Consider the following 112,387-nt stretch of genomic DNA (forward strand, 5'->3'; position numbering starts at 1 on the left):
GGGAGATGAACCTGCGCCCGCGAGCCACGCTCGACTACCACTGCCCTGCGGAGATGATCATGCGTGCGCTGGGGCGTGATGACCTCGCCCAAGCCATCGATGATGCACTTCTAGATTGACACCGCCTTACTTTTCTTTGGGCCAGCAAAGAAAAGTGACTCGGGCGCCGGCAGGCGATCGAAACGCCCGCTGCGTAAGCGGCACCCTTGCGGCCACGCTGAGTTGTCGCGCTGTCGCGAGCACCCGCCCCTCACCCCAGCCCTCTCCCCAAGGGGGAGAGGGAGGAAGAGCTTCAGTTCGTCGCGGGTGGCGGCGTCGGGCGCAACCAGGTCTGGAACAGCTCGTCGATGCGGCGGTACTCGTCATGCCACGAGTCCGGATGCACGAAGCCGTGGCGTTCCATCGGATACAGCGAGATCCAGAAGTTGTTCTTGTGCAGCTCGATGAGGCGCTGGTACATGCGGATGGAATCGCTGGCCAGCACGTTGTCGTCGATCAGGCCGTGCTGGATCAGCAGCGCATCCTGCAACTTGTCCGCGTATTCGATCGGCGAGCTGGTGGCATAAGCCTCGGGATCGAGCTGGGGATCGTTGAGGATGTTCGAGGTGTACTCGTGGTTGTAGGTCACCCAGTCGGTCACAGGCCGCAGCGCCGAACCTGCCGCGAATTCGCCCGGTGCACGCAGCAGTGACATAAGCGTCATGAAGCCACCGTAGCTGCCGCCATACATGCCCACGCGGCGAGGATCGACGCCCTGGTTCTTGACCAGCCAGGCCTTGCCGTCGAGCAGGTCTTCCAGTTCCGGATGGCCCATCTGGCGGTAGATCGCCGTGCGCCAGTCGCGGCCGTAGCCGTCGGAGGCGCGGTAGTCCATGTCGAGCACCACGAAGCCCTGCTGCACCAGCAGGTTGTGAAACATCTGCTCGCGGAAGTAGTTGGAGTACGACAGCGTGACGTTCTGCAGGTAGCCCGCGCCATGCACGAAGATCACCGCCGGACGCGAGGCGGCTGCCACGGGGTCGGACGGGCCGTAGTACTTCGCCCAGATGGTACCGGCGCCGTGCGAGGACGGCACGCCAACGATCCGCGGCGCAATCCACGCATGCGCGGTGAACTCCGGCTTCATCGTGTTGGTGAGTTCACGCGGCGCGCCGCCGGCGGCATCCTGCACCGCCAGCTGCGCCAGTCGATACGGCGAGGAATGCAGCACCGCCAGCTGGCGGCCATCCGGCGACAGCACGAAATCGTCCATGCCCTGGAACTGGGTGAGGCGGCTCAGCTCGCCGCCGCCGCTGGGCAGGCGATAGACATCGTAGCTATACGGCGCGACCTGGTTGGTGCGCATATAGAACCACTGGCCGTCTTCGCTGAGCAGCGGGTGGCTGACCTCGAACTTGCCCGAGGTCAGCGCCCTGGGCTTGCCGCCCAGGCTCTTGCTGTAGAGCTGCGAATAGCCGGTTTCCTCGCTGAGGTACCACAGCGTGCGGCCATCCTTGAGCCAGCCGAAATCGTTGAAGTTCCAGTTGATCCAGGCGTTGTCGGTCAGGCGATGCTGGGTGACCAGCGCGTGCTTGTCGAAATCGACGCTGGCGATCCAGCGATCCTTGTTGTCGATCGCGCGCAGCTGCACGGCCACGTTCTGGCCGTCATCGCTCCACACGATGCCACCGCCACCACCATCTTCCGCGCTCGAGATGATGCGTACCGAGCGCTGGTCCGGCGCCTTCAGCGCCTTGGCCTCGTCCGCCTTGCCGGCCTGCTCCAGCGCGGCAATGGTCTTGCTGCGGATGGCCTTGAGCGGATCGTCCTTGATGCCGGGCAGGCCGTCGGTTTTCAGCGGGTAGAACTTCGCGGCCTTCAGGTCGACCAGCAGCAGCGACTGCGGGGCAGGGTCGTTGCGACCGACATAGGTGCGCGTTTCCTGCTGCTCCGCGTAACCGGAATCGGTGACGTAGTGGGTGACTTCCGGCTCCTTGCCTTTCTTGAAGTCCTTGGGCTTGGTGACCACCAGCATCCAGCGGCCATCGGGCGACAGCTCGGTATCCACCGGCTCGCCGCCTTCACCGAGGAAGATCGGCTTGGGCGCGCGGCCCGGGTCGGCCGCGGCCAGCGCCTCGTCGTTCGCACGCTGGGCGTCCTTGTCGGACTTGTTCTGGCGCAACGCATTGAACAGGTCGAGCTGCTGCCGGCCCAGGGCGTCCGGCTGCTTGGCCTGCGGGTCGTCGACGAAGCGCAGCACGGCGGCCGGTGCGCTCACGCCGCTGGCGATGTCGTAGACGAACCAGTTGTTGCCCTGGCGGTATTGCAGGCTGCGGTCGTCGCTGGAGAAGCGCGGCGAGGACTCCTCGTCGGTGGTGCGCGTCACCTGCACGCGGCGGCCACTGGACAGGTCGACCAGAAACACATCGCCATGGCGAACGAAGGCGGCGTAGCGATGGGCGCGATCGAACACCGGCGCGCCGTCGGCCTGCGCTACCGCTGCCGCATCCAGCTTGGTGCCTTGGCCGCTGAGCGGGTCGACGCGATAGAGATCGCGCACCTTGCTGCCGTCGCGCTTGAGCGAGTAGTAAAGGCTGCGTCCGTCCACGCTCCAGTACGGCGACTCCACCGCTGCGCCGATCCAATCCGGATTGGCCATGATGGTTTCCAGATCAAGCTTTCCGCCGGTGGCGCCGGGGGCGGGTGGCGACAAGGCCGCCGCGGGCAAGGCGGCTAAGGCGGCAAGGCCGGCGAAGAGCAGTCGACGCATAGGGCGCTCCACAGTCAAAACGCCTGAGCATAGCCAAGCTTGATCGGCTGGCAAGCGCCGTTGGTCCCGTTTCGCCATGACCGGCCCCACCGGTAGTCTTACGGGTTAGCCGACCCGCGAGTCCCTGTCGTCCCCCGCACGCGTCGGCGCGTTCCCTGAGATCCACGCGCCTGTCCCAGGCGGCACGCTCCCTGCCAGATCGTCCCTACCCCAGCGAAGTCCCCATGCTCCTGCCCACTGTCGAAACCGAAACCGCCGCCCATCCCACCCACAGCGTGATCTGGCTGCATGGCCTCGGTGCCGACGGCAACGACTTCGCACCGATCGTGCCGGAGCTGGTGTCGCCGTCGTGGCCGGCGTTGCGCTTCGTGTTTCCGCACGCGCCGGTGCGGCCCGTGACGGTCAACGGCGGCATGCCGATGCGGGCCTGGTATGACATCGCCGGCGTGGATCTGGTCTCGCGCCAGGACGAAGCAGGCATGCGCGCCTCCATGGCCAGCGTCGAGCTGCTGATCGCGCGCGAGAACGAGCGCGGCGTGCCCGCCTCGCGCATTCTGCTGGCCGGCTTTTCGCAGGGCGGCGCCATCGCGCTGGCGGCGGGACTACGCCATGCCGACCGGCTGGCCGGCATCATCGCCTTGTCTACCTATCTGCCCTTGCACGAATCGTTTGCCGCCGAACGCAATCCCGCCAATGCGCATACGCCGATCTTCTGGGGCCACGGCACGGCCGACCCGATCGTGCCGCTCACGCGCGGCGTCGCTTCGCGCGACCTGTTGCAGTCGCTGGGCTACGCGGTGGCCTGGCACACCTATCCGATGCCGCATTCGGTGTGCGGCGAAGAAGTGCTCGATCTGCGCCATTGGATGACCACACGCCTGGCCGCCTGAGTCCGGCCGGACCACCAGCCCTCTCACCGCGTTCCCAGCTGCACGGGCCTGGCGGCGGGTCGCGAAACGCGCTGCATGCATACGGCATACTCCGCCGCATGACGGCCCCCGCCACCAAACCTTCCACCGACAACCGCTCCGAGCACCAGCTGCTGCCCGATTTCTGCAGCCCGCCGGTGATCTTCGCGCTGCTGATCGTCGCTGCGCTCACCGTTACGGTAATGTGGCTGGCCCCCAACAATGGCCACGGCTGGCGCGGCTATAGCGTGGGCATGCTGTTCGCCAACTGGCTGGCGATGGTGATCGGCGTGGCCTTGTGCAAATTGCGGCCGCTGTTGCAGCGCTTGCCGAGCCTGACGCCGTATGCCGGCGTGTGGCTGGTGATGGTGTTGATCGTGGCGGCCGGCAGTGCGCTGGTGCACTGGATGGACGCGGCCATGCAAATGGAACTGCTGAGCGACAGCGCCAGCGCCTTCGTGCGCAACAACACGCTGATCGCGGCCCTGCTAGGCGGTGCCTTGCTGCGCTACTTCTTCGTGCTGACCCAGTGGCAGGTGCGCCTCGCCGCCGTGACGCGGGCACAAGTGGCCGCCCTGCAGGCACGCATCCGCCCGCATTTCCTGTTCAACAGCATGAATACGGTGGCCGCGCTGGTGCGCGTCGATCCTGCAGCAGCGGAACGCACGGTGGAGGATCTGTCGGAACTGTTCCGCGCCGCACTCGGTGAGCACAGTACGCAGGACGGCACCCTGGGGGAAGAACTCACCCTGGTCGATCGCTACCTGGCCATCGAGCAGCTCCGGCTCGGCGATCGCCTGCAGGTGCGCCGCGAACTGGACGAACTGCCGCAGGCGTTTCCGCTGCCGCGCCTGCTACTGCAGCCGCTGGTCGAGAATGCGGTACGCCACGGCGTGCAGCCGCTGCGCGCAGGGGGCGAAGTGGTCCTGCGCGGATGGCGCGAGCGCGACGGCATCATCATCGAGATCGACAACCCGCGTGGCGGCGATCCCGCGCCGGGCGGGCACGGGCACGGACTGGACAATGTGCGCCAGCGCGTGGCCTATCGCTACGGTCCCCGCGCACACGTGCTAGCCGGCCCGATGGGCGACCGCTTCGTGGTGCGACTGCAACTTCCGCAAGACTAGGCAGGTTTTATGCGCGTATTGATCGTTGACGACGAACCCCTGGCGCGCGCGCGGCTCGCTGCGCTGCTGGGGGAGTGCGCCGACGTCGAGATCGCCGGCAGCGTGAGTGACGGCGAGGCCGCACTGGTCGCGCTGGGCGAACTGCATCCGGATGTGTTACTGCTCGACATCAACATGCCCGGCATCAGCGGCACCGCGCTGGCCCAGCGGCTGGCAGGCCGGGCGCGACCGCAGGTGGTGTTCTGCACAGCCTACGAAAGCCACGCCCTGCAGGCATTCGACCTGGGTGCCGCCGACTACCTGCTCAAGCCGGTGCGCCTCGAGCGCCTCAACGAGGCCTTGCAACGTGCGCGGCAGCGCCTGCAGCAGGCGCCACGCGAAACGGTCAACTACCTGCATGGTCGCTTGGGTGGCGAACAGGTGCGCGTCGCGCTGGACGACGTGATCTGCTTGCTCGCGGAAGAGAAGTACGTGGTCGTGCAGCACCGTGGCGGCCAGCTGCTGCTGGAGGAGTCGCTGCGCCAGCTGGAGGACGCCTACCCCGACCAGCTGATCCGCCTGCATCGCAACTGCCTGGTGCCATCCCAGCGCCTGATCGGCCTGAAGACGCTGCCGGACGGCCGCGTACTGGCACGGCTTGGCGGCACCGAACTGACGCCCGAAGTCAGCCGTCGCAACTTGCCGACCCTGCGCAAGCTGCTGCGCATGGGTTGAAGCGAAATCGACTCGGAGCCCGCGCAGGACGCGCCTGTTCGGCGCCAGGAAGGCTGGCGCGCGAGGCCGCCTCGGCCCTTGGACATGCTTTGCTGCGACGATATCTGACACACACCGTGTCTGCGTATTCCGTGCAATTGCGCGACAATGCCATTCCCCACGGACGCCGCGCGCGGCGCCTTTCGCGAGAACACCATGACCTTATCCATCCTGCGCATCGCCACCCGCAAGAGTGCGCTCGCTCTTTGGCAGGCCGAACACGTCGCCGCCGAGCTGCGCGCCGCCCATCCTGGCCTACGGGTGGAGCTGGTGCCGATGTCGACACGGGGCGACGAAATCCTCGACAAGCCCTTGGCCACCATCGGCGGCAAGGGCTTGTTCCTCAAGGAACTCGAAGTGGCCATGCTCGAAGGCAGGGCGGATCTTGCCGTGCATTCGCTCAAGGACGTACCTGCCGAACTGGAGCCGGGCTTTACCTTGCCCGCCATCCTGCCGCGGGCGGACGCTGCCGATGCCTTCGTCAGCAATGATTTCAGCGATCTCGCCGCGTTGCCGCTCGGTGCCCACGTGGGTACGTCCTCGCTGCGACGCCAGGCGCTGCTGCGCGCCGTGCGACCCGACCTCAGCTTGCTCGATCTTCGCGGCAATGTGGGCACGCGCCTGGCCAAGCTCGATGCCGGCCACTACGAGGCGATCCTGCTGGCCTGCGCCGGCCTGGAGCGACTCGGCCTGGCCGCGCGCATCCGCAGCCGCCTCACCGCACCGGACTGGCTGCCCGCACCGGGCCAGGCGGCCATCGCGATCGAAGCGCGCAACGATCAGCCCGACGTGCTGGAGCTGCTGGCGGTGCTCGACGATCCCGACACGCGCCTGGCGGTAACCGCCGAGCGTGCCATGAATCATGCGCTGGGCGGCAGCTGCACCGTGCCGGTGGGTGCCTGGTGCACGCTGACCGAGCGTGGCCTGCACCTGCGCGGCATGGTCGGTGACGTCAACAGCGGCCGCCTCCTGCTGGCCGAAGCACAGGCGGATGGCGATCAGGCCATCGCGCTGGGGCAGCAGGTTGCCGAGGCCCTGTTCGCGCAGGGGGCCGACAAGCTGCTCGGCCGCTGATCTGCGCCACGCCCTCTTGTTCTATGTAGGAGCGCACCCTGTGCGCGAAAAGACGTCACGGCATCGCCGCTTCGTTGGCTTTTCACTCGGGCCATCCTTGGCCCTCGCCTCGCGGGCAGCGGGCGCTGTGCAACCCGGCAATCCTGCCGGGTAGTCGCGCACAGGGTGCGCTCCTACACAAGCGCGGTAGGCAACGCCTTAGAAGTTGTACAGCAGATTGGTGGTGAGCAGCGTATCCGTGTGCTTGGTGTCCTGCTGCACGTCGCTGTTGTAACGCACCTGGTAACCAAGCTTCAGCGCGACTTTCTTGGTCATGCTGACCGACATGCCGATGTCGTTCTGGTAGTACTTGTTCTGCGAGCCTGCTTCGATCAGCAGCGTATTCTCGAGCGCCGTGTTGTCGGTGAGGCGGTACTTGTAGTTGATCAGTCCGCGGCCCACGGCCTCGCTCTGCGTGTCCTGCTGTACGCGGGTGCTCACGCCATTCACCGTCTCGGTGAGGTCGGCCGGGCGATAGCGCTTGTAACCCGGGCCCGCTTCGAACGACAGCTCGGTGCTTTCGGTCTTCAGCGCGATATAGCCGTAGCCGACCGAGATGATGCTCTGCCACAGGTTGGCGCCGAAATCGTCGTGCTCATAGCGGGTGGCGGTCACGATGTAGCTGCGCGGATCGAGCTTGAAGCCCACCGAGGCACCGAGGTCGTAGCGATTCGCCGTGGTGGTGAGCTGGTCGGTCGTGTTGCCGTTGGCGTCCACCACCTTCACATCCGCTTTCGAACGCAGGCCGGTGAGGAAGAAGTTGTTCTTCCACATGTCGTTTTCCTGGTTCAGACCCAGCTTGGCGTTGATGTTCTCTGAGCGGGAGTTGCCATAGGCCGAGGCAAAGCCGAATTCGCCCGATCCGCTCCAGCCGCCATTGTCGGCCGGGTTGCTGGGGGCCGCATCGTCGGCCAGCGCGCCAAAACTTGCCAGCGCGGCGAGCAAGGCGCCCGCCATCAAAGTCTTCTTCATGGGATTCATTCCATTTTCGTTAAATAAAAGCAGGCCGCCACCTTAGCGAGGTGGATTGAACTGCCTGTGAACACGTTGCCTCAGATCCGGCTGGAACGGCTTCAGATGGCCGTTTCAGGGGCCGGGGGGATGGTCGGCAAGGCGCCATCATACAAACTCAGCTCGATGCATAGGCCAAGCGTGCAACTGACCGCGGCCACCACGGACAGCAAGACCCGGCCTTCGCCGAAACTGGTGAGCAATAGCGCGGCGGACGGCACGGCATAAGCGAGCGCGGCAGCCAGATAGCGCCGGGGCTGCAGTTCCAGCCGCACCCGCGGGCCCGGGAACCGCGCCAGCAGGGTTTGCCAGCGCATGCCCTCGACGAGGCCGCGTAGCAACCCCAGCAACAACAGGCCGACGACGCAGGGCAGGTTGCCGCCGAATACGCCAGCCACCTCCTGCCCTGTCACGCACACCCAGAGCCACAAGCCACCGGCGTAGGTGGCCGAGACCACGCGACTGAGCGGAAATTGTGCAGCCATGCGACTGTCCACATTGGGAGCCCGATCGAGCATGACGCCACGTGCCGTCAGGATCAGGGTCGCCAGGCTGCACAGCGCCAAGGCGGCGCCAGCGAGGCGGGTTGCCCAGAACGCGTCATCCCCGCGCGCGAGGCCGGCAACCGCCAGCATCGGCAGAAAGGTCGCCAGCGCGATCAGCGCTTCGCGAGTAGGCAGCTGGCTTTCGACGATGCGCCAGCCGTGCCAGGTCGGTGCCCAGCGCGTGCGCAGACAGGCGGCGACCAGGCCGATGCTGATCAGTGCGCCACCCAGGGTCAGGGTCACCAGGGCATCGCCACGACCGGGGCTATAAACGCCCATGGCCAAGGTGAGTCCCAGCAACATCCACAAGCCAAAGCCGCTGAAGCCAAGCACTTCCAGCAGCATCGCACCCACGCGCAAGGGATGCGCAAGTATCGGGCCGCCATCCGTACCGATGCTGGACTGCTCCGTGTCGCCAGGTTGCTGCATGAGTTTTCTGTCTTCTCTATGTGAAGGGCGCATCACGATGCGGACCGCGTCGTTGGCGATTTGTTCCGTCTCGACCACATGGTGGACTTGCAGCATCCGTCTAGGGTGCGCATGCTACGCAAAGGCTGCCGTCGAAAATCATTTCATGGATCGTTACGAGCGCATTCTGACCCTGCACCGATTGCTCAAATCGGCGCACTATCCCGTGCCCCTGCCGCGTCTGATGGACGAGCTGGAGTGCTCGCGTGCGACGCTGTATCGCGACGTGGCGTTCCTGCGCGATGCGCTGGGTGCGCCGATCGAGAGTGCAGGTGGCGAACACGCCGCGTTCCGCTATGCGATCGGCGAAGGCGAGCGCTTCGAGCTGCCTGGCCTCTGGCTTACTTCCGACGAACTCGCTGCGCTGCTCGCCCTCAACGAACTGATCGGGCGCAGCGGACCGGGCGTGCTCGCCGGTGCGCTGGCACCGTTCAAGGCACGCATCGAACATCTGCTGTCCGACCAGGGTAGTGGCAAAGCCCTGCCGATCGAACGCATCCGCGTGATCGCGTGGGGCGAGCGCACGCTCGACCAGCAGGTATTCCGCATCGTTGCAGGCGCCGTGCTTGAGCGCAGGCAACTGCGCTTCCGCTATCGCGCGCGCACCACCAATGCCGACAGCCATCGCACGGTGTCGCCACAACGACTGACGCATTACCGCGACAACTGGTACCTGGACGTGTGGGATCACGACCGCGAAGCGCTGCGCAGCTTTGCCGTGGATCGCATCGCTGAGCCGCTGGCGCTGGATCAACCCGCACGTGACGTGGCGGAGAACGAGCTCAACGATGCGCTCGCGTCCAGCTACGGCATCTTCGCCGGCAAGCCGAAGGCCTGGGCCACGCTGCGTTTCTCGCAACATGCCGCGCGCTGGGTCGCCGACGAGCACTGGCATTCGCAACAGAAGGGCGAATGGCTGCCCGACGGCCGCTACGAATTGCAGGTGCCTTATTCCAATTCCAAGGAACTGCTGATGGACGTGCTCAAGTACGGACCGGATGCGGAAGTCGTGGCGCCGCTGTCGCTGCGCGAGGAATTGAAGATCCAATTGCAGCTCGCTCTGAGCGGTTACCAGCAGCCGCCACGCTGAACGCGTCCGCATCGGTCCGCCACGACTTGCATTGGGACGCATGCGCGGTGACGCTAGCGGTGACTGCCGCCACGCTGTTTCCTCCATGAGTCCTAGCGACATTGCTCCATTCTCTCCCGAGTCTGCGGAAAACAAGTCCACCCGCAAACCGACCGTTGCGCTCGCACTTGGTTCCGGCGGCGCCAAAGGCTTGGCGCATATTGGCGCCATCCAGGAAATCGAAGCGCAGGGCTACGAGATCGTCGCCATTGCCGGCACTTCGATGGGCGCCTTGATCGGCGGCATCTACGCGATGGGCAAGCTCCAGGTGTATAGCGACTGGGTTTGCTCGCTGGCGAAGCTGGATGTGTTGCGCCTGGTCGACTGGACCCTGTCCGGCGGCGGCCTGATCAAGGGCGAACGCATCATTGGCACGCTGCGCGAGCTGATCGGCGATGCGCGCATCGAGGATCTGCCGCTGGCCTTCACCGCGGTGGCCACCGATCTGGACCGCGAGCGCGAGGTGTGGCTCACGCGGGGTTCGCTGTTCGACGCGATTCGTGCGTCGATTGCCATTCCCACCGTGTTTCGTCCGCATACGCTGGAGGATAGGCGGCTGGTCGATGGTGGTTTGCTCAATCCCGTGCCGGTGACGCCGCTGATCCGCGATACCGCCGACTTCCTGTTTGCGGTGAGCATGGATGGTCCTCCCGATGTCTCCACGCCGGAAGTCATGCCCGCCGCCAAGTCCGATACACCCGACAGTTATCGCGAGCGCGTCGGCGAGTTCATCGGCAAGTTGATTCCGCACGGCGCGGACAAGCCGCGTGAACCGGGCATGCTGGAACTGCTGACGCAGGCGATGGACCTGATGCAGGCGAATCTCTCGCGGCTGCGCCTGGCCGCCTATGAGCCGGACCTGCTGATCCGCATGCCTCGAAATGTCGCCACCGTGTACGAGTTCTATCGTGCCCGCGAACTGATCGAACTGGGCCGCATGCAGGCGCGCAGCGCGCTCGCCACCTGGCAGCCGACGCGTCGCCTCAATGGGGCCCGTGAGCCTTGAGCCACGCATCCAGGTAGCACTTGAGCGCCACCGCGTTGTTGTGTTCCTCGTCGCGCGCACCAAACAGCAAGGTGATGCGGTGGCGCGAGGCCTGCGTTGCCAACGGGCGCCAATATTCGGCGGCGGCGTCCAGCTCGGTGGCATAGCGATGACGGAAGCCTTCCCAGCGCGCCGGATCGTGGCCGAACCATTTGCGCAACGTGGGCGAGGGCGCCAGTTCCTTGGTCCAGGCATCCAGCGCGGCGTCTTCCTTCTTCAACCCGCGCGGCCACAAGCGATCGACGAGCACACGGTAACCATCGTCCGACGCAGGAGGTTCGTAGACGCGCTTGACGGTAATGCTCATGAGTGGGCGGCCTCACCAAAGAGCGAATCTTCAGCATACGCCGATGAAAGACACGTCATGAGGGGTGCAGACCGCCTCTGTGCCTGTCGGTAGGAGCGCACCCTGTGCGCGACCATCCGGCAGGACTGCCGGATGGCACAGGGCAAGCTGCCCGGAGGGCGAGGGCCAGGGATGGCCCGAGTGAAAAGCCAACGGAGCGGTGAGGCCGTGATCGCGCACAGGGACCAAGAGGTCAGATTTCCTCGACCTGGGTGACCTTGCCACGGCGCATCAGCCAGGCGACGCCGCGCAGGTCGGCCAGGCCCACCCACAGGCGATCGAGCATGCCGTACTTGGACGTGCCCGCCGTACGCGGACGGTGACCGACCGGCACGCTGTTGCTCTGGAAACCCGCGCGCTTGACCAGCGCCGGCAGGTAGCGGTGCATGTGATCGAAATACGGCAGGCGCAGAAACACCTCGCGATCGAACAGCTTGAGGCCGCAACCGGTATCCGGCGTCGCGTCCTTGAGCATGCGCGAACGCACCGCATTGGCTATCTTGGAGGAGATGCGCTTGTTGAAGCTGTCGCGACGCGTGGTACGCCAGCCGGCGAACAGGCGCACGTTTTCCGCCGCGCCCTGGCGTGCTGCCAGCAACTTGGGGATATCCGCGGGATCGTTCTGGCCGTCGCCATCAAGCGTGGCGATCCACGGCGAACGCGCGGCGCGCACGCCGTTCCACACGGCGGTGCTCTGGCCGCTGCGAGTCAGGTGACGCACGATGCGCAGTTCCGGATAGCTGGCCTTTTCCGCGGCAAGCACGGCCACGCTGTCGTCGCTGGAGTCGTCGTCGACGTAGACGATCTCGAACTCGACCTGGCCGCGCAGGGCGGCGGCGATTTCGGCGAGCAGCGGCGGAATGTTGTCGCGCTCGTTGAATACCGGCACGACGACGGACAGTTGGGGCATGGTTGGGCCTTGTCTAAACAAAGGGCGCGCGGCGCCAGGGCGCCATTCTAGTGGGTCGGGGCTATCGCGTCAGCGGAGGGCGCGGGTCCGCGATCCTCTGTCAAAGCTCGTCATCCCAGCGAAGGCTGGGATCCATCGCTTTTGCGGCACATCGAAAGACACTGGATGACCGGCCCTGCGGCTGTTGAGGAGCGCCTCAAGCCTTCGCTGGAATGACGGGCCCAGGAGACTCAGCGGATCTTGCCGAGAATGCCTTCCAGCTCGTCATTGCTGTGGTAATGGATGACCAGCTTGCCGCGACCGCCACGGCCCTGGGCCAATTCGACGCGGGTGGCAAAGCGTTCGGCCAGCTGGCGTTCCAGGTCGGCGACATTCGGGTCGCGCGACGGCGCATGCTTGGCCTTGCCCTTGGGCTCGGTCTGCGCACGGCGGGCGGCTTCCTCCAGCTCGCGCACGCTCCAGCCGTTACGCGCCGCTTCCAGCGCCAGCCCTTCGGCCAGGCTCTCGGGCAAGGTCAGCAGGCAACGGGCATGGCCCATCTCCAGCTTGCTTTCGTCGAGCAGCTTCTTGATGGAGAGCGGCAGCTCGGTCAGGCGCAGCAGGTTGGACACCGCGGCGCGCGAGCGGCCCACGGCGTCGGCAGCCTGCTGGTGGGTGAGGTCGAAATCGTCGATCAGGCGCTTGAGCGCGTCGGCTTCTTCCAGCGGGGTCAGGTCCTGGCGCTGGATGTTCTCGATCAGCGCCATCGCCGGTACGGCGACTTCCGGCACGTCCTTCACCAGCACCGGCAGCTCGCTCAGCTGCGCACGCTGCGCCGCACGCCAGCGACGTTCGCCGGCGATCAGCTCATAGCTGTTCTTGCCGATGGCGCGAACCACCACCGGCTGGATCAGGCCCTGCGCCCGGATCGAGGCGGCCAGTTCGTCCAGCGCCTCGTCGTTCCAATGGCGGCGTGGCTGGTACTTGCCCGGCTGGATCTGCTGGATCGGCAACATGCGCAGCTCGCCTTCCTGCTCGATCACGGACGGCGCACCTGCACCGTCACCGCCAAGCAAGGCGTCGAGCCCACGTCCGAGCCCCCGTTTTTTCGCAGCGGACATGCTTACTCCTGATGGATGTCGACGATATCGTCGAGCGTCTCGTCGGCGTCGTCGTGCAGCGCTACCGCCACGACATCACCGGTATGCTCGTGCACCGCGGCCGCGCTATGGCCGCGTTCGCGACGGATCATTTCACCGGCAAGGCCGATATAGGCGATCGCGCCTCGCGAGCTGCGATCGTACAGGTGGATCGGCTGGCCGTGGCTGGGCGCCTCGGCCAGGCGCACGTTGCGAGGAATGATCGAGCGCAGCACCTTGTCACCGAAATGATGGGTGAGTTGCGCCGAGACTTCATTGCCGAGGTTGTTGCGCACGTCGTACATGGTGCGCAGCAGGCCTTCGATTTCCAGCGCCGGATTGAGCCGCTGACGCACGGCCTTCACCGTATCGAGCAGGCTGGAAAGACCTTCCAGCGCGAAGTACTCGCACTGCACGGGAATCAGCAAGCCGTTCGCGGCGGTCAGCGCGTTGAGCGTGAGCAGGTGCAGCGAAGGCGGGCAGTCGATCAGGATGATGTCGTAGCGATCGGCCACCTTGGCCAGCTGTTCCTTGAGCCGGCTCTCGCGCGCAATCGCGTCCATCAGCTTCAATTCGGCCGCGGTCAGGTCGCCATTGCCGGGCAGCAGGTCGTAATGCGCCTCGGTCTGCACGATGGCCTGTTCGATCGGTGCCTCGTCCAGCAGCACTTCGCAGCCGTTCGGCTTGGCCACGCGCTTGTCGACGCCCGACGCCATGGTGGCATTGCCTTGCGGGTCGAAATCGACCAGCAGCACCTTGCGCTTGGCAGCGGCGAGCGCGGCGGCAAGGTTGACGGCGGTGGTCGTCTTGCCGACGCCGCCTTTCTGGTTGGCGACAGCGATGATGCGGGCCATGGTGTCGTCGATACCGTGAACGAGTGAAATGGCGGCTAGATTAGCAGCCTGCTTGGCTGCTTGCCCGGCCGAGCACGACGAGATGGCGCTCCCCTTCGAGGCCGGGCACGCTCAACGCATGCGTGCCGCGCAGCTCGAATTCGGCCGGCACGCCGGGCATTTCATCGTCGGGACGCTTGCCTTTCATGGCCAGCCAGATGCCCTCCTTGGTCAAAAGGTGACCACCCCAGGCCAACATGTCGGCAAGGCTGGCAAAGGCGCGTGCCGTGATGCAGTCGAACTGGCCTTCCACGTCTTCCACGCGGGACTGCACCGCACGCACGCCCTCGAGCTTCAGCGAGCGGATCGCCTCGCGCAGGAAGCGGACCTTCTTGCCGTTGGAATCCACCAGCAGGATCTGTCGGCCTGGCGCCGCAATGGCCAGCGGGATGCCGGGCAGGCCTGGGCCGGTGCCCAGGTCGGCCAGCGTCTCACCGCGTACGTACGGCAGGATCGCCAGCGAATCGAGCAGGTGGCGCGTGACCATCTCGGCGGGATCGCGCACGGCGGTGAGGTTATAAGTGGCGTTCCAGCGCGCCAGCAGCTCCTGGTAATCGAGCAGGCGCTCCACCGCGTTCGCCGGCAGCTGCAGACCGAGCGCGGCAATGCCGTGTTCCAGCTGGGTTTGCAGATCGTGGCGGGAAGTCATGCGGCGGTACCTTGGGATGCGAAGGGGCGAAAGTATCCGGGCACGGTGTCTCCGATGCCAGCGCGACGATAAAGAAAAACCCGCCGTAGCGGGTTTGAAGTGGTTCCCCTGTGGCGGTCGCTCTAGGGCAAACTTCGCCAGGACCTGATCGACGCCAGTGCCGATCAGGCCGGATTGAATCAGGCAAATTCCAACTCGACGCGGGTCACCATCATGCCGCGCTCGCGCAGGGCGCCGTTCATGGCCTGCTTCAGGCGCGAACCCAGGTCGCGACGGTCCGCGCTATAGGCCTCCGGCTCCTGCCGCAGTGCGGCCAGGGCGCCGCCGCGAATCAGCTGGTCCGCTTGCTCGATGACCGCGTCGGCCCGTTCGGGCTCGAGCACCTGCCAGTACACCGTGCCGCTGACGCCATGCGCGTCCGGCAACGGCTCCTGGAAGCGCAGGACCTGGCCACTGAGGTCGATCCGGTGCACCACGTGGTCGACCAGCGGCAGCGCCATATGAAGGCCTGGCTGCAACAGGCGATAGGGTTTGCCGCGCCGGTAAAGGCTATGGACCTGGTCGGCCGGCACTCGCTTGAGCGCGGACGCAAAGGTCGCGATCAAGGCCAGGACAACAAGCGTAATCAGGGCATTCATGGCATTAAATACAGCTAGTTATGTAAGGAATCTTCGCGAAGAACTGTAGGTTGATAGTACAGCTGGTTGCGCCCCCTTGGATTAATCCTAATTTAACGACAGAACAAGTTCTTTACAATCCGTCTTTTGGGCTAACTATCTGATTTTGTGAAGCCGGCGGCAGCACGGATGGCAAGCAACCACAGTGCCATCCGTGCTACCCGCCGCCGGATTCCCCCTACAACAGTGTCTTTAACGGCACTTCCTGGGCCGCACTTGAATGAAGCCAGAGGCGTGCCAAGCGTGGCTGCGAGGGTCTATCCGATTTGGCCATGACTCATGCAAAGAGCCCCGGTAAACCGGGGCTCTCGTCGGCAACGATGCTTGGACCGCTGCCTCAGAACTTGCCGGCGCGGAAATCCGCGATCGCTTCGTGGATCTGCTCCGGCGTGTTCATCACGAACGGCCCGTACCGGGTCACCGCCTCGTTGAGCGGTTTGCCGGCTACCAGCAGGACACGAGTGGCGCTGTCCCGGCCGGCAAGACGCAGCTTGCCGCTGCGCGACAGCACACCCAGCTCGCTGCGTGCCAGCGGCTCGCCGCCCACCTCGGCGTCCTTGCCCTCGAACACATAGGCAAAGCCCGCATGGCCTTCCGGCAGCGGTATGTCGATGGAAGCACCGGGCTGCAAGGCGATATCCAGGTAGATCGGCTGGGTCACGATTTCGGCCACCGGGCCCGTCACGCCGCCAAACTCGCCGGCGATCACTTTGACGTCGACGCCGTCGGCCGGATGTGCCACGGGAATACGCTCGGGCCCGATGTCCTGGTAGCGCGGCGCAATCATCTTGTCCTTCGCCGGCAGGTTCACCCACAGCTGGAAGCCCCACATCAGGCCGTCTTCCTGCACCGGCATTTCCGAATGCAGGATGCCGCGACCGGCGGTCATCCACTGCACGCTGCCCGGCGTGAGGTCACCACTGTTGCCGTGGTTGTCCTGGTGCTTCATATGGCCGGCGAGCATGTAGGTCACGGTCTCGAAGCCGCGGTGCGGATGCTCCGGAAATCCGGCGATGTAATCGCCCGCCTGGTCGGAACGGAACTCGTCCAACAGCAGGAACGGGTCGAGCATGTCCAGCGCCGGCTGCCCGATGACGCGCTTCAGCTTGACGCCTGCGCCGTCAGACGTGTCGGTGCCGCGAATGCGACGGAGGATGCTGCGCTCAGTCATGGCTTGCTCCGATGGAATATCTGCCGCCCATGATGATGCCGTCAGGGGTGGCGCCCAAGAGCTGAAGCCGGAACGGACTGTTTCCTTGGAGGGGTCAGGGGCGAGTAGCGAGGGCGCAAAACCCCTCGTCTCTCGCTACTCGCCCGTCAGATGCTCAATGCACCCAATGTCCGCTGCGCTGGCGTGGCGGCGTCGTTGGCGGCTCTTCGTTTTCGTCCGGACGAACCGACGCTTCCAGTTCGGCTTCGGTGGCGGGGTGTTCGTTCCAGTACTGGTTTACCGCGCTGAGTACGGACGGCACCTGGGACAGGCATTCGTCGTATTCGTCGTCGCTGAGTTTCTCGAACTCGGCATCGGCATTGAGGATGCCTTCGTCCACCGCCAGCGCCATCACCGGACCGAGCAATTCCATCAGCTGCGGGTCATCGGCCAGGCGCTTTTCCCACAGCCCTGCGCGCAGGTCGATGCCGCGGCTGAATCCTTCGCACCAGCCGGCGGCGGACAACACCGGACCGGCCTCGGTCTCCACTTCACCGAGGATCGGCTCGTAGGCATCGACATCGAGTTCGGCGCTGATTGAATCATTGAGTTTGGCCAGCAGGGCCAGCACGCGATTGCCTTCCTGCTCGTCGGCGAATGGCTCATGCAGCACTTCCGGCAGCCATTCCTCCGGCAACACCTGCATCGGGCCGACGGTCAGCGCGGACAGCAGCCCGTGCACGCCATCCAGCAACAATTCGCCTTCGCCGACATGGGCGCGCAGGTATTGGTCCAGTTCGTCGAGTTCGTTGTCGTCCAGCGAACTGGGCCAGTCGGTCTTGGGTGTATTCATCAGCTGCCTGTGTGCAAGCCGGTCTTGCGACCGTCATTCTAGATATCCAGATCCACCGTTACCGGCGTGTGATCGGAAGGTCGTTCCCAGCGGCGCGGCGTGCGGTCGATGGCGGCCGCCGTGGCCGCGGACTTCAGCGCCTCACCGATCAGGATAAGGTCGATACGCAAACCCATGTTGCGCCGGAACGCACCCTGCCGGTAGTCCCACCAGCTGAAGTGCTCGCCGCCCGCTTCGAACAAACGGAAGCTGTCGTGCAGGCCCAGGTCGGTGATGTGTTTCAGCGCCTCGCGCTCCGGCGGCGAGCACAGGATGTCCTCGCCCCAGGCGACCGGATCGTAGACGTCGCGATCGTCCGGCGCGATGTTGAAATCGCCAAGCACCACCAGCTGGGGATACCGCTCGATCTCCGCCGCCAGGAACTCGCGCATCTTGGCCAGCCAGTCCAGCTTGTACGCGTACTTCTCGTCGCCGACGGCCTTGCCATTCACCACATAGAGATCCACCACGCGCACGCCACCTATGGTGGCGGCCAGGATGCGCCGCTGCGGATCGTCCAGCTTGGGGATGTCGGTGACGACATCTTCGAATTCGCCCTTGAGGTCGGCGCGCGCCAGCAAGGCCACGCCGTTATAAGTCTTCTGCCCGGAGAACACCGCGCGGTAGCCCGCCGCGGCGAGCTCGTCGACCGGAAACTTCGCGTCTTCGAGCTTGGTTTCCTGCAAGGCCACCACGTCCGGCCTTGCCTCCGCCAGCCACTCGGTGAGATGCGGCATGCGCACCTTGAGCGAATTCACGTTCCATGAGGCTATTTTCATGGGCGCATTGTAAGCGATGCAGTCATCGACACCGTCGTCCGTCAGGCCAGTCCGTGGCTCTTCAATAGCGCCTCCGGCTCCGGCGCGCGGCCGCGGAAGGCGATGAAGCTTTCCAGGGCCGGGCGGCTGGCGCCGACGGCGAGCACTTCGCGGCGGAAGCGATCGCCGGTGGCGCGATCAATCACGCCGTGTTCCTCGAACTCACCAAACGCGTCGGCGCTGAGCAGTTCGGCCCACAGGTAACTGTAGTAACCGGCCGAGTAACCGCCCGCAAAGATATGCGAGAACGCGTGCGGGAAACGCTGCCATGCCGGCGGATGCAGCACGGCCACCTCGTGGCGGACTTCCTCCAGCACGCTCATGGTGCGTGCGCCCTGCGTCGGGTCGAATTGCAGATGCAGCAGGAAATCGAACATGGCGAACTCAAGCTGGCGCACCAGGAACAGGCCGGCATGGAAATGCCGCGCGGCCAACATGCGCTCGAACAATGCATCGGGCAGGCGTTCGCCGGTTTCGTAGTGGCGGGCGAACAGATCCAGCGCTTCGCGGTTCCAGCCGAAGTTCTCCATGAACTGGCTGGGCAATTCCACCGCATCCCACTCCACCCCGTCGATGCCGCCAATCGAGGGCAGCGCGATCTCGGTCAGCAGGTGGTGCAGGCCATGGCCGAATTCATGGAACAGGGTCAGCACGTCGTCGTGCGTGAGCAGGGCCGGGCGGCCTTCGGTCGGTGGCGCGAAGTTGCAGGTGAGGAAGGCCACCGGCAGCTGTTCGTGCTCGCCGTCGCGGAAACGTGCGCGGCAGACATCCATCCAGGCACCGCCACGTTTGCCGGTGCGCGCGTACAAGTCGACGTAGGCACCGGCGAATACGCGGCCATCGGCATCGCGCACGTCGTAATAACGCACCTCCGGGTGCCACACATCGACGCCGTCGCGCACGCTGAGCGAAATGCCGTAGAGCCGGTCGGTGAGATCGAACAGGCCGTCGATCACCGCAGGCAAGGGGAAGTACGGCTTCAGCTGTTCCTCATCCAGGTCGTACTGCTGCTGGCGCAGTTTCTCGGACGCGTAGCCCACGTCCCAGGATTCGAGGTTGTCGAGCTTCAGCTCGTTGGTGGCGAATTCGCGCAGCCGGGTCAGCTCGTCGCGCGCAACGGGTTTGGCGCGCGTGGCCAGATCGTGCAGGAATTCCATCACCTGGGTCGGCGAGCCGGCCATCTTGGTCGCCAGCGATTCCTCGGCGGCATTGGCGAAGCCGAGCAGTTGGGCGGCTTCGTGGCGCAACGCCATGATGCGCTCGATGCGCTCGCTGTTGTCGAACTTGCCAGCTTGCGGGCCCTGGTCGGAGGCGCGCGTCTGGTAGGCCCAGTAAACGCGCTCGCGCAGGCCACGGTTGTCGGCATAGGTCAGCACGGCTTGCACGCTGGGCTGCTTGAGCGTGACGAGGTAGCCGTCCAGCTCCTGGTCCTTGGCGTACTGGCGCAACACCGCGCAACCGGACTCGGGAATGCCGGCAAGATCGCGCTCGTCGGTGATGTGCTCGTGCCAGGCGTCGGTGGCGTCGAGCACGGCATTGGAGAATTCGGTGGAAAGGCGGCTCAGTTCGACACCGATTTCGCGGTAGCGCGAACGCGCCGGTTCTTCCAGCGCCACGCCGGACAGGCGGAAGTCGCGCAAGGCGTGCTCAACCAGGGCGCGTTCGGGTCGCGGCAGGCTGGCGAAGTCCGGCGCATCGGCCAGCGCTTGCACGGCCTGGTAGAGCGCGCGGTTCTGGCCCAGTTCGATGGCGTGGTCGGTGAGCTGTTCTTCGGCCGGGCCATAGACCTTGCGCAGCGCCTCGCTGTCGGCGACCGAGTGCAGGTGACTCACCGGCGCCCATGCGCGGGCCAGGCGTTGTTCCAGCCGCTCCTGCGTGAGCATCACGCTGGCAAAGTCGTGCGGCGCGCCGGGCGCGGTCAACGCATCGATGCCATTGCGGTAGTCCGCCAGGATGGTGTCGATGGCGGGCGTGACGTGTTCGGGGCGGATCTGCGAAAAGGCCGGCAAGGTGTCATCGGCCAGCAGGGGATTGTCGTGTTCCATGGAATCTCCTCGGTTCTCCGCCCGGCTGCCGGGAGGCGGGCCGGCGGATGGCCGCCAGCGTGGCGAGCCACCCCGGCGAAATCAAGCAGGGCGGGCACGGGAAGGCGGGGCGCTCTCACGAATTGTCACAGAGGCCGCCGTACCATGCCGCCATGTCGATGCCTGATTTTTCCGCCCTGTTGCGTCGTTGCGATGTGTTTGGGCATTTGCAGGACGAGGCGCTGAGCGCGCTGGTCCCCGAGCTTCAGTGGTTTTCCCTGCCCGGCGGACGCGCGTTGTTTCGCCAGGGCGATCCGGCCGATGCGCTGTATCTGGTGGTCAGCGGCAGCCTGGGCGTCTTCGACAGCCCGACCGAGCGGGTGCGCCTGGTGGCGGCCGGGGACAGCCTGGGAGAGCTTGGCCTGATCACCGGCGAGAGCCGGCAGTACACCGTGCGCGCCCTGCGCGATTCCGAACTGCTGCGCCTGGACCGGGGCAACTACGAGGCCCTGGCAAGCCGCTATCCCCAGGCCATGCTGGGCGTGGCGCGCGTGGCGATCACGCGGCTGCAGGAGCGCATGCGCGGCGAGGAAGATCGTGGTGCGCCGCGCACCTTTGCCTTGCTGCCGGTCAGCCAGGACGTACCCGCCCGTTCGCTGGCCATGCAGCTGGCCATGGAACTGGAGCATTGGGGCAGCTGCATCGTGATCGACGCCGAACACGGTGTCGGCCGCAGCAGTGGATGGTTCGCCGAGCGCGAAGCTCAGGCCCGCTTCGTCATCTATCTCGACAGCACGGGTGACGTGCACTGGCGCCAGCGTTGCCTGCGCCAGGCCGACGTGTTATTGCTGCCCGCGCTGGCCTCGCAAGCGGCACAGCCCTGGCCCGAGGCGTTACCCATGCATCCGTCGTGCGCCGGCCATCGCCCGCGCCATCTCATCCTGCTGCATGCCGGACGCCAGCCCAGCCTCGGCTCCGCCCAGCGTTGGCGTGCGCCCTTCAGCGGTGAACTGCAACACCATCACGTGGGCGGGACGGCGGATATTGGTCGGCTGGCGCGCCTGATCAGCGGTCACGCGCGTGGCCTTGTCCTCGCGGGGGGTGGCGCGCGAGGTCTGGCCCATCTGGGCGCGTTGCGCGCGCTGAGCGAGGCCGGCCATGCCTTCGATGCGGTGGGCGGCACCAGCATCGGCGCCATCATCGGCGCCGGCGTCGCCATTGGCTGGGAGCTGGACGCGATGGTGGAAACCTTCCGCCGCAGCTTCGTCGAGGGACGTCCGTTGTCGGACTGGACCCTGCCGATCGTCGCCCTCACGCGCGGCCGCCGGGCGGCGGCGATGCTGCGACGCGCGTTTGGTGCGCTGGATATCGAAGATCTCAAGCTGCCGTTCTTCTGCGTTTCAACCTGCCTGTCGGGGGAAGGCATGGTGGTGCATCGACGCGGGCCGTTGTGGCTATGGCTGCGCGCCTCGAGCGCCATCCCTGGCGTGCTGCCGCCGGTGCTGCATCACGGTCGTGTCTACGTCGACGGCGCCCTGGTCGACAACCTGCCCACCGATGTGATGGCCGACGACGGCATGGCGCATATCACGGCCGTCGACATCCGCGCCGATATCTCGCTGCTCACCACCGCGGAAGAATTCGCCACGCCGCCGTTATGGCGCTTGCTGCTGAAACGCCAGCAGATCCAGCGCCCGGGACTGGTTTCCACCCTGGTGCGCGCAGCCATGGTCAACAGCGAAGGGCCCAGCGAACATCGCCGTGAACGCGCGGATCTGCTGCTCACGCCACCGCTGGAGCATGTCGGCATGCTGGACTGGAAGGATTGGCAGCGGGCGATCGATGCGGGTTATCAGCACACGCTCGAGATGCTCGAGGCGCAGGCGCGCACCGGGTAAGCGCCTACCTAAGGCAACACGGCGGTACCATAGGCGGATGGATTCCATACGCAAATACAAGGGCATCTGGCCCACGCTCCACCATCGCGTCTACGTCGATCCGGCGGCTACCGTGATCGGCGCGGTCGAGCTCGGCGACGATGTATCGATCTGGCCGGGCGCCGTGTTGCGCGGCGACGTGCACTTCATCCGCATTGGCGCGCGCAGCAACGTGCAGGACGGCGCGGTCATCCACGTCACCCATGACGGCCCGTATTCGCCGGGCGGCTTTCCCACCATCGTGGGCGAAGGCGTCACCATTGGCCATGGCGCGGTGATCCACGCCTGCACCATCGAGGACTACTGCCTGATCGGCATGCACGCCACCGTGCTCGATGGCGCCACCGTGAAGAAGTACGGCTTCGTCGGTGCCGGCAGCCTGATCCCGCCAGGCAAGGTGGTGGGCGAGCGCGAACTGTGGGTCGGCAATCCGGCCAGGCTCGTGCGTATGCTCAGCGACAAGCAAATTGAACAGCTGCATTACTCGGCGGGCAACTATGTCCGCTTGAAAGACGAGTATCTCGCGGCAGGATGACAGCTCGCCGCGTACTGTTCCTGTGCAGCCGCCATCGCCTGCGCAGTCCCACGGCAGCCGAAGTCTTCCGTGCGTGGCCGCGTCTGGAGGTTGATTCCGCCGGCCTGGCCGATGACGCCGAAACGCCGTTGTCGGCCGATCAACTGGACTGGGCCGAGCTGATCGTGGTGATGGAAGCCTCGCATCGGCGACGACTGCGGAGTCGTTACGGATCTCGGCTTCGCGGCAAGCGCGTGGTATGCCTGGATATTCCCGATCGCTACGACTTCATGCAGCCCGAGCTGGTCGAGCTGCTGCTGCGAAAGGCCGGCCCGTTGCTGCGCTGAGTGGCTTACGGCGTCGCGCCGCTGGCGGCCGACTGCTGCGACTGGATCACCTCGGCACGCGCTTCGTCCTGGCGAACCATGATCTGGCGTTGCGCATCCAGCTTGCCGCCGAGCAGCGAAAGAATGTAGTTGGTGCTGTCGAACTCCCGCAGCAGCGACAGCTCGCGCTGCGCTTCGTCCAGTTCGTTGTTGTTGATCGCGCGCTCCACGTCGGCCGATGCACTCGGGAACGCTTCGTGCAGCTCATCCAGCGCGGCCTTGTTGCTGGGGTCGAGCTGCAGCACGCTGAGATAGAACTCGTACGCGTTGCTGCCTGCCGGAGCGACGAGGCGCTTCTCGCCAACGGCCGTCTTGGCCAGGTCGAGCAGGATGCCGACGCCGCCATCGTCCTTGGTCGCGGACGCCTGGCCGTCCGCCGATGCAGTCATCGGGCCGCCTTTCGCGCCATGCAGGAACCAGAAACCCGCGCCCCCGAGTACGAGCACGGCCATGATGGAAACGGCGGCGAGCGTGCGCTGACGTGGTGCAGGAGAAGCGAGACGAGACATGACAGGCGCTACATAGGTCGAAACCGCACACGGGAACGACTGCCCCTCAGGCGCCCCGGCGGAACTGTCACATTAGCGGCCACTGATGTCAGCGATGTGACTTACGCGAGGATGTCGGCGCCACGAGCGGACGTCCATAGCATTCGCAAGAGCCTGCCAAGACAAAACCTTGGGCGACGATCAAGCCGTAGGGCCACCGGCTGATGATGCGGCCCTGCTTGCCCAGGTCGGCCGCATCTCGCGCCCGCTTAAAGGCGAAACTCGATGCGCTGCCGGACCTGGGAAGCTACCGGCTTGCCGTCCTGCGTCCCCGGCGTGAAGGTCCAGCGGGTGACGGCACTCAGCGCAGCACGGTCGAACACGTACTTCGGGTCGGCGTCAGCCACGCTTGCGGCGGCGACGGAGCCATCGGGTTGCACGACGAAGGTGACATCCACCCAGCCCTGGCGGCGCTGGCGGCGCGCATCGGGCGGGTAGACCGGCTCGATGCGACGCGCCACCGCCGGAGCCGTCGCGCCCTGTGCATCCGCGACGGCGACCACGGCCGGCGCGCGTGGCTTGACGGCGGCACGCGGAGCGGCCTCGACCGGCGTGGATTCCACCTGCAGCCGAGCTAGCGCTTGCTCGGCAGCGGTAGGGACGTTGGCGGCTTTGTTGAGCATCGGCGATGTTGCCGGCTGCGGCACCACGGCGGTGGCAGCGATTGGCGCCACCGCGCGGCTCGCCGTCGCCACGCCAGGCGTGGGTGGTGCGGGTGGCGCGCTTTTCGGCGTTTGCGGCGCTTGCGGCGCCTGTTGTGCCACCGCATCACGCTGCGCCTGCAGCTTGGCCTGCAGCAAGGTCAACGTGTAGTTCTGCGGATCGGCGAGTGTCAGCAAGGCGATTTGCCGCTGCGACTCGGCGTCATCGCCCTGATCGATGGTCTGTTCGGCAGCCGTGGCGGCGAACAGAAAAAAATCTCGCGCAAGGCGTCCTGTGCGACACGGTTGCCCGGCTCGCGCTTGAGCACGGCCAGATAAAGCTCGAACGCATTGTTGCCCGCTGGCGCGAGCAGACGCTGCTCGGCCATGGCCTGGCGCGCGTGCTGCAACAGTTCGTCCGTGTCCGCGCCCGCCCGAATGATGGGACCTGCGGCTGCCACCACCACGGCTGCTGGCTCGTCGGCATCCGCTCTTGATTTCAGCAGCCAAAAGATCACGCCAGCACCACAGGCGACCAGGGCGATGACGATGAGCAAGGCGTAACGGGCAACGCCCTCGGTACGACGAGGCGAGGATGCGGATGACATGGCCAGCGTTGAGTGATCGGTGGGGGCCGGCGCACAAGTGCGCCAACGGGCGCGCCAGCTTAGTGACGTGATGTTGCGGAGACGTTGCTCACCATCGCCGAATGCGACGCGCGTCACACAAAGCGATCGTCCCTGATCGCGATGCGTGACCCATCACGGCAACCTGCCCGCGGTCAACGGCCGGGCGACAAGCTGCTATCCGGTGAGCCATCGGGATGGGCGAACCATGACACCCGGTTGTGGTGATCGGGGCAGCCTGGTCCCGCGCTGTAGCTGGCGAGCACGCCAGCCTGGGTGGTCAGCGAGGTGCGATAGCAGCCGCCCAGGGAATCATGGAATACAAACGTCTGCGCGCTCTGTTGCCCGCTATGGCCGGTGAGTGCGCCACTGGCATCGAAGGCCAGGGTATCCGCGCTATCCACGGTGTTTTCCACCTCGGCCGCATACAGCGACATGCCGAACAGGCGGCGCTCGTCATGCTGGTGATAGCCCTGGTGCACGGTCGTCGCTGCGCTGATGCTGCCATCGCTGGCCAGCTGCTGGTTGTAGTCGAGCGTGAACGGGTAGTTGAAGCGCTGGCGCTGCTCGGTGGTGAGCACGGAACCAATGCGATGCTGGCTGACGCTGTCGGCCCAGGTCCGCTGCAGCGTCTGCTGCCGATACGTGCTGCTGTTGATGGTGAAGCGTTGCACGTCGTCAAAGCCCACCTTCTGCGTCACCGTGCTGGTCACGCGACCATGCGAGGTCTGGGCGACGCCCTCGATCTCGAACTTGCGCTCGAGCCTGGTCGTGATGTCGCCGCTTATGTCGCCGTTGCTGGCAGTTGCCAGCGTGCTGCCGATGGTTGGCGTCGGCGCCTGGCCGACCAGCGTATTGCGCGTGATCGAGCCCGTGACCTGCTGCGCATGCGCGTCTCGATACACCAGCAAGGTCGCGGTGGCAGAGAAATAGCCGTTGGCGCCGGCGACCTGCACCGCCACCTCATGCGGCGTGCCATCGCTGAGCTGGCCCGCGAACGGCGTCAGGTCGATGCGATAAGGCATGAAGTTGAGCGTCTGCACGCCCGGCGTCGGCCGCCACAGGTAGGGATCGATGCCGCCGGTATAGATCCACGGATACACCGGCGCCACCCCGGCGGGTTGGCCGTCGATGCTGATCTCCGCCTCGCGGAAATTGCCGCCGCCGCATTCCTGGACCTGCGCGGCATAGGCGTCGGGTACGCAGGTGTACCAGAACTCGTCGCCGCTCTGGCTTTGCGTGAAGACGTCCAGATAGGCGCGCTCCACATTGCGCGGCAACGTGAGCGTCCTGGCCAGCTTGTCCGTCGACGTGTTCAAGGTGGTGGTGCTGCCCACCGGATCGGCGCCCAGCGGGTACACCGCATCCGGCACATCTGCTGCACGCGCCTGCGCCGTGGCCGGGTAGAACAGCAAGCGTGCGCTGCCGTGAATCACCCCGGTATAGGTGCTGTTGACGACGTTGCCGATGATCGCCTGGCCTGCGCCGGCACTGCGCAGCAGCGCCGTGTAGTCGGTGAGATCGCGCTCCACATGCCAGGCGGGCGACACCGTGGCGGAAGGTTCCTGCGTGGTGCCGAAATAGAGATTCACGCCACCGAGCCACAAGCTGGCGGTACGGTCGTACTGGCGTCCTGCCGTTACCGAGAAGTCCGCTTCCAGGACCACCTTGGCCCAACGGCCATTGCAGGCGGCAGGCGGGGTATAGCTATAGGGACGCGTGTTGAAGTCGGTGAACGTCAGGTCGCTGAACAAGGTCACCACGCAGGGCTGGCCCGGCGGTCGCGGCACGCTGGGATCGGCGACGACGACGTTGTTCGAGCCAATCACCGGATCAGCGTGGGCCGACGCGACGAAACCGCTGCCAGCAAGCGTGGCCAACAGTACGGCTACCGCCAGACGATGGCGGACGAAACCCTCAGGCACCATGACGTTACTCCCCGCAATGTGCCCCCTGCGCCGCGCACGCTATCACGCGCATCGGCGCGACGTCTTCAGTCCATGGACGTCCAGCCGTCCGTCAATGCGCCGGCGGGGCGTTCCGTGAGCTGGGTTGTGAAGAAACCGTCAGTGAGCGCGTGTGGCTTGCTCGAGTTCGTCGAGATAGGCGAGGGCGTGATCGCGATGGCTGCCACACATGGCGATTTCCGGGCGCAGTCCCGAACAGACGGCAGGGCGCCCGGGCTGTCCGAAGATCGCACAACGGTTGTCCTGGGTAAGCTGGATGCAGCGCACGCCAGCCGGCTTGCCATGCGGCATGCCCGGAATCGGTGAGCTGATCGACGGCGCGATGCAGCACGCGCCGCAATCGATGCGACAGCTCGGCGCCGTCATCCTTCAGCCCTGCTTGGACGATGACGCAACACTGCGCTCAAGCGTATGGCTTGCGCAGTTCGGCGTAGACCGGATCGGTCTCCGGGCGACGGCCATGCCACAGTTCGAACGCGTCCGCCGCGGTTTCCACGAGCATGCCGAGGCCATCAAAGGCATAGCGCGCGCCGGCGGTTCGCGCCCAGGCCAGGAAGTCCGTGGCCGCCTTGCCATAGGAGAGGTCGTAGCAGAGTGCGCGATTGCCGACGATGGCGAAGGGCAGCTCGAGCGACTTGCCCAGGACGCCCGCCGAGGTGGCATTGACGATCAGGTCGAACGCACCGAGCTCGGCCAGGTCTTCCCAATAACGCGTGTGTGCACGCGCCGGGTCGCCGATCGCATCGGCCAGGGCATCGGCCGCTTCCGGCGAACGGTTGACGATGGTCAGCGTCTCCACACCCGCATCGAGCATCGCCCAGGCCACGCCGTGCGCGGCGCCACCGGCGCCGAGCAGCAGTGCGGTATGTCCACGCAGGTCGACTGAGTGACGCTCGGCGATGTCACGCACCATGCCGGCGCCGTCGGTGTTGTGCGCGGCGATCCGTCCATCGGGCAGGAGCGTAAGCACATTGGCGCTGCGCGCGCGCGCGGCGGCCACGCTGCGTTCATCCGCCATGGCGAAGGCGGCAGCCTTGTGCGGCAAGGTGACGTTGGCGCCGCGGCCACCGTCCGCAAAGAAGTCGCGCACCGCTTCTTCAAAGTCCACGGGCGCGGCGTCGATGCCGCGGTATTCCAGCTCCAACCCGAACTGGCGCGCGAAGGCCCGATGGATCTGCGGCGACAGGGAATGGCCGATGGGGTGGCCAAACACCGCGAATTGTCCTGCACTCATAGCTACTCCTTGAACCTGTCTCGATGCCCGCCGGGTCGTACCCGATCGTCGCCACTGCCCCATTTTAGCGGGCCCGGGCGGCTGCGGACGGTCCCGCGGCAGGCGTTTCACCAGCCATCGCAGGTTTTGAGATCGGCCCGGTGCAGGCTGTGTCCACCCGCAACGAACGGACCACCCGCATGCGCTCGAAGCCTGATACCGCCCGTCATGAACGCCTGCTCGGGGGCGCCCTGCTGTGGTTGCTGGCCGGTGGCGCGCTGCTGCTGACCACCCTGGTGCCGGTGCATACGCGCTCGCTGGGCTGGACACCGGCCTTCTGGCTGATCGGCGCGCCGCTGATCGTTGTGCTGGCGCTGGAACCGGCCCTGCCGCGCCAGCTACTCAGCGCGCTGCGTCGCCCGCGTCGGCAAGCGGCGTCCCGGCTGATCTGGAACTAGGGCCTGTTCACACTCTCCGCGTGGCCCGCGCCGGGATCTTATTGCCCGCCAGACAAGGAAGAACGAGGGAGTGTACGTCGGTACACGACCGAGTGATGACGCAGGATGGCGGGCAATAAGACCCGGCCCGAAGGGTTGCTTGTCTGTGGCCGCCAGGCGCCAGCGCGCGGCTTGGCCTGGCAGCCAGCCAGGCCGGCGCCACGCACTGCCACCTGGCGACCACAGGCAAGCAACGCGGGCTACGCGGAGAGTGCGAACAGGCCCTATCGAATTCACTTGGCAGTGGATCGCGGAAGCTACTCCGCGCAAAGTCACGGTGCGGCGGCGCAGGGAAGCGCCGCCGGATCGTCCCGCTTATCAGCCACCGGCGCCCGAGCGCTTGCGCTCCATGCGACGCAGGAACTCCTGCATGATGCGCGTGTACAGCTCGTCGCCGAGATGGTCATCTTCCACGCCCGCATCGATGGACGGGTTGTCGTTCACCTCGATCACCACCGGCTTGTCGCCCACGCGCTTCAGGTCCACGCCGTAAAGGCCATTGCCGATCGCCTGGGTGGCCTTGAGCGCCAACTTGACCACGTCGGCTGGCGCATCACGCACGGGAATCGTCTCCGATTCGCCGGTTTTCGACGCGCCCTTGGCGCCATGGTTGTAGATCTGCCAGTGGCCGCGCGACATGTAGTACTTGCAGGCGTAGAGCGCCTCGTTGTTGAGCACGCCGATGCGCCAGTCGAACTCGGTGTAGACGAACTCCTGCGCCAGCAGCAGGGAACTGTGCTGGAACAGTTCGGCCGAGGCCTTGCCCAGCGCGACCTCGTTCTCCACCTTCACCACGCCGCGCGAGAACGAGCCGTCCGGAATCTTCAGCACCAGCGGATAGCCCAGCTTCGACGCCACGTCCTTCAGGCCCTTACTGTCGTCGCGATAAAGAATCTCCGTACGCGGCACGGCGAGCTTGCGCGACACCATCAGGTCGTTGAGGAAGATCTTGTTGGTACAGCGCAGGATCGAGGTCGGGTCGTCGATCACCACCATGCCTTCCTTTTCCGCGCGATGCGCGAAGCGGTAGGTGTGGTTGTCGCTGGCCGTGGTCTCGCGAATGAACAGGCCGTCGTATTCGGCCAGGCGCTGGTAGTCGTTCTTGCCGATCGGATCGACCTCGATGCCGAGCTCCTTGCCGGCGGCGATGAACGACTTCAGCGCCTTCTTGTTCGACGGCGGCATCTGCTCGGCCGGATCCACCAGCATGGCGATGTCGTAGCGGAACTGCTTGCGCGCCTTCGGCTTGCGCCACAGTTTCTTGCTGAAGCGATCCAGCTCCTCGGCAAACGCGTCTTCCTGTGCATCGATCAGGGTATGCAGGCCCACCGGCTTGATCGCGCTGACCTGCCACACCCGGTCGCGCTCGAACTCGATGCGCAGCAGCGGGCAGGGAAACATTTCGAACACCTGCCGCGCCAGGTCCTGCAGCGCCGGGTAAGCGGTCTGGCCGAAGTAGACGAGGATGCCGAAGTCAGTCGTGTCACGGCCGCCGGCCGGCAGGAAATTGGTGAGCTTGGTGCTCAGGTCCTCGATATCCAGGCCGTAGAGCGACCGGCGACGCAGGTCGTTCACCGTGCGCACCGACGGCATCACGCGATGGCCGCGCGCTTCCGCCAGCAGCGACACGTAGTAGCCGGTGCCCAGGTACTTGTAGCTGCGGCAGAGGTTGATGACGTGCGTGCGCTCGTCGTCGCCGCCGATCGGCTCGCGCAGGTAGTCCATCGCGGTAACGACGTCGACGGACGGGTAGTAGGAACTCCAGTCGGAGGCCTTCTCGACGACAATGACGAGCCGGGTCATGACACCTCTGTCAGATGGAACGGAGGAGTGTCGTCACGCGGGGAGACGGGGCGGCACAGCGCAAGGCGCGCAGTGTGGCACATGGCTCGCGCCAGACAAGGTGTCCCACTGAAGCTGACTTAAATGCACCAAAAGTCATGATTGCCGTGGGGGGGCCCGGGGGCTAGAGTGCCGCGCTTGGTTTCCTCCGCCCGCGCCGCCCCGTTCCACGCTGGCGGTCCTCGACGAGAATCGCCCCTGATGACCCCCATGCCCGCGACCGCCGCCGTGCGCGTCCGCCGTGCCGAACTCTCCGATCTCGATGATCTCGTCGCGCTCGAGGAAACCAGCTTTGCCACCGACCGCCTGAGCCGGGCGCAGTATCGCCGCCATCTGGACAGCGAAACGGCCCAGGTGCTGGTCGCCAGTGCCAATCACCGGCGTTTCCTGGGCACGGCGGTGGTGTTCTTCCGCAAGGGTACCCAGGTGGCGCGGCTGTATTCGATCGCCACCAGCGCTACCGCACGTGGCAAGGGCGTGGGCTCGGCCCTGCTGGACGCCGCCGAGCACGCCGCCAAGCGCCGCCGCTGTCACGCGCTGCGGCTGGAAGTGCGTACGGACAATGAGGTCGCCATCCGCCTCTACGAGCGCCATGGCTACGAGCGTATCGGGCAATACGAGCGCTACTACGGCGATGGTGCCGACGCGTGGCGTTATGAGAAAAAGCTGGGGTAGGCGCGCTTTGCTCCCTCTCCCCACTGGGGAGAGGGCTGGGGTGAGGGGTCAATCTTGCGACAGAGCCACGTCAAATCAGGCTCCTGTTAATCGCTTCCGCGAGCACCCACCCCTCACCTCAGTCCTCTCCCCAAAGGGGAGAGGAAGACCATCAGAAAGGCTGCGCGATGCGCTGTTCCGTCGCCTCATCCGGACGCGCCACCAGGGCGCCGCTGCGCATCAGGCTGACGGTGTAATGCCCCTGGTCGACCAGCGGCAGGAAGACGCCGCTGCCGAACAGCACATCCACATTGGGCACCCATTGGGGATATTGCTTGTGCAAGTCGAGCAGGTCGAAGCTGCCGGCTTCGCGAAAGTCGATCACGGTGCGCAGCGCGGTCGCCTCCTGCCCCGCGTCGTCATAGCGGCCCGACAAACGGTCGAGTCGGTAAACCGGCGGCAAGCCGGCGAGCACGGCAGGCGCCTGCCACTTCAGGACGATCGCTTCCAGCCGCCATGCATCGCCGGCCAGCTGCACCTGACGGGTGGAGCCATCAGGCCAGTGCAGGGTCAGCGCCCAGCGCTGGGGCGACAGGATGCGTGCGTCGATCTCGACCACCGGCGTTTCTTCCGACCACAGGCGGTAGCCGCGCAGGGCGAAACCCGCGCCTGCCAGCACCAGGGTGAGCGCGAACGCCAGCAGCAACAACACGGCGCGTCCGGCCGATGCCAGGCGCTGCCCGCCATGCAGGCGCTCACGCAGCGCCACCAATTGCACCAGGGTAAACAACAAGGCGACGACCGCCAGCACCAGCAGGATCGTCGACGGGAGGCGCAACAGCGCGGTCCAATCCATCTTCTACTTCCCCAACCGCAAGCTTCGCGGCGACGGCCGCATGATAACGATAGCCGGCTCGGCAATGATGCGTAAACGTGCACTCGATCCATGTGCTCGCCAGGTTTTTTCGGCTGCTTTCTCTATACTGCGGCGGTCCTCGCCGGAGACCTTAGTCATGCGCCGATCCCTCCTGCTGCTTCCGCTGTGCACCACCTTTGTCCTGCTCGCCGCGTGCGGCAACAAGGGTCCGCTGTATATGCCGCCGAAGACGACACCGGCGCCCGCGGCCGCTACGGTCCATCCTGCGGCGGCTGCCGCGCCGGCACCCGCCGCGCAGGCCCCCGTGCACGGCTACGTCACCGACATGAAGGCGTTCGACGCCTTTATTGCCACGCATCCGACGCCGGCCCAGTTCCAGACGACCTATCCGGACGTGCAGCTGGTGATGCCGGGCGAGATCACCACCATGGAATTCCGCACCAACAACAGCCGTTACTTCCCCGAGCAGGACGCGACTGGCCACATCGTTGGCGGCACGTTCCGGTGATGCCGGCAGGTCGACTGTCCCGATGAAGCTGCACTTTTCCAAGATGCACGGCATCGGCAATGACTTCGTCATGCTCGATTGCCGGCGCCAGCCCTTCGCGCTGCGTGAGGAGCAGATCCGCGCCATCGCCGATCGTCGCACCGGCGTGGGCTTCGACCAGCTGATCAGTATCGAGCCGCCGCGCGATCCGTCGTGCGCGTTCTATTACGGCATCTGGAATGCCGATGGTTCGCCATCGGGCCAGTGTGGCAACGGCGTGCGCTGCGTCGCCGCGTGGCTGCATCGGGCCGGTGAATTGGCCATCGGGGACACGGTGCGGCTGGAGAGTCCCTCCGGTCCGGTGACCGTACGCCTGATCAACGCCCATGAGGTGACCGTGGACATGGGCGTGCCTGCATTCGCCCCCAGCCAGGTGCCGTTCCGCGCCGATGTCGAGGCCGACAGCTACGCCATCGACGTCGGCGATGAAACGCTGATGATGGGTGCGGTCTCCATGGGTAACCCGCATGCAGTCGTCGTCGTGCCTGACCTGCAAGCGCCCGTCTTGTTTCGACAGGGCCCGCTGCTGACCACGCATGAGCGGTTCCCCGAGGGCGCCAACGCCGGCTTCGTGCAGGTGGTGGACCGCGGCCAGCTGCGCCTGCGCGTGCATGAACGCGGCAGCGGCTGGACCCTGGCTTGCGGCACCGGGGCCTGTGCGGCCATGGCGGTCATGCATGAGCGCGGCGAAGTCGATGACCGCGTGCAGGTGGCCCTGCCTGGCGGTGAGCTGACCATCGACTGGGCCGGCCGCGGCCAGACCCTATGGATGACCGGGCCCGCAGCCTTCGTATTCGAGGGCGAGTGGCTGGGTTCTCGGATGGCACGTTGAAAGACGACACCCCGACACCGCACACTCCGGCCAGCGTCCTATCGTTCTTGCCCCCTGGTTTGAGGTAACCCGCGCATGTCAGACACCGCACTCGCCGAGACCCTTAGCGCCAGCGACGTGGCGGCCTATCTGCGCCGACACCCGGAATTCCTCTCCGACTACCCCGACCTGGCGGCCCAGCTGACCTTGCCGCGCGAACAAGGCCCGGTGGCCTCGCTGGCGGTCTACCAGCTGCAGAGCCTGCGCGAGAAGAACGCCGAACTGGAGCGCCAGCTCGCCAATCTGATCGCCATCGCCGCGGAAAACGAACGGCTGATGCAGCGCGTGCATGACCTCAACGTCGCCGTCTTGCGCGCCAACACGCCGGCCGTCGCCGCACGCAGCGTGGTTGCGCGCCTGTCCGAAGACTTCAAGACCGACCAGGTGCGCCTGCTGCTGTTCGGCGCGGTCGGACTGCCGCCGGCCACCTGGCTGATCAATATCCCCGGTGGACGTACGGCGGTACCCGAGTTCGCGGACTTCCTGTCCCATCACGAGCCCGTCGCCGGCCGCCTTTCGGCCGAGCGGCTGTACCGCCTGTTCGGCGACCAGGCGCCCGAGGTCCGCTCCACCGCCATCATGCCGCTGGGCGAGTTCGGCATCCTCGCCATTGGCAGCAGCGACCCGGATCATTTTCAGCCCGGCATGGGCACCCTGTTCCTGAAGATGATTGCGGCGACGGTGACCGCCGCGCTGCGTCGTTCTCAGGAAGGCATGTAAACCGACCGTGTCCGCGCGCGAACAGGTCGACGCCTGGCTCGCCCGCCTGGCGGGCGAGCGCCAGGCCTCCGCGCACACGGTCGACGGTTATCGCCGCGACCTGGCCAAGCTGTTGCGCTGGATGGAAGCGCAGGGCATCGACGCCTTTGACGCGCTCGAACCCAACCGCATGCGCAGTTTCGTCGCCACCGAACATCGTGGCGGCCTGGCGCCCAAGAGCCTGCAACGGCTGTTGTCGTCCTGTCGTGGCCTGTTCCGCCAGCTGCATCGCGAAGGCCTGATGACGCACGACCCGATGGCCGGCGTGCGCGGCCCCAAGGTGCACCGCAAGCTGCCGCAAGTGCTCGATGTGGATGAAGCCACCAGCCTGGTCGAAGCCGTCGGCGAGGGAGCGCTGACCCTGCGCGATCGCGCCATGCTCGAGCTGTTCTATTCCTCGGGCTTGCGCCTGTCCGAACTCACCGGCCTGCGCTGGATCGACCTGGACCTACAGGCCGGCGAGGTGCGCGTGCTGGGCAAGGGCAACAAGACGCGCATCGTGCCGGTGGGCCGCCACGCGGTGGCTGCATTGCGCGCGCTGGGTGACGACGAAGGCACCACGCCGGAAAGCCCGGTATTCCGTGGACGCGGCGGTGCGCCGATCAGTCCCCGCACCGTGCAGCTGCGCATGAAGACGCTGGCGCTGCAGCAGGGCATGGCCAAGCATGTGCATCCGCATTTGCTGCGCCACACCTTTGCCAGCCACATGCTGGAATCGTCGGGCGACCTGCGCGCCGTGCAGGAGTTGCTCGGCCACGCCGACATCGCCACCACGCAGATCTACACGCACCTGGACTTCCAGCACCTGGCCAAGGTGTACGACGCCGCGCATCCCAGGGCTAAACGGAAATAGGCGCTTAGGGACGAGGGGCGGGTAGCGAGGGTGCCAGCGCGCACTTTGTCGCAACCCGTGCGCTCGCCCCGGGTGGCTGGTCCTCGCGCCCCCACCACTCGCCCCCAGACCCTAAGCGTCCCGGGCTCGCTCCGGCACCGGCACCGCAGGCCGAATGGCTTGGATTCCGCCGGCACGGCCCCACCTCAGGCGGACTACTTTGTCTGCGGAGCCCTCCATGGAATCCTTTCACGCCACCACCATCGTCTCGGTGCGCCGCCATGGGCGCGTCGTGATCGGCGGCGACGGCCAGGTCACCCTCGGCAATACGGTGATGAAGGCCAACGCGCGCAAGATCCGCCGCCTGGGCAAGGGCGACGTGCTGGCGGGTTTTGCCGGCGCCACCGCCGACGCCTTCACCTTGTTCGAGCTGTTCGAGCAGAAGCTGGACAAGCACGGCGGCAATCTCACGCGCTCCGCGGTCGAACTGGCCAAGGAATGGCGCACCGACCGCCGCCTGGGCCGGCTCGAAGCCATGCTCGCCGTAGCCGACAAGGAAGCCTCGCTGCTGATTTCCGGCAACGGCGACGTGCTGGAGCCGGAGCACGGCCTGATCGCCATCGGTTCCGGCGGCCCGTACGCCCAGTCGGCCGCGCTGGCGCTGATGGAAAACACCGAATTGAATGCGTTCGAGATCGTCGAGCGCGCGTTGAAGATCGCCGGCGACATCTGCATCTATACCAACCACAACACCACCATCGAGGAGCTGTAGGCGCTCGGCGCGACAGCCATTCTCGTCGTCAACCCGGATACGCCGGGATGACGGGCCAAGACCACACCTCCGGTGACCTCATGTCCGAACTCACTCCACGCGAAATCGTCAACGAACTCGACCGCTACATCATCGGCCAGCACGACGCCAAGCGCGCCGTGGCGATTGCGCTGCGCAACCGCTGGCGCCGCATGCAGCTGGAACCGAACCTGCGCAACGAAGTGACGCCCAAGAACATCCTGATGATCGGTCCCACCGGCGTGGGCAAGACCGAGATCGCGCGCCGCCTGGCCACCCTGGCCAATGCGCCGTTCGTAAAGGTGGAAGCAACCAAGTTCACCGAGGTGGGTTATGTCGGCAAGGACGTCGAGTCGATCGTGCGTGACCTCGCCGACGTCGCCTACAAGCTGACCCGTGAGCAGGCGATCAAGCGCGTGCGCTCGCAGGCCGAGGACCGCGCCGAGGACCGTATCCTCGACGCCTTGCTGCCGCGCCGCCAGACGCCGACCGACTGGAGCCATGATGCGACCCCGGCCAACCCCGAGCAGAGCGACACCCGCCAGAAGCTGCGCAAGCAGCTGCGCGAAGGCGCCCTGGACGAGCGCGAGATCGAGCTGGATTTCGCCATGAACGTGGGCGTGGAGATCATGTCGCCCCCGGGCATGGAGGAGATGGGCCAGCAGCTGCGCCAGATGTTCCAGAACCTGGGTGGCGCCAAGACCCAGCAGCGCAAGCTGGCGATCAAGCTGGCGCGTCCGCTGCTGATCGAAGAGGAAGCCTCCAAGCTGCTCAACGACGAGGAAGTGCGTACCCAGGCGATGGAGGCGGCCGAGCAGAACGGCATCGTTTTCATCGACGAGATCGACAAGGTGGCGCAACGTTCGGAATGGGGTGGCGCCGGCGTCAGCCGCGAAGGCGTGCAGCGCGACCTGCTGCCGCTGGTGGAAGGCTCGACCGTGGCCACCAAGTACGGCCCGATCAAGACCGACCATATGCTGTTCATCGCCTCGGGCGCGTTCTCGCTGGCCAAGCCGTCCGACCTGATTCCCGAGCTGCAGGGTCGATTGCCGATCCGCGTGGAGTTGTCGGCGCTGTCGGTCGATGACTTCAAGCGCATCCTGCGCGAGCCGCAGAACGCCTTGACCACGCAGTACATGGCCTTGCTGGGCACGGAGGGCGTCTCGGTTGATTTCACCGAATCCGGCGTCGACCGGCTGGCCGAGGTGGCGTTCCAGGTCAACGAGCGCACCGAGAACATCGGCGCCCGCCGCCTGCACACCGTGATGGAGCGCCTGCTGGAGAAGATCTCCTACGAAGCTGCAGACAAATCCGGCGAAAAGTATGTGATTGACGCCGAATATGTCGATATTAATCTAGGCACCCTGGTCAAGGACGAGGACCTGAGCCGTTACATCCTGTAAACAAGGGGAAAGCCCCCAGCTGTTAAAATTGTGACCATGAGTAATGTGATCGAACTGAAAACCACCGGCCAGCGGGCCCAGTTGCGCGAAGCGCAGCAGAAGCACCAGCTGATCCGGTTGTGGCGTACCGAGCTCGAACACGGCAGCTTCTGTGGTTACGTGGGCGGTGTCGGGCGCGAATTCTTCCTGCTATGGGTCGTCGGCGACGGCATCACCTATGACGGCATGTATGTGATGCGCCATCGTGATGTCTCCGAGCTGGAAGCGCCGGACAAGCACGCGCCCTTCATGGAGAAGGCGCTGGCAGTCAAACACCTGATGCCGCGCACGCCGCGCGGCTTCCCGCTGGACAATATCCGCGAGGTCATCCAGGCCGCAGCCGTGCAGGCACCGGTCATCGGCGTGCACGTGGACAGCGAGGACGAGTCGGAAGTCTGTTACATCGGCCGCCTGGTCAGCGTCGAGGAAGACGGCTTCAACATGCAGGAAATCTCGCCCGATGCGGAATGGCTGCGCGAAGCGTCATTCTTCTCCTGGGACGAGGTCTCGACCGTGAGCATCGAGGATGGCTACGCCACCTCCCTGCTGGCCGTGGCCGGCGCGCCGCCGCCGCTGGAGCAGGGCGATTCGGGCGTGGGTCACGCGAACTGACCGCTGCCCCGATTCGTCGCGCGTTACATCCTCCTACTGCCGGCCCTCGTGGCCGGCAGTGTCGTTTCAGACGACGCCAAGCTGGCGTGAGGTGAAACGCTTCAGTCGATGCGGAACAGTTCGCCGGAAAAGCGGCTGTCGATGTAGTGGTCGAGACCGCTCACGCGGGATTCGTCGTGCCACGGCTTCTCACGCATGGCGGCAGAGGCTGCACGGGGCAGCTCGCTCAAGTCGGTCTTGACGTCGAAGTAAGGTGAAGCCGGCTTCTTCGCCGATGCCTTGGTCAGGAAGGGTTGGATGGAGAGCAACATGGTCGTATGCCTCGAAGATCACCCGCTTGCTGGGCAAGGTCTACACTAGGCCAGGCAGAGCCTCGCAAAAAGCGAGATTTTTGCACCCCAGTATTGAGGAAGATTCAATATGGGCCGGCCACCGCTCATTGCCCTGCAAGGCTTCGTGATTGCCGCACGCACCGGCAATGTCACGCTCGCTGCCCAGCAACTGCATCTCACGGCCAGCGCACTCAGTCATCAAATCCGCGGTCTTGAAGAGCGACTCGGCCGGCGCGTTTTCATCCGTGGACCGCGCGGCGTGGAGCTGACGCCGGAGGGTGCGCGGCTGCTCGAGTCGGTGGGCCCTTCCTTCGAATCGATCGAACGCGCCATGCGGCAATTCAGCGCGCCGCATGCGGACGTGCTGACGCTGAGCCTGATGCCGTCGATGGCATCGAGTTGGCTGCTGCCACGCCTGCCGAAGTTCGTTGCCCAGCATCCACAACTGCAGCTCAACCTGCAGTCGCGCGTGGACCTGGTCAATTTCGATCGCGAGCCGGTGGATGCCGCCATGCGCTTCGGTCCCGGCGAGTGGCCGGGCGTGGTGGCCGAGCACCTGTTCGATGACTGGCTGACGCCGATCGCCAGTCCCGAACTCATCGCCCGACTCGGACAGCCCACGTTGGAGACCTTGTCGGACTGGCCGCTGCTGCGTGATCCCGAGAACGTGTGGGCCAAGTGGTTCCACACCTTTGGCGGCAAGCCACCGGCACGCTACGTGGCCCACTTCGATGACACCGAGACGCTGCACCGGGCGGCCATCGAAGGCATGGGCATCGCCCTCGGCCGCGTCACCATGGCCCGTCCCCTCGTCGATGCGGGACAGCTGGTATGGCTGAGCACGCAGCGCTTGCGCGCCGACTTCGCGCACTACCTGGTCTATCCGCCGCGCTCGGAGAAGCATCCGGCGCTGCTCGCATTTCGCGCCTGGCTACTGGAAGAAGCGCAACGCTATTCGCTGGCGCCCGCACAAGCGAAGTGGCGTGCGAACAAGCGCCGCAGCGGTTGAATCGGTTGCGCGCCTTCAGCGCCCGTCGTTGGTCCGACGGGCGCGCGACATCAGGACGATGTCGAGGCGGCCGCAGGTGTCGCACGTGGCGCTGCCGATGCAGCGCCTTTCACTTCACGCTGAAAGAAGTTCTCGATCAGGTGATAGACGTGGCTGCGCTGGCCCGGCAGGTTCAGGCCGTGCTTGGCGCCCGGGTAGGCCATGAACTGGAACTGCGTGCCGCGCTTCTGCATTTCCGCCATCAGCTTGGTGGAGTTGAGGAACAGCACGTTGTCGTCGGCCATGCCGTGCACCAGGTAAAGCTTGGAGGTGAGGCCATCGAGCCAGGCCAGCGGCGAGCTGCGTGTATAGCCCGAATCATTGTCCTGCGGACGGCCGAGGTAACGCTCGGCATAGAAGGTGTCGTAGAGCCGCCAGTCGGTGACCGGCGCCACCGCCACGCCGCCAGCCAATTCGTCCGATGCCTTGGATAGCATCATGGTGGTCATGTAGCCGCCGTAGCTCCAACCGAACACGCCGATGCGCTTGGGGTCGACCCAGGGCTGCGACTTCAGCCAGTGGATGCCGGCGAGCTGGTCTTCCACTTCCACGGCGCCCAGTTGCTGGTAGATGGGGTCCTCGAACTTGCGCCCGCGACGGGCCATGCCGCGGTTGTCCAGGGTGAAGACCACGAAGCCCTGGTTGGCCATGTACTGGTTGAAGTAGTCGCCCCAGGCATTGGTGACCAGCTGCGCGTGCGGACCGCCGTAGAACATGTTGAACACCGGGTATTTCTTCGACGGATCGAAGCCGGCCGGCTTGTACAGGCGGTAATACAGCAGCTGTCCGTCGGCGGCCTTGATGGTGCCGAATTCCGGCTTGATCAGGCTGTCGCGGTACGGCCAGAACGGATGCTTCTCGTCGAGCTTGTTCGGCTCGATCCAGCTCACCAGGCTGCCATCCGGCTTGTGCACGCTCACCTGGGGCGGCGTGTCGATGCTGGAGAACATGTCCAGATAGAACGATGCATTCGGCGCGAACTCGGCGATGTGCGTGCCCGCGCCCTGGCTGATGCGCGTCGGCGTGTTGGCCGTGCTGCCATCGAGCTTGAGCGCATAGATATGCCGTTCCGGCACGGCGTCGCGATTGGAGCTGACGTAGACGGTGCCGCTGTGTTCGTTCACCGCCAGCACACCGTCGATCTGCCACTCGCCCTCGCTGACAGCATGCCTGAGCTTGCCGTCGATCCCGTAGAGGTAGAGATGGTGAAAGCCACTGCGCTCACTGCCCCACAGGAACGACTTGCCGTCCTTGAGGAAGGTGAGGTCGTCGTTGAGGTTGATCCAGGTATCGCTGGTTTCGCTGAGCAGGGTGCGTTGCGCCAGCGTCTTCGCATCGACCAGGCGCAGGTCCAGGTGTTGCTGGTTGCGCGACATGCGCTGGTAGGCGAGGTGCCTGCCATCGGGCAACCAGTTCACCCGCGTGAGATAGATGTCGTTGTCCTTGCCCAGGTCGATCCAGCGCGGCTGACCGCCGGTGGGCGCGACCAGGCCCAGCTTCACCGCGACATTGGCGGCGCCGGCAGCGGGATAGCGCTGGTCGACCACCTCGGTGTGGTCGGCGTAGAGCTCGGTGCGCTTGGTCACCGGGACTTTCGCTTCGTCGAAGCGTTCGAATGCAATCGCGGAATCGTCCGGCGCCCACCAGTAGCCGCGGCTGCGATCCATTTCTTCCTGCGCGACGAATTCCGCCTCGCCGTTGTGCACGCTGCCGCCGCCGTCATGGGTAAGCTGCTTCGGCTCACCGGTGCTCAAGTCGATCACCCACAGGTTCTGCTCGCGCACGAAGGAGACGAAGCGGCCCTTGGGCGAGAAGCGGGGATCGATCACGTTGTCGCCCGTGTCGAGCAGGCGCGGCGCGGCATCGGGCGTGGCCAGCGAGTAGAGATACAGCTTGCCGCCGATCGGGAACAGCAGCTGCTTGCCGTCCGGCGACCACTGGTAACTCACGATGCCACGCAGGCCGGCCGTGCGTTCGCGCTCGCGGCGCGCCTTCTCCGCATCCGACAACTGTTCGCCGTTGGGCTCCAGCTTCTTCGAATCCACCAGCAGCTGGGTGCGGTTGTCCTTGAGCTGGTAGGACCACAGGTCCAGCTGGTACTGATCGTCCGCCCGCGGGCGCAGGAAGCTGACGCGACTGCCATCGGGCGAGATCTGCAGCCCGCGTGGCGCGGGACCGGCCAGGCTGCCGCCGTCAAAGATGCGTTCGATCGTGAGTTTTTCGGCCATGGTCGGCAGGGCCACCATCGTGAGGGCGGCAAAGAGGAGGGCACGCATGGGAACTTCCTGGGGCGGTGCAACGTACGCAAGAACAAGCGGCGATTAGACCGCGTAGCGTCAGCCGATACCAGCAATTTCCCGTGAAAAACGGCACATCCGACGTGAATGCACCGCTTCGGCGCTTAGCGCGGGGCGCCTTGCCCGAACAAGACCTTGCGCGCTTCCTCGTCCGTGGTGAGGTCGAAGCGACCCTTGATCTGCTCGCCCAGCGCATACGCGCGCTCGGTGGCGGGGCGCGCGCGGATGGCTTCAAACCAGGCTTTCAGGTGCGGGAAATGCTCCAGCGCCATGCCCTGGTTCTCATACGGCACGATCCACGGGTAAGCCGCCATATCGGCGATGCTGTAGTCCTTGCCGGCGATGAAGGCGCGACCTTCCAGCCGCTTGTTCAGCACGCCATACAGGCGCCGCGTCTCGTTGACATAGCGATCGATCGCGTAGGGGATCTTCTCTGGCGCATACCGATTGAAATGGTGGTTCTGCCCCAGCATCGGGCCGAGGCCGCCCACCTGCCAGTACAGCCACTCCAGCACCTTGTAGCGGCCGCGCGCATCGGCAGGCATGAAGCGCCCGCTCTTCTCGGCCAGGTACTGCAGGATGGCCCCCGACTCGAACACGCTGAGCGGCTCGCCCCCATCGGCTGGCTGGGTATCCACGATGGCCGGCATGCGGTTGTTCGGCGAAATGGCCAGGAAGCCGGGCTCGAACTGCTCGCCCTTGCCGATGTTCACCGGCTTGATGGTGTAGGGCAGGCCGGATTCTTCGAGGAACAGGGTGACCTTGTGGCCATTGGGCGTGGGCCAGTAATACAGCTCGATCATGGGGTTTCCTGAGGCGCGGGCGATGGATGGATGTTCGGGGCGACCGGTGTGGATTCAAGCCAGGGCGAGAACAAGGCACGCTTCCGTCAACCCATGCTGCGCACGCCGCGTTCCTCCGCTGGCATGCCCACTGGAGTCAAGCCCATGAACCGCCTCTCCCGTTTTGCCGCGTTGAGCCTTGGCCTCGCCATCGCCGGCGCTGCCTGCGCCCAGGCGCAGGACAACAGCAGTGCCGCCACACCGGCGCACGCCGCGCCGTCAGCGCAGGGGCGTCGCGCCCCCGATCCGCAACAGCAGCTGCAACACCTGACCAAGCAGCTGCAGCTCAGCGCCGACCAGCAGGCCAAGATCGGGCCGATTCTGCAGCAGCGCGATCAGCAGATGCAGGCTCTGCGTGCCGACACCAGCCTGTCGCAGGCCGATCGTCGCGCCAAGCTGATGACCCTGGCCCAGGACAGCGGCAAACAGATCGATGCCGTGCTGACCCCTGCCCAGCGCGACCAACTGAAGGCCATGCGGGAAAAAGCCATGGAGCGCGCGCAGGAACGGCGAGGCCAGCACGTGCCGTCCTCGCCCAGCAGCGGCGGCTAGGTTCCATCCCACGGCGCGTCATCCCGGCGGCGCGCGGCATCGCGTATCCTCGTCGGTCGTTTCGGCAACGGATGGGTGAGCCATGACACGCGTCGTCGTGGTCGGCAGCATCAACATGGACCTGGTGACGCTGGCGACGCGCTTTGCGGCACCCGGCGAGACCCTGCTGGGCGAGCGCTTTCTCACCGTACATGGCGGCAAGGGCGCCAATCAGGCCGTTGCCTCGGCCCGGCTCGGGGCCGAGGTCGCGCTGGTCGGCGCGCTGGGCGACGATGCGTTCGGCGCGCAGTTGCACGACGGACTGGCGCGCGAAGGCGTCGCGCTGGAACACGTCGCGCGCATCGCCAATTGCGGCAGCGGCACCGCGTCGATCACGGTGGCCCAAGGCGAAAACCACATCATCGTGGTACCTGCCGCGAATGCGCGGGTCACGCCGGCACAGATCGAACGCGCGCAAACCACGCTGGCCAGCGCCGATGCGATCCTGGTGCAGATGGAAATCCCGCTCGATGCCGTGGAAGCGACCTTGCGGCTTGGTCATCGCCTGGGCAAGCCGGTGATTCTCAACCCTGCCCCGGCGCAGCCGCTGCCACGCGAGTGGCTCAAGCTCGCGCGTTACCTGACGCCGAACCAGCATGAGCTGGCCATCCTGCTGGGGGCGGACCCTGCGGAGGACTTCCGCGCGCTGATGCAGCGCTCGCCGGCGCCGGTCGTGCTCACGCGCGGCGCGGACGGTGCGTGGTATGACGACGGCGGTAAGCCAGTGCACCAGCCGGGTTTCAAGATCGAGGTGGTCGACAGCACCGGTGCAGGCGATACCTTCAATGCCGCACTCGCCGTCTTCCTGCATGAAGGCCTGCCCAGCGCGGTGCGCAAGTCCTGTGCCGCCGCGGCGCTATCGGTTTCCAGACTAGGCGCGCAGGGCGGCATGCCACGGCTGGATGAACTCGATCGCTGGCTGGCCAGCCACGGCTGATTCGCTTCAGTCGGACGGACCCGGCGCGATCACGTCGCGCTGGCCGTTGATGCCCATCGACGACACCAGTCCGGCCGCTTCCATCGCTTCGACCAGACGTGCCGCGCGGTTGTAGCCGATGCGGAACTGGCGCTGCACGAACGAGATCGACGCACGCCGCGAGCGCAGCACGAAGGCGGCGGCCTCGTCGTAAAGCGGATCGAGTTCCGCATCGCCCGCTTCCTCGCCGAGCAGATCGCCCTGGGCCTCGCTGGGTGGGCCCGCGAGGATCTCGTCCTTGTAATCGGGCTCACCGTATTGCTTGAGGTGGGCCACCACGCGGTGCACTTCCTCATCGGCGACAAAGGCACCGTGGATGCGCTGTGGATAACCCGTGCCCGGCGGCAGGAACAGCATATCGCCCTGGCCGAGCAGGCTTTCCGCGCCCATCTGGTCGAGGATGGTGCGCGAGTCGATCTTCGACGACACCTGGAATGCCACGCGGGTGGGGATATTCGCCTTGATCAGGCCGGTGATCACGTCCACCGACGGCCGCTGCGTGGCCAGGATCAGATGGATGCCGGCCGCACGCGCCTTCTGCGCCAGGCGCGCGATCAGTTCTTCGATCTTCTTGCCGGCCACCATCATCAGGTCGGCCAGCTCGTCGATCACCACCACGATCATCGGCAAGGTTTCGAGCAGCTCGGGTACTTCGGGATGGGCCGGGAACGGATTCATCAATGGCCGTCCGGCTGCGCGCGCTTCGCGCACCTTCTGATTGAAGCCGGCTAGATTGCGCACGCGCAGGTCCGACATCACGCGGTAGCGGCTCTCCATCTCCGCCACGCACCAGGCCAGCGCGTTGGCGGCCAGCTTCATATCGGTCACCACTGGCGCCAACAGATGCGGAATACCCTCGTAGACCGAGAGTTCCAGCATCTTCGGATCGATCATGATCATGCGCACGTCGTCGGGCGTGGCCTTGTAGAGCATGGACAGGATCATCGCGTTCACCGCCACCGACTTGCCCGAACCGGTGGTGCCGGCGACCAGCATATGCGGTGCGCGTGCGAGGTCGGCCACCACCGGTTCGCCGGTAATGCCCTTGCCCATGGCCAAGGTCAGCAGCGAATCGGCATCGCGGTAGGCGGCCGAGTCGAGGATTTCCGATAGCGCGATCATCTGGCGCTGCTCGTTCGGCAGCTCCAGGCCCATGCAGGTCTTGCCAGGAATCGTCTCGACCACGCGAATCGACGTGCGCCCCAGGCCGCGTGCGAGATCCTTCATCAGCGCCACGATCTGATTGCCGCGCACGCCCACGGCCGGCTCCACCTCGAAGCGCGTAATCACTGGACCGGCCGATGCACCGACTACGGTCACCGGCACCTTGAACTCGCGCAAGCGCTGTTCGATCAGCTCGCTGGTGTCGGCCAGCTGCGTCTCATCGACCGAGGTCGCTTCCGCAGTCGCCGCAGCAAGCAAGGTCAGCGGCGGCAACAGCACGCTTGAGCGTGAGCTCGGTGCCGCCATGACCGGTGCCGCTACCCGCACCTCCGGTGCGGCAACCTGGTCGTCATTGGCGGCGCGAAAACGGCCCGAGGCGACGGGCAGGGGATTGACCAGCTGGGCCAGCGGTACCAGTTCGGGCTCCACGTCAGCTGCCACGCGCTGTTCCGTCGACTCGGCCACGGCCTCACTTGTTTCCGGCTCATCGTGCTGATGCGGCAGAGGCGTGATCGGTTCGTCGTCGACCAGCACCTCGGCACGCATCGATACGACCGCTTGCTCGTCGATGACCGCCACCGCTTCGATTGCCGCAGCCCGCATGGGAGCGACAGCGGTTGTCACTGGCCTGTTGGTGGTGGCAGCTGCGGATGTGGGGCGTGCCATCGGCATCGTTGGCGTCGCTGCGGACAGGCGGGTGCTCTTCGGCAACAGCCATGGCTCGCTGATGATTTTTCCCCGCACCGGCATGGCGCGTTGGCGCGAAACCGTCGACGACAGCGCGGGCGACACCGGCGCTACCGGCGTCGTGCGCTCAGGCTGCGGCGGCGCCGCGGCAACAGCCGTGGTTCGACGCGCGGCGACCGGCGTGGTGCGGCGCATGGAGGTCGCGGCCCGATCGGCACGACGCACCGCGCCGCGCCCGTGCTGCTTGCCGAAGCGCGCCGCCGCGAGTTCCACCGCGCGAGCCAACAAGGCGGCGAGCAGGTCCACCACGACGTTGATGCGCTTGAACGCGGAAAGCCAGGGCGTGCCCAAATACCAGGGCAGGGCAGCGGCCAGGATGGCCAGCATCACCAGGCTGGCCAGCGGGGTTCCCAGCAAACCGCCGAAACCGTGGGCGAGTGCTCGGCATATCACGCCACCCGCCTGTGCATCATCGGTGTAGTGATCGACGATCAGGCCTTCCAGCGTCGCGCTGGCCGTCAGCACGAGCAGGGCGCCCAGCCACAAGCGGATGGTTCCCTGCCCGCCTGCCGGCGCTTTGCGCCGAGCCAGCCGGGCCCGCGCGACGCGCCAGATCAAGGGAATCAGCCAGAGAGTGGACAGCCCGAAGGCACCGAAGAAGAATGTGAGCATGCCTGGGTTCGTTCAAACTACGCCTGCGAGCTCAGCATGTTAGCGCCATCGCGTCAGGAACGTCAGCAGACTGTGCTGTAACGGGCTGTTATTCCAGACAAGAGCGGCATGTCTTCCGCGTAGACTACTTGCCGATGCAGAACGAGCTGAAGATCGCGCCAAGCAGGTCGTCGCTGGTGTAGTTGCCGGTGATTTCGCCGAGCGCTTGCTGGCCCTGGCGCAGTTCCTCGGCGGCGAGTTCACCGGCACGAGTGGCACGCAGGACATGGTCCGCGCGATCGAGATGCAGCGCGACCTGTTCCAGCGCCAGGACATGACGACGGCGCGCGCTGAAGGCCCCTTCGCCGCTGCCCGCGCCCGCCAGCTGCTTGAGATGCTCGCGCAAGGCATCGAGACCCACGCCGGTTTTCGCCGAGGCCCACACCCAGATCGAATCGTCGCGCGACTCGTAGCGCGCACTCGCGTGTTCGAGATCGATCTTGTTGATAAGCACGAGTCGCTCGACGCTGGCGGGCAGATCGGCAAGCAGGGCGAGGTCATGCTCGGCCTGTTGCGCATCGGTGACCAGCAGGGCCACGTCGGCGCGTGCAAGTTCACCGTGGGCGCGACGCACGCCTTCGCGTTCGACCGGGTCGTCGGTTTCGCGCAGGCCGGCCGTATCGGCCAGTTCGAGCGCAATGCCATCCAGGCTCAGTTGTTCGCGCAGGACATCGCGGGTGGTGCCGGCGATGTCGGTGACGATGGCGCGATCGCTTCCCGCCAGCGCATTGAGCAGGCTGGATTTGCCGGCATTCGGACGGCCAATGATGGCCACGCGCAGGCCATCATTGAGACGCACGCCGCGCTGGGCTTCGCGCAGCAGTTCCGCGAGCTGCTCGCGTAATCGCTGCAATTGCTCGTTGATCAGCGGATCGGCCAGGAAGTCGATTTCTTCCTCGGGAAAATCGATGGCAGCCTCGATATGCACGCGCAGCGCGATCAGCGCGTCCTGCAACGCATCCACCTTGCGCGAGAACACGCCCTCCATCGATCGCAGCGCGGCACGCGCACCCGCGTGCGAACGCGCGGCAATCAGATCGGCGACGGCCTCTGCTTGCGCAAGATCCAGCTTGCCGTTGAGAAACGCGCGCTCGGTGAATTCGCCTGGGCGTGCCAGCCGGGCACCCAGCACGCCGATGCGACGCAGCAAGGCATCCAGCAACACCGCGCTGCCATGCCCCTGCAATTCGAGCACGTGCTCGCCGGTGTAAGAGGCGGGGGCGGGAAAGTACAGCAACAGCCCGCGATCAATCAGCTCGCCATCGCCATCGCGGAAGGCCGCGAAATGCGCGTGGCGTGGCTGCGGTGCGCGGCCGAGCAGTACTTCGGCGATCGCCGGCACGGCCGGACCGGACACGCGCAGCACGCCGACGCCGGCGGCACCGGGTGCGCTGGCGATGGCGGCGATGGTGTCGGTGGTGGTCATGTTGGAGATTATGGTGGCTACCGAGGATTTCGACTAAGTACTGCCCCCTCACCGTCATCCCCGCGAAAGCGGGGATCCAGTGCCTTTACAGCGCATGGCAAGAACGAAAGTCGCTGGATCCCCGCTTTCGCGGGGATGACGGTGACGAATGGGCTTGGTGGCATGGCGTAGGCCCAAAAAGAAAAAGGCCGCATCAGCGGCCTTTTCCTCCGAAGCCTGGCGACACTCAGGCCGCCTTGGCTTTCTCTTCCGCGCGGTCGACGCTGCGCGTGATGAACCACTGCTGGGCCAGGCTGGTGGCGCCGTTGACGACCCAGTACAGCACCAGGCCGGCCGGGAAGAAGAAGAACATCACGCCGAACAGCACCGGCATCACCTTCATCATCTTCTGCTGCGCCGGGTCCATGCCCGCCGCCGACGGCGACAGCCACTGGGTGGCCAGCATCACCAGCACGTACAGCACCGGCAGCACGAAGAACGGATCGGGTGCCGACAAGTCATGGATCCAGCCGAAGAACGGCGAGTGACGCAGCTCCACGCTCTCCATCAGCACGCGGTACAGGCCGAAGAACACCGGCATGGTGACCAGCACGGGCAGGCAGCCCGACATCGGGTTGACCTTCTCCTTCTTGTACAGCTCCATCATGGCCTGCTGCATCTTCATCTTGTCGTCGCCGTAACGCTCCTTCAGGGCGTTCACGCGCGGCTGCAGCTTGCGCATCTTGGCGCCCGAGCGGAACTGCGCCGCCGTGAGCTTCCACAGCGCGGCCTTCAGGCCCAGCACCAACAGGATGATCGCCACGCCCCAGTTGCCGGTGAAGGCGTGCAGCTGGGACAGCAGCCAGTGCAGAGGCTCCGCCACCACGGTGAGCCAGCCGTAGTTGGTGATCAGGTCGAGACCCGGCGCGACCTGGTCCAGGGTGCCCTGCAGCTTCGGACCGATATACATGCGCGACGTCGTGGTCAGGCTCTGGCCGGGAGCCACATTGAGCGACGGACCCACCGCGCGGATGAGATAGATCGGCTGGGCCGTATCCGGATTGATCACGCTGGTGCTGTAGGTGTTCGGGTCATGCGCCTGCGGAATCCAGGCGACGAAGAAGTAGTGCTGCAACATCGCCGACCAGCCGCCGGTGATCACTCGCTCCCGCGGCTTCTTGAAGTCGGAGAAGGCGAACGATTCGAACTTGTCCTCGGGGCTGTACCAGGCGGCGCCAAAGAAGCTGCGCGAGGACGGGTCGCTGATGTTCTGCCACCAGGTCCGCTGCTGTACCGGCGCGACGCGCTGCAGCTGCAGGTAGGCATTGCCCTGCCAGGCCGCGCTGCCGCCGTTCTCGATCTTCTGGTCCATGGCCACGACAAAGCTGCCGCGCTTGAGCGTATAGGTCTTGGTGACCTTGAGGCCGGCGGCGTCTTGCCAGGTGAGGTCGACCTTCAGCTCGTCCTGGCCCTGGCTCAGCGCGTAGCTGGTCTGGGCGGCCTGGAAGATGGCGCGGTGATCCGGCGCCTCGCCCTGGTTGCTGACCAGGCCGCTCTGCGATACGAAGAAATGCTCGCGTTCGTCATTGAGCAGGCGCACCGGTGCCGGATCGGGATTGCGGCGGGTACGCGGCTCCTCCGGGAAGGTCAGCAACTCCGAACGCACCACGCTGCCGCCACGCGTATCGATGGTGAGGCGCAGCACGTCGTTGGCCACGCTGACCAGCTGGGCCGAAGCCTCGTTCACGCTGCCAGGAACAGCGGCGGGTGCCGTGGCGGTAGCGGAAGCGGTGGCGCCCGGTACGCTGCCATCGGCGATCGCCGGCGTGGCGGTCGTGGAAGACGCCGCGACGGCAGCCGGGGGCTGCGGTGCGTAATCCTTCTCCCAGGCCATGAACAGCATGTAGGCCACGGCCAGCAGGGCGAAGATGAGGAACGTACGCGTTTGATTCATCGCGGAGCAGATCCGGTAAATGCGGCGACGCCGGGCCGCGGAGGACGAGAGGGATAAAAGGTCAACGCGCGATTGTGCCGGCCGTGTCGCCCGGCTTCAATGTGACCTCGGGCTTGAACGAGCGCAGTTTCTTCCACAGCACCTGGAGCTCGGCCAGCAATTCGGGACCGGGCAGGCCCGATGCCTGCTCACGCGCCATCACCATGAGGTCGACCGGCGGAAGCTCAAGGCGGGCACGCCTGAAAGATTCGCGCACGAGGCGCTTGATGCGGTTGCGTTCCACCGCGCGCTTGGACACGCGCTTGGAAATGGCCAGGCCCAGACGCGGGTGGCCCAGCGCATTGGCTTTATAGCGCACAGAAAAACAGCGGCCGCCGAAGCGGCCGCTGGCATGACGCAGAGCGGCAAAATCACCGGCGCGGCGGAGCCGCGCCTCGCGCGGCAGGCCGGCGGCACGCATGATGCGCGTACCGCTTACGGGATCAGGCGCTTGCGACCCTTGGCGCGACGCGCGTTCAGGATCTTGCGGCCGTCGGCCGTCGCCATGCGGGCGCGGAAGCCGTGGGTACGGGCGCGCTTGAGCTTGCTTGGCTGGAAGGTTCGCTTCGACATGGCTTCGTCCGAAGTTAAAGTGATAAAAAGGTTGGAAATTATGCGGAGTATTGGTGCCCTCTGTCAAATCGGCTCACTTTGGACCGCTCCGAGGGCTTGACAGAGGCCTGTTGGATTCCTGTGGATATCCATGTGGATATCCGTGCCGACTGGGAGGGTTCGTGCTGTTAGAATCGCCGGTCCACCCCGCGCGAAAGCGCTCCTTCCAGTGGTTGAAGACTATCCATGAGTGACCTGTGGCGGCGCTGTCTCGAGCGTCTCGAGGGCGAATTGAACGCCGAAGACCTGCATACGTGGCTGATGCCCCTGCAGGCGCGCGACGACACCCATGGTTTGCAGCTGTTTGCGCCCAATCCATACACCCTGGACACGGTGCGCGAGCGCTATCTGGCTCGCATCGAGACCGTGATCAGCCAGTTGACCGGCCATGAGCTGACAGTGCGGCTGGAGGTTGGCTCCAGTTCGCCGCGTGCCAACGCAAGCGGCAAGGTGGCTCCGCCCGCGAGCGTGCCGGCCAAGCCCGCGCCGGCCGTGGCCGAGCCGGTGGCGGCCAGTTTCAACCACAACCTGGACCCGCACTACACCTTCGAAACCTTCGTCGAAGGCAAGTCGAACCAGTTGGGCAAGGCCGCCGCCATGCAGGTGGCGATGAATCCTGGCCGCGCCTACAACCCCTTGCTGCTGTATGGCGGCACCGGGCTGGGCAAGACCCATCTGATGCATGCGGCCGGGAACCTGATGCGCGAGCAGAACCCCGAGTTCAAGGTGTTGTACCTGCGTTCCGAGCAGTTCGTCGGCTCGATGATCGAGGCCTTGCGCACCAAGAGCATGGACGAGTTCAAGCGCCGCTTCCGCTCGGTGGATGCGCTGCTGATCGACGACATCCAGTTCTTCGCCGGCAAGGACACCACGCAGGAAGAGTTCTTCCACACCTTCAACGCGCTGTTCGAATCCAAGCAGCAGATCATCCTGACCTGCGATCGCTATCCCAAGGAAGTGGACAAGCTGGAGCCGCGCCTGAAGTCGCGCCTGGGCTGGGGCTTGTCGGTGGCGATTGAGCCGCCGGACTTCGAGACGCGCGCGGCGATCCTGTTGTCCAAGGCGCACGACAAGGGCGTGGCGGTGAGCGAGAACGTGGCGATGCTGCTGGCCAAGCGCATCCGCTCCAACGTGCGCGACCTTGAGGGTGCGCTCAACACGTTGGCAGCGCGTGCCAACTTCTACGGCAAGCCGATCACCATCGATTTTGCCGAGGAAACCCTACGCGACTTGCTGGCGACGCATGCCCAGGCCGTCACGGTGCCCAACATCCAGAAGATCGTGGCCGACTACTACCAGGTACGTCTGCAGGATCTGCTGTCCAAGCGCCGCGTGCGTTCGCTGGCGCGCCCGCGCCAGATCGCGATGTCCCTGTCCAAGGAGCTGACCGAGCACAGCCTGCCGGAAATTGGCGAGGCATTTGGCGGTCGCGACCATACGACGGTGCTGCACGCCTGCCGCACGATCAAGAAATTGTGCGAGACCGACACGCGCATGCGCCAGGACTGGGAACAGTTGATCCGCATCCTCACTGGTTGAACAGGCGCCTGTGCACTAAGCGCTTGAAAAGTACTGTGGCAAGCTGTGGATAATAGGTGGACGATTTGGACGGCAAAGTTATCCACAATCGACGCACAATCATCAGGCTCTTTGAAACACAACGTGAAAATCGGCTAACAAACTGATTTTCATGGTTTTTTTTCGTTTTAAAAGTTATCCACGCCGCCTACCACCACTACAGAACTTCTTTTAAAAACAGAAAAGCAGGTTTAGGGGAAGCGCATACATGCAATTCAGCATTCAACGAGAAGCTCTGCTCAAGCCGTTGCAGCAGGTCGTGGGCGTCGTAGAACGACGTCAGACGCTGCCGGTTCTCGCCAACCTGCTAGTCAAAGTCGCCGACGGCAAAGTGTCGATGACAGGTACGGATCTGGAAGTGGAAATGATTGCCACCACGGCCGCTGAAAAGCTGGTCGACGGTGAAATCACCATTCCGGCGCGCAAGTTCTTCGACATCGTGCGGGCACTGCCGGACGGCGCCCACATCGAACTGAAGCTCAACGGCGACCGCGTGGCCATGACCGCCGGACGCAGCCGCTTCACGCTGGCGACGCTGCCTGCCACCGAGTTTCCGACCATCGATGAAATAGAACTGGTTGAGCGGGTCTCGCTGCCGGAAGAAGTGCTGCGCGATCTGATGGAACGCACGGCGTTTGCCATGGCCAACCAGGACGTGCGCTATTACTTGAACGGCATGCTGCTCGATTTGCAGGAGCACACGCTGCGCTGCGTCGCCACTGACGGCCATCGACTGGCGCTGAAGGAAACCAAGCTGGAAAGTTCGGTCTCCGTGCGTCGCCAGATCATCATTCCACGCAAGGGCGTGAATGAGCTGGTGGGCTTGTTCGAGACGGGAGAAGGGCAGGTTGAGCTGGAATTCGGGCGCAATCACCTGCGCGTGCGTCGTGGCGACGTCGTGTTCACCTCGAAGCTGATCGATGGTCGCTTCCCGGACTACGAGGCCGTGATTCCGTTGGGTGCCGACAAGCACGCCACGCTGGATCGTGAAGTGCTGCGTGGGGCCTTGCAGCGCGCGGCGATTCTCTCCAACGAGAAGTACCGCGGCGTGAAGCTGGAATTGTCGCCCGGCAAGCTGCGTATCGTGGCGCACAATCCGGAGCAGGAAGAGGCCGTGGAAGAGGTCGAGGCCGATACCGTGGTTTCCGACCTGGCCGTGGGCTTCAACGTGGGCTATCTGCTGGATGCACTGGCAGCCCTGCGCGGCGATCGTGCCCGTTTGAACCTGCGTGATGCCCAGTCCAGTTGCCTGGTACAGGAAGACGACAACGACCAGGCTCGCCACGTGATCATGCCGCTGCGGCTCTGATGTCGATCGGTCAGCTAACGAACAAGACCGATATGCAATGCAACGCCGGAGCCGTCGAAAGACACTCCGGCGTTCTTGCATTGGGAGCTTGCTGAGATGTGGCTGGAATCCCTGCGTATTCGCGGATTACGCTGCCTCGACGACGTAACCGTACCGCTTACGCCCGGCGTGACGGTGTTTGCCGGCCCTAACGGGGCAGGTAAGACCAGCCTGCTCGAGGCCGCGTTCCTGCTTTCCCATGGCCGTTCGTTTCGCAGCGGGGCACGCGAGGCCTTGTTGAAGCGCGGTGCGGACTCCCTTTCGATTTTTGCCGAGCTACGCCACGCCGACAGCCGTTTGCGGCGCTTTGGCCTGGGGCGTCAGGGGGCGCGCTGGGAAGCGCGCATGGACGGAGCCGGCATCAGCTTGAGCGAACTGGTGGGCGAGTGCGCCGTGGTTTGCTTCGAGCCCGGTTCGCACGCACTGATTGCCGGTGGCGCCGAGGAGCGTCGCCGTTACCTCGATTGGGGCGTGTTCCACGTGGAACATGACTTCATCCTGGCCTGGCGGCGTTATCAACGCGCCTTGAAGCAGCGAAATGCGTTGTTGAGATCCAGCTCGACCGTTCCAGATGCCCAGTTCCTGCCCTGGGAAGTGGAACTGGGCGCTGCCGCGTCCCTGATGGATCAACAGCGTGAGCTTTATCTGAGCGCGCTTCGCACCCATCTCATGAGCAGCATCGAGGGACTGCTTCCCGAGCTAGGCCTGGTGGAGCTGCGGTATCGCCGTGGCTGGGCCGAGGGAGCGGATCTAACCGAGCTGCTGGCCGCCCAGCGAGGCAGGGACATCGCCCGTGGGCATACCACCCAGGGTTCCCATCGTGCTGATTGGTCCATCGCTTTCGATCACGCGCCGCTGCGGGAGCATCTGTCCCGCGGTCAGGAGAAGTTGACCGCGCTGGCCTGTGTCCTGGCCCAGGCGTCGCTGTATGCCGAGAGGCGGGGCGAGTGGCCGGTGGTCTGCCTGGATGACCTGGCCTCGGAACTGGACAAGGCCCACCAGGTCGCCGTGGTTGAGCAGCTACGCGCCGTCGGCGCCCAGGTGCTGGTCACCGGCACCGAGGTCCCGGAGGCTCTGATGGACGGTCCCACGCAAGTGTTCCACGTGGAACAAGGGCATCTCAGCCCCCTGCTATAATCGGTCGATTGTGTCCCCAGCCCGGCTTTTATGGCGCCGTACCGGGTGGGATTAGGCGCCCAGGAAACGGTCACCGAATGAACGCATCCTACGATTCGAGCAACATCAAGGTTCTGAAAGGTCTGGAAGCGGTGCGCAAGCGCCCCGGCATGTACATCGGTGATACCGATGACGGCACTGGCCTGCACCACATGGTGTTCGAAGTCGTCGACAACTCGATCGACGAAGCCCTGGCGGGCTATTGCGACCACGTGACGGTCACCATTCTCGATGACGGCTCGGTCAGCGTCAGCGACAACGGCCGCGGCATTCCCGTGGACACGCACCCGGAAGAGGGGCGTTCCACCGCCGAAGTGGTCATGACCGTGCTGCACGCCGGCGGCAAGTTCGACGCAAACTCGTACAAGGTCTCTGGCGGCCTGCACGGCGTCGGCGTCTCGGTGGTGAACGCGCTCAGCTCGCACCTGTGGCTGACGATTTATCGCGAGGGCAAGGAGTACCAGCAGGAATACGCCCACGGCGAGCCGCTGTACCCGATCAAGCCGGTCGGCGATTCCAGCAAGCGCGGCACCACCGTGCGCTTCCTGCCCAGCACCGGCACGTTCACCAACGTGGAATTCCACTACGACATCCTGGCCAAACGCCTGCGCGAGCTGGCCTTCCTCAATTCGGGCGTCACCATCGACCTGAAGGATGAGCGTGGCGAGGGTCGCCATGACCGCTTTGCCTATGAGGGCGGCATCCGCTCCTTCGTGCAGCATCTGGCCCAGCTCAAGACCGCGCTGCATCCGAACGTGATCAGCCTCAGCGCCATGCAGGAAGGCATTTCCGTCGAACTGGCGATGCAGTGGACCGACTCCTACCAGGAGACGATGTTCTGCTTCACCAACAACATCCCCCAGCGTGACGGCGGTACCCATCTCACCGGCTTCCGCGCGGCGCTGACGCGCTCGCTGCAGGGCTATATCGAGAAGGAAGGCCTGGCCAAGAACGCCAAGGTCGCGCTGTCCGGCGACGATATGCGCGAAGGCCTGATCGCCGTGCTGTCGGTGAAGGTGCCTGACCCGAAGTTCTCCTCGCAGACCAAGGACAAGCTGGTTTCCTCCGAGGTGAAGACCGCGGTGGAGCAGGCCGTCAACGAGAAGCTGGGCGAATTCCTGCTGGAACACCCGAGCGAAGCCAAGGCGATCGCCTCCAAGGTGGTCGACGCCGCTCGCGCCCGCGAAGCGGCCCGTAAGGCCCGCGAGATGACCCGCCGCAAGGGTGCGCTGGATATCGCCGGCCTGCCGGGCAAGCTCGCCGACTGCCAGGAAAAGGACCCGGCGCTGTGCGAACTGTTCCTGGTCGAGGGTGACTCCGCAGGCGGCTCGGCCAAGCAGGGCCGTAACCGCAAGACCCAGGCCGTGCTGCCGTTGAAGGGCAAGATCCTCAACGTGGAGAAGGCCCGTTTCGACAAGATGCTGTCCTCCGCCGAAGTCGGCACCCTGATCACCGCGCTGGGCACGGGTATCGGCAAGGAGGAGTACAACCCGGACAAGCTGCGCTACCACCGCATCGTCATCATGACCGACGCGGACGTGGACGGTTCGCACATCCGCACCCTGTTGCTGACCTTCTTCTACCGTCAGATGCCCGAGCTGATCGAGCGCGGCCACGTGTATATCGGCCTGCCGCCGCTGTACAAGATCAAGCAGGGCAAGCAGGAGATGTACCTGAAGGATGACGCTGCGCTCAACGCCTACCTGGTCTCCAGCGCGGTTGATGGTGCGGAACTCACCTACAGCGCCGACGCGCCCGCCATTTCCGGCGAAGCGCTGGACAAGCTGCTGCGCGACTACCAGGCCGCGCTGGACCAGATCGAGCGCCTGGGCCATCGTTTCGACGCCACCATGCTGACGGCCTTGCTTGAGCATGCGCCGGTCGAGCCGGCGCTGTGGACGGACGCGACCGCCATGCAGGGTTGGCTGGCTGGCGTGGAGTTGCGCCTTGCTGCCAGTGGCCTGGGCAAGCCGCGCTACAAGCTGGCCCTGCGCCCGGCGCTGGAAGAGCATCCGGCGGCCATCGAGGTCGTGCGCAACCAGCACGGCCTGAGCCATACCTGGCTGCTGCCGCAGACGTTCTTCGCCAGCGGCGAGTTTCGCCCGATCCTGCACGCCAGCCAGCAGCTTGCTGGCCTCGTGCAGAAGGACGCCGTGGTTCGTCGCGGCAATGCCTCGCGCGGTGTGCTGAGCTTTGCCGAAGCACGCAACTGGCTGCTGGAAGAGGGCAAGAAGGGTCGTGCCATCCAGCGCTTCAAGGGCCTGGGCGAAATGAACCCGGAACAATTGTGGGAAACCACGGTCAATCCAGAGACGCGCCGCATGCTGCAGGTAGGCATCGAGGACGCGTTCGCGGCCGACCAGATGTTCTCGATGCTCATGGGCGAAGCGGTTGAACCCCGTCGTGAGTTCATCGAAGCCAACGCGCTGAAGGTTGCCAACCTGGATATCTGATCCAACGATCGATGGCCGCGAAGTGCAAGACAGCGCGGCCATCGATCGTTTTTTAAGCCAGTGCGTACTAATGCGTTAACACATTCGACTAAAGTCGAATACGGCGCGGCCGATAAGGCTTTTCCAGGCCAAAAAGTCATGCGCACCATGGCTCTCGCGGGTGGAAATCACATCCAGACCGCGGCGTATGGTTCAACTTATTGATTTTTAACAATCTTTGTTGTGGCGCTGCGACTTGTTATCTGCTGCCGAGTCAGGTTACGCTCAGCGATCCCCCGCGCCATTGGCGCGCGAATGCCCATTACTGAGGACTACCATGAAGCGTGTGACCCTGATCAAGATGCTCGCCAGTACCGCGCTCGCGCTGGCAGTGGTGAGCAGCCCGGTCATCGCCCGTGACAACAGCCCTTCCAAGGACAAGAAGGAAGCGCTGTACCCGAACGCGACCCGCACTGAGCCGAAGCTGGACCTCACCAGCGAGAAGGATCAGAAGGCCATCAACGAAGGCCTGGACGCGGTCAACAATCAGGACAAGGAACAGGCCGAGAAGCTGCTGCAGCCGGTTGTCGACGGCAGCAAGAGCAAGTACGCCCAGGCGCTCGCGCTGCAGGGCCTGGCCAACGTGCATTACCAGGACGGCGACATCAAGGGCGCCATCGACCTGCTGAAGCGCGCGCTCGACAACGGCGTGATGCCGAACGACACCTACTTCCAGCTGCAGTACATGCTGGCCCAGTTCTACCTGGCCAGCGAGCAGTACCAGCTCGCGCTCGACACCGTCGCCAAGTGGCGCGCCGAAGGTCGCAAGGAAACGCCGGAGTCGTACGCACTCGAAGGCAATGCCTATTACCGCCTCGAGAAGTACCCGGAGGCGATCGCCGCGATCAAGAAGGCTCAGTCGATGACCGACAAGCCGAATGACAGCTGGAACCAGCTGCTGCTGGCCGCCTATTCCGAATCGGGCCAGTCGGACCAGGCCGCCGAGATCGCGCAGAAGCAGATCGCCGCCAACCCGAACGATCCGACTGCGATGAACAACGCCGTCTCGCTGCTGATGCAGCAGCAGAAGTACCCGGAGGCGATTGCGCTGATGGAGAAGGGCAAGGCCGCCGGCGCGTTCAAGGACGAGAAGCAGTACACCAACCTGGCCAAGCTGTACCTGATGACCGGTCAGCAGAGCGGCGACCAGAAGGGCCCCGCCACGAAGGCCGTGGCGACGCTCGAGGAAGGCATGAGCAAGGGTGTGGTCACGTCCAGCGCGGATAACTACACGCTGCTGGGTACGGCTGCCTATATGGCCGAAGACACCAACAAGGCGCTCGCTTCCTACCAGAAGGCGATCCCGCTGGCCAAGGACGGCGAGGCGAACATCCGCGCCGGCCAGCTGCTGCTCGAAAGCAACAAGTTCACCGAGGCGAAGAACCTCATCCAACAGGGCATCGACAAGGGCGTGCAGCACAAGGGCACCGCCTATATGTTGCTGGCCGAAGCGAACCGCGGCTTGAAGGACAAGCCCGGTACGATCGCAGCCATGGAAAAGGCAGCACAGGATCCCGAAACCTCCGCCAAGGCCAAGGCCTGGTTGAAGGCTCAGGGAGCTAGCAAGTAAGGCGTGGCGGTATAGGGATTGCGGGGCAGATGGACGTCCATTTCATTGCCTCACAAGACCTATACAAATGCCATGTGCTGTTGTACCGTTGAAATCTTTCCGTGCTCGCGTCCAGTGGCAAATGTCATCCCCTTTTGGATCGATATTGCCGCTAGGTGCCGTGACCACGTCTCACCGATCAATTAGCTTCAGATAGTGACAGATGGCCTCAAGTAACGAAGCAACCGGCTCCGTGCCGTTCAATTGGAGGCGTACCTGGGCGCTGGCAGTTGCCATCGCGCTACATGCGTTCGCGTTCCTGTTGCTGGTGGCGCCCATGGCCCCACCGAAGCAGGCGCAGAAGGAAAAGGAACGCACTGTCCAGGTGAACTTCATCGAGCCCCCGCCGCCGCCGCCGCCACCGCCGCCGCCGCCGCCGGAGCCGCCGAAGCAGCCGCCGCCGAAAATCATCACGCAGGTGAAGCCGCCGCCGACCCCGCCGCCTCCGACACCGCCGCCGGCCGTGGAAGAAGCGTCGAACAACGCGCGTCCGTCTGCTCCGCCCGCTCCGCCTGCTCCGCCTGCTCCTCCGGCGGACATCACCGCCAGTCAGGACATCAGCTATAACAGCCGTATCCAGCCCAAGTATCCGCCGCAGGCCATTCGCCAGCGTCACGAGGGCACTGTTACGCTGATGATCCTGGTGGATGTGGACGGAACGCCTAAGGACATCAAGGTGGAATCGTCCAGCGGTTATCGCGAGCTGGATCAGGCCGCGATTGAAACGGCACGCAAGTGGCGCTTCAATCCGAACATCAGGAACGGGCAAAAGACGGAAGGTTACGTCCGTGTTCCGATCAACTTTAATCTCAATACGCTGTAACTTCGGTTACGGTTAATCAGTTCACGCTTGACTTTCCAAGGGTAGCGTTATGTTCCAACAGACTCCTTCTCCGACCCCGGGCGCGGGTGGCACCACCAACGCCGAAGCCATGAAGTCGATGGGCTTCGACCACCTTATCCACAACTTTGACTTCCTTGGCTGGATCGTCTTCGTTGTGCTGGTGGTGATGTCCTTCTCCTCCTGGTACTTCATCATCGCCAACGCGATCCGCAACGCCATGGTTCGCGGCCGCGCTGACAAAGTCATCAACGGTTTCTGGGCCAATGGTTCGACCCAGGACGCCATCCGCGAGCTGGAAGCCCAGCCCAAGGGTGAACCGTTCTCCAAGATCGCCCTGGACGCCGCTTCCGCGGTTGCCCACCACCAGCAGGCTTCGGCCGGCGGCGGCCGTCTGGCTGAGTCGCTGAGCCGTTCGGAGTTCATCGACCGCGCCCTGCGCCAGGCCGTGGCTCGCGAGAGCCTGCGTCTGGAAGGCGGCCTGACCCTGCTCGCCACCGTCGGTTCCTCGGCACCGTTCATCGGTCTGCTCGGTACCGTGTGGGGCATCTACCACGCCCTGATCTCGATCTCGGCTTCCGGTAATGCATCGATGGAAGCAGTGGCCGGTCCGGTGGGTGAAGCCCTGATCATGACCGCGTTCGGTCTGTTCACCGCTATCCCGGCCGTGCTTGCCTACAACTTCTTCAACCGTTCGAATCGCCTGACCTACGCTCAGTTCGACGAGTTCGCGCACGACCTGCACGACTTCTTCGCCACCGGCGCACGCGTCGAAGGCAAGTGAGGGATTGACCCATGGCAATGAGCACCGGAGGCAATGCCGGCGGTCCGATGTCGGAGATCAACGTCACGCCACTCGTTGACGTGATGCTGGTGCTGCTGATCATCTTCATGATCACGGCTCCGCTGATGTCCCATCGAATCACGGTTGCACTGCCGACTGCCAATCCGAAAGTTGCGGATTCGGAGCCGGTGGAGCCGATGGATCTGGCCGTGAAGGCGGATGGCACGATGTACCTCAGTGACGTCGAAGTCACCGAGGCTGAACTGAAGGCCCAGTTTGCGGTTGCGGCGGCGAAAGCCCCGCAGCCGGAACTCCAGATTCGCGCGGACAAGACCACGGAATACAAGATCGTGAAGAAGATCCTCGGCGACGCCAAGGATCAAGGCATGGTCCATGTCGGTTTCATCACGACCGGCAAGGAGTAACAGTCATGGCATTCAGTTCTGGAAGTGGTAAGGGCCCGATGGCTGACATCAACGTCACGCCGCTGGTCGACGTGATGCTGGTGCTGCTGATCATCTTCATGATCACGGCGCCGATGCTTACCCATAAGGTGAAGATCGATCTTCCGCAGCCGAACCCGAACGTGGTTCAGCCGGAAAATCCGCCGGATCCGATCCGTTTGAAGATCGACCAGTCGGGTGCGTTGTACTGGAACGATACGCCGGTCGACGAGCTGGGCCTCAAGGCGCAGATCGCGGTGATCGCTTCGCAGAGCAACCAGCCTGAGCTGCAGATCAACGCGGATGATGGTGTGGCTTACGAGCATGTGGCCCGCGTGTTGGCCGATGCGAAGAGCTACGGTCTGACCAAGATTGGTTTTACCGAAGGTCAGTGATTCCGTCAGGAATCACCGTAACACTACCCGGAGAACCCCCGCCTTGTGCGGGGGTTTTCTTTTGGCCCGATGCCGGCATACCCGATCGCCGTTTGGACGTCTAGACGTCTACAGCAACCTTCGCGCTCAGCGCAGGATCTGCAGGTAGTTCCGCACGGTCGTCGACAGCCCTTCGTAGAGCGCCTCGCCGATCAGCGCGTGGCCGATGGAAACCTCGGCGAGACCCGGGATGGCGGCCTTGAACGTGCCCAGGTTCGCCTGGCTCAGGTCGTGACCGGCGTTCACGGCGAGTCCCGCATGTTGTGCGCGGCGGGCCGTGTCGGCGCAACGCTCAAGTTCTTCATGCACTCGGCCCTCGGCAAATGCATGTGCGTAAGGCCCGGTATAGATCTCGATGCGCTGCACGCCAATGGCCACGGCGGCTTCGAAGCCGGTGGCGCCGGAGTCGACGAACAGACTCACGCGGCAACCGATATGGCGCAACTCGGCAACGATCGGCCGCAGCGTGTCGATGTCGCGCTCAAGCTCGAAGCCATGGTCCGAGGTGATCTGGCCGTCGCTATCGGGCACCAGGGTGACCTGGGTGGGACGCACTTCGCGAGCGAGCGCGATCAGTCCGGGATAGCTGCCACGGGCGTCGGCAAACGGATTGCCTTCGATGTTGTATTCGACGCGGCCGCGCAGCATGGCGGCCAGCGCGCGAACGTCATCCGGCCGGACATGACGCTGGTCCGGTCGGGGGTGCACGGTAATGCCGCCGCATCCAGCCTCGATGCAGGTCTGCGCGGCGCGCGTGATATCGGGCTCGGTGTCGCCGCGCGAATTGCGCAGGACGGCGATCTTGTTGAGGTTGACGCTGAGCAGGGTCATGGATGCGAGACGGTACGTGTAGACAAGCGAATCGAGGGACCGCCCGGTCGGCGGGCTGCAAACAGTGCGCCGATCAGGGGTCGTCGGCAAGTGTCCACAGCCTGATGCGCCGCGGTCCGCCCTGCCATGCGAGAGCACCGACGTGGTGCTCGTCGAGGGCCAGTCGGTGCAACTGCCATTGATCGGCCTCGTGGCCTTCGAGACGCCCCAGCACGGGTGCTTCCGGCAAGCCGCCGATGCTCAGCCGGTGGAGGCCAAAGGCCAGGCCACGGCCCAGCGCCTTCAGCACGGCCTCCTTGGCGGTCCATAATTCGAGGAAGGCGCGGTCGCGCTGGCCGTCGGTCAAGGTTTCCAGGCTCGCCGACTCCTCCGGGCCGAAATAGCGCCGGGCGATGGGCAAGGCGCGCGGATGTGCGCGCAGTCGCTCCAGGTCCACGCCGGGAACAATGCCCCTGGCGATCGCGATCAGGGCCTGGTCGCTGCTGTGCGACCAATTGAAGGCGAAAGCGCCGTGATGGTGTGCGGGCGCGAGGTGCGGCCGGCCGTGGTCCGATTCCTCCAGCTGGACGGCTTCCGCCGGCAGCCCCAGGTACGCGCCCAGCATGGCCAGCAGCGGCGCCCGCCCCTGGTGATGGTCGTAGGCAAGCCGCCATACGTGTATCTCGTCATCACCCAGCCGCTCTGCTACTTTCGCTGGCGTCTGGCTGTGCGTCGTCATCATTCGTCCATGGTGCCGGGTGTGTGGTGACACTTACAAGCACGTGGCCGCCTGCTGCCGGCACGTGCCCAAGGCCCATTGCCATCGCAGGGACGCCTTCATCACGGAGTACCGCGCTTGATCGCCGGCTGGGTATTGTTACTGGTATCGCTGCTCTATGTAGGCCTGCTCTTCGTGGTGGCCTACCTCGGAGACCGGCGGCCGCTGTATCCGCGCCAGCCGCGCCTGAGGCCCTTGGTCTACAGCCTCGCGCTCGCCGTGTATTGCTCCTCGTGGACGTTCTACGGCGCGGTCGGCACGGCGGCTCGCGAGGGCCTGAGCTATCTGCCGATCTACCTCGGCCCCATCCTGCTGTTCGTGTTCGGCTTCGGCTTGCTGCGCCGCCTGGTACTGGTGGCGCGCCAGCGAAACATCACCTCGATCGCCGATTTCATTGGTGCGCGCTTTGGCAAGTCCCATGGTCTGGCCGCCCTCGTCGCGATCATCGCCGTCATCGCCGTGGTGCCTTACCTCGCCCTGCAATTCAAGGCGGTCGCGATGTCCTACGCCGTGCTTGGCGGCTCGGACGCGCCACAGTTCGGCGACAGTGCATTGTGGTGCGCGATCCTGTTGGCGACGTTCGCGATCCTGTTCGGCACGCGCACCATCGACGCGACCGAACATCATCACGGCATGATGCTGGCGATTGCGGTGGAATCGCTGATCAAGCTGATCGTGTTCATCGCCTTGGCTTGCTACGCGCTGTCGCGCGGGCCTGGCTTGCACGCCACCATGCAACTGCCGTTGCAGGAGTTCTCCGAGGGCGTGTCGCCCGGCTTCCTCGCGCAGACGCTGCTCGCGTTTTGCGCCATGTTCTGTCTCCCCCGTCAGTTCCAGATCGGCGTCGTGGAATGCGAGGACCCGCGCGATCTGACGCGTGCGCGCTGGCTGTTTCCCATCTATATGGCGATCATCTGCCTGGCGGTGCTGCCCATCGTTGCCGCTGGCCTGCATCTGCCGCAGGTGCAGTCGGGACTGAAGGATGCGTGGGTGCTGAACCTGCCGATCGCACATGGCGACCGTGGCATGGCGCTGCTGGCTTTCCTGGGTGGATTCTCCGCTGCTACCGGCATGGTCATCGTGTCCTGCGTGGCGCTGTCCACCATGATCAGCAACGACCTGATCATGCCGATGTTGCTGCGCATCCATCGCTTCAAGCTGGAACAGCGAACGGACCTGTCGCAGCTCGTGCTGCTCGTGCGTCGCATCGCGATCATCGCGTTGGCCGCGATGGCCTATGTATATCACCGCGTCGTGGCCGATACGGCCAATCTCGCCGCCACCGGCCTGTTGGCGTTTGCGGCGGTGGCGCAATTTGCGCCGGCGATCGTGGCGGCGCTGTATTGGCGAAGTGCGAGTCGCAAAGGCGTCGCCGTCGGTCTTGCCGCCGGCTTCCTCGTGTGGGTTTACACCTTGTTGCTACCAGCGATGCTGCGCTCTGCGCCGTGGCTGCAGACGGGCCCCCTCGGCCTCAGCTGGTTGCAGCCGCAGGCCTTGTTCCACCTGAGTGGCTGGGACCCGGTGATGCACGGAACGTTCTGGTCGCTGCTGGTGAACGTGGCCTGCCTGATCTTCGTCTCGTTGCGCTTCCGCCCGAACCTGGAAGAGCGCCTGCATGCGGCGATGTTTGTCGATCCCTATGCAATCGACAGCCGTGGCGCCGGTGACTGGCGCGGTCGTGTGGCGGTGGGCGACCTGCGCACCATCGCCGAGCGCATCGTCGGCGAACGCAGCAGCGAGCGTGCCTTCGAGGAGTACGCGGAACGCCGCGGGCGTCCGCTGCAAGCAGGTGAAGCCGCTGATCGCGCCTTGATCCAGTACACCGAACGCCTGCTTGCATCGGCCGTCGGTGCGGCGAGCGCGCGTCGCATCCTGATGGGTGCCTTGTCCGGCTCGGGCCTGGACATCGCCGAGGCGATGGCCTTGATGGACGAGGCATCGCAAGAGCTCCGCTTCAATCGCGAGCTGCTTTCCACGACCTTGGAAAACGTCTCCCAGGGCATCAGCGTGGTCGACGCCGGCATGCGCCTGGTGGCGTGGAACCGCCGCTACCTGGAACTGTTCGACTATCCCGATGGCATGGTCTACGTCGGCGTGCCGGTGGCTGACCTGATCCACTGGAACGCCGAGCACGGCGAATGTGGACCAGGCGAAGTCGAAGCGCATGTCCAGAAACGCATTGGCCACATGCATGCGGGTTCACCCCATTTGTTTCAGCGTATTCGTCCGGACGGTACCGTGATCGAGATGCGTGGCCGCGCGCTGCCCGGGGGCGGCTATGTCACGACGTACACCGATGTCACCGCCTACAAACATGCGGAGCAGGCGCTGATCGAAGCGAATGAAACCCTGGAGCAAAGAGTCGAGCAACGCACCGCGGAATTGAGCGAGGCGCTGTCCGCGACGGCCCATGCTCGCCGCGAAGCGGAAACGGCGAATGCCTCGAAGACGCGCTTTCTCGCCGCCGCGAGCCACGACCTCTTGCAGCCGCTCAACGCCGCGCGCTTGTTCACCTCCGCCCTGCGTCAACATCCCGGCCTGGATGCCGAGGCGGGACAACTGGCCGAACGCATCGATGCATCGTTTCGTGCCGCGGAGGATCTGCTCGATGCCCTGCTGGACACCTCGCGCCTGGATGCAGGGAGCTATCGCGCCGACATCGGCAACTTCGCCCTCGCCGATTTGTTTGACTCGCTGAAAGAACAGTTCGCCGTCATCGCGGAACAACGCGGTTTGCGCCTGCGCGTCGCACCGACGCGCCTGGCCGTGCGTAGCGACCCGCAATTGCTGCGCCGCGTGCTGCAGAACTTCATTTCCAACGCATTGCGCTATACGCGCGAGGGAGGGGTCCTGCTCGGCGCCCGCCGCATGGGGCATGAGGTGCGCATCGAGGTATGGGATACCGGGCCGGGCATCGCAGCGGGCCAACGCGCGCGCATCTTCGGTGAATTCCAGCGGCTGGAGCGACCCTCGCCATGGGGCGAGAAAGGCCTGGGGCTGGGCTTGTCGATCTGCGATCGCATCGCCGGCATCCTCGATCATCGGCTCGAGCTGGATTCGCGTGAGGGCAAAGGCAGTCGTTTCGCCGTACGCGTGCCAAGAGTGGAGGCAAGCGTGCCGCGCCGTCGCACGGTCGTGCAGCAGGTATCCAGCGAACAATTGCCGTTGACCGTGCTGTGCCTTGACAACGACCCGGCGATTCTCGATGGCATGCGCGCTTTGCTGCAGCGCTGGGGGGTCGACTGTCGCACGGCGCTCGATGCGGTGCAGGCGGAACAGGAGTTGCGGCGTGGCCGCATCGATCTGGTCCTGGCCGACTACCATCTGAGCGACGATATGGATGGCCTGCAGGCCTTGCAGCATCTGCATGTCGCGCTCGGCGAATTGCCGCCGGTGGCGATGATTACGGCCGATGGCAGCAGTGAGTTGAAACAACGCGCTCGCGCCCTTGGTTATCCGTTGCTGCACAAGCCCGTGCGTCCCGCTGCCTTGCGCGCCCTGTTGAGCGCCCTCGCACGCCGACAGACGCCAGCCTAGCCTTCTTCGTCCTCGGGCATCGGCGGCATGGTTTCCTGATCCAGCGCGAGATGACTCGCGGCCAGCGCGACCTGGGTGCGGTTGTTGACGCCCAGCTTGCGCATGATGGCGGTCATGTGCGCTTTCACCGTGGCCTCGGACACGCCGAGGTCGTAAGCAATCTGCTTGTTGAGCAAGCCTTCGGCGATCATGGTGAGCACGCGGAATTGCTGCGGTGTCAGCGTGGCGACCCGCTCGGCGACCGCCGCCTCGTCCGGCTTCAGTTCGGCGCCGCCGCCGAGCAACTGGGGCGGCAACCACACATCGCCATCGAGCACCTTGCGGATGGCGGTGATGATGTCCTCGCCGGGCGTGGACTTGGGGATATACGCCGATGCGCCATGCGCCACCGCGCGCCGCGCTACCGAAGCGTCCTCATGGCCGGACACCACGATGGTCGGCAAACCGGGAAACTGCCCACGGATGTGCACCAGCGCGGAATAACCGCGCGCACCCGGCATATGCAGGTCCAACAAGAGCAATTCAGCGTCAGGGAATTGATCGATCAGCCCGAGCAGGTTGTACACGCTGTCCGCGCTGTGCACCCGTGCATCCGGCACGGCTGCCACCACGGCGCGTTGCAGCGCGTCGCGGAACAGCGGATGGTCATCGGCGATCAGTACGTCAGGCATGGCGAATCAGTGCTCTTTTTGTAGGAGCGCACCCTGTGCGCGATGGGCGCTGCGGCGTCACCGCTTCGTTGGCCTTCGCGCACAGGGTGCGCTCCTACACCCGGGATCATTTGATCAGGCGTTCCTCGACCAGGCTCTTCACCACGCCCGGATCGGCCAGCGTGGAGATATCGCCGAGCTGATCGGGCAGGTTCTCGCCGATCTTGCGCAGGATGCGGCGCATGATTTTGCCAGAACGCGTCTTCGGCAGGCTCGGCGCCCACTGCAGATAGTCCGGCGTGGCGATCGGTCCAATCTCCTTGCGCACCCAGGCGATGAGTTCCTTGCGCAGCTCGTCCGTACCCGTCTCGCCGGCGATCAGCGTGACGTAGGCATAGATGCCCTGGCCCTTGATCTCATGCGGGCAACCCACCACGGCCGCCTCGGCCACCTTGGGATGCGACACGAGGGCGCTTTCCACTTCGGCAGTACCGATGCGGTGGCCGCTGACGTTGATGACGTCATCGACGCGACCGGTGATCCAGTAGTAGCCGTCTTCGTCGCGGCGCACGCCGTCACCGGTGAAGTAGTTGCCCGGATAGGCGCTGAAATAGGTGTCGATGAAGCGCTGGTGATCGCCATAGACCGTGCGCATCTGGCCCGGCCAGGAATCGGTGATGACCAGGTTGCCTTCGGTGGCGCCCTTGAGCACGGTGCCGCTGGCGTCGACCACGGCAGGGATGATGCCGAAGAACGGCAGCGTCGCCGAACCGGGTTTGGCGTCGATGGCGCCCGGCAGCGGCGTAATCAAGATGCCGCCGGTTTCGGTCTGCCACCAGGTATCCACGATCGGGCAACGCTCGTCGCCGACAACCCGGTAGTACCACTCCCAGGCTTCCGGATTGATCGGTTCGCCGACCGAGCCGAGCACGCGCAGCGACGCGCGCGAGGCTTTCTTCACCGGTGCTTCGCCTTCGCGCATCAGCGCGCGGATCGCGGTGGGCGCGGTGTAGAACAAGCTGACCTTGTGCTTGTCCACCACGTTCCAGAAGCGGCTGGTATCGGGGTAGTTCGGCACGCCGTCGAACATCAGCGTGGTGGCGCCATTGGCCAGCGGCCCGTACACCACGTAGCTGTGGCCGGTGACCCAGCCCACGTCGGCGGTACACCAGTACACATCGTCTTCACGCAGGTCGAACACGAGTTCATGGGTGTAGCTGGCGTAGACCAGATAGCCACCCGAGGTGTGCAGAACGCCCTTCGGCTTGCCGGTGGAGCCGGAGGTATAAAGGATGAACAGCGGATGCTCGGCCTCGAGCGGCGTCGGCGGGCAGTCGGCGGACTGGCCTTCCATCAGGGTGTGGTAGTAGCGGTCGCGCGGCGACTGCATCGGCACGGCCGAGCCGGTGCGGCGCACCACGATGACGGTTTCCACGCTGTTCGTGCCGGGTCGCTGCAGGGCCGCATCGACATTGGTCTTGAGCGGAATGTGCTTGCCGCCGCGTAGGCCTTCATCTGCCGTGACCACCACCTTGGCGGTGGAATCGGCAATGCGGCCGGCCAGCGAATCGGGCGAGAAGCCGCCGAATACCACCGAGTGGACGGCGCCGATGCGGGCGCAGGCCAGCATGGCCACCGCGGCTTCCGGGATCATCGGCAGATAGATGGCTACACGGTCGCCCTTGCCCACGCCCAGATGCTTGAGCGTATTGGCGAACTTGCACACTTCCTCGTGCAGCTGGCGGTAGCTGATGTGGCGCGATTCGTTCGGGTCGTCACCCTCGAAGATGATCGCCGTCTTGTCGCCGCGCTCGGCCAGGTGACGGTCGAGGCAGTTGGCGGACACGTTGAGTTCGCCGTCCTCATACCAGCGGATATGCAGGTTGTTCGGGTCGTAGGAGACGTTCTTGATCCGCGTGGGCGCCTTGCTCCACGCCAGCCGCTGACCCACCTTGCCCCAGAAACCCTCCGGATCGCGCACGGATTCCTCGTACATCCGTTCGTAATCCTCCTTGCGAATCCGTGCCTTGGCGGCGAAATCGGGCTTGACGGGGTAGAGCTTGGTCATCGTGGGGCTCCTGCGGCCGGCCTTGCCGACTGCCGTGTCAGTGGGACCCGCCGCATCGGCTTGCCCGGCGGGAGCGGTCGAGTGTAGCCGTTGCCCGGTGATACGGACGTTGGTACCGCATGTCGACTTTGGTCGAGTTTCGACCAATGGGGAATAGGCGCCCGCGATGCAGCATGCACATGCTCGGATTGTCATCGACCTGGGGAGGCACGCCATGACATCACGGACCACCGTACGCCGCAGCCGGATACTTGCGCTGAGCATTGCCTGCGCGCTGGGTTTACCGCTGGGGGTACACGCGCAAAGCACCAGCCACGAGAAGCAGCTTGAGCAGCGGGTCAACCAGTTGGAGAAGGAACTGGCCGAACTGAAGGCCATGATCCAGGAGCAGAAGGCAGCCACCACGCAGGCCACGCAGACGGCCCAGGCCGCCCAGGCCACGGCCGAACAGGCCAACACCACCGCGACCAAGGTTGCGGCAGCACCCGCCGAGAAACCGCAGTTCACTACCGCGCCAGGCCTGTCGGTGGCCTTGCATGGCTTCATCAGCGCGACCACGTTTGGGCAGGACAAGACCTTCATCAACTATGGCAACGGCCAGAACGCCATCATTCCGGCCCCGCAAACGCCGGCCAACAAGGCGCTTGGCTATAACGGCTCGCTCAGCGGCGTGGACGTGCGCAACACGCGCTTCTGGCTCGACTTCACCGGCGCCAAGTTCAATGACAACTGGAACGGCGGCGGCCGTCTGGAAATGGACTTCTTCGGTGGCTTCAACGGCACCGGCGCCTATTCCCAGCAGCAGCCGGTACCGCGGCTGCGCCAGGCGTATATGGATATCAGCAACCCGAGCATCGGCAGCACCGTCCGCATTGGCCAGATGTGGGACCTGTTGTTCCCCCTGGAAAACACCCCGACGTCGCTATCGCATATCGCCTTTCCGCTCGGTTACGGCGCCGGTTTCATCGGCTGGCGTTATCCCGGGGCAATCTGGATGCAGGATCTCAACCACGGCACGGACGGCGTGAAGTGGCGCGTCGACCTGGCCGTGCTGGAGGGCAACTGGAACGGTCCACAGCCACCGGCACCAGCTGCCGCCAACAACAACATCAACTACCTGACCGCCGGCAACGCGAACTTCAGGCCGCAGGTGGAAGCACGCCTGCATGCGCAGGGCAGCAACTGGCTCGGCTATTTCACGGCGCATTACTCCGAAGTCGACCTGAGGGGCGTTGGCAACACCGTCGAACATCCCATCAGGGACAACCTCAACAGCATTGCCTACGAACTGGGCGGCCAATGGAAGCCCGATGTGTGGACCTTGAAGGGGCTGATTTATACCGGCCAGGCCCTGGGCCAGCTGTTCGGCGCCATGTCGCAGTTCGGCAATATCAAGGAATCGGGAGGCTTCGTGCAGGTGGGCTACAACTTCACGCCCAAGTGGAGCGTCAACGGCTTTTATGCCGCGGCTCGACCGAACCAGCAAGACGTGGTCCGCTGGGTCACCACCAGCCCGACCGCCGGCCAGGCCCTGCTAAGGAACGACATGTCGGCGCTGAGCCTGCAGTACGCCTCTGGCAACTACGAGCTCGGCGTGGAATGGATTTACGACACCGTGCGCTATCAGCTGGGCTCGGAAGGCGCGCGCAAGAACACCAGCGGCAATCAGGTCAGCCTGAGCGGCCTGTATCGCTTCTGAGCATCGTGGCAGCGGCGCAGGACGCGCCGCTGTCTTTTCCAGCGGGATCAGGCCACGGAAGCAGCCTCGACCCGACCACGGCTAGAGAGACACAGGGCGGCCAGGCCGCTCCGGTGGCTTGCGGCCTGAAATCCTGATCCACCATCGACCGGGCAGTTCACACGAGGGGAAACAACATGGCAACGACTGCATACGATGCGCCGGGAGCGCTCAATACCGGTCACCGACGAGTGATCCTGGCCTCGAGCCTGGGCACGGTATTCGAATGGTATGACTTCTATCTTTATGGCTCGCTGGCGGCACTGATCGGCAAGCATTTCTTCACCGGACTCAACGAGACGAGCCAGTTCATCTTCGCGCTGCTCGCGTTCGCCGCCGGTTTCGCGGTGCGCCCGTTCGGCGCCATCGTCTTTGGCCGCCTGGGAGACATGATCGGCCGCAAGTACACCTTCCTCATCACCATCATCATCATGGGTTCGTCGACCTTTCTCGTCGGCGTATTGCCCGGCTACGACAGCATCGGAGTCGCCGCGCCGGTCATCCTGATCGCGCTACGCCTGCTGCAAGGTCTTGCCCTGGGTGGCGAGTACGGCGGCGCCGCCACCTATGTGGCCGAGCATGCGCCACACGGCAAGCGCGGTCTCTACACCAGCTTCATCCAGATCACCGCCACGTTCGGTTTGTTCCTGTCCTTGCTGGTGATCCTGGGTACGCGTCTTGGCCTGGGCACGGAGACGTTTGACAGCTGGGGCTGGCGTATTCCCTTCCTGATCTCGGCGGTCCTGCTGATCGTGTCGGTGTATATCCGACTGCAGCTGTCGGAGTCGCCGGTGTTCCAGCAGATGAAGGCCGAGGGCAAGCACTCCAAGGCACCGCTGACCGAAGCGTTCGGGCAATGGAAGAACCTGAAGCTGGTCATCCTGGCCCTGCTCGGCGCTACGGCCGGCCAGGCGGTGGTCTGGTATACGGGGCAGTTCTACGCGCTGTATTTCCTCACCCAGAGCCTGAAGATCGACGGCACCACCGCCAACCTGCTGATCGCGGCGGCACTCGCCATCGGCACGCCGTTCTTCGTGTTCTTCGGCTGGCTGTCCGATCGTATCGGCCGCAAGTCCATCGTCCTGGCGGGTTGCCTGCTGGCGGCGCTGACTTACTTCCCGATCTTCCGGGGCCTGACCCACTTCGGCAATCCGGCGATCGAGCAAGCGGCGGCCACCTCGCCGGTCAAGGTCGTGGCCGATCCACGGGCCTGTCGTTTCCAGTTCGATCCGGTGGGCAAGGCCCGTTTCACCAGTTCATGCGATGTCGCCAAGAGCGCGCTGGCGAAGCGGGGTATCCCCTATTCGAATATCGCAGGCGAACCCGGCAGCGTGGCCGAAGTGAAGATCGGCGACGTCACCCTAAGCTCGTTTGAAGGCGGTGCGCTGGACAGCAAGGCGTTTGCCGAACAGAGCAAGGCTTTCGGCACGCAACTCGGGGCCGCGTTGAAGGCCGCCGGCTATCCGGAGAAGGCCGATCCATCGCAAACCAACAACGTCATGTTGATCGTGTTGCTGGCGATCCTGGTGTTCTACGTCACCATGGTCTACGGACCGATCGCCGCCTGGCTGGTGGAGATGTTCCCCACGCGCATCCGCTATACCTCGATGAGCCTGCCGTATCACATCGGCAACGGCTGGTTCGGCGGCTTCGTGCCTACCATCGGCTTCATGTTGGTGGCGTGGAAGGGCGATATCTACTACGGCCTGTGGTATCCGATCATCGTCGCCATCGGCACGTTCTTCATCGGTCTGTTGTTCCTGCGCGAGACCAAGGACGTCGATATCCGCCACTGAGACAGGGCGTGCACGAGAAAGGCGCGGCGGTTTACCGTCGCGCCTTTTCTTTTGCCTCACATCACGCCCTTTTGAACACGCCGATGATGGCCAGCAGGATGATCGCGCCGATCATGGCGTAGACAATGCTGGTGACCAGCGGACTGATCAGCACAAAGCTCACGCCAAGGCGGGGCAACAGCCAACCCGCCAGGAAGGCGCCGATGATGCCGACCACGATATTGCCGATCAGGCCGAAGCCAAAGCCACGGACGATCAAGCCGGCCAGCCATCCGGCTATCGCACCTACCAGCAGGAAAATCAGCAAACCGGTCATCTCGCGCTCCTTCCAGGTGGTGAAGAAACATGCTCGGACACGGGATTCAGTATTCGAGCGGCGGCGTGGCGACTTTGTGACGTAAGAGTGATCGGTGCGGGTGTTCATTCAGCTGATGCAGAGTGCCGCCGGTACCGGCAACGCCCTAAGATGACACCGCCGAGGGGAAGCGGCCTCGATGGGGAAGGGCATGCCGACCACACAGCAGGTAACCGGTAAGCGCAAGCGACATTTTCGTCGGCATTGGCGGCGCGTGATTGGATGGACCGCGTTGCTGCTCGATCACCTCAAGCCCGTGCGCGTCTCGCTGCTGGTGTTGGCCATTGCCATCGCGGTGACGTTTGGCGTGGATCAGGCGGCGGAGCTGTACCTGATCGCACTGTGGACGGATCCGAGCGGAGCTCGCTACCTGGGCTTGCTGCTGGCCAGCGCGTTGGCTGGCCTTTCCATCTGGTATGCGGGGCGCAACGCGTATCGCCTGCGCTACCCGCGCTGGCCGGCGTTGCAGGAACGACGCGCCGCGCGTTTGCGCGACTGGCTGCCGCGCTTGCTCGGTGCGGCCGTGCCAATGCTTGTATGTCTTGGCTATGTGCTGGCGCTAAGCAAGTTGCCACATGATCCCTGCGGCATCACCGGCCATTGCGGGCAGCGCAGTTGGCGGGCGATCGGCTTGTCGCTGGAGTCCGTGGCGATGGTGGTGTTCTTCGTCACGCGCCGTCGTCTGTGGAACGCGCTGTCGCGTCGCAGGTCTTCCACGCTGCCGTTGAGTCGTTATCCATCCCACGAGCAGCGCGTGTGGCGCGTGCGCGATCTCGGCGTCGTGCCCTGCACGTTCTTTGTCGTGGTGGTGCTGCTGAACATCCTCGCCACCATCCTGATCGGGCTTCGACCCGAAGCGCTCGATGGCATCGGCCCTCTGGCCATCATGCTGGTCGCCCAGGCCTTCCTGTGTTCCAGCGGCAGCCTGCTGTGCATGGTCGGCGACCGGCGCGGCGTGCCCTTGCTGAGCCTGTTGCTGTTGTTGAGTGCATCGCTGCATTGGATGCACCTCAACGACAACCACAAGGTGCGCCAGTACGCTTCCATGAGCACGCACCAGCAGCCGACGCCTCCGCCGCCCGAGACGCGACCAAGCTTCGATGCCTACGCGAACGCCTGGCTGGACGACCGCTGCGCGAACCGCACGCCATGCCCTGTCATCCTGGTCTCGGCCGAAGGCGGCGGCATTCGCGGTGCAGCATGGACGGCCATGGTGCTGAGTCGTCTCACGGCCGGGATCGACAGCGACAGGCCATCCAGCCGTGGGCCGCTGTTTGCCCGTTACCTGTTTGCCGCCAGCGGCGTTTCAGGAGGCAGCCTTGGCCTCGCCACCTACGTGAGCATGCTCAATCAACCCGTAGCGGACGGTGCCGCGGCGCTGGTTGAGCGTGCGCAAGCGATGCTCGGCCACGATTTTCTTGCGCCCACGCTGGCCAATACGTTCTTCGTCGATTTCACGCAACGCTGGCTGCCTGGTGCGTGGCTGAATGATCGTGCGCGCGCACTGACTCGGGCCTGGGAATCGGCTGCACGCAAGCAAGGCCTGGATGCGTTCGCCCAGCCCTTCAGCATGCTCTATCAAAAGCCGGGTGGCGAAGTCTCGGCGGCACTGCCGGCGCTGTTTCTCAACAGCACCACGGTGGCTGAAGGGCGGCGCTTCGTGCAGCATCCGTTCCAGCCCATAGCCACGCCAGAACGCGAACCGTGGACGGCGGGTTTCGATGGCTCGAGCTGGCTCGATCCGCGTGTGCCGTTGAGCGAAGTCGTGCTGAATAGCGCACGCTTCACCTATATCAGCCCCGCGGGAACCCTGGATACCGCCCTGGCCAACCCTCCCGTACCTGACCGCCTCCAGCTGGTCGATGGTGGCTACTTCGAAAATTCCGGTACCACCACCTTGCTGGAACTCATGCGCATGTTGCGGGCCAAGGCGACCCAGCGCGGGCAGTCGCTGCGCTTCATCGTCATCCATATCAGCAACGACCCGTTGATGAGCGATTTCGTCGATCAACACGATCCACAGCATCCGCTGCCGCTTTATTCAGCGACCTGCCCCGCCGTGCCCGGTCGACTGCGCCACAGCGTGCGTGGCGAAGTGACGGCGCCGTTCGACGCGTTGCTCGCCACGCGCAATGCACGCGGCGAATACGCACGGGTGCAGTTGCTACGAGCGCTGCAACCCGATCCCGTCGATCCCTCGCGCGGCGACGTGCTGTGGCATTTTCGCCTCTGTCCTGGCGATTACCCCATTCCCCTGGGCTGGACGATTTCCACGCCGGTGTTTGCCGAACTCGGCCATCAGCTCGACCGGCATTACCCGCTGGCTGCCATGACCAGGGCGCTCGAACAGCAACTCCCGCCCTAGGGAAGGTGTCGCGCTGGCTGAGACGTCGCCGGCGCAGACTTCTTCCATGGACGAGTCCTTTTTCCCGCTCAAGGCCCTGAAGGGTCGCGGCGCCGCTTCCAACCCGGAGGGGCGCTTCGAATCGATTCGCCATCACGCCGAGGATGACGGCTGGCAAAGCCTGCTGCTGGACGAACAGGCGCCGCGCCCGCGCACGGAAGTCACCGAGGAACGCGCGCGCAGCGTCATCACGCGCAACGATTCGCCCGACATCCATTTCACCCAGGCCTTGAACCCGTATCGCGGTTGCGAACATGGATGCATCTACTGTTTCGCGCGTCCGTCGCACAGCTATATCAACCTGTCGCCCGGCCTCGATTTCGAAACCAAGCTTCGCGCCAAGAGCAATCTGGCCGAAGTACTGCGGCTGGAGCTAGCGCGCCCCGGCTATGTCGTCAGCCCGATCAATATCGGCAGCAATACCGATCCGTACCAGCCGATCGAGCGACGCTGGCGCCTGACGCGTGCCGCGCTGGAGCTGCTCGCCGAATGCCACCACCCCTGCACCATCGTGACCAAGAACGCGATGGTCGAACGCGACCTGGACATTCTCGTGCCGATGGCGCGCGAACGCCTGGTGCAGGTATTCGTCTCGGTCAACTCGCTGGACAACCAGCTGGCAGCCAAGCTCGAACCGCGGGCGAGCGCGCCGCACCGGCGCATCAAGGCGATTCGCACCCTCGCCGAAGCCGGCGTGCCGGTGGGCGTGCTGGTGGCGCCGATCATTCCAGCACTCAACGACAGCGATATGGAAGCAGTGCTGGAGCGAGCGGCCGACGCCGGTGCACGCTGCGCCGGCTACACCACCCTGCGCTTGCCGTATGAGCTGAAGGCCCTGTTCCGCGAGTGGCTGGCACTGCACGCACCGCAACGGGCCGCACACGTCATGAGCCTGGTGCAGCAGATGCATGGGGGCCGTGACTACGACAGCGACTTCACCACCCGCATGCGCGGACAAGGCGTCTTCGCCGAGCTGATCCGTCGTCGCTTCGACGTCGCCTGCCGCAAGCACGGCTTCGGCCGGGCGCGTGAGTTGTGGCTGGATACCGCGCGCTTCGTGGCACCCCGCAAGCAATCGCCGCAGGGCCAGCTTTTCTGACCCAGGCCAGCGGTATGGGCTGCGCCGATCCTCCTGTGGGTGCGCGAAAAGCCTTGTCGTACAGGCTTTACACATAGATCGGTTGCGCGTAAATAGGGGACGCCCAGACTGTCCGGAGTCGCTCTTGGCGACCTACCGGAGATACCTCATGAAGACCCGAATCTTGTTGTTTACCGTCGCCGGCGTGTGCTGCGCCACCGCTGGCCTGGTGCAGGCCGCGCCCTTGTCGCATGACATGGCTGCAATGACCCAGGAAGCCCCGGCCGTGGCACCGGTGGCTGCGCCGAAATTGCAGGCGGCCATGCGTTCGCTATGGCATGGCCATGTGGTGCACACGCGTGAATACGCCATGGCCGTCCATGCGCACGACGCGGCCACAGCGAAAGCAGCAGCGGATGCTGTCGTCGCCAACGCCAAACAGATTGCCGATGCGGTGGCTGGCTTCTATGGCAAGCCAGCGGGCGATCAGACGCTGCAATTGCTCGCCGGCCACTGGGGTGGCGTGAAGGCACTGACGGACGCGAGCGCTGCCAACGACAGCGCAGCCGAACAAAAGGCCATGGCTGATCTCAACGCCAATGTCACCGCCATTGCCAAGTTCTTTTCCAGCGCGAATCCCAACTTGCCGGAGAACGCCGTACAAAGCCTGTTTGCCGCGCACGTGGCGCATCACGCCAGCCAGATCCAGCAAATCATGAGCGGCAACAGCAAGGACGAGCAGGCCACCTGGACTGCGATGCAGGCGCATATGAACGTCATTGCCGATGCGTTGGCAGGCGGTATCGCCAAGCAGTTTCCGGACAAGGCGAGCTGAGCGATGGCCGCGCTCGGTCAACTCGGTGCCACCCAGCAGCGCCTTTTGCGGCAACTGCTGTTGGCCAGCGAGGGCGGTACGGTGGAGACGTTATGCGCGCAGTTGGGTATCAGCCATAACGCCGTGCGCCAGCACCTGAGCACCTTGATCGCACGCGGCTATGTGGAACGGACACAGTCACGCCCAAGCGGAGGCCGACCATTGGCCTGCTATCGCCTCACCGAGGCGGGGCAGGCCTTGTTTCCGCGCAACTACGGCACCATCGCCACCGCCTTGCTGACGCAACTGAGTGCCCGTTTCGGCACCACCGAGGTCGAGCATCTCTTGCGCGATCTCGGTCATGGCCTCGGCAGCCGTGAGGTGGCGCCAGCTGCGGCCACACCCGTAGTGGAGGTGGTGCAGGGTCTGGCCCGGAAGCTCGATGCCATGGGCTATGAAGCGATCGCCGCACGACATGGCGACGAATGGCAGGTCGAGGCCTTCAACTGCGTCTTCCACGCGCTCGCCCAGCAGCATCCGCAGGTGTGCAAGTTCGACCTGGCCTTCATGGAAGCCGCCAGCGGACGTCGTATCCATCACATGGAATGTATCGTGCGTGGCGGACACACGTGCCGCTTTCGCGTCGGCGCCTTGCTGTCATCGGAAGAGCCGCAGACCGACTCCAAAGTCCAGTCGCGAATCGAACCCTTCCGAACCCCTTAGCCTCGCGAGCGCCCAATAAAGACCTGGATCAGGGCCGTCGGCAGGCAAGCTGCCGACAGCGCGCCCAATGACATAGGCGACGGCGTGCGCGAACTGCTGTCGGACGCTCATGCCCTGGTTCCCTTGTATGGATGAAGCGCGCTTCTATCCGTTGGAAAGGAACGCATGGGGCCTTTCCTGTAAAGCGCGCCAACCACGTCGTCCCATCCATAGCAGGACAACGCCTGTCAACAGCCATGCCACCAGAAACAGACCGATGGCAGGCGCCGCCCATGGCCATGGCTGGCTGCCGAGACTTACGAGGGGTAGGAACGCCGCGAGGCTGGCCAACGCTGTGACGACGGCTATCAGCACGATGAAAGCCCAGTTGGGAAGTGGTCGGCCACCGACAACGCCTAGCACACATGCCACCAGCGTCGCGGCGCATCCCAGTTGCGTTCCCGTCAAGGCCAACAGAACCATGCCTCGAACATGCAGCGCGTAAGCGGTTGCCGAGATGATCACCAGCAGTGCGCCTTGAACGCATAAGGGTCTTTGCAAGCTGGCTCGTAGCAACTGCCTTTTGGCAGTAGTGGCATCACCCAGTCCCGGCAACAAGGCGAGCAACGGCAATTCGCCATTCACTCGCCGCCAACGCTGCAGCATCAGTTGAACGGTCACGATCATCAGCATCGCGCCACCAAAGATCCCCACCCACGCGAGCATGGCGATACCGCCCGAGAGCCATAGCTTGTGCAATACATCGGCTTGCCCGCGATGGACCGATATCAGCATCATGGACGCAACGAACAGCAACAGGGACAGCAAGCCCGCCGCGAGGGACTGCAAGTGTCCCGACAGCGTCTTCGGCAGGTACCAACCGCCGAGGGCGACGCGCAAGGCCGTTTGAGGGTTGCTTGGGCCAACCTCGCGGAGATCCGCCTTGGGCTGCATCCAAGCGGGACGTTGGCGAACCGACATCGGACTCTCGAGGCCACTGAGGTTGCTCCATCGGCCCATCGATCCGCGACGGTATTGCAACACCATCGAACTGCCGAATCCAAGCTCGGCCGGCTGGATTGACCGCATGAGCACACGCCAGCGGTGGATACAAGCCAGCAGCAATGCCAGCGCCACGAGTGGGCTCCATGCCATGAAGCCTGAATCGCCAGGGCCTGGAATCATCAGTATCGGGGCAAGGGCAAGCCGAACACTCGGAAGAAAGCCGAGCAGCATGACGACGTAGCGCGGTAGCAAGGCGAAGCCCAGTCCAAACAGCACGCACAAAACCAGCAGCATGGCGACGGCCGGGATGTTTGCATGCGCTAGTCCAAGCAACAGCGTAACGGGCACCACACTGAGAACGCCGTAGATAAGCAGGCAGGCGATGACGTCCCGCTGCAGGCGAGGAAGGCGAAGTTGCCGCGCGTCCATCGCCACCAAGGTCAGGATGGAGAGATAGAAGGCCCAAAGAAGGCCGATGCCCGCGCCGAGGATCATGGCAACGCCGAACAGCATCTTCGCATTGGACGAAAATACGGCGACAGTGATCGCTCCGCCGCCGCACACAATGGAAATGAATAACGCGAGCCAACGCGAGGAACGCTGGCAAAGTCGCAACGGCATGAGAAGCAGCGAAGCGAGTGTCATCCCGCGATCTCCACAAAGAGATCTTCAAGGCCTAATGCATCAAGGCGCGCGCCAGGAAGCCCAGTCGCTTCCGGCCATTGACCATGGGCGCCTCGCTCAACCACCAGGCTCAAACTTCCGTCCTCGTGACGATGACGACTGAGCACCTGCGCCGGCGCCGCGGCCGACATGGAGGCGGGCAGCCAAAGCCGTGCATAGCGCTCCTTCGTTTCATCCACGCCACAGTGCAGCAAAAGCTTGCCCTCGTGCAGAAACGCAATATCCGATGCGACCCGCTCCAGGTCGGACACGATATGCGTGGAGAACAACACGGTGGTGCCGGCATCACCCGCGCGCAGGGCAATCTCGCGCAACAGGTCACGTCGCGCGACCGGATCGAGTGCGGCGGCCGGTTCGTCCAACACCATCAATTCGGGTTGCGAAGCGAGGGCGCGGATCAAGTCCACGCGCTGGCGTTCGCCGGGCGACAACTTGGCCAGGAGCCGGTTCGGCGCGATGTCCCACTTGCGCAGCATCGCCTTGGCGAAGGCGGCGTCCCAGCGCGGGTAGAAGCGACCCACGTAGTCGAGCATCTGTTCCGCGCTGAGCCAGGCCAGCGCTTCCGGCTGCTGCGGCACGTAGGCGATTCGCTCCTTGACCTTGTCCGAGAGCTTCAGTGCCGGCTCGCCGAACACCCGCGCCTCGCCAGCGAGTGGCTGCATCAGGCCGAGCATGGCCCGAATCAGCGTCGACTTGCCGGCACCGTTGCGGCCAATCAGACCGAGCACAGTGCCGGGCGCCAAGGTCAGGTCCACGCCGGTGAGCACCTTGCCGCCTTCATAGCTGTGGGCAAGGCCGCGGACCATCAGCGGTGCGTCGGTGGATTCAATGGTGGGTTGAAGCATGGCATTCATCGACTACCTCTTGGATCGAACGAATGGTGAAAAATCGGGCTTTTGTCACAGCCGGTATCGCAGGGTGATCAGCTGATGCCGGCAGCAGTGCGCGCAGGTCGATTAGCGCTTCGAGTAGCCGCAGCCGTCGCCGCGCACACAAATGCGCTCATGATCCCCCCATGATCTTGCTAAGCCGGCGCAACACCAGTTCGGCCGGCAGCTCTAGCTCCTGCGCATGTCGTGCGACATCGGCGAGCTGTGCTTCGAGCAAGGCCAGGCGATGTGCCTGGGATTGCGTACCACGGTGCATGGCGGCTACAGCCATGCCCTTGCCACGCAATCGTTCAAGCAGACCCTCGGTTTCGGCGATGCCATAGGCACGCGACACAGTCATGGGGTTGATGGCGTGGAAGCCCGCGACGTCACGCACGGAAGGCAGCAGTTCGCCCGATGCCAGTTGGCCCCCAGCGATCAATCGGCGCAGCTGCTCGACGATCTGCCGATAAATCGGTTCGGCCGAAGTCGGTTGAATGGCGAATATGGAGGCATCCATGTGTATTAATACAACAATACACATGCGGCTCGGTCAATAGCCCATCGGTCACGGGCAATAAAAGGCCGCCGATGTGGACATCGGCGGCCAAGGGGCCGATCCAGGCCAGGAGAATGATTAGCTCGAGGCTGGCGGCAAGTACTTCCCGAACCACATCAACGCACGTTGCAGCACGTCGCGCTGATGGTCCGGATCGACAAAGTGATGGCCTTCGTTTGGATACACCACCAGCGAGGTCGGCACGCCTTGTGCGCGCAGTGCATGCCAGTACTCGAAAGACTGCGGCGCCGGGCATTCGGCATCACGATCGCCGACCACGACCAGGGTGGGCGTCTTGACCTGCTTGATGAAGTTGATCGCCGAGCTCTTCGCATAGGCCGCCGGGTCGTCATAAACCGACGCACCGAAGAACGGAATCATCCATTGGTCGATCAGGTTCTGGCCGTAGTAGCTCTGCCAGTTGGCGATGCCGGCTCCTGCCACCACCGCGCGGAAGCGCTGGGTCTGGGTGGGGATGAACATGCTCATGAAGCCACCGTAGCTCCAGCCGGTGAGGCCGAGGCGTCGGTCGTCCACCGGTAGTTTCTTTTCGATGGTGTCGATACCGGCGAGGATGTCGCGCAAATCACCGTGGCCGAAGTCCTTGCGATTGGCCTGCACGTAGGCCTCGCCCTGGCCAAAGCTGCCGCGCGGGTTCGGCAGGAAGACGAAATAGCCAAGCGCCGAGAACGGCGAGCCGCCGAAGCCCACACTCGGCCAGCGGGGAATCACCGCGCTGGACGGGCCGCCGTGCACGGCGACGATCATCGGATACGACTTCTTCGGATCGTAGTTGGCCGGATACAGCAACCAACCCTGCACATGGCGACCCTCGTTCTCCCACTCCACCGACTCGGCCTTGCCCCAGCCGGGTTTCAGGCCTGCATTGATGGTGGTCACCGCGGCGGGGGCGGTTTCGCCCAGCGTCCCCGCGTGAACTTCAGGCGCATTGGCATACGAGCTCTGCACGAACGCGACGTGCGCGTGATCACTGGACAGGGAAAGCGCCATCCACGCGCTGCCGTCGCCGATGTCTGCTGGCAGCGTGAACAGCGTGCGGCCCTGGCTGGCCTTGTCGGCGGCCACCGCGTACTCGGCGACCTGGCTCTGGCCATTGCTGATCTGGGCAACCAGCAACTGCTGTGGACTGGTCCAGGCCAGCCACGACGGCGTGACGTGGATGTCCGGCGTGAGATTGATCGCGTCGCCGCCCTGGGATGGCACCGCATAGATATCGCCGCCGGTAGAGCCCTGGTCGCTCATCAGGCCGCCGATAAAGGCGATCCGTTCGCCATCGGGCGACCAGCGCGGCAGCGCCATCTGCAGGCCGTGCAGTGAGCCGGTGACGGTCGACGGATTGAGCACCAGGTGGGCAGGCGCACCTGGCTGCGCGTCTTGCACATAGAGCTTGGCCAGCCACCAGTTGTTGTCGCCCGGCGGGAGTGCAGCCGTATAGGTAATCCGCTTGCCGTCAGGCGACCAGGCAAATTCGTAAGCGTACGATTCGGCCGGAGTAAGCAGCTGCACGGCGCCGCCGGTGGTATCGATGGCAGCGACGCGCTGCACTTCCATGCCGTCCACTCCGATCTCACCGGCCGCCGGCTTGGCCGCAAAGACGGCGCTGGCTTGGCGCGTGCCATTGGGCACGTAGAGGAAGCCGAGCGTCTTGCCATCCGCCGACCAGCTCAGGCCTTGTGCCACGCCGGTCAGTGCCGCCAGCTTCTTCGGCGCAGCCCTGGTATGGGCATCGACGAGGAACAGCTCTTTCTGTTTGCCGCCGGTGGCGCAATCGGACAGAAACGCCAGGTGATGCGAGTCCGGCGCCCAGGCGACATCGCTGTCGTTGCAAGTGCCCGGTTTATCCGAACCGATGCGATGCGCGCCGCTGCCATCCGCCTTGGCGACTTCGACGCTGTCCTTGCCCTGCGTGCGGACCACCCAGGCCAGCTGGCTGCCGTCGGGCGACAGCTGCACGGCTTCGATGTGGCGCACCTTGCCCAGTTCGCCGAGCAGTTTCTCGATGCGCGGATCGACGTTGGCGGAGCTGGCGAAGCAGGCAGGTACGAAGGCTGCTGCGACTAAGGGCAGCAACAGGCGAGCAGGGCGGGTCATCACAAGGCCTAATCGGTGCGGAAAGACCGCACGCTATCAGGCCCCACGGTCACTCGCCAGCAGGCCCTAGTGAGCGGCGATCGCCGCTGCGGCTGGGGCGACCGCTTGCCGGGACGCTTGCAGCGCCGCGATCTTCGCCTTGATGGTCGGGACGGCTGCCAGCGCCGCGCGCTCGCCTTCGAGGATGGCCTGGTTCTTCTGTTCGAAATCCGCCGCACCGATCTGGCCGACCTTGGGACGGATCACGATATCGGCGCGCGCCAGCTCCTGCTCGCCGAGCTTCTGGCCCATGATGCTGATCGACTGGCCGACGATATTGATCATGCCGACCGGATTGGTACCGCTGGCCTTGGTCGAGATATCCACCGCAATCACGACGTCGGCGCCGAGCTGGCGCGCGGCGTCCACCGGCACCGGGCTCACCACGCCGCCATCGACATAGTGCTTGCCATTGATCTCCACCGGCTCGAACACCCCGGGGATGCTGCTCGACGCACGCACCGCCTGGCCGGTATTGCCGCGCACGAACACCGTGCGCTGGCCGGTTTCCAGCTGGGTCGACACCGCGGCAAACGGGATCTTCATCTGGTCCAGCGGGCGGTTGGCGACCAGCTGGTTCACGTAGTCCTGCAGCTTCTGGCCCTGCACCACGCCGCCGGAAAACAGCCGCACGTCGCGGATGCGGGTTTCATCCAGCGAAAACGCCGTCTCCTGCAACTGGAACGGATCCATGCCGCTCGCATACAGCGCGCCGACCACGCTGCCGGCACTGGTGCCGGCGACCACGTCGGGATGGATGCCGTTGGCCTCCAGCATCTTGATCACGCCGATATGGGCAAAGCCCTTCGCTGCTCCGCCCCCCAGGGCCAGGCCGATGCGCAGCTTGGCCGGTGCCGGCGGCACCACCACGACGGGCGGTGGCGTGGGCTTGCTGTTGCCGAAGCAGGCGCACAGCAGCGCGCTGGCGAGCAGGGGCAGGAGCGGTCGGAAACGGCGGAAGGAGGGCATGTGGGCGGCAGCTGAGGGTTGGGGTGTCGCCATGCGCGGTTCGCGCGGTGGTGACTGGCGAGCGAGTGTAAGGCCGCCGCAGGGCGCCGCGATGTCCGAACCAGGCGCTTGGTTGGGCAGCGGTCAGGTCATCCCGGCGTTTGCCGGGATGACGCACAGGGACGGGGTCCCAGGCCTCGAATGGAACCGAGGTTTTAGACGGCCGCGTCCGCCTCGACGTGGTAGTGCGTCGCCACTTCCACTTCCTTCTTCGAGCCGAGGAAGACCGGCACGCGCTGGTGCAGGCCGGTCGGCTGCAGGCCCATGATAGCTTCGCGGCCGGTGGTGGCGGCGCCGCCGGCCTGCTCGATGATGAAGGCCATCGGGTTGGCCTCGTACATCAGGCGCAGCTTGCCGCCCTTGGACTTGATCTTCGCGTCCAGCGGATAGAAGAACACACCGCCGCGGGTGATGATGCGATGCACGTCGGCCACCATCGAAGCGACCCAGCGCATGTTGAAGTCCTTGCCGCGCGGACCGTCCTTGCCGGCCAGCAGCTCGCCGATATAGCGCTGCATCGGCGCTTCCCAGTGGCGCTGATTGGACATGTTGATGGCGAATTCGGCGGTCTCTTCCGGGATGCGGATGTCGCGGCGGCTGAGGATGAAGCTGCCCACTTCGCGATCCAGCGTGAACTCGTGCGTGCCATGGCCGAAGGTCAGCACCATCACGGTGGCGGGGCCGTACACCACGTAGCCGGCGGCGAGCTGGGTGGTGCCCGGCTGCAGGAAGTGCTCGGCCTTCGGTTCGGCGACGCCGTCCGGGCAGCGCAGGATCGAGAAGATGGTGCCGACCGAGATGTTCACGTCGATGTTCGAGCTGCCGTCGAGGGGATCGAACAGCAACAGGTGGTGGCCCTTCGGGTACATGTCGGGAATCGGCTGCGGGTCTTCCATTTCCTCCGACGCACACGCCGCGAGCTGGCCACCCCAGGCGTTCGCTTCCAGCAGGATCTCGTTGGAGATCACATCCAGCTTCTTCTGCGCCTCACCCTGGATGTTGCCGGTGCCGGCCTCGCCCAGCACGCCGCCCAGCGCGCCCTTGTTGGTGGCCACGGCGATGCGCTTGCAGGCGCGGGCGACGACCTCGATCAGCAGGGAAAGCTCGGCATTGATGCGGCCGGCGCGGCGTTCCTCGATAAGGAACTGGATGAGCGAGATGGACTTCATGACAGACCCGCGGAAAAAAGAGGTGCCCATTGTCCCGGCTCGCGCCCACGCATGCCAGCGGCCTGCCTGACCGGGCTGTTCAGCTGCGGGGAAGCGAGGGACGAGGGGTGAGTAGTGAGGGCGCGCGTTCTCGCCACTTGCGGGCTTGCCTCAGGTGGACCGTCCAGCGCCCTCGCCACTCGTCCCTAAGCCCTGCCGCCCTCGTGCAGGGGCCGACTGCTGACAACACGTTGGCAGCAGGGGGTCAGCAGACTGGCGTTCGTCACAAGGAGGGATTCTCATGCGCGATACGGTGTATTTCCTGGCATTCGACGGCTTTGCCGACTGGCACGCGGCGCAGGCCCTGTGCGAGATCCGCCGCCCGGGCGAGTGGCAGCTGCAGACGGTGGGGTTCTCGTTGCAGCCGGTGCTATCCATGGGCGGCCTGCGGGTGCTGCCCGAACTCACCCTGGCTGAGATGGAGCTCGATCGCGCGGCGCTGCTGATCGTGCCTGGCGGCTATGCCTGGGAGCGCGGGCAGGGCGAGGAGGCCGTGGAAGCGGCACGCCGTGTCTATACGGCCGGCGCCCCGGTGGCCGGCATCGACAGTGGTGTACTGGTGCTGGCCCGAGCCGGCCTGCTGGATGCCTGCCGTCATACCAGCAGCTGGCCCGGCCACATCGGTACGCATGTGCCCACGTACGCCGGTGCCGACCAGTACGACGCCGGCGTGCTGGCGGTCAGCGACGGTGGGGTGATCACCGCCAGTCAGCTGGGCAGCGTGGACTTTGCGCGCGAGGTGATCCGCACGCTGGACCTGTACAGCCCCAGCGATCGCGAGCACTGGTTCCGGCTGTTCAAGCACGCCCTGCCGCCACCGTGGTGCGCCAGCGAGATGTCCACTGTCGCTGCCGAAGCCGCATGAGGAGAACGTCATGCCTTTCCCGCTCGATCGGATTCTCATGGCTTACCGGCCGCTGTATCTGCGTGGTTTGCTGATGGATGGCCAATACAAGCTGCCGGCACGTCCGACACCCGAAACGGTGGTCAAACAGGAAGGCAGCAGCACGGAAGTCGTGGCCGAGCGTGTAGCGGTCGCGCCGCACAAGCCGCTTCACGGAGCTGCCACCTGATCAGGACTCACATGAGCGGTCGCGAGTGACCGCTGCACTCTCCCTGCTTATCGAGGTGCCATCATGACCACGCCACGCGTCACCTTCTATCACGCTCCCAACAGCCGCTCCGGCGGAACACGCGCGCTGCTCGAAGAACTCGGCGTCGACTACGACATGCACGTGCTCAACTTCCGCAAGAACGAGCAGCGCCAGCCGGAGTACATGGCCGTCAATCCGATGGGCAAGGTGCCGGCGATCGGGTACCGGGGCGAATTGGTCACCGAGCAGCCGGCGGTTTTCATCTTCCTGGCCGATCTGTATGCGGACAAAGGCCTCGCACCCGCTATCGACGATCCTTTGCGCGGGCCCTACTTGCGCTGGATGGTGTTCTACGGTTCGTGTTTCGAGCCGGCCCTGGTCGACCGTTCGATGCAGCGTGAACCGCCCAAGCCCTCGACCTGCCCGTATGGTGACTTCGACACCATGTACAACACGCTGGTAGCGCAGCTGGAGCGCGGCCCCTACATGCTCGGCGAGCGCTTCAGCGCACTGGACGTGCTGTGGGGCAATGCGCTGCATTGGATGACCATGTTCAAGCTGGCACCGGAGCTGCCCGCGGTCCGCGCCTATATCGACCGGGTCATCTCGCGTCCGGCCATGCAGCGCGCCGCGGCGAAAGATGCCGAGCTGGCGGCGGCGCTGGCGGCATGAGGTTCAGATCACCGACGAGACCCCTCATCGTCATCCCAGCGAAAGCTGGGATCCAGCGACTTTCGATCTAGCGAAACGTTTCAGAGGCACTGGACGACCAGCCCTTCGGCTGTTGAGAAGCGCCTCCAGCCTTCGCTGGGATGACGGTGAGGAACAAGCGGCGGTACCCACCACCATGACCCCCAACTGTGACTACCGACGCTGGCCCCACCACGGCGAGTCGGCCATCATGTGCCGATGCGTCGCGCCGACCGGCTCTTCCTCATCATCCATGCCCTGCGCGGCCGCCGCACCGCGCTGCAGGCACGCCAGCTGGCGGGCACGCTGGGCGTTTCGCTGCGCACGGTCTACCGCGACGTGGCCGACCTGCAGCTCTCCGGTGTGCCGATTGAAGGCGAGGCCGGCGTGGGTTACATCCTGCGCAAGGGCTCGGATATCCCGCCGCTGATGTTCACCGCGGACGAGCTCGAATCGCTGGTGGTCGGTACGCGCTTCGTGCGCGCCTTTGCCGGGCAGAAGCTGGCCGAGAGCGCACAGGCCGCGCTGATGAAAATCGAGGCCGTGCTGCCGCCGGACTTGCGCGAGCGAGCAGGGCGCACGCGCATCTACGCGCCGATCTGGCGTGACCAGAGCAAGACCGAATTCGCCGCGCTGATCGATCGCCTCAATGCAGCGATCACCGACAGCCAGGTATTGCGACTCGAATACAGCGACGAGGCTGGACGGACCAGCACGCGCGAAGTCGAGCCGCTATGCCTGTCGTTCTGGGGTGGCGCGTGGACGCTGGGCACCTGGTGCCGGCTCCGCGTCGGCTTCCGCAATTTCCGTCCGGACCGCATCGCCAGTTGCACGATTACCGGGGAGCGCTTCGGCGAAACGGAAGGCCATGACCTGAAGGCCTATCTGCAGGCCATGCGCGGCTATTACGAAGGCATGGAATAGCCGCCGGGACGGCCTGACTGCTTGGCGCTGCGGATGCGCCAATTCCGTTACCCTCGGCAACACCTCTTGCCGCAGGAGCCGCCGATGTCCGCGCCACCGAACGTCGTATCGGCAACGAACACGGCGGGCACCGATATCCTGGCCGGGCTGTCCATCGCCGGCTTGCTGCTGCCGGAGGCCGTCGCGTACTCCAGCATCGCGGGCTTGCCCCCGCAGGCCGGCGTCATCGCCTTGTTCGTCGGCCTGGCCTGTTATGGCCTGCTTGGCCGCAGTCGCTTCGCCATCGTGTCGGCCACCTCGTCATCCGCGGCGGTGCTGGCTGCCGGCACGCTGGCGCTGGCAGGCGGCGACCAGGTTTCGCGCGCCGCGATGGCGGCCACCCTGGTGTTGCTCACGGGTGGCTGCTTCCTGATCGCCGGCATGGCCCGACTGGGCGGCCTCTCGCATCTGATCGCGCGGCCGGTGTTGCGCGGCTACACCTTCGGCCTGGCCTGTGTGATCGCGCTGAAGCAGCTGCCGCACTTGTTTGGCGTACCGGAGTTGCATGGCGATTTCGTCCCCCTGTTGCTGGCCAAGCTGGTACGCGACCTGCCCCAGCTGCACGTGGTGACGCTCGGCTGTGGCGCCCTCGCACTGGCGCTGTTGTTCCTCAGCGAACGCCTGCGGCGCGTGCCGGGCAGCCTGGTGGTCATCGCGCTGGGTGTCGCGGTATCGGGCTGGCTGGCGCACCGTGGTGTGCCGCTGACCGGGGAAATCGTGCTGACGCCGCAGTGGGCGTGGCCGACCTGGCCAGCCAGCGGTGAATGGTTGCCCAGCGTCGAACTGGCGGCGGCGCTGCTGCTGATTCTTTACGCCGAGTCCTACAGTTCCATCCGTGGCTTCGCCTTGAAGCATGGCGACCGCGTGGATTCGAACCGCGATCTTGCCGTACTGGGCCTCGCGAACGCCATTTCGGGCCTGCTGCATGGCATGCCGGTAGGCGCGGGCTATTCGGGTACGTCGGCGAACGAGGCAGCGGGTGCTCGTTCGCGCCTCTCCGGTCTGGTGGCGGCGGTCAGCGTGTTGTTGATGGTGTGCCTGCTGTTGCGCTGGATCGAACGGATTCCCCAGCCGGTGCTGGCCGCCATCGTGATTCATGCGGTCAGCAAATCGCTGCGCATATCGACTTTCACCCCTTATTTCCGCTGGCATCGGGATCGCCTGGTGGCGCTGGCAGCGGTGCTGGCGGTGCTGTCGCTGGGCATCCTCAATGGCTTGCTGTTCGCCATCGCCTTCAGCCTGATCATGCTGCTGCGCCAACTGTCCACGCCGCGCCTGAGCGTGCTGGGCCGCCTGGCGGGCGGCCACGATTTCGTCGACATCGAGCAGCATCCCGAAGCCGTGGCGCCACCCGGCATGTTGATCGTGCGCCCCGAGGAACCCCTGTTCTTCGTCAATGCCGAGTCGGTACTTGCCCAGGCGCGTCATCGGGTCGATGCCGGCCAAGGACTTTGCCGGCTGGTGCTGAGCCTGGAAGAGTCGCCGGACCTCGACGGCACCGCCCTCGAAGCGCTCGGCGATTTCGCGGCCTGGCTCAGTGCTCGTGGCATCGAGCTGCGCGTGGCACGATTGAAGGACGCCGCCCGCGACGCACTGTCGCGTATGGCGATACCCCAGCTTTCGCCACAGGCGCTGGACTACTGGAGCGTGGAGGATGCTGTTTCGGCAACCTCGCCCACCTCTTCTTCGGCCAAGGAAAACCCTTAGTGAACAAAGCAATGCGCATGACCTGGCTCGCAGCAGCCGCTCTCACGCTGGCCGCGCCGGTCTGGGCCGAAGCGAACGCCGATGCCCGCTTCAAGCAGATCTACGAGCAGGAATGGGCCTGGCGCAACGGTCAGTCCGGCATCAGCACGTCGGGCGAGGCGCAGCCGAACGGCTCGCGCCTGGACAATGTGGATGCGGCCAACCAGCAGAAGCGGCTCGATTACTGGCAGAAAGTGCTGACCAGCCTGGATGCCATCGACCCGAAGCAGCTGTCCGCCGAAGAGCAGGTCAACTACGCGGTCTATCGCGCCCAGGTCCAGAACCTGCTCGCCGCCCAGCAGTTCAAGCAATGGCAGATGCCGTTCAATAGCGACTCGGCGTTCTGGAGCGATCTCAACTACGTGCTCGAAGGCGAAAACCTGCGCACGGAGAAAGACTATCGCCGCTACCTTGATCGCCTCGGCCAGGTCCCGTCCTATTTCCAGCAGCAGATCGCCAATATGCGCGATGGCCTGGCGCGTGGCTTTACCGTGCCGCGCGCAGTCCTCGATGGCCGCGACGTATCGATTGCCTCCGTCGCCGAGCTGAAGGATCCCACGCAAAGCAGCTTCTACAAGCCGTTCGAAAAGATGCCGGCCTCGATCGCGCCTGCCCAAGCGGCAAAAATGCAGGAAGAAGCCCGCCAGGCCATCGCCGGCAAGGTGATTCCCGCCTACGCCAACCTGCTGACGTTCTTCCGCGACGAATACGTGCCCAAGGCACGCACGACGCTGGCGGCGGAAGCGATGCCGGATGGCAAGGCCTGGTATCGCCAGCAGATCATCGAATACACCACGCTCGACCTCAGCCCCGATGCGATCCATCAGATCGGTCTCGACCAGGTGGCGAAGATCCACGCCGAGATGGTCAAGACCATGCAGGAGACCGGCTTCAAGGGCAGCTTCGCCGACTTCCTGCATTTCCTGCGCACCGATCCCCAGTTCTACGCCAAGACCCCGGATGAACTGCTGATGCGCACCGCCTGGGTCGCCAAGCAGGTCGACGCCCAGCTGGGCAAGGAATTCGGCCGCCTGCCGCGCCAGCGCTTCGCCATCGTGCCGGTGTCGCCGGATATCGCGCCTTACTACACCTCCGGCCGTGGCGGCGCGAACAGCTACCTGGTCAACACCTACGACCTGCCGTCGCGTCCGCTCTACAACATGCCGGCCTTGACCCTGCACGAGTCGGCGCCCGGTCACTCGCTGCAGTTGGCCCTGGCGGCCGAGCAGAAGGGCCAGCCCGCGTTCCGTCGTGAGGGCTACATCTCCGCCTACGGCGAGGGTTGGGGCCTGTACTCCGAATATCTCGGCAACGAGATGGGCATCTACAAGACGCCGTATGACCGCTTCGGCTATCTCACCTACCAGATGTGGCGTGCGGCCCGCCTGGTGGTCGATACCGGCATCCACCACCTGGGTTGGACGCGCCAGCAGGCCATCGACTTCATGACGCAAAACACCGCGCTGTCCGATCGCGAGATCGCCAACGAAGTGGATCGTTACATCAGCTGGCCGGGCCAGGCGCTGTCGTACGAGCTGGGTTACCTGAAGATCCTCGAACTACGCCAGAAAGCCGAGCAGGCGCTGGGCAGCAAGTTCGACATCCGCCACTTCCACGACACCGTGCTGCAGATCGGCTCGGTGCCGCTGCCGGTGCTGGAACAGCGCATCGACCGCTTCATCGCCGACGGCGGCCCGGAGCCGGATTTCGGCGACGACTGTGCCAAGCCAACCAAGGCCCCGTAACACCTCCCGCTCCCTCTCCCCTCCGGGGATAGGGTTGGGGTGAGGGGCCAATCTTGCGTCAGGCTCGCTGCAAAGCGAGCTCTGTCCCTAAGCTCCAGAGCTGACGCCATTCATGGCGCATCTAGCTACTACCCCACGCGGTACGGCCGGCACGATCACGGCTTGCCCGCATCCGCCTTCCCCGTCTCCGCAAAACGCTGCAGCCGCTGCAGCTGCTCCATCATCACGCCATCGACAACCGGCGCGAGCTTGTCCAGGCCGCTTTGGCTGGCCCCGTTGACCCGATACTCGAATTGCAACGTGGTGCCATCGGCGGCCGGCTTGAGCGCAAACGTCATCACCCCTTGCACGGCCATGTCCTGCAGCGGACCCAGCGCCGTATCCAGGCGCAGCAGATGGCCAGGATTGGCCCAGATCACGTGGCCGTGCGCCACGCTTTGATCATTCCAACGCTCGCAAAAGCAACCACCGGCGTCGGCCTGGAGGCTCAGGTGCGCGGCATCGCTGGAGAAGGTGTGCTTGCTGCTCCACCAATGCCCGATGTCGACCAGCGCTGCATAGAGCTTGGCGGGCGGCGCATGCACCACGCGGCTGTCCTGCAGCAGCAGGTGATCGGCGCTGGCTTCCTTCACTTCGGCATGGGTGGCGCAAGAAAGCCCCATAAGCAGGGCCACGATGACGCTGATGCGCATGGCGATTCCTCCTTCGGACGTGCGCGGAGTATGCGACGTGGCCGACGCCGATGGCATGGGCCGTATGGTTGATGGGGGTCGACCTCCACGGTTGGCAATCATGCACCAGTAAAGTACAATTGGTCCGAACTTCACTGGGAGAGTCAAGCCATGGCAGCTCATCTCCAGCCTGAAAGCCTTCCTTCCGCCGATCTGGGCGGCCCCGCGCTGCGGGCTTTCTTCAACCTCGCGGAACGCTGGGATCTGCGCATTGCGGATCAGCGACGCCTGCTCGGCGATCCGCCCGAGTCCACCTTCTACAAGTGGAAGCGCCTGCAGAGCGGCACCCTCAGTCGCGACGTGCTCGAACGCATCAGCTATCTGCTGGGCATCTTCAAGAACCTGCAGATCCTGTTTCCCGACCCGCAGCAGGCCGATACCTGGGTACATCGGGCGAACCAGTCGCCGTTGTTCGGGGGACAGTCCGCGTTGCAGCGCATGTTGTCGGGCAACGTGGCCGACCTGTATGTGGTGCGCCAATACCTGGATGCCCAGCGCGGCTGGAACTGAAGCCCGCCGCCCGTCCACCGCGTGCTGCGGGGCAGGTCGCAACTGGCGATACGGCGGGCCTGCATACTCATCCCTCCAGCCGATCGCCTGGGACACGACACGTCATGGCCGACATCCCCCCGCTCAAACGCATCCGCTGGAGCCAGGCCTATCGCATCGTGCCGAGCCGGTTTCCGCCGGTGGGCGTCTTCGATCGCATTGCCGAGCCGGGCGATCTCGACGCGCTCTACGCGATTGAAGCGATGACCAATCCGCGTCTGCGCGACGAACTCGGCGAGCTGCGCCTGGTGCCGCCGGAACGGCGCATCAGCGGCCCCGGCACCACGCCGGTGATGGCTGCGTTTACCCATCTCAATCCGGAAGGAAGCCGTTTTTCCGACGGCACCTGGGGCGTGTTCTACGCTGCGCACAGCGTGGCGACCGCGGTCGAGGAAACCGTGTATCACCGCGAGCTGTTTCTCGCCGCCACCTCGGAACCGGCCTGCGATATCGAGATGCGCTGCTACCGCACCAGCATCCAGGCCCGCTTGCATGATTTGCGTGGCGGCTGGAAAGCCGAGCATGCTCCCGATAGCTACGCTGCCGGCATCGCCCTGGCACGCCGGCTGCGCAGTGAAGGTTCCGATGGCCTGGTCTACGACAGCGTGCGTCATCAAGGCGGCGAATGCGTCGCCGTGTTCTATCCGGACCGGGTGGCGCCCTGCGTGCAGACGCAGCACCTGATGTATCGCTGGGACGGCAAGCGCATCGCCCAGGTGCTTACCGTTGACGAGTGGAAGCGCGATTGACGATGGCGATACTTAATCAGCGTTGCCTCAAAAAGAACGGGCCTCCCGGTGGGAGACCCGCCTGGCATCCATGCCACCAAACGATTGCAATCAGAATCGATAGCCGAGGCTGATGCCGTAGACCATCGGATTGATCGTGGCCGTGCCTACCTTGGCGCCTCCCACTTTGACATCGCTCTTGATGTTTACCCAGCGCAGGTCCGCCGTGACGATCCACTTGGGATTGATGGTGACATCGATACCTGCGTGGGCCGCGACGCCCCAGCTGTTGGCGATGCTGACGCTGGTGCCTTGCAGCGCACCGGCACCCTTGGTGTCGAAGAAGTTCGTGTAGTTCACGCCAAGGCCCAGGAACGGCGACCAGGTGTTGTTCGGCATGAAGTGGTAATTCAGCCCTACGGTGGGTGGCAGCTGCTTGGTCTGCGCGACCTTGCCGAGGCCGGACAGTCGCACGTCGTGCTCAAACGGCCATGCGGCGAGCACGTCCACGCCCAGGTTCGGCGTGATCATGTATTCCAGGCTGGCCGAGGGACGGACACTGCTGTTGACGGTGGCCTTCATGCCGGCGAGGGTGCCGTTATTGCTCTTCGGATCGACCACGCTGGCGCCGAAGCGTACGACCCAGTTGTCATTGGTATCTGCGTGAGCGGCAGGTGCGGCGACGCCGCCCAGGGCAGCGGCGAGGAACAGGGGAAGGAGGACTTTCATGGGGATTTTCCGCTCTTTTTGTCTATCGGGGCGGAACCATGGTCGTCAGGATCGTGTTAAGCGGTTTTGATCTGGGTCATGCCGACCTGGGGCATACGGACGCAGCAGGTGAAGCCCCGAAACGCAGCGGCCCGCCGGGAGGCGGGCCGCACACGCCGTCCATTCGAGCAGCGATCAGGTATCGGCGTCGGTCGCCCAGCCCTCACGATTGCCGCGCGTGAATACACGGTCGCTGTCCAGAACCTCGCCAGCAGCGTGGGCCGGCTGCTCCTTCAGCTTGGCGTAGATCGGCGTGAAATCCGGCCGCGTGGCATCGAACAGCTGCTCGAAGCTATCGATGACGAAATAGGTCTGCTGGTAGGTATCGATGCGGTAACGCGCGCTCATCACCCGCTCCAGGCCGAAGCCGATCCGATTGGGCGAGGGCGAGTCCAGCGAGTAGATCGACTCACCCTTGGAACTGACGATGCCGGCACCGTAGATGCGCATGCCGTCCTTGGTGTTGATCAGGCCGAATTCCACCGTGTACCAGTACAGGCGCGTGAGGTTCATCAACGCGTCGGGACCGATCGCGAACGCCTTCATGCCGCCGCGGCCGTAAGCCTGCATGTAGTCGGCGAAGACCGGGTTGAGCAACAGCGGCACATGGCCGAACAAGTCATGGAACAGGTCGGGTTCGCTGAGATAGTCCAGCTGGTCCGGCTTGCGGATCCACCAGCTGACGGGGAAGCGGCGATGCGCCAGATGGTCGAAGAACACCTCGTCCGGCAGCAGTCCCTCGACCGCCACCAGCTCCCAGCCGGTGGCCGCACCCAGCACCTTGTTCAGGTCGGAGAATTTGGGGATGCCACCATCGCCAAGACCGAAGCGGGCCACGCCGTCCATGAATTCCTGGCAGGCGCGTCCCGGCAACAAGTCACGCTGGCGCTGGTACAGGGTGTCCCAGACCTCATGGTCGGTGCGGGAATAGTCCGCCCACGGCTGCTCCACGACACCGGTGGCGTATACCGGCACATAGCCCCGGTCGGTCTGCTGGTGTTCGACGCGGCGTGGCGTGGTGTCCATGGAGCGGCTCCGGATGGCCTTGGCCATCAAGTTTCGGGGGATGGCACAGCATATGGCCGAAACCGCGCACGATGATTGTTTTATTGCTTAAATTCAGCCTTGTGGCGCAATAATCAGCAAGCCAAGCCGGCCATTTCAGGATTTTATTGCCATGACGACCCTGGATCGCACCGATCTGCGCATCCTTGCCGTGTTGCAGGGCGAAGGCCGCATTACCAATGCCGAGCTGGCTGAACGAGTCAGCCTATCGCCGTCGGCCTGCCTGCGCCGTCTTCAGCGCCTCGAAGCGGAAGGCATCCTCACCGGCTATACCGCCCAGGTCGACCCCCAGGCGATCGGGCTGGGCCTGCAGGCCTTTGTCCGCGTGCAATTGACCAAGCATGAAAGCGCGGCGGTGGAGCATTTCGTGGGGCTGGTGAATGGCTGGGATGAAGTCGTGGCCTGCTACGCCCTGACCGGCGACATGGACTATCTGCTGCATGTCTATGTGGCCGACCTGCAGGACTTCTCGCGCTTCCTGCTCGACCGCTTGCTGAACGCCGCTGGCGTCGCTGATGTCAATTCGAGTTTCGTCCTACGTACAGTCAAGCGCTCGGCCGCTTTGCCCTTAGCCCAACTTGAGCGCTGAAGATGCCGGAGTAGGTCGCAGGGGCTTCAACTAACGCTAAACTAACCAGACTGATGAACACCGAAACCGTTTCCGCCCCGGATCGCCGCGACCTGATTCGACCCCTGCGTTACGCCTGGCGCGTACCGTTGTTGCTGCTGCACGCGATCCTGGGCGTCCTGCTGTGTTCGTTCATCCTCAGCTGGGGTCGCCACGCGGTGATGAAGAACGGCCGCGAACCGTTCCCGCACCGCACCATCCGCTGGTGGTCGACGGCGCTACTGCGTATTTTCGGCCTGCGCTCGGTACGCATGGGCAAGCCGCTGGCCGATCCGGTGCTGTTCGTGGCCAATCACACTTCTTGGCTGGACATCGAGCTGCTGCACAGCCAGCGCGCGGCCTGTTTCGTCGCCAAGTCCGAGATCGCGCGCTGGCCACTGGTGGGCTGGATGGCCGCCTCGGGCGGCACCATCTTTCACCGCCGCGGCAGCAACCATTCGCTGGCGGCGGTGATGCAGGTGATGGTGGACCGCCTGCGTGGCGGTCGTTCGGTGGCGGTCTTTCCCGAGGGCGGTACCGGCCATAACGGCGTACTGCGGGTGTTCCACGCGCGCATCTTCCAGGCCGCGCTCGATGCCGAAGTTCCGGTACAGCCCGTTGCGCTGCGTTTCGCGCGCGACGGCCGCCGGGTGATCGAAGCCGGTTTCCGCGAGCACGAGAACTTCATGCAGAACTTCCTGCGTCTGCTTGGTGACGCGCCACTCGACGTCGAGGTGCATTTCCTCGAGCCCGTACCGGCCACGCCGGATGCCCGTCGCCGCATGGCCGAGCTGTCGCGTGAGCGCATTGCGCTGGCGCTGGAAGACAAGCCAACCCACGATAAGCACGCATGAGCCTGCCGCAAGGAAAGGATTTCCTGCCACCGAGGCCGCTACGCAGCGGCCATATCCAGACCATGCTGTCGTCAAGCGGCGTACGTCGTCTGCTGTTGCCCAAGGCCGCGCAGACCGTGTTGAACGGTGCCGAGCCGGTGACGGTCGATGGCGGCGATGGCGTCAGACTGACCGGCGCCTACACCGCCCAGCGCACGCAGGCGAGATCACGTGGCCTCGCGGTGCTGTTCCACGGCTGGGAAGGCAGCGTCGATTCCACCTATGTGCTGCAGACGGGCAGTCGCCTGCTGGCGGATGGCTGGGACATCTTCCGCCTCAACTTTCGCGATCACGGCGACAGCCACAACCTCAACGAAGCGCTGTTCCATTCGTGCCGCATCGACGAGGTGGTCAACGCGCTGCTGGACATCGCGCAGCGCTACCCGAGCCGGCCGATGGCGCTCGCGGGTTTCTCGCTCGGTGGCAATTTCGCCCTGCGAGCGGCCTTGCGCGCGCCTGCCGTGGGGCTGCCGTTGAGTTATGCGCTGGCGGTGTGTCCGATCATCGATCCCAGCGAAGGCCTGTTTTCGCTGGAGGAAGCGGCGCCGTGGTTTTACCAGGCGTATTTCATGCACAAGTGGCGTCGCTCGTTGCAGGCCAAGCAGGCGGCGTTCCCGCACCGGGAATACTTCGAGCTGTCCGAGCTGAAGCAGAGCCTGCGCGGCCTGACTGCCTCGCTGGTGATGCGGCATACCGACTTCGATACGCTCGAAGCCTATTTGGATGGCTATTCGGTGGCAGGCGAGGCACTCGCCAACATGCATGTGCCGGCCACCATCCTCACGGCGCGCGACGATCCGGTCATTCCGGTGGACGCCTTCGAGAAGTTGCGGCTGTCGGCCAATGTCGAGCTGGACATCTCCACCTATGGCGGGCATTGCGGCTTCATCCGTGGCTGGGACATGACCAGCTTCACCGACGACTACATCGCGGCGCGTTTCAACGCGATCGCGCCGGCCTGAGCGCAGTCGGCTACTGACATCTTGTTGATGGGACATCGTTGACACTCCACGAGGTGGGTACGACGATATTTCTTCGTGCGCCAAAGGAAGGTCGTATGGGCACCTTCTTTGGCAACTACGGGAGGACACGACCATGAGCAGGCATGCCAAAGGGACCTTCGACGTAAAGATGTCGCCGCAGACCGAAGCCGATGGCGTCGGTGATCCCAGCGTCGGGCGCCTGGCCCTCGTCAAGCAATACCATGGCGACCTGGAAGGTTCCGGCAAGGGCCAGATGCTCGCCGTTGGCACGCCGATCGATGGCTCCGCGGGCTATGTGGCCATGGAACGCATCAGCGCGACCTTGCACGGGCGCAGTGGCAGTTTCGCGTTACAGCACACCGGTACGATGAATCGCGGAACGCCGCGGCTGTCGATCACGGTCGTGCCGGACTCGGGCACCGACGCCCTGGGCGGGATCAGCGGCAGCTTCGACATCACGATGGCGAACGGCGTGCACTCTTACGATTTCGAGTACTCGCTGCCCGACCTGCCCTGACCGTTCGCAAGTAGCCCTCGCCGGGTATACGCTTTCGATTTGCCGCCGCGGAGATTCAACCATGCGCAAGTTGATGTTCGCCTTGTTGGGGCTGTTGCTTGCTCCGGTGATCCTTGCTGCCCCAGCCCTGGACAAGCTGACCTTGCCCAAGGGCTTCCACATCGCCGTGTACTCGGACGCCGTGCCGAATGCGCGCGAAATGGCATTGGGCGCCAAGGGCACGGTGTTTGTCGGTTCAAACGATGCGGGCAAGGTCTATGCGCTCACCGACAGCAAGGGCGATGGTCATGCCGACAAGGTGCGCGTCATTGCCAGTGGCCTACAGTTGCCGGTGGGCGTGGCGTTCAAGAACGGCGACCTGTACATCTCCGCGGTAAGCAAGATCCTGGTACTGCGCGATATCGAGAACCACCTCGATAATCCGCCGTCGCCGGAAGTCGTCTTCGACAAATTCCCCACCGACACCCACCACGGCTGGAAATTCATTGCGTTCGGCCCCGACAACAAGCTCTACGTGCCAATTGGCGCGCCATGCAACATCTGCGACAAGGGCCAGGCCTACGCCAAGCTCACGCGCATGAATGCCGACGGCAGCGGCCTCGAGGATGTCGCCTATGGCATTCGCAATACGGTGGGCTTTACCTGGCGGCCGGGTTCAGGCCAGCTGTGGTTCACCGACAATGGTCGCGACATGATGGGCGACGACATGCCCAGCGACGAACTCAACAAGCTCAGTCATGTCGGCGAGCACTTCGGTTTCCCGTATTGCCATCAGGGCGACACGCTCGACCCGGAATTCGGCCAGGGCAAGAACTGCAAGGATTACACGCCGCCCGTGCTGAAGCTGGGCGCGCACGTGGCTTCACTCGGACTTCGTTTCTATGAAGGCAAGCAGTTCCCGGCCAGTTACAAGGGAGCGCTGTTCATCGCCGAGCACGGTTCGTGGAACCGCAGCAAGAAATCCGGCTATCGCGTAATGACGGTGCGTCTCAACGGGGATAAGGTGGCGTCTTACGAGCCGCTGATCGAGGGGTTCCAGCAGGACGAAAAGGCGTGGGGGCGACCGGTCGACGTCCAGCCGTTGCCGGATGGCAGCCTGCTGGTGAGCGACGACCTCGCCGGCGCCGTCTATCGCGTGACCTACGAGAAGCCTTGAGGCAACGCCGCCATCGCGGCCGCGCATGAAACCAGATCAACGTTCCAGGAGAACAGCCTTGCAACTGCGCAGTGACAATTTCCAACATGGCCAGTCGATTCCCTCCAAGCTCGCTTTTGGCAAGCGTGGAGCGCCGGTGGCGCTATCCGACAACCTGAGCCCTCATCTGGCCTGGAAGGAGGCACCGCTGGCTGCGCGCTCCTTCGTGCTCACCTGCATCGACTTCGACGTGCCAAGCAAGCCCGACGACGTCAACCAGGAAGGTCGTAGCGTGCCGGCGGACCTGCCACGGGTGGAGTTCGTGCATTGGCTGATGGCGAATATCCCGGTCGAATGCGGCGAATTGGGCGAAGGCGCGTGCAGTGAGGGCATCGTGGCGCACGGCAAGCGCGCTCCCTACGGCCCGCCGGGCAGCGTCCAGGGCATCAACGACTACACCGGCTGGTTCGCGGGCGACCCGGACATGCGTGGTGAATACCTCGGCTACGACGGCCCGTGCCCGCCATGGAACGACTCGCTGCTGCATCACTATCACTTCCGCCTTTACGCCCTCGACGTGGAGCATCTCAAGCTTGCCGACGGCTTCACCGTCAGCGAGCTGCGTGCGGCGATGGACGGCCATGTGCTGGCCGAGGCGGAGTTGATGGGAACCTATTCGCTCAATCCGGCACTGGACTGAGCGACGGGCGAAGGAATCGTGAACGGGGCCCAACGTGATGAATGGATGGCGCCCTCTTCACGCCCGCAAGGCATGCGCTGTGGGTGAATGATCAGGGGGCTATCGGCTGCCCCGTCATGAGGAACGCCCCATGCTGCACTACGCCCTGGTCTTTCTGGTCATCGCCATCATCGCGGCTTTGTTCGGGTTTACCGGCATTGCCGGTACCGCTGCCGGTATCGCGAAGATCCTGTTCATCATTTTCCTGATTCTCGCGGTGATCGCCTTCTTTCGCCGCGCCAGCTGAGCGTCAGCGCATCGGGTCGATCCGGACCAGGTGTGCGCCCGGCGCGCGGCCTTGGTTACAGTAGAACCACCGCCTCATCGGAGAAACTTATGAACAAGCAGGTCCAGGCGCCCGAGGAACCGAGCGCCGCCGAGCGCATCGAGGAGCGCGCCGAGCGCGTCAAGCAAGCGACGTCCAGCGCCGTGGCGGGGGCCAAGGAAGCCGTCGGACGCGCCGCCGATCACGTCGAAGAGAGCTTGCATCACGCCACCGACAAAGCGGCCGACGCCGCCACGCGCGCCAATGCCAAGGCCAGCGAATACCGTGAGCGCGGCCGCGAGGCCTATGGCGAGGCGGTGGACCGCGCCGACGAATGGCTGGATAAGGCCCGCGACTACGTGCGCGAGAAACCGGTGCAATCCATCGCCATCGCACTTGGCGCTGGCTGGCTGCTAGGCCGCATACTGCGTCGCTGATACCAGCTGAGCCGAGGGCAGCGGATGGACCAGACCGGACGCGATGACGCGCCCGCCACACCCGATGAGGCGCCGGCACCGTCAGCGCCGCCTGGCCTGCTGGACGACATCGGCCGGCTGGGGCGAGCCTTCCATCGGCTGTTCGGCGCGCAACTGCGACTGCTGGCTGCGGAACTGGGCCTCGCGCGCAGTGCCGTGCACTGGATACTGTTGGCGGCCCTGGTTGCCACCGTCGCCGGGGTGGGCCTTGGCCTGACCCTGCTCGGTTTGATTGGTTGGCTGCTGGCGCAGTGGCTCGGCTCGTGGAGCTGGGCGCTGCTCGCCCTGGCCCTGATTGAGCTGGCGTTCCTGGTGGGCGCGGCCGTGCTGGTTCGCCGTTGCATGCACTGGATGAGCCTGCCCGCGACGCGGGGCGAGTGGAATGCGATGATGCGCGATGCCCTGCGTCGTCCCGACCCCCAGGGTGAGTCCCGCCCGGAGGACGCACCATGAGCATCTTCAAACAGCTGCAGGCCGTTCGCGTAGCGCAAGCACGATCGCAGCAGGCACGCCAGGAACTGGCCGTTCCGGCTCAGGCCCTGCTGGCGCGTGGGCAAGGCCATCCGCTTGCCACGGTAGGCGTGGCGGCAGGGGCAGGCTTCGTCCTGGGCCAGCTTAATGTGCATCCTTTGCGCGTACCCGGCTTGGGCGCACTGCTCAGTGGCACCGTCGCCGAAGTCGTCGCCCAGGCAGCGCGGCTGCTCGCCGAATTTACCGCAGGTGGCTTCGACCCCTCATGAGTGAGCACGAACCGCCCGCCGCGCCCATCACCTCGAGTGACGTGGCGGGTACGCCCATACCCGCCGTACCGATGATGTCGTACCAGGAGCCGCGCGTCGTCGCGCATCGCCTGGCGCGTGCGCGCAATGCGCGTCGTCACCTGCGCGGCATTCGTGCCGCACTCAATCTGCTGTTGCTGCTGGCCTTGATGTACACCATCACTCTGACCAAGGGGCTGTTGATTCCCCTGGTCCTGGCGGCCTTCATCGGCTTGGCGCTGAACCCGATCGTCGCCAGCGGTGCGCGCCTGGGCTTGCCGCGCTGGCTGTGCGCCAGCGTGCTGATGATCGCGCTGATCGCCGGCATCGTCAGCGGCCTCAGCATGCTGACCCAGCCGGCCCTGGGCTGGTTTCACGAGGCGCCCGCGGCGATCCGCAGCTTCGTGCCCAAGCTCAAGTCGATCATCCAGCCGCTGGAAGCGGCGAATCGAGCCACCCAGAGCCTGGTCGCCGGGCAGGGCACACGCGCACCGGCCTCGTCGCAGGCCGCGCTGGCGTTCAATGCTTGGGACGTGGTGGCCACCACGCCGAAGGTGCTCGCGGCGATCCTGACCGTGGTGCTGCTGGTGTTCTTCTTTCTGGTGTATGGCGACCTGCTGTTGCGTCGACTGGTGGAGGCCGCGCCAAGCTTCAGCTACAAGCGCCATGCCGTGCGCATCGTGCGCAGCATCCAGACCGAAGTGTCACGCTATATCCTCACCACCACCCTGATCAACTTCATGCTGGGCACGCTCACGGCCGGCATGCTGTGGCTTTATCACATGCCCGACCCGCTGCTGTGGGGCGCGGTCGCCATGCTGGCCAACTTCATTCCCTATGTGGGCGCCATCACGACGACGACGGTGCTGGCCCTGGTTGGCTTGATGAACTTCAACGACGCCGGCCCGGCGCTGTTGCCGGCGCTGACCTTTGCGGGCATTACGGCGATCGAAGGCAACCTGGTGACGCCGATGATCCAGGGGCGCCGCATGCGCCTGAGTCCCGTCGCCATCCTGCTGTGGCTGCTGGTGTGGGGTTGGCTGTGGGGCATACCGGGTGCCTTGCTCGCCGTGCCCATGCTCACCAGCACCAAACTCGTGGCCGAACGGATACCTAGCTGGCGCTGGTTTGCCATGATGGTGCAACGCTGACGCGCCGGGAGTCCAGGTGAACGGCAGCTTCGCGGTCAGGGCGGTGACCGAACAGGACTACGCCGCCTGGAAACCGCTGTGGGATGGCTATAACGCGTTCTACGGCCGTAGCGGGGCGACTGCGCTGGCGGAAGCAATCACGCGCTCGACCTGGGCGCGCTTCCTGGACGCCGACGAACCCGTGCATGCCCTGGTCGCTGAGCGTGATGGCGAGCTGCTGGGCCTGGCCCACTATCTTTACCACCGCAGCACCACCAGCCTGGCCGATAGCTGCTATCTGCAGGACTTGTACACGGTGGCGGCGGCGCGTGGCCTGGGTATCGGGCGTGCGCTGATCGAGGCGGTTTACGCGCAAGCACGGCAAGCCGGCGCAGCACGCGTGTACTGGCAGACCCACCAGACCAACGCGACGGCCATGCGCCTCTACGACACCCTGGCGGAGCCATCCGGTTTCATCGTGTATCGCAAAATGCTCTGACGAGGCGTTCTGCCTCGGACGTTACCAGTCGATGCGCACGCGATCGCGAAAGAAGCCGCCATGGATCGCCGGGCGGGAAGGCAAGGTGGCCGCCCATACGATGCCGGCGGCGCCTTCGGCCACCGGGCGTCCACCGTGGCCACCCATGTCGGTGGCGACCCAGCCGGGGCAGACGGCGTTGACCAGGATGCCGCTGCCGCTAAGTTCCGTCGCCAGCATGCGCGTATGGCTGTTCAAGGCCGCCTTGGAGACGCGATAGGCGGGGCAACTGGTGCCCTCGCTGTCGATCGCACCACAGCCGCTGGATACGTTGACGATGCGGCCGTAGCCGTGACGCCGCATCAGCGGCAGCATCGCCTCGGTCAATTGCCAGGCGCCGAGCAGATTGGTTTCCAAGGCCTGCCGTACGACATCCATATCGACCGACGAGGCTTCGTTGTCGACATCGAAATACGCACCCGCGTTGTTGATCAGGATATCCAGGCGCCCGTACTCGCGATCGATGCGGGAGGCGAGCGCGCGCACGTCAGCGGGTGAGGTCACATCCAGCGCCACCGCGACCACCGCGCCGCCTTCGCGGCGCAGTTGCCGCGCCGCCTTCTCGCCGGCCAGGGCGTTGCGGGCGCCCAGCAGCACGGTGATGCCGTCGGCGGCCAGTTGTCGCGCCACCTCAAGCCCAAGGCCGCGGTTGGCACCGCTGACCAGGGCCACGCGCTGCGCCGGTTCCGGTTCGGCCAGCGCCGAACGACGCCGCGGTGACCGCACCGGAAACGCCACGGCGTTCATGGAGCGGCGGCCAGCTGGTCACAGCGTTCGTTGGCGCAGGCCTGCCAGCCGCCGCCCAGCGCCTTGTACACCGAGACGGCGCGCAAGTTGATCGCGGCCTGTCCATCGGCGAGCGCATCTTCCGCCGACAGCTGGGTGCGCTCGGCGTCGAGCAATTGCAGGTAGTCCGCGGCACCCTCGTTGTAGCGGATGCGCGCCAGGTCGGCCGCGCGTCGGCTCTGCGCCACCTGGTCGACCAGCTTCTGCACGCGATCGCGCTGCAGGTTATAGCCGACGATGGCATTGTCCACGTCCTCGACGGCCTGCAGCACGGCGCGCTGATAGTTCGCCAGCGCCGCGTCGGCACGCGCCTCGCTGGCTTTCACGTTGGAGCGTACGCGCTGCACGTTGAGCCCGGACCAGGTGATGCTGGGCGCGATCGACCATGCACGCGAAGACGGGCCGCCAAAGCCATTGCTGCGACCGGCCAGGAAGCCGAGGAAACCGCCCAGCGTGATATGCGGGTAGTAGTCGGCCTTGGCCACACCGATACGCGCATTGGCAGCCGCCAGGTCACGCTCCGCGATACGGATATCCGGGCGGCGGGTGAGCACGTCGCCCGCGTTGCCGATCGGTAGCGCAACGTCGATCGGGTGGAAGTTCTGCGGCGACAGATCGATATCCAGCTCACCCGGACGCTCGCCCAGCAGCACGGCCAGTCGCGACGTATCGGTCTGCACCAGGGTCTGCAATACCGGCAACTGCGCTTCCACCGAACTGAGTCGTGCGCTGGCGCTGGCGGCGTCCTGTTCGGAGCCCGTGCCGATGTCGGTGCGGGCGCGGATCAGGCGCAGCGACTCGCGCTGGTTCTCGATATCGCGGTTCGCCACATCGATGCGCAGCTGCGCGCCGCGCAAGTCGAAGTAATAGCGTGCCACCTCGGCGAACAGCGTGACCTGGGCATCCTGCAGCGAGGCCTCGCTGGCGCCGGCATCCGCACGCGCTGCTTCCACCGAGCGACGCACGCCACCGAACAGATCGATTTCCCAGCTGGCGTCGAAGCCGGCCTCATAGCTGGTGATGGTGGTGCGCTGGTCGGTGAAGCCCGGCTGCTGTTCGCGGCTGCGCGAATAGTTCGCCACCGTCTCCACGTCGGGAATCTGCTGCGACTTGGCCACGCCGAGCAAGGCGCGCGATTCCCGCAGGCGGGCAAACGCGATCTTCAGGTCCGGACTGTTTTGCGCGGCGCGCTGGATCAGCGCGTCGAGCGTCGGGTCATTGAATTGCTTCCACCAATCGGCCTGGAAACCCTGGGTGGATTCCTGCTGGCCATTCACGCCCTGCGCAGCGACCGGCTTTTCCTGCGGCGCGTGGTAGTCAGGCCCCACGCTGGCGCAGCCGGCCAGGATCAGCGAGGCGGCAAGTGCGGTGAGCATTCTCATCAGTGATTCTCCAGGGCAGGTGCCGGCAGGCTCGCGTGGGCAGCCTTGCGGGCGCGGCGGCGTTCGCTCATGCGTTCGCTCCAGCCGCGTACCAGCACATAGAACAGCGGGGTAAAGATCAGGCCGAAGAAGGTGACGCCCAGCATGCCGGCGAACACCGCCACACCCATCGCATGACGCATCTCGGCACCGGCACCGTGCGAGGTGACCAGCGGCACCACGCCCATGATGAAGGCGAACGAGGTCATCAGGATCGGGCGCAGTCGCAGGCGGGCGGCTTCCAGCACGGCCTGGGTGCGATCCATGCCTTCGATGATCTGCGCCTCGCGGGCAAACTCGACGATCAGGATCGCGTTCTTGCAGGCCAGGCCGACCAGCACGATCAAGCCGATCTGGGTGAAGATGTTGTTGTCACCGCCGGACAACCACACGCCGGAGATGGCAGACAGCAGCACCATCGGCACGATCAGGATCACCGCCAGCGGCAGCAACAGGCTTTCGTACAGCGAGGCCAGCACCAGGAACACCAGCAGCACGCACAACGGGAACACCAGGATGGCGGTGTTGCCGGCGAGGATCTGCTGATAGGTCAGCTCGGTCCATTCGAAGGTCATACCGTTGGGCAGGTTCTCGCGCGCCAGCTTCTCGATCGCCGCCTGGGCCTGGCCGCTGCTGAAGCCTGGCGCCGGGCCGCCGTTGATTTCGGCCGTCGGGTAGCCGTTGTAATGCTGCACGCGATCGGGGCCGACGCTCTGGCGAATGGTCACGAACGAACCCAGCGGAATCGCCTCGCCACTCGCACTGCGCGTCTTCAGGCGCAGGATGTCCTCTGGCTCATGACGGAAGCTGGGCTCCGCCGACACATTCACCTGGTAGGTACGACCGAAGCGATTGAAGTCGTTGACGTAGAGCGAGCCGAGGTAGGCCTGCATGGTCTGGTAGACATCGGCCAGGTCCACGCCCTCGGCCTTGGCCTTCTCGCGGTCCACGTCCGCATCGATCTGCGGCACGCTGACCTGGTAGCTGGAGAACAGGCCTGCCAGCGTGGGCACCTTCGTGCTGGCCTGGATCAAGCCCTGGGTCTGCTTGTACAGCTCCTCGAAGCCCGCATCGGAACGGTCTTCCACCTGCAGACGGAAGCCGCCAATCGTGCCCAGGCCCATTACCGGCGGCGGCGGGAACACGGCGATATACGCATCCTGGATCGCCGCATACTTCTGGTTGAGCGCGCCAGCGATGGCACCCGCCGACAGCGACGCGTCGCGACGTTCCTCGAACGGCTTGAGCGTGACGAAGACGATGCCGGAATTGGTGCTGTTGGTGAAGCCGTTGATCGACAGGCCGGGGAACGCCACCGCACTTTCCACGCCGGGTTGCTTGAGCGCGATATCGCTCATGCGACGGATCACGTCCTCGGAGCGATCCAGCGACGCGGCATCCGGCAACTGCGCGAACGACACCAGGTATTGCTTGTCCTGCGCCGGCACGAATCCGGTCGGCACATGGGCGAATCCGAACAGACCCAGCAGCACCAGGCCGCCGTAAATCACCAGCGCAATCGAACCCGAACGCAGGATGCGCTTCACGCCACCGACGTAACGGTTTGCACTGGTCTCGAACAGGCGGTTGAACGGACGGAACAGCCAGCCGAACGCACGGTCGATGAAGAGGCTGAGCTTGTCCTTCGGTGCGCCACGTTCCTGCAGCAGCAGCGCGGCAAGCGCCGGGCTGAGGGTGAGCGAGTTGAATGCCGAGATCACCGTGGAGATCGCGATGGTCAGCGCGAACTGGCGATAGAACTGACCGGTCAGGCCGCTGATGAAGGCCGCCGGCACGAACACCGCGCACAGCACCAGCGCCGTCGCCACGATCGGCCCGGTCACTTCGTTCATCGCCTTGCGCGTGGCTTCCTTCGGTGAAAGGCCGTGCTCGATATGCCGCTCGACGTTCTCCACCACCACGATGGCGTCATCCACCACGATGCCGATGGCCAGCACCAGGCCGAACAGCGACAGCGCGTTGAGGGAGAAACCTACCAGCAGCATCACAGCGAAGGTGCCGATCAGCGAAACGGGCACGGCCACCAGCGGAATGATCGACGCGCGCCAGGTCTGCAGGAACAGGATCACCACCAGCACCACCAGCGCAATCGCCTCGAACAGCGTATGCACGACGGCTTCGATCGAGCCGCGCACGAACACGGTCGGGTCATAGACGATCTGGTAGTCCACGCCCTGCGGGAAATCCTTTTTCAGGTCCGCCATCAGGTGGCGGACTTCGTCGGAGATCTGGATCGCGTTGGAGCCGGGGCGCGCGAAGATCGGCAAGGCCACGGCCGGACGGTTGTTGAGCAGGCTGCGCAGGGCGTAGTTGTTCGAGCCCAGTTCGACGCGGGCGACGTCACGCAGATGGGTGACCGCGCCGGTGGCGTCCTTGCGCACGATGATGTTGAGGAAGTCTTCCTCGTTGATCAGGCGACCCTGCGTGTTGATGTTGAGCTGGAACGCGGCATTGTTCGGTCCCGGCGGCGCATTCAGCGCACCGGCGGCCACGGCCACGTTCTGCTCCTGGATCGCGCGCACCACGTCGCCGGTGGTGAGCTGGCGCACGGCCAGCCGCTCGGGATCGAGCCATACGCGCATGCTGTATTCGCCCGCGCCAAAGATCTGCACGTCGCCGACGCCGTCGAGGCGCGCCAGCTGGTCCTTGATGTGCAGGCGCGCATAGTTCGACAGATACAACATGTCGTAGCGCTGATCGGGCGAGATCAGGTGCACCACCATGGTCAGGTCGGGCGAACTCTTCTGCGTGGTCACGCCCAGGCGCTGCACTTCTTCCGGCAGGCGCGGTTGCGCCTGTGCCACGCGGTTCTGCACCTGCACCTGGGCGTTGTCCAGGTCGGTGCCCAGCGCGAAGGTGACGGTCAAGGTCATGGCGCCGTCGCTGGTGGACTGCGAGCTGGTGTAGAGCATGCCTTCCACGCCGTTGATCTGTTCCTCCAGCGGCGTGGCGACGGTTTCGGCGATCACCTTGGGATTGGCGCCGGGATAGCTGGCGCGCACCACCACGGTGGGCGGTACCACCTCGGGGTATTCGCTGATCGGCAGCCGGAACAGCGCAATGCCGCCGGCGATCACGATCAGCACGGAGAGGACGCCAGCCAGGATCGGCCTGTCCACGAAAAATTGGGCGATTTTCATTGCATTCGTCCTGGTTGCTCTGGGCACCATTCCCGCGCTGGGCGGGGACTTGGGAGCCTTGTTCGCGTGACGCGGAGACAACGGTTCCCTGACCCTCCTTCATCCGAAGGAGGGAACTTCATTGCTCGCTGATCGCTTTCCTAATCCGTCATCCCTGCGAAGGCAGGGATCCAGTGCCTTTCGTACGGCGAGCGAGAGTCACTGGATTCCTGCCTTCGCAGGAATGACGAGCAAATGGCCCTACTTCTGCTGCGCGGCGTTCTGACCCGAACCGCCGCCCGTCATCGCCAGCTGCTTGTTCGGATCCAGGCTGCGCGTTTCCATCGCCACCTTGGTCGGATTCACTTCCACGCCGGGACGTACGTGCTGCAAGCCGTTGACGATCACCACGTCCTTGGCATCGAGGCCTTCCGTCACCACGCGCAGGCCATCCAGCAACGGGCCGGTGACCACGCGGCGGTATTCGACCTTGCGATCCTTGTCGATCACATAGACGAACTTGTTGCCGAGGTCGGTGGCGACGGCGCGGTCGTCGACCAGGGCGCGCGGCTCGCGGCTGTCGCTGCGCAGCTGGATACGCACATACAGGCCGGGGGTGTAGCGTGCATCGGCGTTGTCGAACACGGCGCGCAGGCGGATCGTGCCGCTGCCGGCGCGCAGCTGGTTGTCGACGAAGTCGATGCGGCCGGTATGCGGAAAGCCCTTCTCGTCGGCCAGCGCCATGGTGATCTGCGGCGAGCTGCCATGTTCGCGCCGCTGACGATCGAACTTCAGGTAGCTGTGCTCGTCCACGTCGAAGTAGGCATAGATCGGGTCGATGCTCACCACGCTGGTCAGCACATCGTTGCTGGTGACCAGGTTGCCCGGCGTCACCAGGGCATTGCTGACGCGGCCATCGATTGGCGCGCGTATCTCGGTGAAGCCGAGGTTGAGGCGGGCGGCATCCAACGCCGCCTGGGTCGAGGCGACCTGGGCCTTGGCGCTTTCGGCGGCGGTGGCAAGGCGGTCGGCTTCCTCGCGGGCGACGGCGTGCTGCTCGAGCAGCCGACGTCCGCGCTCGGCATTGGCCTGGGCCAGCACCTGCTCGGAGCGGGCCTGACTCAGGTTGGCGTTGAGGCGATCGACTTCGGCCTGGTAGGGACGCGGGTCGATGCGGAACAGCAGTTGTCCCTTGCGCACGGTGGCGCCTTCCTGGAAATGCACCGAATCCACATAGCCGCCGACTCGCGGCCGCAACTGAATGGTGTCGACAGCCTGCAAGCGGCCGGTGAACTCGTCGGCGTCATCGACCGGGCGCACCAGCACCTGGGATACGGTGACCGGGGGCGGCGCCCCGGCAGGTGCGGTTTGTGCCTGGGTGTCGCCGCTATGGCCGAGCAAGCCCCAGCTGCCGGCCACCACGGCCAAGGCAAGAGTGGCGAAGATCCATTGTTTCTTCATGTCGCGCTCCCAATTTGATCTCGTCGGGGCAGGGGCACGCCGACGAACAGGAGCGAGAGATTAGGTGTACTATTTGGTTCAATAAATACCTCTTTGTGCAATGCAATAGTGACTGTCAGTCACGAATAGGGTGAAAATCCAAGCTATGGAAGACTTTGCCGCAATCTCCGCCTTTGTCCGCGTCGTCGAGGCCAAGAGCTTTGCCGCCGCCGCCGCCCAACTGGGCATGACGCCATCCGGGGTCAGTCGCGCTGTGTCGCGCCTGGAGGAGCAGCTGGGTGCACGGCTGCTGTTCCGTTCCACGCGATCACTGCGGTTGACCGACGATGGGGCCTCGTTCCATGCGCGTTGCAAGGAGATCCTTGCCGATCTCACCGAGGCCACCGAGGCGCTCGGCTACGCCAGCCGCAAGCCCAGCGGCAAGCTGCGCATTGGTGCGCCGGCTGCCGTGGGGCGTACCGTCATCATCCCGAGGCTGGCGGAATTCGAACAGCGCTATCCGGATATCCGCCTTGAACTGTCGATGTGCGATTACGCCTACGACCTCAATGAGGAAGGCATCGATTGCGCCATCCGGGTGGGGCCACTGGAGGATTCCAGCCTGATCGCGCGCAAGATCGGCTACCTGCGCAACGTGATGATTGCCTCGCCGGAGTATCTGGCGAAATACGGCGCACCGCAGAGCATCGAGGATCTGAAGGATCACCGCTGCATCAACTACATCCAGCCCAACGGCCGCCCGCGCCAGTGGCAGTTCGACACGCCAAGCGGCCAGGTGGGCATCGACATCGATGGGCATCTGCTGATCAACGATGCCGAATCGGTGATCCAGGCGGTGGTCGCGGGGCTGGGCATCACCCAGGCGCCGCACGTCATTGCCGCCTGCATGCTCGACTTCGGCAAGCTCGAGCTGGTGATGACCGACACCAACTCCACCGGCAAGCCGGTATGGATCGTCTACCCGCAGAAGAAGCACCTGTCGGCCCGCGTGCAGGCCTTCATCGAGTGGGTGCGCGAAGTATTCGAGCAGAGCAACGAGCCAGGCAAGCACAAGAAGCCGGTGGCCGTGCCTGCCGAGCCCGAACGCATCCGCGCCTAAGCCCTGCCTCTACTGTTGTAGGAGCGCACCCTGTGCGCGAAAAGCCAACAGCGCGGCGACGCCACCACCTCCCTGGTGCGAAAACCCACCATCGAGTTGACATCCCGGCGCCGCGTTCGCGCACAGGGTGCGCTCCTACACAGGAGCGGGGATTACGCGCCTGCCGGCACCAGCAGCAGCAAGGCAATGCCCAGCACGATGCGATAGATGGCAAACGGCGTGAAGCGATGGCTGCGGATATAGCCGAGCAGCCACTTCACCGCGATAAAGCCCACCACGCCGGAGACGATGAAGCCGACGATCAGCGCGGTCCAGTCTTCGTGCACGCCCCCTTCCTTGACCACCTTCAGCAACTCATAGCCGCTGGCGGCATACATGGTGGGAATGCCGACCAGGAAGGCGAATTCGGTGGCCGCCGCGCGGTTGCTGGTGCCGGCCAGCATGGCGGTGAAGATGGTGGCCGCCGAGCGCGAGGTGCCCGGGAAGATGCCCGCCACCATCTGCGCGATACCGACCAGGATGGCCACCCGCCAGGTCACCTCGGTCCGGTCCGGCTGGCGCGCCGCCAGGCGTTCCGCCGCGAGCATCCAGACGCCGCCAATCACCAGCGCCCAGGCCACCGGCGTCACCGCCTCGGGCAGCTTGAAGCCCAGCTTCACCGCGACCAGGCCCAGCACGGCCGTGATCAGAAACGCCACCACCAGCTTCAGCAGGTAGTCGCGGTTGGCTGGATCACGCCACTGCGTGAACAACTGCCAGATGCGACTCCAGTAGATGAAGGTCACCGCCAGGATGGCGCCGGCCTGGATGCCGACATTGAACAGGTCCGAGCGTTCGCCCAGGCCAAACTTCTCCGCAATCAGCAGATGTCCCGTGCTGGAGATCGGCAGGAACTCGGTGATG

The 112,387-nt window shown here is 64.8% G+C and carries 106 protein-coding genes and 1 pseudogene (1 of these 107 cut by a window edge); 59 read left to right on the top strand and 48 right to left on the bottom strand.

What is annotated here, in order from left to right:
* A pseudogene (locus OUZ49_RS20980) lies at positions 1 to 119 on the top strand (IS30 family transposase); the annotation flags it as partial.
* Between the two features lie 173 nt (positions 120 to 292).
* On the opposite strand, the gene OUZ49_RS17885 reads toward OUZ49_RS20980, so the two are convergent.
* Positions 293 to 2,749: a S9 family peptidase gene (locus OUZ49_RS17885; protein ID WP_266151964.1), complete on the bottom strand. Its 2,457-nt coding sequence runs from the start codon at positions 2,747 to 2,749 to the stop codon at positions 293 to 295.
* A gap of 224 nt (positions 2,750 to 2,973) precedes the next feature.
* On the opposite strand from OUZ49_RS17885, the gene OUZ49_RS17890 reads away from it, so the two are divergent.
* The 4 genes from OUZ49_RS17890 (at position 2,974) to hemC (ending at position 6,611) form a co-directional block, all read left to right on the top strand.
* Entirely contained in the window at positions 2,974 to 3,639 is a 666-nt protein-coding gene (locus tag OUZ49_RS17890; protein WP_266151965.1) for an alpha/beta hydrolase, read from the top strand.
* A gap of 98 nt (positions 3,640 to 3,737) precedes the next feature.
* Positions 3,738 to 4,784 (top strand): sensor histidine kinase, encoded by a 1,047-nt coding sequence (locus tag OUZ49_RS17895; protein ID WP_266151966.1) that lies wholly within the window; start codon positions 3,738 to 3,740, stop codon positions 4,782 to 4,784.
* 9 nt (positions 4,785 to 4,793) lie between these two features.
* On the top strand, positions 4,794 to 5,498 hold the full coding sequence (locus OUZ49_RS17900) for a LytR/AlgR family response regulator transcription factor (protein WP_266151967.1): 705 nt from the start codon (positions 4,794 to 4,796) through the stop codon (positions 5,496 to 5,498).
* 195 nt (positions 5,499 to 5,693) lie between these two features.
* Entirely contained in the window at positions 5,694 to 6,611 is a 918-nt protein-coding gene (hemC, locus tag OUZ49_RS17905; RefSeq protein WP_266151968.1) for a hydroxymethylbilane synthase, read from the top strand.
* A gap of 198 nt (positions 6,612 to 6,809) precedes the next feature.
* Here the strand turns inward: hemC and OUZ49_RS17910 are convergent, their stop codons facing one another.
* Together OUZ49_RS17910 and OUZ49_RS17915 are read right to left on the bottom strand one after the other, a co-directional pair.
* Positions 6,810 to 7,622, bottom strand: a complete 813-nt coding sequence (locus OUZ49_RS17910) for a DUF481 domain-containing protein (protein ID WP_266151969.1) — start codon at positions 7,620 to 7,622, stop codon at positions 6,810 to 6,812.
* A gap of 101 nt (positions 7,623 to 7,723) precedes the next feature.
* Positions 7,724 to 8,635, bottom strand: coding sequence for a hypothetical protein (locus OUZ49_RS17915; protein ID WP_266151970.1), 912 nt, complete (start codon positions 8,633 to 8,635; stop codon positions 7,724 to 7,726).
* Between the two features lie 145 nt (positions 8,636 to 8,780).
* Here OUZ49_RS17915 and OUZ49_RS17920 point away from each other — a divergent pair, with 145 nt between their 5' ends.
* Both OUZ49_RS17920 and OUZ49_RS17925 read left to right on the top strand, forming a co-directional pair.
* Positions 8,781 to 9,764: a helix-turn-helix transcriptional regulator gene (locus OUZ49_RS17920; RefSeq protein ID WP_266151971.1), complete on the top strand. Its 984-nt coding sequence runs from the start codon at positions 8,781 to 8,783 to the stop codon at positions 9,762 to 9,764.
* Positions 9,765 to 9,849: 85 nt separating this feature from the next.
* Entirely contained in the window at positions 9,850 to 10,809 is a 960-nt protein-coding gene (locus OUZ49_RS17925) for a patatin-like phospholipase family protein (RefSeq protein ID WP_266151972.1), read from the top strand.
* Here the strand turns inward: OUZ49_RS17925 and OUZ49_RS17930 are convergent.
* The 10 genes from OUZ49_RS17930 to OUZ49_RS17975 form a co-directional block, all read right to left on the bottom strand.
* On the bottom strand, positions 10,787 to 11,155 hold the full coding sequence (locus tag OUZ49_RS17930; protein WP_266151973.1) for a DUF488 domain-containing protein: 369 nt from the start codon (positions 11,153 to 11,155) through the stop codon (positions 10,787 to 10,789). The genes OUZ49_RS17925 and OUZ49_RS17930 overlap by 23 nt on opposite strands.
* Before the next feature lie 232 nt (positions 11,156 to 11,387).
* Positions 11,388 to 12,104: a glycosyltransferase gene (locus tag OUZ49_RS17935; RefSeq protein ID WP_266151974.1), complete on the bottom strand. Its 717-nt coding sequence runs from the start codon at positions 12,102 to 12,104 to the stop codon at positions 11,388 to 11,390.
* A 230-nt stretch (positions 12,105 to 12,334) separates the two neighbouring features.
* Positions 12,335 to 13,204 carry a ParB/RepB/Spo0J family partition protein gene (locus OUZ49_RS17940; protein WP_266151975.1) on the bottom strand — a complete coding sequence of 290 codons (870 nt, stop codon included), beginning with the start codon at positions 13,202 to 13,204 and terminating at the stop codon, positions 12,335 to 12,337.
* Between the two features lie 2 nt (positions 13,205 to 13,206).
* Positions 13,207 to 14,076, bottom strand: coding sequence for a ParA family protein (locus tag OUZ49_RS17945; protein ID WP_266151976.1), 870 nt, complete (start codon positions 14,074 to 14,076; stop codon positions 13,207 to 13,209).
* A gap of 40 nt (positions 14,077 to 14,116) precedes the next feature.
* Positions 14,117 to 14,764, bottom strand: a complete 648-nt coding sequence (rsmG, locus tag OUZ49_RS17950; RefSeq protein WP_266151977.1) for a 16S rRNA (guanine(527)-N(7))-methyltransferase RsmG — start codon at positions 14,762 to 14,764, stop codon at positions 14,117 to 14,119.
* Positions 14,765 to 14,943: 179 nt separating this feature from the next.
* A complete protein-coding gene (locus OUZ49_RS17955) occupies positions 14,944 to 15,402 on the bottom strand; it encodes an SPFH domain-containing protein (protein ID WP_266151978.1) in 459 nt (152 codons plus the stop codon).
* A 376-nt stretch (positions 15,403 to 15,778) separates the two neighbouring features.
* Complete coding sequence (locus tag OUZ49_RS17960; RefSeq protein ID WP_266151979.1) at positions 15,779 to 16,612, bottom strand: pirin family protein; 834 nt, start codon at positions 16,610 to 16,612, stop codon at positions 15,779 to 15,781.
* 154 nt (positions 16,613 to 16,766) lie between these two features.
* Positions 16,767 to 17,444 carry a YecA/YgfB family protein gene (locus OUZ49_RS17965; protein ID WP_266151980.1) on the bottom strand — a complete coding sequence of 226 codons (678 nt, stop codon included), beginning with the start codon at positions 17,442 to 17,444 and terminating at the stop codon, positions 16,767 to 16,769.
* Between the two features lie 38 nt (positions 17,445 to 17,482).
* A complete protein-coding gene (xth, locus tag OUZ49_RS17970; RefSeq protein ID WP_266151981.1) occupies positions 17,483 to 18,262 on the bottom strand; it encodes an exodeoxyribonuclease III in 780 nt (259 codons plus the stop codon).
* 41 nt (positions 18,263 to 18,303) lie between these two features.
* Complete coding sequence (locus OUZ49_RS17975; protein WP_266151982.1) at positions 18,304 to 20,346, bottom strand: M3 family metallopeptidase; 2,043 nt, start codon at positions 20,344 to 20,346, stop codon at positions 18,304 to 18,306.
* A 152-nt stretch (positions 20,347 to 20,498) separates the two neighbouring features.
* Between OUZ49_RS17975 and OUZ49_RS17980 the strand changes: the two genes are divergently transcribed.
* Genes OUZ49_RS17980 through OUZ49_RS17990 form a run of 3 tightly spaced genes read left to right on the top strand, consistent with a single transcriptional unit; the run spans position 20,499 to position 23,123 of the window.
* Positions 20,499 to 22,223 (top strand): patatin-like phospholipase family protein, encoded by a 1,725-nt coding sequence (locus OUZ49_RS17980; protein WP_266151983.1) that lies wholly within the window; start codon positions 20,499 to 20,501, stop codon positions 22,221 to 22,223.
* Between the two features lie 37 nt (positions 22,224 to 22,260).
* Positions 22,261 to 22,797 (top strand): gamma carbonic anhydrase family protein, encoded by a 537-nt coding sequence (locus OUZ49_RS17985; protein WP_266151984.1) that lies wholly within the window; start codon positions 22,261 to 22,263, stop codon positions 22,795 to 22,797.
* On the top strand, positions 22,794 to 23,123 hold the full coding sequence (locus OUZ49_RS17990; RefSeq protein ID WP_266151985.1) for a low molecular weight protein tyrosine phosphatase family protein: 330 nt from the start codon (positions 22,794 to 22,796) through the stop codon (positions 23,121 to 23,123). Before OUZ49_RS17985 ends, OUZ49_RS17990 begins: the two co-directional genes overlap by 4 nt.
* Positions 23,124 to 23,128: 5 nt before the next feature.
* On the opposite strand, the gene OUZ49_RS17995 is transcribed toward OUZ49_RS17990, so the two are convergent.
* The 6 genes from OUZ49_RS17995 to aroE all read right to left on the bottom strand — a co-directional run bounded on the left by OUZ49_RS17995 (position 23,129) and on the right by aroE (position 28,178).
* On the bottom strand, positions 23,129 to 23,671 hold the full coding sequence (locus tag OUZ49_RS17995; protein ID WP_266151986.1) for a hypothetical protein: 543 nt from the start codon (positions 23,669 to 23,671) through the stop codon (positions 23,129 to 23,131).
* A 248-nt stretch (positions 23,672 to 23,919) separates the two neighbouring features.
* Positions 23,920 to 24,549, bottom strand: coding sequence for an energy transducer TonB (locus tag OUZ49_RS18000; protein WP_266151987.1), 630 nt, complete (start codon positions 24,547 to 24,549; stop codon positions 23,920 to 23,922).
* Entirely contained in the window at positions 24,543 to 24,959 is a 417-nt protein-coding gene (locus OUZ49_RS18005) for a hypothetical protein (protein WP_266151988.1), read from the bottom strand. Before OUZ49_RS18005 ends, OUZ49_RS18000 begins: the two co-directional genes overlap by 7 nt.
* 173 nt (positions 24,960 to 25,132) lie before the next feature.
* On the bottom strand, positions 25,133 to 26,905 hold the full coding sequence (locus tag OUZ49_RS18010) for a peptide-N4-asparagine amidase (RefSeq protein WP_266151989.1): 1,773 nt from the start codon (positions 26,903 to 26,905) through the stop codon (positions 25,133 to 25,135).
* A 138-nt stretch (positions 26,906 to 27,043) separates the two neighbouring features.
* Entirely contained in the window at positions 27,044 to 27,310 is a 267-nt protein-coding gene (locus OUZ49_RS18015; RefSeq protein ID WP_266151990.1) for a YkgJ family cysteine cluster protein, read from the bottom strand.
* Positions 27,311 to 27,347: 37 nt separating this feature from the next.
* A complete protein-coding gene (gene aroE, locus OUZ49_RS18020; RefSeq protein WP_266151991.1) occupies positions 27,348 to 28,178 on the bottom strand; it encodes a shikimate dehydrogenase in 831 nt (276 codons plus the stop codon).
* Between the two features lie 179 nt (positions 28,179 to 28,357).
* On the opposite strand from aroE, the gene OUZ49_RS18025 reads away from it, so the two are divergent.
* Positions 28,358 to 28,615, top strand: coding sequence for a hypothetical protein (locus OUZ49_RS18025; protein WP_266151992.1), 258 nt, complete (start codon positions 28,358 to 28,360; stop codon positions 28,613 to 28,615).
* Positions 28,616 to 28,972: 357 nt separating this feature from the next.
* On the opposite strand, the gene OUZ49_RS18030 is transcribed toward OUZ49_RS18025, so the two are convergent.
* Entirely contained in the window at positions 28,973 to 30,457 is a 1,485-nt protein-coding gene (locus OUZ49_RS18030; protein WP_266151993.1) for a RimK family protein, read from the bottom strand.
* 240 nt (positions 30,458 to 30,697) lie between these two features.
* On the opposite strand from OUZ49_RS18030, the gene OUZ49_RS18035 reads away from it, so the two are divergent.
* Positions 30,698 to 31,171, top strand: a complete 474-nt coding sequence (locus tag OUZ49_RS18035) for a GNAT family N-acetyltransferase (RefSeq protein ID WP_266151994.1) — start codon at positions 30,698 to 30,700, stop codon at positions 31,169 to 31,171.
* Positions 31,172 to 31,322: 151 nt separating this feature from the next.
* On the opposite strand, the gene OUZ49_RS18040 is transcribed toward OUZ49_RS18035, so the two are convergent.
* A complete protein-coding gene (locus OUZ49_RS18040) occupies positions 31,323 to 32,006 on the bottom strand; it encodes a hypothetical protein (RefSeq protein ID WP_266151995.1) in 684 nt (227 codons plus the stop codon).
* Positions 32,007 to 32,163: 157 nt separating this feature from the next.
* On the opposite strand from OUZ49_RS18040, the gene lptM reads away from it, so the two are divergent.
* From lptM to OUZ49_RS18075, 7 genes are all read left to right on the top strand, one after another.
* On the top strand, positions 32,164 to 32,535 hold the full coding sequence (lptM, locus tag OUZ49_RS18045; protein ID WP_266151996.1) for an LPS translocon maturation chaperone LptM: 372 nt from the start codon (positions 32,164 to 32,166) through the stop codon (positions 32,533 to 32,535).
* Between the two features lie 22 nt (positions 32,536 to 32,557).
* Positions 32,558 to 33,406, top strand: a complete 849-nt coding sequence (dapF, locus tag OUZ49_RS18050; RefSeq protein ID WP_266151997.1) for a diaminopimelate epimerase — start codon at positions 32,558 to 32,560, stop codon at positions 33,404 to 33,406.
* Positions 33,407 to 33,481: 75 nt separating this feature from the next.
* Positions 33,482 to 34,165, top strand: coding sequence for a DUF484 family protein (locus OUZ49_RS18055; RefSeq protein WP_266151999.1), 684 nt, complete (start codon positions 33,482 to 33,484; stop codon positions 34,163 to 34,165).
* 7 nt (positions 34,166 to 34,172) lie between these two features.
* The gene (xerC, locus tag OUZ49_RS18060; protein ID WP_266152000.1) at positions 34,173 to 35,057 is read left to right on the top strand and encodes a tyrosine recombinase XerC; all 885 of its coding nucleotides are present in this window, start codon (positions 34,173 to 34,175) and stop codon (positions 35,055 to 35,057) included.
* A gap of 217 nt (positions 35,058 to 35,274) precedes the next feature.
* Entirely contained in the window at positions 35,275 to 35,808 is a 534-nt protein-coding gene (hslV, locus tag OUZ49_RS18065) for an ATP-dependent protease subunit HslV (protein WP_266152001.1), read from the top strand.
* A gap of 80 nt (positions 35,809 to 35,888) precedes the next feature.
* Positions 35,889 to 37,229 carry an ATP-dependent protease ATPase subunit HslU gene (gene hslU, locus OUZ49_RS18070; protein WP_266152002.1) on the top strand — a complete coding sequence of 447 codons (1,341 nt, stop codon included), beginning with the start codon at positions 35,889 to 35,891 and terminating at the stop codon, positions 37,227 to 37,229.
* Between the two features lie 36 nt (positions 37,230 to 37,265).
* Positions 37,266 to 37,880 carry a hypothetical protein gene (locus tag OUZ49_RS18075; RefSeq protein WP_266152003.1) on the top strand — a complete coding sequence of 205 codons (615 nt, stop codon included), beginning with the start codon at positions 37,266 to 37,268 and terminating at the stop codon, positions 37,878 to 37,880.
* Positions 37,881 to 37,981: 101 nt separating this feature from the next.
* On the opposite strand, the gene OUZ49_RS18080 is transcribed toward OUZ49_RS18075, so the two are convergent.
* Positions 37,982 to 38,191: a hypothetical protein gene (locus OUZ49_RS18080; RefSeq protein WP_266152004.1), complete on the bottom strand. Its 210-nt coding sequence runs from the start codon at positions 38,189 to 38,191 to the stop codon at positions 37,982 to 37,984.
* A gap of 109 nt (positions 38,192 to 38,300) precedes the next feature.
* On the opposite strand from OUZ49_RS18080, the gene OUZ49_RS18085 reads away from it, so the two are divergent.
* Positions 38,301 to 39,221: a LysR substrate-binding domain-containing protein gene (locus OUZ49_RS18085; protein WP_266152005.1), complete on the top strand. Its 921-nt coding sequence runs from the start codon at positions 38,301 to 38,303 to the stop codon at positions 39,219 to 39,221.
* A 50-nt stretch (positions 39,222 to 39,271) separates the two neighbouring features.
* On the opposite strand, the gene OUZ49_RS18090 is transcribed toward OUZ49_RS18085, so the two are convergent.
* Together OUZ49_RS18090 and OUZ49_RS18095 are read right to left on the bottom strand one after the other, a co-directional pair.
* Positions 39,272 to 41,536, bottom strand: a complete 2,265-nt coding sequence (locus OUZ49_RS18090) for a S9 family peptidase (protein WP_266152006.1) — start codon at positions 41,534 to 41,536, stop codon at positions 39,272 to 39,274.
* Positions 41,537 to 41,661: 125 nt separating this feature from the next.
* Positions 41,662 to 42,360, bottom strand: a complete 699-nt coding sequence (locus tag OUZ49_RS18095) for a glutathione binding-like protein (RefSeq protein WP_266152007.1) — start codon at positions 42,358 to 42,360, stop codon at positions 41,662 to 41,664.
* Between the two features lie 144 nt (positions 42,361 to 42,504).
* Here OUZ49_RS18095 and OUZ49_RS18100 point away from each other — a divergent pair, with 144 nt between their 5' ends.
* The gene (locus tag OUZ49_RS18100) at positions 42,505 to 42,951 is read left to right on the top strand and encodes a hypothetical protein (protein WP_266152008.1); all 447 of its coding nucleotides are present in this window, start codon (positions 42,505 to 42,507) and stop codon (positions 42,949 to 42,951) included.
* Between the two features lie 82 nt (positions 42,952 to 43,033).
* Positions 43,034 to 43,927: a ribokinase gene (gene rbsK, locus OUZ49_RS18105; RefSeq protein ID WP_266152009.1), complete on the top strand. Its 894-nt coding sequence runs from the start codon at positions 43,034 to 43,036 to the stop codon at positions 43,925 to 43,927.
* A 6-nt stretch (positions 43,928 to 43,933) separates the two neighbouring features.
* Here the strand turns inward: rbsK and OUZ49_RS20925 are convergent, their stop codons facing one another.
* From OUZ49_RS20925 to rpmH, 5 genes are all read right to left on the bottom strand, one after another.
* Positions 43,934 to 46,489 carry a DNA translocase FtsK 4TM domain-containing protein gene (locus OUZ49_RS20925; protein ID WP_323134944.1) on the bottom strand — a complete coding sequence of 852 codons (2,556 nt, stop codon included), beginning with the start codon at positions 46,487 to 46,489 and terminating at the stop codon, positions 43,934 to 43,936.
* A gap of 124 nt (positions 46,490 to 46,613) precedes the next feature.
* Entirely contained in the window at positions 46,614 to 47,954 is a 1,341-nt protein-coding gene (gene mnmE / locus OUZ49_RS18120; protein WP_266152010.1) for a tRNA uridine-5-carboxymethylaminomethyl(34) synthesis GTPase MnmE, read from the bottom strand.
* A 226-nt stretch (positions 47,955 to 48,180) separates the two neighbouring features.
* Positions 48,181 to 49,887, bottom strand: coding sequence for a membrane protein insertase YidC (gene yidC / locus OUZ49_RS18125; protein WP_266152011.1), 1,707 nt, complete (start codon positions 49,885 to 49,887; stop codon positions 48,181 to 48,183).
* Positions 49,888 to 49,948: 61 nt separating this feature from the next.
* Positions 49,949 to 50,347 carry a ribonuclease P protein component gene (gene rnpA, locus OUZ49_RS18130; protein ID WP_266152012.1) on the bottom strand — a complete coding sequence of 133 codons (399 nt, stop codon included), beginning with the start codon at positions 50,345 to 50,347 and terminating at the stop codon, positions 49,949 to 49,951.
* Positions 50,348 to 50,361: 14 nt separating this feature from the next.
* Entirely contained in the window at positions 50,362 to 50,499 is a 138-nt protein-coding gene (rpmH, locus tag OUZ49_RS18135; protein WP_019464789.1) for a 50S ribosomal protein L34, read from the bottom strand.
* A 225-nt stretch (positions 50,500 to 50,724) separates the two neighbouring features.
* On the opposite strand from rpmH, the gene dnaA reads away from it, so the two are divergent.
* From dnaA to OUZ49_RS18180, 9 genes are all read left to right on the top strand, one after another.
* Positions 50,725 to 52,077: a chromosomal replication initiator protein DnaA gene (gene dnaA, locus OUZ49_RS18140; RefSeq protein WP_266152013.1), complete on the top strand. Its 1,353-nt coding sequence runs from the start codon at positions 50,725 to 50,727 to the stop codon at positions 52,075 to 52,077.
* A gap of 247 nt (positions 52,078 to 52,324) precedes the next feature.
* Positions 52,325 to 53,425, top strand: a complete 1,101-nt coding sequence (gene dnaN, locus OUZ49_RS18145) for a DNA polymerase III subunit beta (protein WP_266152014.1) — start codon at positions 52,325 to 52,327, stop codon at positions 53,423 to 53,425.
* Positions 53,426 to 53,521: 96 nt separating this feature from the next.
* A complete protein-coding gene (recF, locus tag OUZ49_RS18150; RefSeq protein ID WP_266152015.1) occupies positions 53,522 to 54,601 on the top strand; it encodes a DNA replication/repair protein RecF in 1,080 nt (359 codons plus the stop codon).
* 77 nt (positions 54,602 to 54,678) lie between these two features.
* Entirely contained in the window at positions 54,679 to 57,093 is a 2,415-nt protein-coding gene (gene gyrB, locus OUZ49_RS18155; protein WP_266152016.1) for a DNA topoisomerase (ATP-hydrolyzing) subunit B, read from the top strand.
* Positions 57,094 to 57,409: 316 nt separating this feature from the next.
* On the top strand, positions 57,410 to 58,702 hold the full coding sequence (locus tag OUZ49_RS18160; RefSeq protein WP_266152017.1) for a tetratricopeptide repeat protein: 1,293 nt from the start codon (positions 57,410 to 57,412) through the stop codon (positions 58,700 to 58,702).
* A gap of 202 nt (positions 58,703 to 58,904) precedes the next feature.
* Complete coding sequence (locus OUZ49_RS18165; RefSeq protein ID WP_266152018.1) at positions 58,905 to 59,564, top strand: energy transducer TonB; 660 nt, start codon at positions 58,905 to 58,907, stop codon at positions 59,562 to 59,564.
* Between the two features lie 49 nt (positions 59,565 to 59,613).
* On the top strand, positions 59,614 to 60,366 hold the full coding sequence (locus tag OUZ49_RS18170; protein WP_266152019.1) for a MotA/TolQ/ExbB proton channel family protein: 753 nt from the start codon (positions 59,614 to 59,616) through the stop codon (positions 60,364 to 60,366).
* 11 nt (positions 60,367 to 60,377) lie between these two features.
* Positions 60,378 to 60,791, top strand: coding sequence for an ExbD/TolR family protein (locus OUZ49_RS18175; protein WP_266152020.1), 414 nt, complete (start codon positions 60,378 to 60,380; stop codon positions 60,789 to 60,791).
* A 38-nt stretch (positions 60,792 to 60,829) separates the two neighbouring features.
* A complete protein-coding gene (locus OUZ49_RS18180) occupies positions 60,830 to 61,204 on the top strand; it encodes an ExbD/TolR family protein (protein ID WP_380003637.1) in 375 nt (124 codons plus the stop codon).
* A gap of 126 nt (positions 61,205 to 61,330) precedes the next feature.
* On the opposite strand, the gene OUZ49_RS18185 is transcribed toward OUZ49_RS18180, so the two are convergent.
* Together OUZ49_RS18185 and OUZ49_RS18190 are read right to left on the bottom strand one after the other, a co-directional pair.
* Positions 61,331 to 62,074 (bottom strand): pyridoxine 5'-phosphate synthase, encoded by a 744-nt coding sequence (locus OUZ49_RS18185; RefSeq protein WP_266152021.1) that lies wholly within the window; start codon positions 62,072 to 62,074, stop codon positions 61,331 to 61,333.
* Between the two features lie 73 nt (positions 62,075 to 62,147).
* Entirely contained in the window at positions 62,148 to 62,792 is a 645-nt protein-coding gene (locus OUZ49_RS18190) for a 4'-phosphopantetheinyl transferase family protein (RefSeq protein ID WP_323134945.1), read from the bottom strand.
* Positions 62,793 to 62,909: 117 nt separating this feature from the next.
* On the opposite strand from OUZ49_RS18190, the gene OUZ49_RS18195 reads away from it, so the two are divergent.
* Positions 62,910 to 66,368 (top strand): hybrid sensor histidine kinase/response regulator, encoded by a 3,459-nt coding sequence (locus tag OUZ49_RS18195; protein WP_266152023.1) that lies wholly within the window; start codon positions 62,910 to 62,912, stop codon positions 66,366 to 66,368.
* On the opposite strand, the gene OUZ49_RS18200 is transcribed toward OUZ49_RS18195, so the two are convergent.
* Positions 66,365 to 67,039, bottom strand: coding sequence for a response regulator transcription factor (locus OUZ49_RS18200; RefSeq protein WP_266152025.1), 675 nt, complete (start codon positions 67,037 to 67,039; stop codon positions 66,365 to 66,367). The genes OUZ49_RS18195 and OUZ49_RS18200 overlap by 4 nt on opposite strands.
* A 106-nt stretch (positions 67,040 to 67,145) precedes the next feature.
* Positions 67,146 to 69,086, bottom strand: coding sequence for an acetate--CoA ligase (gene acs, locus OUZ49_RS18205; RefSeq protein WP_266152026.1), 1,941 nt, complete (start codon positions 69,084 to 69,086; stop codon positions 67,146 to 67,148).
* 214 nt (positions 69,087 to 69,300) lie between these two features.
* Here acs and OUZ49_RS18210 point away from each other — a divergent pair, with 214 nt between their 5' ends.
* Together OUZ49_RS18210 and OUZ49_RS18215 are read left to right on the top strand one after the other, a co-directional pair.
* On the top strand, positions 69,301 to 70,785 hold the full coding sequence (locus OUZ49_RS18210; RefSeq protein ID WP_266152027.1) for a hypothetical protein: 1,485 nt from the start codon (positions 69,301 to 69,303) through the stop codon (positions 70,783 to 70,785).
* A gap of 176 nt (positions 70,786 to 70,961) precedes the next feature.
* A complete protein-coding gene (locus tag OUZ49_RS18215) occupies positions 70,962 to 72,620 on the top strand; it encodes an MFS transporter (protein ID WP_266152028.1) in 1,659 nt (552 codons plus the stop codon).
* Positions 72,621 to 72,681: 61 nt separating this feature from the next.
* On the opposite strand, the gene OUZ49_RS18220 is transcribed toward OUZ49_RS18215, so the two are convergent.
* Positions 72,682 to 72,936 carry a GlsB/YeaQ/YmgE family stress response membrane protein gene (locus tag OUZ49_RS18220; RefSeq protein WP_266152029.1) on the bottom strand — a complete coding sequence of 85 codons (255 nt, stop codon included), beginning with the start codon at positions 72,934 to 72,936 and terminating at the stop codon, positions 72,682 to 72,684.
* A gap of 190 nt (positions 72,937 to 73,126) precedes the next feature.
* Here OUZ49_RS18220 and OUZ49_RS18225 point away from each other — a divergent pair, with 190 nt between their 5' ends.
* The 4 genes from OUZ49_RS18225 (at position 73,127) to OUZ49_RS18240 (ending at position 77,994) form a co-directional block, all read left to right on the top strand.
* The gene (locus OUZ49_RS18225) at positions 73,127 to 75,340 is read left to right on the top strand and encodes a hypothetical protein (protein ID WP_266152030.1); all 2,214 of its coding nucleotides are present in this window, start codon (positions 73,127 to 73,129) and stop codon (positions 75,338 to 75,340) included.
* Positions 75,341 to 75,386: 46 nt separating this feature from the next.
* The gene (locus OUZ49_RS18230) at positions 75,387 to 76,478 is read left to right on the top strand and encodes a PA0069 family radical SAM protein (protein WP_266152031.1); all 1,092 of its coding nucleotides are present in this window, start codon (positions 75,387 to 75,389) and stop codon (positions 76,476 to 76,478) included.
* Between the two features lie 148 nt (positions 76,479 to 76,626).
* Complete coding sequence (locus tag OUZ49_RS18235) at positions 76,627 to 77,292, top strand: hypothetical protein (RefSeq protein WP_266152032.1); 666 nt, start codon at positions 76,627 to 76,629, stop codon at positions 77,290 to 77,292.
* A 3-nt stretch (positions 77,293 to 77,295) separates the two neighbouring features.
* Positions 77,296 to 77,994 carry a helix-turn-helix transcriptional regulator gene (locus OUZ49_RS18240; protein WP_266152033.1) on the top strand — a complete coding sequence of 233 codons (699 nt, stop codon included), beginning with the start codon at positions 77,296 to 77,298 and terminating at the stop codon, positions 77,992 to 77,994.
* A 144-nt stretch (positions 77,995 to 78,138) separates the two neighbouring features.
* On the opposite strand, the gene OUZ49_RS18245 is transcribed toward OUZ49_RS18240, so the two are convergent.
* The 6 genes from OUZ49_RS18245 to OUZ49_RS18270 all read right to left on the bottom strand — a co-directional run bounded on the left by OUZ49_RS18245 (position 78,139) and on the right by OUZ49_RS18270 (position 85,418).
* Entirely contained in the window at positions 78,139 to 79,623 is a 1,485-nt protein-coding gene (locus tag OUZ49_RS18245; RefSeq protein WP_266152034.1) for a hypothetical protein, read from the bottom strand.
* Positions 79,620 to 80,516, bottom strand: a complete 897-nt coding sequence (locus OUZ49_RS18250) for an ABC transporter ATP-binding protein (RefSeq protein WP_266152035.1) — start codon at positions 80,514 to 80,516, stop codon at positions 79,620 to 79,622. Before OUZ49_RS18250 ends, OUZ49_RS18245 begins: the two co-directional genes overlap by 4 nt.
* Positions 80,517 to 80,664: 148 nt before the next feature.
* The gene (locus OUZ49_RS18255; RefSeq protein ID WP_266152036.1) at positions 80,665 to 81,051 is read right to left on the bottom strand and encodes a GntR family transcriptional regulator; all 387 of its coding nucleotides are present in this window, start codon (positions 81,049 to 81,051) and stop codon (positions 80,665 to 80,667) included.
* Between the two features lie 117 nt (positions 81,052 to 81,168).
* On the bottom strand, positions 81,169 to 83,202 hold the full coding sequence (locus OUZ49_RS18260; RefSeq protein ID WP_266152037.1) for a S9 family peptidase: 2,034 nt from the start codon (positions 83,200 to 83,202) through the stop codon (positions 81,169 to 81,171).
* 66 nt (positions 83,203 to 83,268) lie between these two features.
* Positions 83,269 to 84,210: a patatin-like phospholipase family protein gene (locus tag OUZ49_RS18265; protein ID WP_266152038.1), complete on the bottom strand. Its 942-nt coding sequence runs from the start codon at positions 84,208 to 84,210 to the stop codon at positions 83,269 to 83,271.
* Between the two features lie 194 nt (positions 84,211 to 84,404).
* Positions 84,405 to 85,418, bottom strand: a complete 1,014-nt coding sequence (locus OUZ49_RS18270) for a class 1 fructose-bisphosphatase (RefSeq protein ID WP_266152039.1) — start codon at positions 85,416 to 85,418, stop codon at positions 84,405 to 84,407.
* A gap of 280 nt (positions 85,419 to 85,698) precedes the next feature.
* Here OUZ49_RS18270 and OUZ49_RS18275 point away from each other — a divergent pair, with 280 nt between their 5' ends.
* The 6 genes from OUZ49_RS18275 to OUZ49_RS18300 all read left to right on the top strand — a co-directional run bounded on the left by OUZ49_RS18275 (position 85,699) and on the right by OUZ49_RS18300 (position 91,695).
* The gene (locus tag OUZ49_RS18275) at positions 85,699 to 86,322 is read left to right on the top strand and encodes a DJ-1/PfpI family protein (protein ID WP_266152040.1); all 624 of its coding nucleotides are present in this window, start codon (positions 85,699 to 85,701) and stop codon (positions 86,320 to 86,322) included.
* Positions 86,323 to 86,332: 10 nt separating this feature from the next.
* A complete protein-coding gene (locus tag OUZ49_RS18280; protein WP_266152041.1) occupies positions 86,333 to 86,530 on the top strand; it encodes a hypothetical protein in 198 nt (65 codons plus the stop codon).
* Between the two features lie 63 nt (positions 86,531 to 86,593).
* Positions 86,594 to 87,223 (top strand): glutathione S-transferase family protein, encoded by a 630-nt coding sequence (locus OUZ49_RS18285; RefSeq protein WP_266152042.1) that lies wholly within the window; start codon positions 86,594 to 86,596, stop codon positions 87,221 to 87,223.
* A 237-nt stretch (positions 87,224 to 87,460) separates the two neighbouring features.
* Positions 87,461 to 88,165, top strand: a complete 705-nt coding sequence (locus tag OUZ49_RS18290; protein ID WP_266152043.1) for a helix-turn-helix transcriptional regulator — start codon at positions 87,461 to 87,463, stop codon at positions 88,163 to 88,165.
* 84 nt (positions 88,166 to 88,249) lie between these two features.
* A complete protein-coding gene (locus OUZ49_RS18295; protein ID WP_266152044.1) occupies positions 88,250 to 89,911 on the top strand; it encodes a SulP family inorganic anion transporter in 1,662 nt (553 codons plus the stop codon).
* 17 nt (positions 89,912 to 89,928) lie between these two features.
* Complete coding sequence (locus tag OUZ49_RS18300; protein ID WP_266152045.1) at positions 89,929 to 91,695, top strand: DUF885 domain-containing protein; 1,767 nt, start codon at positions 89,929 to 89,931, stop codon at positions 91,693 to 91,695.
* Between the two features lie 155 nt (positions 91,696 to 91,850).
* On the opposite strand, the gene OUZ49_RS18305 is transcribed toward OUZ49_RS18300, so the two are convergent.
* On the bottom strand, positions 91,851 to 92,387 hold the full coding sequence (locus tag OUZ49_RS18305; RefSeq protein WP_266152046.1) for an SRPBCC family protein: 537 nt from the start codon (positions 92,385 to 92,387) through the stop codon (positions 91,851 to 91,853).
* 150 nt (positions 92,388 to 92,537) lie between these two features.
* On the opposite strand from OUZ49_RS18305, the gene OUZ49_RS18310 reads away from it, so the two are divergent.
* Both OUZ49_RS18310 and OUZ49_RS18315 read left to right on the top strand, forming a co-directional pair.
* Complete coding sequence (locus OUZ49_RS18310) at positions 92,538 to 92,936, top strand: MbcA/ParS/Xre antitoxin family protein (protein ID WP_266152047.1); 399 nt, start codon at positions 92,538 to 92,540, stop codon at positions 92,934 to 92,936.
* Between the two features lie 104 nt (positions 92,937 to 93,040).
* On the top strand, positions 93,041 to 93,724 hold the full coding sequence (locus OUZ49_RS18315) for an RES family NAD+ phosphorylase (protein WP_266152048.1): 684 nt from the start codon (positions 93,041 to 93,043) through the stop codon (positions 93,722 to 93,724).
* Positions 93,725 to 93,814: 90 nt separating this feature from the next.
* Here OUZ49_RS18315 and OUZ49_RS18320 read toward each other — a convergent pair whose 3' ends face one another.
* Entirely contained in the window at positions 93,815 to 94,432 is a 618-nt protein-coding gene (locus OUZ49_RS18320; protein WP_266152049.1) for an OmpW/AlkL family protein, read from the bottom strand.
* Between the two features lie 174 nt (positions 94,433 to 94,606).
* Positions 94,607 to 95,497, bottom strand: a complete 891-nt coding sequence (phhA, locus tag OUZ49_RS18325) for a phenylalanine 4-monooxygenase (protein ID WP_266152050.1) — start codon at positions 95,495 to 95,497, stop codon at positions 94,607 to 94,609.
* 151 nt (positions 95,498 to 95,648) lie between these two features.
* Here phhA and OUZ49_RS18330 point away from each other — a divergent pair, with 151 nt between their 5' ends.
* The 12 genes from OUZ49_RS18330 (at position 95,649) to OUZ49_RS18385 (ending at position 103,538) form a co-directional block, all read left to right on the top strand.
* Entirely contained in the window at positions 95,649 to 96,125 is a 477-nt protein-coding gene (locus tag OUZ49_RS18330) for an Lrp/AsnC family transcriptional regulator (protein WP_266152051.1), read from the top strand.
* 53 nt (positions 96,126 to 96,178) lie between these two features.
* The gene (locus tag OUZ49_RS18335) at positions 96,179 to 96,997 is read left to right on the top strand and encodes a lysophospholipid acyltransferase family protein (protein WP_266152052.1); all 819 of its coding nucleotides are present in this window, start codon (positions 96,179 to 96,181) and stop codon (positions 96,995 to 96,997) included.
* A complete protein-coding gene (locus OUZ49_RS18340) occupies positions 96,994 to 97,998 on the top strand; it encodes a YheT family hydrolase (RefSeq protein WP_266152053.1) in 1,005 nt (334 codons plus the stop codon). The genes OUZ49_RS18335 and OUZ49_RS18340 overlap by 4 nt, the downstream gene beginning before the upstream one ends.
* Before the next feature lie 133 nt (positions 97,999 to 98,131).
* Complete coding sequence (locus OUZ49_RS18345; protein WP_266152054.1) at positions 98,132 to 98,536, top strand: DUF3224 domain-containing protein; 405 nt, start codon at positions 98,132 to 98,134, stop codon at positions 98,534 to 98,536.
* A gap of 61 nt (positions 98,537 to 98,597) precedes the next feature.
* Positions 98,598 to 99,692, top strand: coding sequence for a PQQ-dependent sugar dehydrogenase (locus OUZ49_RS18350; RefSeq protein ID WP_266152055.1), 1,095 nt, complete (start codon positions 98,598 to 98,600; stop codon positions 99,690 to 99,692).
* A 58-nt stretch (positions 99,693 to 99,750) separates the two neighbouring features.
* A complete protein-coding gene (locus OUZ49_RS18355; RefSeq protein ID WP_266152056.1) occupies positions 99,751 to 100,371 on the top strand; it encodes a YbhB/YbcL family Raf kinase inhibitor-like protein in 621 nt (206 codons plus the stop codon).
* A gap of 130 nt (positions 100,372 to 100,501) precedes the next feature.
* Positions 100,502 to 100,657, top strand: coding sequence for a DUF1328 domain-containing protein (locus OUZ49_RS18360; RefSeq protein WP_114240942.1), 156 nt, complete (start codon positions 100,502 to 100,504; stop codon positions 100,655 to 100,657).
* A gap of 89 nt (positions 100,658 to 100,746) precedes the next feature.
* Positions 100,747 to 101,112, top strand: coding sequence for an ElaB/YgaM/YqjD family protein (locus tag OUZ49_RS18365; protein WP_266152057.1), 366 nt, complete (start codon positions 100,747 to 100,749; stop codon positions 101,110 to 101,112).
* Positions 101,113 to 101,136: 24 nt separating this feature from the next.
* A complete protein-coding gene (locus OUZ49_RS18370; protein ID WP_266152058.1) occupies positions 101,137 to 101,604 on the top strand; it encodes an ABC transporter ATP-binding protein in 468 nt (155 codons plus the stop codon).
* The gene (locus tag OUZ49_RS18375) at positions 101,601 to 101,891 is read left to right on the top strand and encodes a hypothetical protein (RefSeq protein WP_266152059.1); all 291 of its coding nucleotides are present in this window, start codon (positions 101,601 to 101,603) and stop codon (positions 101,889 to 101,891) included. The genes OUZ49_RS18370 and OUZ49_RS18375 overlap by 4 nt, the downstream gene beginning before the upstream one ends.
* Positions 101,888 to 103,060 carry an AI-2E family transporter gene (locus OUZ49_RS18380; protein ID WP_266152060.1) on the top strand — a complete coding sequence of 391 codons (1,173 nt, stop codon included), beginning with the start codon at positions 101,888 to 101,890 and terminating at the stop codon, positions 103,058 to 103,060. The genes OUZ49_RS18375 and OUZ49_RS18380 overlap by 4 nt, the downstream gene beginning before the upstream one ends.
* Positions 103,061 to 103,076: 16 nt before the next feature.
* Positions 103,077 to 103,538 carry a GNAT family N-acetyltransferase gene (locus tag OUZ49_RS18385; RefSeq protein ID WP_266152061.1) on the top strand — a complete coding sequence of 154 codons (462 nt, stop codon included), beginning with the start codon at positions 103,077 to 103,079 and terminating at the stop codon, positions 103,536 to 103,538.
* Between the two features lie 21 nt (positions 103,539 to 103,559).
* Here OUZ49_RS18385 and OUZ49_RS18390 read toward each other — a convergent pair whose 3' ends face one another.
* The 4 genes from OUZ49_RS18390 to OUZ49_RS18405 form a co-directional block, all read right to left on the bottom strand.
* A complete protein-coding gene (locus OUZ49_RS18390) occupies positions 103,560 to 104,324 on the bottom strand; it encodes an SDR family oxidoreductase (RefSeq protein ID WP_266152062.1) in 765 nt (254 codons plus the stop codon).
* The gene (locus tag OUZ49_RS18395; RefSeq protein WP_266152063.1) at positions 104,321 to 105,745 is read right to left on the bottom strand and encodes an efflux transporter outer membrane subunit; all 1,425 of its coding nucleotides are present in this window, start codon (positions 105,743 to 105,745) and stop codon (positions 104,321 to 104,323) included. Before OUZ49_RS18395 ends, OUZ49_RS18390 begins: the two co-directional genes overlap by 4 nt.
* A complete protein-coding gene (locus OUZ49_RS18400) occupies positions 105,745 to 108,945 on the bottom strand; it encodes an efflux RND transporter permease subunit (protein WP_266152064.1) in 3,201 nt (1,066 codons plus the stop codon). Before OUZ49_RS18400 ends, OUZ49_RS18395 begins: the two co-directional genes overlap by 1 nt.
* Before the next feature lie 240 nt (positions 108,946 to 109,185).
* Positions 109,186 to 110,385 (bottom strand): efflux RND transporter periplasmic adaptor subunit, encoded by a 1,200-nt coding sequence (locus OUZ49_RS18405; protein WP_266152065.1) that lies wholly within the window; start codon positions 110,383 to 110,385, stop codon positions 109,186 to 109,188.
* Positions 110,386 to 110,530: 145 nt separating this feature from the next.
* Between OUZ49_RS18405 and OUZ49_RS18410 the strand changes: the two genes are divergently transcribed.
* Positions 110,531 to 111,484: a LysR family transcriptional regulator gene (locus tag OUZ49_RS18410; RefSeq protein ID WP_266152121.1), complete on the top strand. Its 954-nt coding sequence runs from the start codon at positions 110,531 to 110,533 to the stop codon at positions 111,482 to 111,484.
* Positions 111,485 to 111,636: 152 nt separating this feature from the next.
* Here the strand turns inward: OUZ49_RS18410 and OUZ49_RS18415 are convergent, their stop codons facing one another.
* Positions 111,637 to 112,387, bottom strand: partial view of an undecaprenyl-diphosphate phosphatase gene (locus OUZ49_RS18415; RefSeq protein ID WP_266152066.1) — the 3' portion only. The gene runs 44 nt beyond the window's last position; the window shows 751 of its 795 coding nt (coding positions 45-795); its start codon lies beyond the right edge, outside the window; it ends in the stop codon at positions 111,637 to 111,639.

This window comes from Dyella halodurans, from assembly GCF_026283925.1.
Taxonomy (GTDB): Bacteria; Pseudomonadota; Gammaproteobacteria; order Xanthomonadales; family Rhodanobacteraceae; genus Dyella; species Dyella halodurans.

Excerpts from the sequence above, each read along its gene's own strand:
- OUZ49_RS17885 (WP_266151964.1), bottom strand. The coding sequence starts at position 2,749 with ATGCGTCGACTGCTCTTCGCCGGCCTTGCCGCCTTAGCCGCCTTGCCC.
- OUZ49_RS17890 (WP_266151965.1), top strand. The coding sequence starts at position 2,974 with ATGCTCCTGCCCACTGTCGAAACCGAAACCGCCGCCCATCCCACCCAC.
- OUZ49_RS17895 (WP_266151966.1), top strand. The coding sequence starts at position 3,738 with ATGACGGCCCCCGCCACCAAACCTTCCACCGACAACCGCTCCGAGCAC.
- OUZ49_RS17900 (WP_266151967.1), top strand. The coding sequence starts at position 4,794 with ATGCGCGTATTGATCGTTGACGACGAACCCCTGGCGCGCGCGCGGCTC.
- hemC (WP_266151968.1), top strand. The coding sequence starts at position 5,694 with ATGACCTTATCCATCCTGCGCATCGCCACCCGCAAGAGTGCGCTCGCT.
- OUZ49_RS17910 (WP_266151969.1), bottom strand. The coding sequence starts at position 7,622 with ATGAAGAAGACTTTGATGGCGGGCGCCTTGCTCGCCGCGCTGGCAAGT.
- OUZ49_RS17915 (WP_266151970.1), bottom strand. The coding sequence starts at position 8,635 with ATGCAGCAACCTGGCGACACGGAGCAGTCCAGCATCGGTACGGATGGC.
- OUZ49_RS17920 (WP_266151971.1), top strand. The coding sequence starts at position 8,781 with ATGGATCGTTACGAGCGCATTCTGACCCTGCACCGATTGCTCAAATCG.
- OUZ49_RS17925 (WP_266151972.1), top strand. The coding sequence starts at position 9,850 with ATGAGTCCTAGCGACATTGCTCCATTCTCTCCCGAGTCTGCGGAAAAC.
- OUZ49_RS17930 (WP_266151973.1), bottom strand. The coding sequence starts at position 11,155 with ATGAGCATTACCGTCAAGCGCGTCTACGAACCTCCTGCGTCGGACGAT.
- OUZ49_RS17935 (WP_266151974.1), bottom strand. The coding sequence starts at position 12,104 with ATGCCCCAACTGTCCGTCGTCGTGCCGGTATTCAACGAGCGCGACAAC.
- OUZ49_RS17940 (WP_266151975.1), bottom strand. The coding sequence starts at position 13,204 with ATGTCCGCTGCGAAAAAACGGGGGCTCGGACGTGGGCTCGACGCCTTG.
- OUZ49_RS17945 (WP_266151976.1), bottom strand. The coding sequence starts at position 14,076 with ATGGCCCGCATCATCGCTGTCGCCAACCAGAAAGGCGGCGTCGGCAAG.
- rsmG (WP_266151977.1), bottom strand. The coding sequence starts at position 14,764 with ATGACTTCCCGCCACGATCTGCAAACCCAGCTGGAACACGGCATTGCC.
- OUZ49_RS17955 (WP_266151978.1), bottom strand. The coding sequence starts at position 15,402 with ATGAATGCCCTGATTACGCTTGTTGTCCTGGCCTTGATCGCGACCTTT.
- OUZ49_RS17960 (WP_266151979.1), bottom strand. The coding sequence starts at position 16,612 with ATGACTGAGCGCAGCATCCTCCGTCGCATTCGCGGCACCGACACGTCT.
- OUZ49_RS17965 (WP_266151980.1), bottom strand. The coding sequence starts at position 17,444 with ATGAATACACCCAAGACCGACTGGCCCAGTTCGCTGGACGACAACGAA.
- xth (WP_266151981.1), bottom strand. The coding sequence starts at position 18,262 with ATGAAAATAGCCTCATGGAACGTGAATTCGCTCAAGGTGCGCATGCCG.
- OUZ49_RS17975 (WP_266151982.1), bottom strand. The coding sequence starts at position 20,346 with ATGGAACACGACAATCCCCTGCTGGCCGATGACACCTTGCCGGCCTTT.
- OUZ49_RS17980 (WP_266151983.1), top strand. The coding sequence starts at position 20,499 with ATGTCGATGCCTGATTTTTCCGCCCTGTTGCGTCGTTGCGATGTGTTT.
- OUZ49_RS17985 (WP_266151984.1), top strand. The coding sequence starts at position 22,261 with ATGGATTCCATACGCAAATACAAGGGCATCTGGCCCACGCTCCACCAT.
- OUZ49_RS17990 (WP_266151985.1), top strand. The coding sequence starts at position 22,794 with ATGACAGCTCGCCGCGTACTGTTCCTGTGCAGCCGCCATCGCCTGCGC.
- OUZ49_RS17995 (WP_266151986.1), bottom strand. The coding sequence starts at position 23,671 with ATGTCTCGTCTCGCTTCTCCTGCACCACGTCAGCGCACGCTCGCCGCC.
- OUZ49_RS18005 (WP_266151988.1), bottom strand. The coding sequence starts at position 24,959 with ATGTCATCCGCATCCTCGCCTCGTCGTACCGAGGGCGTTGCCCGTTAC.
- OUZ49_RS18010 (WP_266151989.1), bottom strand. The coding sequence starts at position 26,905 with ATGGTGCCTGAGGGTTTCGTCCGCCATCGTCTGGCGGTAGCCGTACTG.
- OUZ49_RS18015 (WP_266151990.1), bottom strand. The coding sequence starts at position 27,310 with ATGACGGCGCCGAGCTGTCGCATCGATTGCGGCGCGTGCTGCATCGCG.
- aroE (WP_266151991.1), bottom strand. The coding sequence starts at position 28,178 with ATGAGTGCAGGACAATTCGCGGTGTTTGGCCACCCCATCGGCCATTCC.
- OUZ49_RS18025 (WP_266151992.1), top strand. The coding sequence starts at position 28,358 with ATGCGCTCGAAGCCTGATACCGCCCGTCATGAACGCCTGCTCGGGGGC.
- OUZ49_RS18030 (WP_266151993.1), bottom strand. The coding sequence starts at position 30,457 with ATGACCCGGCTCGTCATTGTCGTCGAGAAGGCCTCCGACTGGAGTTCC.
- OUZ49_RS18035 (WP_266151994.1), top strand. The coding sequence starts at position 30,698 with ATGACCCCCATGCCCGCGACCGCCGCCGTGCGCGTCCGCCGTGCCGAA.
- OUZ49_RS18040 (WP_266151995.1), bottom strand. The coding sequence starts at position 32,006 with ATGGATTGGACCGCGCTGTTGCGCCTCCCGTCGACGATCCTGCTGGTG.
- lptM (WP_266151996.1), top strand. The coding sequence starts at position 32,164 with ATGCGCCGATCCCTCCTGCTGCTTCCGCTGTGCACCACCTTTGTCCTG.
- dapF (WP_266151997.1), top strand. The coding sequence starts at position 32,558 with ATGAAGCTGCACTTTTCCAAGATGCACGGCATCGGCAATGACTTCGTC.
- OUZ49_RS18055 (WP_266151999.1), top strand. The coding sequence starts at position 33,482 with ATGTCAGACACCGCACTCGCCGAGACCCTTAGCGCCAGCGACGTGGCG.
- hslV (WP_266152001.1), top strand. The coding sequence starts at position 35,275 with ATGGAATCCTTTCACGCCACCACCATCGTCTCGGTGCGCCGCCATGGG.
- hslU (WP_266152002.1), top strand. The coding sequence starts at position 35,889 with ATGTCCGAACTCACTCCACGCGAAATCGTCAACGAACTCGACCGCTAC.
- OUZ49_RS18075 (WP_266152003.1), top strand. The coding sequence starts at position 37,266 with ATGAGTAATGTGATCGAACTGAAAACCACCGGCCAGCGGGCCCAGTTG.
- OUZ49_RS18080 (WP_266152004.1), bottom strand. The coding sequence starts at position 38,191 with ATGTTGCTCTCCATCCAACCCTTCCTGACCAAGGCATCGGCGAAGAAG.
- OUZ49_RS18085 (WP_266152005.1), top strand. The coding sequence starts at position 38,301 with ATGGGCCGGCCACCGCTCATTGCCCTGCAAGGCTTCGTGATTGCCGCA.
- OUZ49_RS18090 (WP_266152006.1), bottom strand. The coding sequence starts at position 41,536 with ATGCGTGCCCTCCTCTTTGCCGCCCTCACGATGGTGGCCCTGCCGACC.
- OUZ49_RS18095 (WP_266152007.1), bottom strand. The coding sequence starts at position 42,360 with ATGATCGAGCTGTATTACTGGCCCACGCCCAATGGCCACAAGGTCACC.
- OUZ49_RS18100 (WP_266152008.1), top strand. The coding sequence starts at position 42,505 with ATGAACCGCCTCTCCCGTTTTGCCGCGTTGAGCCTTGGCCTCGCCATC.
- rbsK (WP_266152009.1), top strand. The coding sequence starts at position 43,034 with ATGACACGCGTCGTCGTGGTCGGCAGCATCAACATGGACCTGGTGACG.
- OUZ49_RS20925 (WP_323134944.1), bottom strand. The coding sequence starts at position 46,489 with ATGCTCACATTCTTCTTCGGTGCCTTCGGGCTGTCCACTCTCTGGCTG.
- mnmE (WP_266152010.1), bottom strand. The coding sequence starts at position 47,954 with ATGACCACCACCGACACCATCGCCGCCATCGCCAGCGCACCCGGTGCC.
- yidC (WP_266152011.1), bottom strand. The coding sequence starts at position 49,887 with ATGAATCAAACGCGTACGTTCCTCATCTTCGCCCTGCTGGCCGTGGCC.
- rnpA (WP_266152012.1), bottom strand. The coding sequence starts at position 50,347 with ATGCGTGCCGCCGGCCTGCCGCGCGAGGCGCGGCTCCGCCGCGCCGGT.
- rpmH (WP_019464789.1), bottom strand. The coding sequence starts at position 50,499 with ATGTCGAAGCGAACCTTCCAGCCAAGCAAGCTCAAGCGCGCCCGTACC.
- dnaA (WP_266152013.1), top strand. The coding sequence starts at position 50,725 with ATGAGTGACCTGTGGCGGCGCTGTCTCGAGCGTCTCGAGGGCGAATTG.
- dnaN (WP_266152014.1), top strand. The coding sequence starts at position 52,325 with ATGCAATTCAGCATTCAACGAGAAGCTCTGCTCAAGCCGTTGCAGCAG.
- recF (WP_266152015.1), top strand. The coding sequence starts at position 53,522 with ATGTGGCTGGAATCCCTGCGTATTCGCGGATTACGCTGCCTCGACGAC.
- gyrB (WP_266152016.1), top strand. The coding sequence starts at position 54,679 with ATGAACGCATCCTACGATTCGAGCAACATCAAGGTTCTGAAAGGTCTG.
- OUZ49_RS18160 (WP_266152017.1), top strand. The coding sequence starts at position 57,410 with ATGAAGCGTGTGACCCTGATCAAGATGCTCGCCAGTACCGCGCTCGCG.
- OUZ49_RS18165 (WP_266152018.1), top strand. The coding sequence starts at position 58,905 with ATGGCCTCAAGTAACGAAGCAACCGGCTCCGTGCCGTTCAATTGGAGG.
- OUZ49_RS18170 (WP_266152019.1), top strand. The coding sequence starts at position 59,614 with ATGTTCCAACAGACTCCTTCTCCGACCCCGGGCGCGGGTGGCACCACC.
- OUZ49_RS18175 (WP_266152020.1), top strand. The coding sequence starts at position 60,378 with ATGGCAATGAGCACCGGAGGCAATGCCGGCGGTCCGATGTCGGAGATC.
- OUZ49_RS18180 (WP_380003637.1), top strand. The coding sequence starts at position 60,830 with ATGGCTGACATCAACGTCACGCCGCTGGTCGACGTGATGCTGGTGCTG.
- OUZ49_RS18185 (WP_266152021.1), bottom strand. The coding sequence starts at position 62,074 with ATGACCCTGCTCAGCGTCAACCTCAACAAGATCGCCGTCCTGCGCAAT.
- OUZ49_RS18190 (WP_323134945.1), bottom strand. The coding sequence starts at position 62,792 with ATGACGACGCACAGCCAGACGCCAGCGAAAGTAGCAGAGCGGCTGGGT.
- OUZ49_RS18200 (WP_266152025.1), bottom strand. The coding sequence starts at position 67,039 with ATGCCTGACGTACTGATCGCCGATGACCATCCGCTGTTCCGCGACGCG.
- acs (WP_266152026.1), bottom strand. The coding sequence starts at position 69,086 with ATGACCAAGCTCTACCCCGTCAAGCCCGATTTCGCCGCCAAGGCACGG.
- OUZ49_RS18210 (WP_266152027.1), top strand. The coding sequence starts at position 69,301 with ATGACATCACGGACCACCGTACGCCGCAGCCGGATACTTGCGCTGAGC.
- OUZ49_RS18215 (WP_266152028.1), top strand. The coding sequence starts at position 70,962 with ATGGCAACGACTGCATACGATGCGCCGGGAGCGCTCAATACCGGTCAC.
- OUZ49_RS18220 (WP_266152029.1), bottom strand. The coding sequence starts at position 72,936 with ATGACCGGTTTGCTGATTTTCCTGCTGGTAGGTGCGATAGCCGGATGG.
- OUZ49_RS18225 (WP_266152030.1), top strand. The coding sequence starts at position 73,127 with ATGCCGACCACACAGCAGGTAACCGGTAAGCGCAAGCGACATTTTCGT.
- OUZ49_RS18230 (WP_266152031.1), top strand. The coding sequence starts at position 75,387 with ATGGACGAGTCCTTTTTCCCGCTCAAGGCCCTGAAGGGTCGCGGCGCC.
- OUZ49_RS18235 (WP_266152032.1), top strand. The coding sequence starts at position 76,627 with ATGAAGACCCGAATCTTGTTGTTTACCGTCGCCGGCGTGTGCTGCGCC.
- OUZ49_RS18240 (WP_266152033.1), top strand. The coding sequence starts at position 77,296 with ATGGCCGCGCTCGGTCAACTCGGTGCCACCCAGCAGCGCCTTTTGCGG.
- OUZ49_RS18245 (WP_266152034.1), bottom strand. The coding sequence starts at position 79,623 with ATGACACTCGCTTCGCTGCTTCTCATGCCGTTGCGACTTTGCCAGCGT.
- OUZ49_RS18250 (WP_266152035.1), bottom strand. The coding sequence starts at position 80,516 with ATGAATGCCATGCTTCAACCCACCATTGAATCCACCGACGCACCGCTG.
- OUZ49_RS18255 (WP_266152036.1), bottom strand. The coding sequence starts at position 81,051 with ATGGATGCCTCCATATTCGCCATTCAACCGACTTCGGCCGAACCGATT.
- OUZ49_RS18260 (WP_266152037.1), bottom strand. The coding sequence starts at position 83,202 with ATGACCCGCCCTGCTCGCCTGTTGCTGCCCTTAGTCGCAGCAGCCTTC.
- OUZ49_RS18265 (WP_266152038.1), bottom strand. The coding sequence starts at position 84,210 with ATGCCCTCCTTCCGCCGTTTCCGACCGCTCCTGCCCCTGCTCGCCAGC.
- OUZ49_RS18270 (WP_266152039.1), bottom strand. The coding sequence starts at position 85,418 with ATGAAGTCCATCTCGCTCATCCAGTTCCTTATCGAGGAACGCCGCGCC.
- OUZ49_RS18275 (WP_266152040.1), top strand. The coding sequence starts at position 85,699 with ATGCGCGATACGGTGTATTTCCTGGCATTCGACGGCTTTGCCGACTGG.
- OUZ49_RS18280 (WP_266152041.1), top strand. The coding sequence starts at position 86,333 with ATGCCTTTCCCGCTCGATCGGATTCTCATGGCTTACCGGCCGCTGTAT.
- OUZ49_RS18285 (WP_266152042.1), top strand. The coding sequence starts at position 86,594 with ATGACCACGCCACGCGTCACCTTCTATCACGCTCCCAACAGCCGCTCC.
- OUZ49_RS18290 (WP_266152043.1), top strand. The coding sequence starts at position 87,461 with ATGCGTCGCGCCGACCGGCTCTTCCTCATCATCCATGCCCTGCGCGGC.
- OUZ49_RS18295 (WP_266152044.1), top strand. The coding sequence starts at position 88,250 with ATGTCCGCGCCACCGAACGTCGTATCGGCAACGAACACGGCGGGCACC.
- OUZ49_RS18300 (WP_266152045.1), top strand. The coding sequence starts at position 89,929 with ATGACCTGGCTCGCAGCAGCCGCTCTCACGCTGGCCGCGCCGGTCTGG.
- OUZ49_RS18305 (WP_266152046.1), bottom strand. The coding sequence starts at position 92,387 with ATGCGCATCAGCGTCATCGTGGCCCTGCTTATGGGGCTTTCTTGCGCC.
- OUZ49_RS18310 (WP_266152047.1), top strand. The coding sequence starts at position 92,538 with ATGGCAGCTCATCTCCAGCCTGAAAGCCTTCCTTCCGCCGATCTGGGC.
- OUZ49_RS18315 (WP_266152048.1), top strand. The coding sequence starts at position 93,041 with ATGGCCGACATCCCCCCGCTCAAACGCATCCGCTGGAGCCAGGCCTAT.
- OUZ49_RS18320 (WP_266152049.1), bottom strand. The coding sequence starts at position 94,432 with ATGAAAGTCCTCCTTCCCCTGTTCCTCGCCGCTGCCCTGGGCGGCGTC.
- phhA (WP_266152050.1), bottom strand. The coding sequence starts at position 95,497 with ATGGACACCACGCCACGCCGCGTCGAACACCAGCAGACCGACCGGGGC.
- OUZ49_RS18330 (WP_266152051.1), top strand. The coding sequence starts at position 95,649 with ATGACGACCCTGGATCGCACCGATCTGCGCATCCTTGCCGTGTTGCAG.
- OUZ49_RS18335 (WP_266152052.1), top strand. The coding sequence starts at position 96,179 with ATGAACACCGAAACCGTTTCCGCCCCGGATCGCCGCGACCTGATTCGA.
- OUZ49_RS18340 (WP_266152053.1), top strand. The coding sequence starts at position 96,994 with ATGAGCCTGCCGCAAGGAAAGGATTTCCTGCCACCGAGGCCGCTACGC.
- OUZ49_RS18345 (WP_266152054.1), top strand. The coding sequence starts at position 98,132 with ATGAGCAGGCATGCCAAAGGGACCTTCGACGTAAAGATGTCGCCGCAG.
- OUZ49_RS18350 (WP_266152055.1), top strand. The coding sequence starts at position 98,598 with ATGCGCAAGTTGATGTTCGCCTTGTTGGGGCTGTTGCTTGCTCCGGTG.
- OUZ49_RS18360 (WP_114240942.1), top strand. The coding sequence starts at position 100,502 with ATGCTGCACTACGCCCTGGTCTTTCTGGTCATCGCCATCATCGCGGCT.
- OUZ49_RS18365 (WP_266152057.1), top strand. The coding sequence starts at position 100,747 with ATGAACAAGCAGGTCCAGGCGCCCGAGGAACCGAGCGCCGCCGAGCGC.
- OUZ49_RS18370 (WP_266152058.1), top strand. The coding sequence starts at position 101,137 with ATGGACCAGACCGGACGCGATGACGCGCCCGCCACACCCGATGAGGCG.
- OUZ49_RS18375 (WP_266152059.1), top strand. The coding sequence starts at position 101,601 with ATGAGCATCTTCAAACAGCTGCAGGCCGTTCGCGTAGCGCAAGCACGA.
- OUZ49_RS18380 (WP_266152060.1), top strand. The coding sequence starts at position 101,888 with ATGAGTGAGCACGAACCGCCCGCCGCGCCCATCACCTCGAGTGACGTG.
- OUZ49_RS18390 (WP_266152062.1), bottom strand. The coding sequence starts at position 104,324 with ATGAACGCCGTGGCGTTTCCGGTGCGGTCACCGCGGCGTCGTTCGGCG.
- OUZ49_RS18395 (WP_266152063.1), bottom strand. The coding sequence starts at position 105,745 with ATGAGAATGCTCACCGCACTTGCCGCCTCGCTGATCCTGGCCGGCTGC.
- OUZ49_RS18400 (WP_266152064.1), bottom strand. The coding sequence starts at position 108,945 with ATGAAAATCGCCCAATTTTTCGTGGACAGGCCGATCCTGGCTGGCGTC.
- OUZ49_RS18405 (WP_266152065.1), bottom strand. The coding sequence starts at position 110,385 with ATGAAGAAACAATGGATCTTCGCCACTCTTGCCTTGGCCGTGGTGGCC.
- OUZ49_RS18410 (WP_266152121.1), top strand. The coding sequence starts at position 110,531 with ATGGAAGACTTTGCCGCAATCTCCGCCTTTGTCCGCGTCGTCGAGGCC.